Below are 113,517 nucleotides of genomic sequence, written 5' to 3' on the forward strand. Positions count from 1 at the left end.
CCAGGTTGGCCAGGGCCACCGCGCAGGAGACCGGGTGACCGCCGAAGGTCACGCCGTGGGCGAACATGCCGGTCTCGGTCAGGAACGGCTCCATCAACCGGTCGCTGGCGATCATCGCGCCGAGCGGGGCATAGCCCGAGGTGATGCCCTTGGCGGTGGTGATGATGTCGGGCTGGTAGCCGTAGCGCCGGGCGCCGAAGTACTCGCCGAGCCGGCCCCACGAGCAGATCACCTCGTCGCTGACCAGCAGCACGTCGTACGCGTCGCAGATCTCCCGTACCCGCTCGAAGTAGCCGGGCGGCGGCGGGAAGCAGCCTCCCGAGTTCTGTACCGGCTCCAGGAAGACTGCCGCCACGGTGTCCGGCCCCTCCCGCTCGATGGCGCGACCGATCTCCTCGGCGGCCCAACGGCCGAACGCCACCGGATCGTCGCCGTGCTCCGGTGCCCGGTAGAAGTTCGTGTTCGGCACCTTGATGCCACCTGGCACCAGCGGCTCGAAGTCGGTCTTGATGCCGGGCAACCCGGTGATCGACAGGGCGCCCATCGAGGTGCCGTGGTACGCGATGTACCGACTGACCACCTTGTGCTTGGTCGGCTTGCCGACCCGCTTGAAGTACGCGCGGGCCAGCTTCCAGGCCGCTTCGACCGCCTCGGAACCACCGGTGGTGAAGAAGACCCGGTTCAGGTCGCCGGGGGTGAGTGCGGCGATCTTCTCGGCCAGCTCCACTGCCTTCGGGTGGGCGTACGACCAGAGCGGGAAGTAGGCCAGCTCGCCGGCCTGCTTCGCGGCGGCCTCGGCCAGCTCGGTGCGCCCGTGTCCGGCATTGACCACGAACAGCCCGGCCAGCCCGTCCAGGTAGCGGCGGCCCTGCGCATCCCAGACGTACGCGCCTTCGCCGCGCACGATCGTCGGCACCTCCGCGGCAGAGTAGCTCGCCATCCGGGTGAAGTGCATCCAGAGGTGGTCGGTGGCGTTGGCCATGTCAGCCCCATCGGGTCTCGGGCCGGTCGGGGGTCACCGGCCGCTCGTGCCACGGTTATCCCACAGTCTCACACCTCAAAGCAAGTGCTATCGGTTGGGGAACGGCGCTTACGCAACGGATTTGATGTTCCTGGACGGCTTTAGGCAACGGAATTCGCACTACGCCCGGCCGGTCCTCTGCGCCCCGACCGAACCCCGGCGGCCGTCGCTGGCCCAGCCGAGACGTTGCCGGCGTGCTCGGGTGGGGCGCTCGGGTCTGGTAGCTCCTGCGCGCCCTTTGCTCTGCTTCACCGGACGCACAGGAAGCCGGCGGGAATCGTTGCGTGGGTTGAAGCAGAGCAAAGGGCGCGAGGTGAAGTGGGGTGGGGCGGGGTGGGGTTTCGGGGGAGAGGCGGACCAGCGCCAGTGGGATGGGCGCGGTGGCCTCGACGAAGGTGTAGGTGGACCGGCGCCGGCTGGATGCTTGCGGCGGCGTCGACGGAGGCTTGGGTCGGTGGTTCGGTCACCGGCCGCCGCCATCCGGGTCGACCGTGATCGGTGCCGTTTCCAGGGCGTCTCCGGGGCATCTGGAGCGCATCTCGGATGCGCGAAACAGTCCTGACCGCAACACGCCGGTAGTGGGCGGACACGGCCACCCCTGGTGACTAGCGTGCGCCGGAGTGTGACGTGAGTCGGGAGGGTGCGATGGGCAACGGGACGGCGGTCAACGAGGCGCTGCGGGTGGCGATGGCGGACAAGGGTGAGACGGTCGAATCCCTGGCCGGGAAGGTGGGCGTCGACCCGAAGACGACCGCGCGCTGGCTGGCGGACGGGCGGATACCGCATCCGAGGACCAGGATCGCGGTGGCCAACCTGCTCGGCCGGCCGGCCAGGGAACTCTGGCCGGAGCCGTTCCGCCGCCGGGATCTGCCCTGGTTCCGGGAGTGGGCGGAACTGGAGCAGGACGCCCGGTCCATCCGGTCGTACGAGCCGTTGCTGGTGCCGGGCCTGCTCCAGACCGAGGCGTACGCCCGGGCGGTGCTGGCCACCGGCGGCCTGCTGTCGCCGACGGAGGTCGACGAGATCGTGGCGGCGCGACTGGCCCGGCAGCGGGTGCTGGAGCGGGATGTTCCGCTCCAGTTCATCGCGGTGCTCGACGAGGTGGTGCTGCGCCGGCCGGTCGGTCACGATCGGGGTGTGATGGCGGGGCAACTGACCCACCTGGCCGCCCTGGGCGCGCGGGAGTGCGTGCAGGTCCGGGTGATCCCGGCGGAGAACCCGTGGCACACCGGCCTGGCCGGGCCGTTCGTGCTGGCCCGGATGCCGGACGGCGCGGAGGTGGCCTATCTGGACAATCAACTGCGCGGTCAGGTGGTGACCGACAGTGCTGATCTTGCTAGCCTGGGCGCGAGGTGGGAGAGCGTCACAGGTGAGGCGCTGCCCCGTCGACAGTCCATCGACCTGATCAGGGAAGTGGCGACGACATGGAGTTGACTGACGCCCGCTGGCGCACCGCCACCCGCAGCAGCAACAACGGCGGCAACTGTGTCGAGGTGGCCGACAATCTGCCCGGCCGGGTGCTGGTGCGCGACAGCAAGGATCGAGCCGGCGGCACCCTGGCCTTCACCCCGACCGCTTGGCGTGCCTTTGTCGCCACCACCGCCCGCAGTACGGTCTGAGTCGCCGCTCCGCTCGGCCTACCCGCTCCGGGTCGCCGCATCTGGTGCCTCCGCCCAACCCCGTCGTCCCCAAATGCGGCATGTGGTGGTCTCAGGCGACCCGGATGGCGCGAGATGCGGCATGTCGCGGTCTCAGGCGACTCGGATGGCGCGGGATGCGGCATGTGGCGGTCTCGGGCGACCCGCATGGCGCGAGATGCGGCATGTCGAGTGGATCAAGCGGGCGGGTCAGGCGGTGCCCCAGCTGTAGGTCTGCTTGCGCAGTTTGAGGTAGACGAACGCCTCGGTCGACAGCACCCCGTCCACGGCGCGCAGTCGTTGCAGGATCTCCAGCAGGTGCTCGTCGTTGCGGCACACCACCTCGGCCAGCAGGTCGAACGAGCCGGCGGTGATTACCACGTAGTCGACCTCGTCCAACTCGGCGAGGCGGTCGGCGACGCTCTCCAGGTCGCCGTCGGTGCGCAGCCCGATCATGGCCTGCCGGGGGAAGCCCAGTTGAAGTGGGTCGGTCACCGCGACGATCTGCATCACGCCGGCGTCGAGCAGGCGCTGTACGCGTTGGCGTACCGCCGCTTCGGAGAGCCCCACCGCCTTGCCGATGGTGGCGTACGGGCGGCGACCGTCCTCCTGCAACTGCTCGATGATCTGCTTCGCCACATCGTCGAGCAGGGCGTGGCTGGCGCCCTCCCGCACGCTGACCCGGCGTCCGCCGCTGCCGTTGTCCTGCTGCCGGTTCGTCATCGACCGCTCCCCATGTCCGTCACCGGGGTGAGCCTAGCGTCATCGGCAACTCTGGCGTAATTCGTCGTGAGGAGCTATCTCGGCAACGGAATCCCTTGTGAGTGAGGTTCTCTCATGTCAGGATCAGTCGTCTATCGCCACTGACCCTCCAGCCCCAGCCGGCGCGCCCACCCCCGTCCCGCCGCCGACGATCACCGATAGGAGTCGTCACATGCGTAGTGTCCACCGGGCCCTCACCCGGCGTGGTCTGCTCACCGGCACCCTCGGCTCGGCCGCGTTGCTCGCGGCCGGCGGCACCCTGGTCGGCTGCGGCACCCCCGCCGCGCAGCAGACCGAGGAGGGATGCGTCAGCGAGGATCTGTCCGGCTCGGAGAAGACGCTGGCCTTCTCCAACTGGCCGCAGTACATGGACGTCGACGAGGACGACGAGTCGAAGCGTCCCAGCCTGGACGGGTTCGTCAGCAGGACCGGCATTCAGGTGACCTACACCGAGGACGTCAACGACAACAACGAGTTCTTCGGCAAGGTGCAGAACCAGCTCGCCGCCTGCCAGGGCACCGGGCGGGACATCATGGTGCTCACCGACTGGATGGCCGCCAGGATGATCCGGCTCGGCTGGATCCAGAAGCTCGACACGGCGAAGCTGCCTAACGTCGAGGCCAACCTCCTGCCGTCGCTGCGGAACCGCCCCTTCGACGTCGAGAACCAGTTCGCCGTCCCGTGGCAGTCCGGCCTCGCCGGACTGGCCTACAACGGCCGGGTCACCGGCGAGATCCGTACCGTCGACGAACTGCTCACCCGCCCCGACCTCAAGGGCAAGGTGACCGCGCTCAGCGAGATGCGTGACACCATGGGTCTGCTGTTGATGTCCAACGGCCACGACCCGGCAGACTTCACCGCCAGCCAGTTCGACGACGCGCTCAACAAGCTCAAGCGGGCCGTGGACTCCGGGCAGATCCGCCGGTTCACCGGCAACGACTACGCCCCCGACCTGGCCAAGGGCGACATCGCCGCGTGCGTCGGCTGGTCCGGGGACATCATCCAGCTCGGCTTCGAAGACGAACGGATCAAGTTTGTGGTGCCCGACTCCGGCGTGATGCTCTGGTCGGACAACATGCTGGTGCCGAACCGGGCCAGCCACAAGGCCAACGCCGAAGAGCTGATCAACCACTACTACGATCCGGCGGTCGCCGCCCAGCTCGCCGCGTACGTCAACTACATCTGCCCGGTGCAGGGGGCGCAGGCGGAGATGGAAAAGCTCGACCCGGAGCTGGCCGCGAACCCGCTGATCTTCCCGGACGAGGCAATGCTCGCCAAGTCCCGGGTCTTCATGGCGCTGGACGAGCAGCAGGAACGCGAGTACGAGACCAAGTTCCAGCAGGTTATCGGGGCGTGAGATGGCGCGGGAGACTCCGGCCGGCGACCTGAGCCTGGCCAACCTCACCAAGACCTTCGGCACCTTCACCGCGGTCGACGACCTGAGCCTGACCGTTCCGCAGGGTTCGTTCTTCGCCCTGCTCGGCGCCTCGGGCTGCGGCAAGACCACCACCCTGCGGATGATCGCCGGCCTGGAGGAGCCGACAAGCGGGCAGGTACTGCTCGGTGACCGGGACATCTCCCGACTGCGGCCGTACAAGCGACCGGTCAACACGGTGTTCCAGAGCTACGCGCTCTTCCCGCACCTGGACATCTTCGAGAACGTCGCCTTCGGGCTGCGGCGGCGCGGCATCCGCTCGGTCGACGGCCAGGTGCGGCAGATGCTGTCCCTGGTGCAGCTCGACGGGTACGAGCGGCGCCGCCCCGCCCAGCTCTCCGGCGGCCAGCAGCAGCGCGTCGCGTTGGCCCGGGCCCTGATCAACCACCCGCAGGTGCTGCTGCTCGACGAGCCGCTCGGTGCGCTCGACCTGAAGCTGCGCCGCCAGATGCAGATCGAACTCAAACGGATCCAGACCGAGGTCGGCATCACCTTCGTGCACGTCACCCACGACCAGGAGGAAGCCATGACCATGGCGGACACGGTCGCGGTGATGAACGCCGGCCGGATCGAGCAACTCGGCGCACCGGCCGAGATCTATGAGTTCCCGGCGACCGCCTTCGTGGCCAACTTCCTCGGCCAGTCGAACCTGATCGCCGGTGACGTCTCCGGCGGCAGCGGGGACGACCTGCTGGTCACCGCACACGGCGCGCGGTTCTCCGTGCCGTCGGCGCGGTCCCGCACCGACCGGGGTCCGGTCTTTCTGGGCGTACGTCCCGAGAAGCTGCACCTGGCCACGGCGGCCGTGCAGGTGCCCGCCGGCAACCAGCACCTCGAAGGCACCATCACCGATGCCTCCTACGTCGGGGTGAGCACGCAGTACCTGCTGCGTACCGGCTGGGGCACCGAGCTGAGCGTCTTCGTCGCCAACAGCGGGGCGCAGCAGCGCTTCGCCGTCGGCGAGCGGGCCGTGGCGTACTGGGATCCGCAGCACGCCTTCCTGCTCGGCCGGGGTGCCGATGAGCCGGACCGGACCACCCCGGTCCTGGAGGAGCCGGTCGGTGCGTCCTCATGAGCCGGCGAAGCGAGGTGATCCGGTGAGCGCGCTGGCCCACGTGCCCACCGGCTCCGGGCAGCCGACGTCGCCGGCTGCCCGATCGGGCCGTCACCGGTTCCTGCCGTACCTGCTGTTGCTGCCGGGCGCGGCCTGGCTGGTCCTGTTCTTCGCCGTGCCGTTGGTGCAGCTCGCCGCGGCCAGCCTCTACGACCCCACCGGCTCGCTCTCCACCGGGTACGCGCTGACCTGGGCCTTCGGGAACTATCCGGCGGCGGTGCAGGCGTACTGGCCGCAGTTCGGGCGGTCCTTCCTGTACGCCGGCATCGCGCTGGTGCTGGCGCTGCTGATGGGCTACCCGCTGGCGTACGCGATCGCCCAGAAGGCCGGCCGGTGGAAGAACCTGCTGCTGGTCTGCGTGATCGCGCCGATGTTCACCAGCTTCCTGGTTCGTACGTTGGCCTGGAAGACGATCCTGTCGGACAACGGCTGGCTGGTCGGTCTGCTGCGCGACGTGCACCTGCTCGGCCCGGACGGTCGACTGTTGGCCACCCCGGTCGCGGTGGTGCTCGGCCTGACGTACAACTTCCTGCCGTTCTTGGTGCTGCCGCTGTACGCGAGCCTGGAGCGGCTGGACCACCGGCTGCTGGAAGCGTCGAGCGACCTGTACGCGAGCCCGCTGAAGACGTTCCGCCGGGTCACCCTGCCCCTGTCGATGCCGGGGCTGATCGCCGGCACCCTGCTCTTCTTCATTCCGGCGACCGGCGACTACATAAACGCGGAACTGCTCGGCACCCCGAACGAGTACATGATCGGCAACGTCATCGACTCGGCGTTCCTGGTCCGCCTCGATTACCCGCAGGGTGCGGCGCTGTCCTTCCTGCTGATGTCGGCGATCCTCGCGGTGGTCTTCGGCTACCTGCGCCGCGCCGGCACGGAGGAAGTCCTGTGACGCGCGCTTCCCGTTGGTTCGCCGAACACTGGGTGACGGGCGTGGCGCTGCTGGTGCTCGGTTACCTGTTCCTGCCGATCGCCGTGGTCGCCGCGTTGTCGTTCAACCGCCCCTCCAGCCGGCTGTCGTACGACTTCAACGAGTTCACCCTCGACAACTGGCGCAACCCGTGTGCCACCTCCGACATGTGCGACGCGGTGCTGCGCAGCGTGCAGATCGGGTTCCTGGCCACCGTGGCGGCCACCGCGCTCGGCACGCTGATGGCGTTCGCCCTGGCCCGGCACCGGTTCCGGGGCCGGTCCGGGCTCAACGTGCTGATCTTCCTGCCGATGGCGACGCCGGAACTGGTGATGGGCACCTCGCTGCTCGCCCTCTTCGTCTCCGGCGGCGTGCCGCTCGGCTTCTGGACGATCGTCATCGCCCACGTGATGTTCTGCGTGTCGTTCGTGGTGGTGACCGTCAAGGCGCGGCTGACCGGGATGGACGGGCGGCTGGAGGAGGCCGCGATGGACCTGTACGCCAATGAGTGGCAGACGTTCCGGCGGATCACCCTGCCGCTGGTGCTGCCCGGCATCGTGGCCGCCGCCCTGCTGGCGTTTTCGCTCAGCTTCGACGACTTCATCGTCACGAACTTCAACTCGGGCACCACCGTCACGTTCCCGATGTACGTCTGGGGTGCCGCCCAGCGGGGCATTCCACCGCAGGTAAACGTCATCGGCACGGCCATGTTCGGAATCGCGCTGCTGCTGGTGCTGGCCACCTCGCTGCACGGCCGGCGAGCCCGCCGGGCGGCGATCGTTCCCGTGCCCGTGAAGGGAAACGGCCGGCCATGACCCGGGCACCTGCCGGCCGGGCGGCGCGACACGGGCCAGTGTCCCCGGTCGGCCTGGCCGACGTGCCCGGACGGTCCGCGCCGGGACCGTCGGGTCCGCTCAGGGCGACGACATGAACCGCGCCGGGGATCCGACCCGGGCCCTGGCCGAGGCGGCGCGGGTGCCGTACTGGTTGGACCGCCCGGTTCGGCCCGCGCCGCTGCCGCCGCTGACCGGCGCGACAAGCGCCGACCTGTTGGTGATCGGCGGCGGCTACAGCGGACTGTGGACGGCGCTGCTGGCCCGGCGGGCCGACCCCGGACGGGACGTGCTGCTGGTCGAGGCGGGCACCTGCGGCTGGGCCGCCTCCGGCCGCAACGGCGGATTCTGTGCGGCCTCGCTGACGCATGGGCTGGCCAACGGGGCACGACGGTTCCCCGATGAGATCGGCGAGCTGGAACGACTCGGTCGGGAGAACCTCGACGCGATCGAGGCGACCGTGGCCGAGTACGGCATCGACTGCGACTTCGAGCGAACCGGCGAGCTGGCCGTCGCCGTCGAGCCGTACCAGCTCGCCGGGCTGGCCGAGGAGGCCGAACTGGCCCGTCGGTACGGCCACCGGGTGACCCTGCTCGACGCCGACGAGGTACGCGCCGAAGTGGACTCGCCGACGTACCTCGGTGGTCTGTGGGACCGGGACCGGGTGGCGATGCTTGACCCCGCCCGGCTGGCCTGGGGGCTGCGCCGGGCCTGCCTGGCGGCGGGCGTCCGGATTCACGAGCACACCCGGGTCGCCGGGCTGCGCCGCGACGGCGGGGCGCTGTTGGCGCGTACCGTCGGGGCCGACGGCGTGCCCGGGGCGGTGCGTGCCGGGCGGGTGGTGCTGGCCACCAACGCCTTTCCGCCGCTGCTGCGCCGGCTGCGGGCCTGGGTGGTGCCGGTGTACGACTACGCGCTGATGACCGAGCCGTTGAGCGCCGAGCAGCGCAACGCCGTCGGCTGGCGCAACCGGCAGGGGCTGGCGGACGGCGGCAACCAGTTCCACTACTACCGGATCACCGGCGAGGGGCGGATCCTGTTCGGCGGCTACGACGCCGTCTACCACTACGGCAATCGGGTGGCACCGGCGTTGGACCAGCGGGACGCCACCTTCACCGCCCTGGCCAACCATTTCTTCACCACCTTCCCGCAGCTCGACGGCGTGCGGTTCAGTCACCGCTGGGGCGGAGTGATCGACACCTGCACCCGGTTCTGCGCGTTCTTCGGCACCGCGTACGACGGTCGGCTCGCCTACGCGGCCGGCTACACCGGGCTCGGTGTCGGCGCGACCCGGTTCGGTGCCCGGGTGCTGCTCGACCTGCTCGACGGCGCGGACACCCCGCTGACCCGGCTCAACCTGGTCCGCGACCGGCCGCTGCCGTTCCCGCCCGAACCGGCCCGCGCGGTCGGTATCGGGCTCACCCGTTGGTCCCTGGCCCGTGCCGATGCGCGGCAGGGGCGGCGCAACCTGTGGCTCCGTACGCTCGATCGGTTTGGTCTGGGGTTCGACTCGTGATGCGCATCCTGCTCGTCGGTGCTGGTGGCGTCGGCTCCGCGGTGGTCGCCATCGCGGCCCGGCGCGCGTTCTTCGAGACCATGGTGGTCGCCGACCATGACCCCGGTCGCGCCGCGCGGGCGGTCGCCGGCCGCGACCCCCGATTCGTCGCCGCGTCCGTCGACGCCGCCGCTGCGGACGCGGTCGCCGCGCTGTGCCGGGAGCACCGGATCACCCACGTGCTCAACGCGGTCGACCCGCGCTTCGTCATGCCGATCTTCGACGGGGCGTACGCGGCCGGTGCCGACTATCTCGACATGGCGATGTCGCTGTCGAGGCCACACCCGGCCCGGCCCTATCAGGAAACCGGCGTCAAGCTCGGCGACGAGCAGTTCGCGGTGGCCGACAGGTGGGCGGCGGCCGGTCGGCTGGCGCTGTGCGGCATCGGCGTCGAACCGGGCCTGTCCGACGTCTTCGCCCGCTACGCGGCCGACGAGCTGTTCGCCGAGATCGACGAGATCGGCGTACGCGACGGGGCCAACCTGACCGTGGACGGGTACGACTTCGCACCGTCGTTCTCCATCTGGACCACAATCGAGGAGTGCCTCAACCCGCCGGTGATCTGGGAGGCCGGGCGCGGCTGGTTCACCACCGAGCCGTTCAGCGAGCCGGAGGTGTTCCACTTCCCGGCCGGCATCGGGCCGGTGGAGTGCGTCAACGTCGAGCACGAGGAGGTGCTGCTTATCCCGCGCTGGGTGCCGGCTCGACGGGTCACCTTCAAGTACGGGCTCGGCGACGAGTTCATCCAGGTGCTGAAGACGCTGCACAAGCTCGGCCTGGCCGCGACGTCGCCGGTGCGGGCGGGCGGCGTGTCGGTCTCACCCCGGGACGTGGTGGCCGCCTGCCTGCCCGACCCGGCCACCCTCGGCGAGCGGATGCGCGGCAGCACCTGCGCCGGCACCTGGGTACGGGGTACCGGGGTCGACGGCCGGCCGCGCGAGGTCTACCTCTACCACGTGGTCGACAACGAATGGTCGATGCAGGAGTACGGCCACCAGGCGGTGGTCTGGCAGACCGCCGTGAACCCGGTCGTGGCGCTGGAACTACTGGCCGGCGGCACATGGTCGGGCACCGGAGTCCTCGGCCCGGAGGCGCTACCCCCGAAACCCTTCCTCAACCTGCTCACCGCCTACGGCTCCCCCTGGGCCCTGGAAGAACGCTGAGCTGTCCCACCCCCCTTCTCCGCGATCTTGCAGTTCTGGTCGCCGATACGGGGGTTTTGTTACTGAATGCGGCGACGGAAAGTGCAAGATCGCGGAGAAGGGTGGGAGGGGTGGTGGGGTGCCTAGCACGGGATTGGGGGTGGGGGAGGTTTTCCACAGGAGGGCGGGCTGTCCACAGGGGAGTGCGCGGGGGTGGAACGTCTGGTGATGGGCGGGAGAGGGTGCCCGCATGGCTGCTCAACTGTGGCGGGTGGAAACTCTGCTGCGGACGCTCACCGCCCGACGGCTGCGTACCCGTCTGGGCCGGGACGAGTTGCGCCGCGTGCGGAGGGGCGTCTACGCCGATCAACTCCTCGACGACGAGGACGAGCTACGAGCACTACTGCTGTGTCTGCCGGAGGGTGCCATGTTCACCCGGCAGACGGCGGCCCGACGCTATGGCTTCGGCGTGCTGCGCGACGACCTCGTGCACGTTCACCTGCCGGCCACCGTGCCGAAACCCCGGCTACCCGGGCTGGCCGTGCATCGGTCTGTGCTTCCGGTGCAGCCGGTCCTCGTTAATGGGCTGCCCTGTGTGCCGGCGGCGCGCTGCGCGGTCGACCTGGCGCGTACGGTTCGGCGGCTCGACGCGCTTCCCGTGCTGGACTGCGCACTCAGGTCCGCTCTCGTGACTCCCGATGATCTGATGGCTGAGGTGTGCAAGCATCGGGCGCTAAGCGGGGTGCGGCAGGCGCGCGAGTTGGTGCCGCTTGCCGACGGCCGGTCGGAATGTCGCCAGGAGAGTCAGTTGCGGTTGGTGCTGCTCGACGGGCGGCTACCTCCTCCTGAGCCGCAACTCTGGGTCCACGACGCTGAGGGCTTCCAGCGCTATCGCCTCGACCTCGGCTACCGCGAGCGCAGGGTCGGCATCGAGTACGACGGTGTCTCCCACCTCGATCGCGAGAGCCTCAGGTACGACCGGGAACGGGTCAACTGGCTCGACGCGCAGGGTTGGCGGATGAGGTACTTCACCGACCGCGACCTCTACCGCCGCCCCAACTACATCGTCGCCACCATCCGAACCGCCCTCTCCTGACCGCGACGCTGCCTCGCCCGCCGCCGCCCACCCCACCCCACCCCTCCCCACCCCACCCCTCCCCACCCCTCCCCACCCCTCCCCACCCCACCCTCCCCGCCCTCCCCGCCGCCCCGCGATCTTGCGCTTCCTGTCGGTACGAATGACCTGTAAAGGGCAATTCGGCGACCGAAAGTGCAAGATCGACGCGGGTGGGGTCTGCGCCTAGGGTGATGCAGGTCACCGTCGGGTGTCGAGGGGGTGGGGCGGTTACGTGGAGTATTGCTTCGGCGGGCACTTACGGAACCCTTAACTCCTGCCTGAGAACGTATGCGCGACAGCGAGGACCACGGGGAGCGGAAGCGTGCGGGTGCTGGTGGCGGACGACGAGCGGTTGTTGGCGGACACCGTCGCGGAGGGGCTGCGTCGCCTCTCCATGGCGGTGGACGTCTGCTACGACGGTGACGGAGCGTTGGAGCGGGTCGGGGTGAACCGGTACGACGTCGCGGTGCTGGACCGGGACATGCCGGGACATACCGGCGACGAGGTGTGTCGCAGCCTGGCGACGTCCGGCTCCGGTACGCGGGTGCTGCTGCTCACCGCTGCCGCCGGCATCCGGGATCGGGTGGAGGGCCTGGGGCTGGGCGCCGACGACTACCTGACCAAACCGTTCGCCTTCGCCGAACTGGTTGCCCGGGTGCAGGCGTTGGGTCGGCGCTCCGCCCCGGCCGTCCCGCCGGTGCTGGAGGCCCATGGCGTCGTCCTGGACGTGGCCCGGCACACGGTCATTCGGGAGGGTCGGCCGGTCAGCCTGAGCCCGAAGGAGTTCGCGGTGCTGCACGTGCTGCTCCGCGCCGAAGGCCGGGTGGTCAGTGCTGAAGAACTGCTGGAACAGGCATGGGACGAGTTTGCCGACCCGTTCACCAACGTCGTCCGGGTCACCGTGATGACGCTGCGGAAGAAGCTCGGTGAGCCCCAGGTCATCCACACCGTGCCCCGGGCCGGGTACCGCATCGGTGGTGCCGAGTGACCCCGCGCTGGCGCGTCGTGCTGGTCGGCGTGCTCGCCCTGCTCGTCGGGTACGTGCTGCCCGGCCTGACGAAGTCGGTGCTCGGCGAGTTGTGGGTGAGCGCCAGCAGGCTCTGTCACACCGGGCTGCCCGGCGTGGGTCTGGTGTGCCAGCCGGCGCGGGACCTCGCCGGTCTGGCCGTCCCGCTCACCGGGCTGGGGCTCCTCGTGCTCTCGGTGGCCGGAATCTGGGCCGCCGCGCTGTGGTGCCTGCGTCCGGTGCGGGATCTCGCCGGGCCGATCGCGCAGGTCGGGCCGCAGAATCTCGGTCATCGGCTCCGGCCGCGCGGTAACGACGAACTGGCCCGGTTGGCCCGGTCCATCGACGAGATGATGGAGCGCATCGCCGCCGGCTACGAGGGACAGCGACGGTTCGCCGCGAACGCCTCCCACGAACTGCGTACGCCGTTGGCGGTGCAGCGGACGCTTATCGAGGTCGGCATGGCCCGGTCGCTCACCGGTGAACAACTCGAACTGCTGACCGGGCAGCTGCTGGAGACCAACGAACGCAACGAGCGGCTCATCGAGGGGTTGCTCGCGCTCAGTGAGAGCGACCAGGGGCTGCGTTCCCGTACGCCGCAGCGCCTCGACGAGATCGTGACCGGGGTGCTGGCCGCGTACCAGGACCGGCTCACCGAGACCGGGTTGACGGTGCACAGCCATCTGGAACCCCGGTTGGTGATGGGCGAGCGGGTACTGCTGGAACGCCTGGTGACGAACCTCGTGGAGAACGCGATCAAGTACAACCGGCCGGGCGGCACCCTCACCGTCGCGGTCGGTCGCAGCCCGGCCCTGACCGTGGTCAACACGGGCCAGGTGGTGCCGGCCGAGGCGGTCGCCGGGCTCTTCGAACCGTTCCGTCGGCTGGCCCGGGACCGGACGAACCACAGCGGTGGTGCCGGCCTCGGCCTGGCCATCGCCCGCTCGATCACCCAGGCCCACGACGGCCTGATCGCCGCCCGCCCGGCCGAGTACGGCGGGCTGCGGGTGGACGTCCAACTACCCACCGCACCCTGACCCGGCCGCCCAGCCGGCGGCCGAACCACCACCCACGAACGGGGCCGAACAGCTCGGCAGCCCGACCTTCGGCGTGCCCGTGAAACGGCACCGGCGGGCCTGGGAACGAGCGTCCGCCATGCCTGGGAAGCGCCTGGCCGGCGGGCCAGTGACCTGCCCGGCGTGCGACCTGTGCGGGCGGGCGCGCGACCTGCCCGGCGCGCCCACGATCTGCCCGGCGCGCCAGCCATCTGGCTGGTGTGCCGGCGACGGAAAGGAGAGACCATGACCACCCGTGAAGCCGTCGCGGTAGGGGCGACCGCCGGGCCGCCCGTCCCCAAGGACGCCGGTGCCGGGCCGGCGTCGGGCGGTATCGGACCAGCCTCTGGCGGTGCTGGGCCGGCGTCGGGCGGTATCGGACCAGCCTCGGGTGGTGCTGGGCCGCCGTCGGGTGGTGCTGGGCCGGCCTCGGGTGGGACCAGGTTGGCCTGGGCGGATGTCGCCAAGGGCGGCTGCATCCTGCTGGTCCTGCTCTGGCACGTGATCGTCAAGGACTACCTCCAGATCGACTGGCGGCTCGACGTACCGGTGCCGGGTGCCTGGGGGACTCTCGGCGAACTGCTGCTCCCGATGCGGATGCCGCTGTTCTTCACCATCTCCGGCATGTTCGCGGCGACCGCCGTGCAGCGGCCGTGGCGGTCGGTCGCCCGACCCCGGGCCGCCCGCTTCCTCTACCTGTACGGCGTCTGGCTGATGATCCACACTGCCGTACTGGCCCTCGCCCCGGACTTCCCGACCGACCGGGCGAGCGACCTCGGTGGCCTGTTGGCACAGTTGACGGTCACCCCGTCCAACCTCTGGTACTTGTACGCACTGGCGTTGTACTTCGTACTGGCGAAGGCGCTGCGACGGGTCCATCCGGCGGTGCTGTTGGTCGCCGCCGGCACGCTGAGCACCGTCGCCGCCGCGGGACTGGTCGACACGCCCGGTAACCGGGGCGGTCTCTACCAGAACCTGGTGTTCTTCCTGGCCGGCCTGTACCTGCGCGGGTACGTCCTTCGGTGGGCCGACGCCGTCACCGGCCGACGGTTGCTGCTGGCCGCAGCGGCGTACGCGGTCGCGCTGGCTGCCGTGGCGGCGACCGGCACTGCCCGGTTGCCCGGGGTGGCGCCGCTGGTCTCCGTCCTCGCGGTGCTGTTCGGCATCGCCGTGGCGGTCCGGCTGGCCCGGTGGTCGGCGGTGGGCCAACCACTCGCTGCCCTCGGTCGCCAGACGCTGCCGATCTATGTGATCCACATGCCGGTGCTGGCGCTGCTGCATCGACTGATCGCCGAGCCGATCGCGGGTCTGGACGAACCGGCCCGGTTCGCGTTGGCCCTCGGCTTCCCGTTCTCGCTCACCGTCGCCGTGCTGGCGATCAGCCTCGGCCTGCACCGGCTGCTGCTGGCGACCCGGGCGACGTGGCTGTTCGACCTGCCCGGCCGGGCCGACACCACCCAGCGGCCGACCCCCCGACCGTCCACACCGACGGCGGCGGAACCGCCCGCGCCGGCGGCCGTCATGAGCCCGGCAGAGCCGTCCGCGCCGGAGCCGTCCGCGCCGGAGCCGTCCGCGCCGGCGGCGGCCGAGCCGCTCAGGCCGACGGCGTCTCGCTGATCTACTGCGAAGGAGAAGACATGTCCCACACCGATCCGTCCGGAGCCGGCCCGGCTCCGATCGACGTGCCGGAGGCCGCCAGGTGGCTGGCCGGCCGGGTGTTGCGTACCCCGGTGCTGCGCGCACCGACCATCGACCGGCTGGCCGGTGCCCGGGTGCTGTTGAAGGCGGAGAACCTTCAGGCCGGGGGCTCGTACAAGATGCGCGGCGGGCTTTACGCGGTGGGCCGGCTGGCAGCGGCCGGCCACGGCGGGGTGGTCGCCCAGAGCACCGGTAACCACGCGGTGGCGGTGGCGCTGGCGGCTCGGCGGTTCGAACTGGCAGCCACGGTGGTCCTGCCGGTCGACGCGGCAGCGACGAAGGTGGCTCGGGCCCGCGCGGCAGGTGCACGGGTGGTGCTCGCCGGTACGACGGTCGAGGAGCGGCTGGCCGTGGCCCGCCGGGTGAGCGACGAGACCGGCCACCCGATCGTCGACGCGTACGACCATCCGGACGTCATCGCCGGGCAGGGCAGCGCCAGCCTCGAACTGATCGAGGAGGCCGAACGGGCCGGCACTCCGCTGGACGCCCTCGTGGTGCCGGTCGGCGGCGGTGGCGGTGCTGCCGGTGCCTGCCTGGCCGCGACCGGTCGGCCGATCGAGGTGTACGGGGTGGAGCCGCATGGCTGCGACTCGCTGGCCCGCAGCCTGGTGGCCGGTCGACCCGTTCCGGTGACGCCGGCACCGACGATCGCCGACGGCCTGCGCCCGTCGTGCGTGGGTGAGCTGCCCTTCGCCATCCTGCGCACCCGTCTGTGCGGTGTGGTGCGGGTGGACGACGACGAGATCGCCGAGGCGTTCCGGCTGCTCCTGCTGGACCTGAAGGTGTTGGCCGAACCGTCGGGGGCAGCCGGCCTGGCCGGCGCGCTACGACTCGCCGCCGACGGAACGCTGCGGTCGCTCGGCACTGACGGAACGCTGCGGTCGCTCGGCTCCGACGGGAGCCTGCGGTCGCTCGCCGCCGGCGGAACGCTGCGGTCGCTCGCCGCCGACGGGGGGCGGCGGTCGCCTGTCGCCGAGCGGTTGCCGGTGGTGGCTGCCGGTGGGCGGCGGCGCACGGTCGGCGTGGTGCTGACCGGCGGAAACGTGGAGGCGGAACTGGTCGCCCGACTGGCGGCAACCGCCCGACTTGAGGAAGAGGTGGCAGTGGCATGAGCGAGCTGATCATCGGCGGGGTGTGCCTGGGCCCGAGGCCCGGCGACGAGCGAAGCGAGGTACCGGCATGAGCGCGCCCGTACGCATTGGAATCCTGTTCGGCGGCCCGTCGGCGGAGCACGACGTTTCCTGCGCCTCCGCGCTCGGCGTGGCCCGGGCGCTGGCCGGCGGCGGCTACCGCATCGTCGCCATCGGGGTCACCCGCGCTGGTGGGCTGCGGCTCGTCCCGGACGCGGCACTGTCCGGGTTCCTCGCCGGCACGGCATCCGAGCGGGCCATCGACGACCGGCTGACGGTGATCGGGCCGGCGGTGGAACTGCGGGCCGGGCCACGTTCCGGTACGGCGGTGGTGACCGGGATGGACGCGCCCGGCGCGGTGCACGCCGAGTTGGACGTGGTCTTCCCGGTGCTGCACGGCCCGTTCGGTGAGGACGGGGTGGTGCAGGGGGTGCTCGAATCCCTGGGCGTGCCGTACGTCGGGTGCGGCATCCTCGCCTCCGCCGTCGGGATGGACAAGGTGGCGATGAAGCGGGCGCTGCGGGCCGAGGGGGTGCCGATCACCCCGCACGTCTCCTTCGACGCGACCACGTACCGGACGACGGAGGATCCGGAGAAGCTGGTGCTCGGGCTGCGCCGCCCGCTGTTCGTCAAGCCGGCCCGGATGGGTTCCTCGATCGGCATCTCCCGGGTGGCCGAGGGTGATGATCTGGGAGCGGCGATCGAGGAGGCGCTGCGACACGACACGGTGGTCGTGGTGGAGCAGGGGGTCAGTGGCCGGGAACTGGAGTGTGGGGTGCTCGGCGGGACCCGTCCGGACGCGTCCGCGGTCGGCGAGGTACGGGTCAGCGGTGGCTGGTTCGACTACCGCCAGAAGTACTTCGGCGACACCGATCCGATGGTCGTCCCGGCTCCGCTGCCGCGGGAGGTGACCGAGCGGATCAGGGAGCTGTCGGTGCGGGCGTTCGCCGCGATCGGTGGCTGGGGCCTGGCCCGGGTCGACTTCCTCTACGACGAGGTCGCCGGCGAGTTGTACGTCAACGAGTTGAACACGATGCCCGGCTTCACCGCCCACTCGATGTACCCGAAGGTGTGGGCGGCGGCCGGCGTCGACTACCGGGAGATCCTGGACCGTCTCGTCGCGCTGGCCTTCGCCCGGCACGCGGAGCGGCCCGGCGGGGGAGGCGAGCGATGATCCTCCTCTGCGATCCGCGGGTCGCGGCGGTACGCGGCGTCGACGACGGTGAGCCGCTGGTCGACCTGCGCGAGGTCCCCGAGTTGCGGTTGGACGCGCGGGCGGCCGATCCGGCCGGCACGTACGCCCGAGTGCGCCGCCCGGTGGTGGACCGGTTGCTGGCGGCGCAACGCGCGCTGCCCGACGGGTTGCGCCTGCTGCTCGTCGAGGGGTACCGGCCCTATCAGGCGCAGCTGGACATCTTCACCGGCTACCAGGAGGAGTTGCGGCGGGCCCACCCGGACTGGTCGCCGGAGCGGTTGTACCGGGAGACCACCAAGTTCGTCTCGCCGGTGGAGGTGGCGCCGCACAGCACCGGTGGTGCGGTGGACCTGACGTTGTGCACAGTGGACGGCGTCGAACTGGACATGGGCACGGCGGTGGACGCCACCCCGGAGGCGAGTGACAACGCCTGCTTCACCGCCGCGTCGTCGATCGGCGCCGAGGCCCGCCGGCACCGGCAGATCATGGCTGCCGCCCTGCGCGGGGCCGGCCTGGTGAACTACCCCACCGAGTGGTGGCACTGGTCGTACGGGGATCGCTACTGGGCGTTGCTGACCGGTGCGCCGCACACCCGTTACGGACCGGTATGACCGGCGTTGCCGTTGATCAACTCGAAGTTTTGTTTTCGATAAGCGTCACCACGATGAACTGGAAAGCGCTCCCAGGCCGTACCAGCCCCCGAACAAGGTTGTGAGGACGGGAGGAACAGGTGAAGCTGCAGCGGAAGCACATGCTGGCGGCGGGGGTGGCGGTGGTCGCCGCGGCGACGGTGTCGGTGGGCACCGGACTCGGATTCGCTGACAGCGCACCGACCCGGCAGAGCGTCTGCGCGGGATCGATCACGTTCTCGGCCGAGACGGGCGCACCGGCCGCCACCAGCAACCAGTTCCCGGTCGGTACCCGGCTGCGGGTGACGAACCTCGACAACGACAAATCGGCCGAGGTGACCGTGGTCGGCCCGTCGGGCAGTTGCGTGCTGCTCAACGCCGCCGCGATGGAACTCGTCCGTGAGCCCGGCAAGAACGTGATCCGACGCAACGTGGTCGAGCGGATCGGCGATGCCGCCACGCAGCCGGGCGCGGGACAGCCGGGCGTGATCGGCGACCGCCCGGGCTCGGCCTCACCGCCGGCGGCCCGTCCGGTCGCCGGGTCGGCCTGCCAGGGCGCGATCACCTTCTTCGAGGAAGCCGCCGGACCGGCCGCGACGAGCGACCGCTTCCCGGTCGGTACCCGGTTGCGGGTGACCAACCTGGACAACAACAAGGCGACCACGGTCACCATCACCGGCCCCTCCGGCAGCTGTGTGCTGCTGAACTCCGCCGCGATGGAGCAGATCCGGGAGCCGGGCAAGAACCTGGTGCGCAACAACAACGTCGAGGTGCTGCGCTGAGCCTGCCGCCTCAGGGGAGGGCGCCCTGTCGGCCGGGGGCCCCTTCTGTCGGGGTCAGCCGAAGGCGGTGTCGAGGATGTCCAGGCCGCGGGTCAGTTCGTCGTCGGAGATGACAAGCGGCGGCAGGAAGCGCAGCACATTGCCGTACGTGCCACAGGTGAGAGTGAGCAGACCACCGGCGTGGCAGGCCGCCGAGACCGCCGCCGTGGCGGTCGGGTCGGGAGTCAGGGTGCCCGGCGTGACGATCTCCACGGCGAGCATCGCGCCGCGCCCGCGTACCTCGGCGATCCGCGGGTCGCGGGCGGCGACGGCCCGTAGCCGGTCGCCCAGCACCGCCCCGATCCGCCGGGCCGCCCCGGCCAGGTCCAGTTCCCGCATGGTCTCGATGGCGGCCAGCGCGGCGGCGCAGGCGATCGGATTGCCTCCGTAGGTGCCGCTGAGCCCGCCGACGTGCACCGCGTCCATCAGTTCCGCCCGGCCGGTGACCGCGGCCAGGGGCAGCCCACCGGCGATGCCCTTGGCCAGGGTCACCAGGTCCGGCTCGACGTCCTCGTGCTGGCAGGCGAACCAGTCGCCGGTGCGGCAGAACCCGGTCTGGATCTCGTCGGCGACGAAGACCGCCCCGGCCGCCGTCGCCCACGTGCGCAGCGCCGGCAGGAAACCCGCCGCCGGTACGACGAAACCGCCCTCGCCCTGGATCGGCTCGATCAGCAGCGCGGCGACGTTCTCCGCACCGACCTGCTTCTCGATGGTCTCGATGGCGCGGGCCGCCGCCGTGGCGCCGTCGAGACCACCATCGCGCAACGGGTAAGACATCGGCACCCGGTAGATCTCCCCGGCGAACGGCCCGAACCGGTGCTTGTACGGCATGTTCTTCGCGGCCAACGCCATCGTCAGGTTGGTCCGCCCGTGGTACGCGTGGTCGAAGACCACCACCGCCGGTCGTCCGGTGGCGTGCCGGGCGATCTTCACCGCGTTCTCCACCGCCTCGGCACCCGAGTTGAACAGCGCCGAACGCTTCTCGAACCCGCCCGGGGTCAGCGTGTTGAGCTGCTCGCAGACCGCCACGTACGACTCGTACGGTGCGACCATGAAGCAGGTGTGGGTCAACCGTTCGACCTGTGCCCGGACGGCCTCGACCACCCTCGGCGCGGAGTTGCCCACGGTGGTGACCGCGATGCCGGCGGCGAAGTCGATCCACTGGCGGCCGTCGACGTCGGTGAGGGTACCGCCGGCGGCGGAGTCCACGTAGGACGTGATGACGCTGCCGACACCCCGGGCCACGGCGGAACCGCGCCGCTTGTGCAGCTCCGCTGAAGAGGTCATAGGGCTGTGCCTTCTTTCGTTCGCGACTGCGGGGCTCGCAACCCCGGCTCACTCCTCGCGCTCACGGAGTCGTCTTTCGTTCGCGACTGCGGGGCTCGCAACCCCGGCTCACTCCTCGCGCTCACTAGCCCTCGATGTTGTGCATGACGTGCTTGATCCGGGTGTAGTCCTCCAGGCTGTAGACGGAGAGGTCCTTGCCGTGCCCGGAGTGCTTGAAGCCGCCGTGCGGCATCTCGGAGATGAACGGGATGTGGGTGTTCACCCAGACGCAGCCGAAGTCGAGCCGCCGGGTCATCCGCATCGCCCGCCCGTGGTCCCGGGTCCAGACCGAGGCGGACAGGCCGTAGTCGACGCCGTTGGCCCAGCGGACGGCCTCGTCCTCGTCGGAGAAGCGCTGCACGGTGATGACCGGCCCGAAAACCTCGTCCTGGACGATCTCGTCGTCCTGCCGTACGCCGGAGACCACGGTCGGGGCGTGGAAGTACCCGCGCTCGCCGACCTGGGTCCCCCCGGTCTGCACCGTGGCGTGGTCTGGCAGCCGGTCCAGGAAGCCGCGTACCCGGGCCAACTGGTTGGCGTTGTTGAGCGGGCCGTAGAGGATGTCGGTGTCGTCCGGTGCGCCGGTCCTCGTGTTGCGGGCCTGCTCGGTGAGGGCGGCCACGAAGTCTTCGTGGACGCCGGGTCCGGTGAGCACCCGGGTGGCCGCGGTGCAGTCCTGGCCGGCGTTGAAGTAGCCGCCGACGGCGATCGCCTCGGCCGCCGCGGCGATGTCCGCATCGTCGAAGATCACCACTGGGGCCTTGCCGCCCAGTTCCAGGTGGGTCCGCTTGAGGTCGGGCGCGGCGGCTGCGGCGACCTCCATGCCGGCCCGGGTCGAACCGGTGATGGAGACCAGTTGCGGGGTGGGGTGCGCGACCAGGGCGCGGCCGGTGTCCCGGTCGCCGCAGACCACGTTGAACACGCCGGGTGGGAGGTGCTCGGCGGCGATCTCGGCGAGCAGCAGCGTCGACACCGGGGTGGTGTCCGAGGGCTTGAGGACCACGGTGTTGCCGGCCGCCAGCGCGGGAGCGATCTTCCAGACCGCCATCATCAGCGGGTAGTTCCAGGGAGTGACCTGCGCGCACACCCCGATCGGCTCGCGCCGGACGTACGAGGTGTGCCCGGCCAGGTACTCGCCGGCCGAACGACCTTCCAGCAGGCGGGCGGCGCCCGCGAAGAAGCGAAACTCGTCAACGGCCGGCGGCAGTTCCTCGTCGGCGGTGAGCTGCCGGGGCTTGCCGGTGTTGCGTACCTCCGCGTCGACCAGGTCGGCGGCCCGGGCCTCGACCGCGTCGGCGAGCTTGAGCAGCGCCTTCTGCCGCTCGGCCGGGGTGCTGTCCCGCCAGCCGGCGAAGGCGGTGGCGGCGGCCCGCATCGCGGCGTCCACGTCGGCGGTGCCGGAGACCGGTGTCTGGGCGAAGACCTCACCGGTGCACGGGTCGATCAGGTCGGCGTAGCCGCCGTCGACCGGCTCGACGTACTCGCCGTTGACGAAGTTGCGCAGCCTCTGCTTGTCACTCATGACTGGATCACTCCGAGGGGTCCGGGGTCTCGCTGCGGCGGTTATCGCAACCTTGCTGCCATCTTCGCTACTGAATTCGCGGCAGAAAAGGTTTGAGGCGACTGTTTTCGTCGGCTGGGCTGGTCGTCTAGGCTGCGCACGTGGAGCCCACAGCGTTCTTCGTCGCCGGCCGGCCCGCACACGGTGTCGACGAGGTGACCGTCCACCATCCCTACGACGGTCGCCCGGTCGGGCGTACCACAGTCGCCACCGCCGACCAGGTCGAGGCGGCCGTGGCGGCGGCGGCCGAGGTGGCCGCGAACGCCGCCGCGCTGCCCGCGTACGCCCGCGCGGCGGCCCTGGACCACGTCTCACGCCGCCTCGCCGAGCGGGCCGAGGAGGTGGCTCAGCTGATCACCGCCGAGAACGGCAAGCCGGTCAAGTGGTCGCGGGCCGAGGTGAGCCGGGCCAGCTCGACCTTTCGGTGGGCTGCCGAGGAGGCGCGTCGGTTCTCCGGTGAGCTGCAACGCCTCGACACCGACCCGGCCGCCACCGGGCGCATCGCCCTGGTCCGACGGGTGCCGAAGGGGCCGGTGCTGGGCATCACGCCGTTCAACTTCCCGCTGAACCTGGTGGCGCACAAGGTCGCCCCGGCCATCGCGGTCGGTGCGCCCATCGTCGTCAAACCGGCGCCGGCCACCCCGTTGTCCGCGCTGCTGCTGGGTGAGATCCTGGCCGAGACCGAGCTGCCAGAGGGTATGTTCTCGGTACTGCCGCTGCCCAACGAACGCGCCGCCGAGCTGGTCACCGATCCCCGGCTGCCCGTCGTCTCGTTCACCGGCTCCGGACCGGTCGGCACCGCGATCCGTCGCTCCGTACCCGACAAACACGTGACCCTTGAGCTGGGTGGGAACGCGGCGGTACTGATCTGTCAGGACTGGGCTGGTGACGAGGAGCTGACCTTCGCGGCGCACCGGGTCGCCACCTTCTCCAACTACCAGGCCGGCCAGTCGTGCATCGCCGTGCAGCGGGTCTACGTGCACGAGTGGCTCTACGACGGCTTTCTGCCCCGGCTGGTCGCGGCGGTCCGGGAGCTGCGTACCGGCGATCCGGCCGACCCGCTGACCGACGTCGGGCCACTGGTGTCCGAGGCCGCCGCCCGCCGGGTGGAGGCGTGGGTGGACGAGGCGGTGACGGCCGGCGCCACCATCGAGACCGGTGGCCGGCGCGACGGCGCGACCTACCCGCCCACCATCCTCAGTGGAGTTCCCCGGGACGCGAAGGTCCACGCCGAGGAGGTCTTCGGACCGGTGCTCGTCGTGGACCGGGTGGTCGACGACGTCGCCGGCTTCGCGGCGGTCAACGACTCGGCGTACGGGTTGCAGGCCGGTGTCTTCACCCACCGCCTCGACGTCGCCTTCGCCGCGGCGCGGACCCTCGAAGTGGGCGGAGTGATCGTCGGCGACGTGCCGTCCTACCGCGCCGACCAGATGCCGTACGGCGGCATCAAGGGCAGCGGCGTGGGTCGGGAGGGACTACGCAGCGCCATGGACGACTACACCGAGCCGCGCGTCGCCGTCCTGACCGGCCTGCGGCTCTGAGTGACCGGAGGCGCCTCGCGGCGGTCGCGGGGCTCCGACGACCGGCGGCCTCACCAACCGCCGTCGTCGCGTACCCGGGCCGGGGCGCGGCCGAGCAGCAGGGTGGTGAGCGCGGCGTCGAAGTCGACCCCGAGGAACCATTCACCGGCCTGGTCCAGCGCGAAGACCCGGCCCAGTTCGTCGGCGGCGATGATGCTGTGTCGGCTCTCGGTGCCGATCGGGAACAGCCGGGTGCCGAGCACCGCCGCGAAGTCGTGCAGCGACGCTGCGCTCGGGGCGAGCTGACGGGGGTGAATGCTGAAGCGTGAGATCCACACCTGCTCACCGGGGCCGCGCCGCCGGCTGAGCAGTCGCGGAAGGGCGTTGCGGGCGGCGGGCCCGTGCGTGCCGCCGCCGACCGCTCCGACCTGGTGATCGGCTGACCTCGCCTCGGCCTCATCGGCGAAGTGGGGCGGCCAACCGGCGGCGACCAGCGCCCGCGCCACCTCCGGAGGAAACCGGCCAGGCGTCGGGTCGGGAACCGGTTCCGGAAACCAGGGCTCGGTGCGGGCCCGTTCGGCGTGGGCCAGGACGTTGAACTCCACAAGCATGTTCAGGCAGGAGTCGCAGGGCCACTCGGCCGGCCCACCCTGCGGATCGCCCGGCTCCCGGACCTGGAACACTTCGACGCGGGCGGACGTCAGCAACTCCCTCGCGTCGCCCATAATCATGGCGGTGATGCCTTCGGCGGTGCGGCGATGGTCGTACTCGTGCAGGACGTCGGAGACCACGACGAACTCCGCGTGCCGAGCTCCGCCACGCACCAGGTGGCCGGCGGGCTGCTGGTCGAGGTACGCACGGACCAGCGGGTGATGGTTGAGTTCCACATCCCCCTTGACACCCTGAGCACTGAAAATCCGTCCTTCGACGGTGAGACGCGCGGTCGTGGTCGGCGCGGGCAACCGACGGATCTCGCGTAGCAGCTGCCCGGCCGGGTCCACGGTGCGCGGGGCCGGTGGGCCGGTGACCCGACTGCGGCGGTAGAGCCGCGCCACCACGTCGGGCGAGACCTGCGGCCAGGTGCTCACCTCGCCGGTCCGCTTGTCGACCACGGTCGTGGGCAGATCCCCGGGGTGCGACCTGACCTGCGTGGACACGGTGGAGGCGATGACGTAGCCGAGGTCGAACTCGGTGACCGTGGGTCGGCACTCGTGCCCCAGGCGCAGCGAGTCGCGGCGGGCCCATACCGCGGCGAGCTGCTCGGCCTGTTCGCGGTCGATCACACCCGAAACCTATCGGACTACGTCGTTGCGTGGCGCTGTGTGCGGTGGAGCCTACCGAGCGTGAGGCGAGCGGTCGTTCTGCCGCGCCGAACGGCGCGAGCGGTGCCGCCTGCGGGACTCGACAGGGGGCAATACGCTCGCGGAATGGCAACTCCGGAAGAGAAGGACGGTGACCGACGGCTCTGGGCCTGGCCGGTGGGGATGCTACTGGGCGTGGTGATCGGTGTGGCGGCCCTGGACGGTGCCGCCGGCATCGGCGTCGGGGTGGCCCTCGGCGTGGCTCTCGCCGTGGCTCTTGGCGCGACGGGAGGCGACGACGACGCGGACGGCGCCGACGACGCGGACGGCGCCGACGAGCCCGACCCCGGGAAGGGTCCGGACCGCGCGGCATGACCGCCGAGCGGGGCGCCCGACGTGGTGCGGCGCACATGCGGGGTGCTCGATGGCCAGCCGAGGACAGGCCCCGGTAGTAGCCTGACCGGCGTTCCCCCGTCGGGGGAGGAACGGTGGTTGATCATGTCGGTACGTCGGCACACGGCGCGGTTCGCGACGGTCTGCGTGTTCCTGGGCGCCCTGGTGGCGCTCGGAGGCGCACCCGCGCACGCCGACGAGGACCGGGTGCGGGTGCGTTCGGCGAGCAGCTTCACGGCGGGCCGTTCCGCCGAAAGCGTGACCGTCGAGGTGCGCAAGCGCACCGACGGGTGCGTGCGGGTGCGCGTCGCGCTGGGTCTCAGCCTGCCCGACGTACGGGCCGACCAGGTGGCGGTGCAGGCCAACGTGGGGGGTCGCTGGGTGCCGGTGGGGATCTCCGGGGCGGCGGGGCTGGTCACCACCGCACCGGTCGCCCCGGCCCGGGACGAGATCTGCAAGGGCAAGGGCGTGGCGATGCGGTACCGCGTCGCCTTCGCCGCGGATGCCCCCGGTGGTCGACTGGTGGTGACCGGTGAGGCGACCACGGCGCGGGGTGCCGTGCTGGGCCGGGCCGCCGCGTCGTCGCGGGTGGTCGGCGGGCGGGTTTCGGCGTCGCCCTCCCCGTCGCCCACGCCGTCGCCGTCGCCCAGCGAGGAGGTGGCCGAGGAACCGGCCGTCGAGGCCACACCCACCGTGGCGCTGGCCGCCGAGACGACGGACGATCTCGCCCAGACGGCCGATGAATCCTCCGGCGGGTCGCCGGTGATGTACTTCGGTATCGCCATGGTCGCCGCTGGCGCACTGCTCATCGGGCTGTTGATCCACCGCTCCCGCAAGGACCGCAAGGACCGTGGACGACCGGCCGACGGGTTCGAGATCCCGCCGTCGCGCAACCCGGGTGGCACCACCTACCGGTCCGGCGGTGGTCAAGGTGCCGCGCCGGTCGCACCCGTCCCGGGTGGCGTTCCGGTCCAACCGGGCCCGGGTGCCGTGCCGGCACCGCCGTCCGGCCTGGGGAGCGTGCCACCGGCAACCCCCGGTCAGCCGTACGGGACGGCTCGGCCCGGCACGCCACGGGTCTACGGCGGCACCGCGGCACCCCGCGCGACCGGCGGTGTGTACGGTGCCCGGCCGGCCGACCCGATCGAGGCGACCGGGCCGGGTGAACCGGTTGGGCCGACCCGCGCGGTCCCACCCGGCACGTCCGCCCGTGCGGCAGTGCCACCGGCGCGGATCGTCCCGCCCACCTCCGCCCCGCCGGCACCGTCGACGCCCGGCCTGGCCGTACCGCCCCCGGGCCTGTCGTCCGCGCCGCACCCGGGTCCGGCCGGGCCGACCTCGGGCCCACCGGCCGCGTCGCCCTCCGTGCCGCCGGCGGAGCCAGGTCAGGGCGAGGTGTCGGGGCACCCGGAACGGTCACCGGGCGCCGGGAAGGGTGACGAGCCGGAGTACGGGCGCGGGCTCGGCGGCTGAGCCGGGGCGGGTGCCGCCGCTCCGATACGCTCAGGTTCGTTGGCGACCCGCAGGCGAGGAGTGGAACCGGTGTCTGATCTGTCCCGGATCGTGAAGGCGTACGACGTCCGTGGAACGGTGCCGGACCAGTGGGACGAGCGTGTCGCCGGTGCCCTCGGAGTCGCCTTCGCCCAGATGCTCGACGCCGCCGGTGAGCCGGGGCAGGCGGTGCTGATCGGGCACGACATGCGGGCCTCCGGGCCCGGGCTGGCCGCCGCCTTCGCCACCGGGGTACGCGCCGAGGGCCGCCCGGTCATCGAGATCGGGCTCGCCTCGACCGACATGGTCTACTACGCCTCCGGTGCGCTCGGGCTGCCCGGCGCGATGTTCACCGCCAGCCACAACCCGGCCCAGTACAACGGCATCAAGCTCTGTCACGCCGGTGCGCGCCCGGTCGGGCAGGACAGCGGGCTGGCCGAGGTCCGCGACCGGGCTCAGGCCCTGCTCGACAAGGACGAGCCGATCGGCGAGCCGACCGCACCGACGCAGCGGCGCGACCTGCTGCCCGACTACGCGGCGCACCTGCGCACGCTTGTGGACCTCGCCGGCATCCGGCCGCTGACCGTGGTGGTCGACGCCGGCAACGGGATGGGCGGACACACCGTGCCGAGTGTGCTCGGCGACGCCGCCCTGGCGGCCCTGCCGCTGCGGATCGTGCCGCTGTACTTCGAACTCGACGGGACGTTCCCCAACCATGAGGCCAATCCGCTGGATCCGGCCAACCTGGTCGACCTGCAACGCGCGGTGGTGGCGCACGGCGCGGACATCGGCCTGGCGTTCGACGGAGACGCCGACCGCTGCTTCGTGGTGGACGAGCGCGGCGAGCCGGTCTCCCCGTCGGCGATCACCGCGTTGGTGGCGGCGCGGGAGTTGGCCAAACACCCCGGCTCCACGGTGATCCACAACCTGATCACCTCCAGCGCGGTGCCCGAGATCATTCGGGAGCACGGTGGTGAGCCGGTGGTGGCCCGGGTGGGTCACTCCTTCATCAAGGCCGAGATGGCGCGCACCAACGCGGTCTTCGGCGGAGAACACTCGGCGCACTACTACTTCCGGGACTTCTGGTTCGCCGACACCGGGATGCTGGCGGCGATGCACACCTTGGCGGCGCTCGGCGAGCAGCCGTTGCCGCTGTCCACGCTGGCCGCCGAGTACGAGCGGTACGTCGCCTCGGGCGAAATCAACTCGACGGTGGCCGACCAGACGGCCAAGGTGGCCGAGGTGCGTGCCGCGTACCCGGACGCCGAGGCGGACGAGATGGACGGTCTCACCCTGCGCTTCTCCGACGGGGCGTGGTTCAACCTGCGCGCCTCGAACACCGAGCCGTTGCTGCGGCTCAACGTCGAGGCACCGACCGCCGAGCGGATGACCGCGCTGCGCGACGAGGTGCTCGACCTAGTTCGCCGATAAGATCGCTCGCGCCGGTCGGCACCCCCGATCGGTGAAGCCGCACACGTGGAAGGAGCCGCGCAGTGGCCCTCGACCCGCAGTTGCTGGAAATCCTCGCCTGCCCGGACACACACCATGCCCCGCTGACCTACGACGCGCAGGCGCAGACGCTGACGTGCACCGAGTGCGGCCGGATCTTCGAGGTCCGCGATGACGTGCCGGTGCTGCTGCTGGACGAGGCGCGCGGCCCCGCGGAGGGATCGTGATCGACGGAACGGCCGGCGTCAGCGGCCACCGCAACGCCGACGAACGACTGCTCGACGACCCGCAGGCGCTCGCCGAGCGCGACCCGGGGGGCATGCTGCGGCACACCGCCTCGGCGGGTGCCCAGGTACGCGAGTCGGCCGCCCTGGCCGCCGAGGCGAACCTCTCCGTACTCGCCGACGACGGCCGGCCCCGGGCGGTCGTGATCGCCGGCATCGGCACCGCCGGACGGACCGGTGACGTGCTGGCCACGGTCGCCGGGCCGCGCTGCCCGGTGCCGGTCATCGCGCACCGCCTTGCCGGAGTGCCAGGCTGGGTCGGCGCGGCGGACGTGGTGATCGCGGTCAGCGCCTCCGGCCGCAGCCCGGAGGCGTTGGGTGCCGCCGAGGCGGCCCACCGCCGGGGCGCCCGGCTGGTCGCGGTGGGTCCGGCGGATTCGCAACTGCACTCGGTCGCCGAGCGGGCCCGCGCCCCCTTCATCCCGGTGCCCCGGCGGGCACCCGCCCGGGCCAGCCTCTGGGGGCTGACCGTGCCGGTCCTGCTCGCTGCCCGGGCGCTCGGCCTGGTCAAGGTCAACGAGGCGGATCTGGCGGAGACGGCGGCCCGGCTGGACGCCGACGCGGATCGCAGCCGCCCGACCGCGGAGTCCTTCGTCAATCCGGCGAAGTCCCTGGCCCTCGGGCTGGCCGGGTCGATCCCGATCGTGTGGGGCTCGTCGCCGCTGGCGGCGGTCGCCGCGCGTCGCTTCGGCGACACCCTGTCGGCCAACGCCCGGTACCCGGTGGTCACCGGAGCGCTGGGCGAGGCGGGTCGGGGCCGGGTCGGGCTGCTCGACGGCGTTTTCGGTGGCCTGGCCGAGGGGGAGCGGGACATCTTCGCCGATCCCGACGAGTCGGACGGTGAGGGCACCCGACTGCGGTTGGTGCTGCTGCGCGACGGTGGCCTGAACGCCGAGGACGACGCCGACGAGCCACTGGCCGTGGAGGAGCGGCGCGCGGACGCCGTGCAGACCCTCGCCGAGCGGCGGGGCGTACGGTGCGACGTGGTCACCGCCGAGGGCGGTTCGGCGCTGGAGCGGCTCGCCTCGCTGGTGGCGGTGCCGGACTTCGCGTCGATCTACCTGGCCCTGGCGCACGGCCTGGATCCGATGGCGGTGCCGGCGATCACCGAGATGAAGGAACTGGCCAACCAGTGAGCACGCAGGGTGGCATCAAGGCGATCATCGCCGCGCTGCTCGCCAACATCGGCATCGCCGTGACGAAGTTCGTGGCCTTCCTGTTGACGGGTTCGTCGTCGATGCTCGCCGAGTCCATCCACTCGGTCGCCGACTCGGGCAACCAGGCTCTGCTGCTGCTCGGTGGCAAGCGGGCCCGGCGGGCCGCCACCCCGCAACACCCGTTCGGCTACGGGCGGGAGCGCTACGTCTACGCGTTCATCGTCTCGATCGTGCTGTTCAGCCTGGGCGGTCTGTTCGCGCTCTACGAGGCGTGGCACAAGTGGTCCGACCCGCACGGCATCACCAGTTGGCAATGGGTGCCGGTGACCGTGCTGCTCGCGGCCATCGTGATGGAGTCGTTCTCCTTCCGTACCGCCATCAGGGAGTCGAACCTGGTCCGGGGCCGCGAGTCCTGGACCAGGTTCATCCGCCGGTCGAAGGCACCGGAGCTGCCGGTGGTGCTGCTGGAGGATCTCGGCGCGCTGGTCGGCCTGGTCTTCGCCCTGTTCGGGGTGGGCATGACCCTGGCCACCGGCAACGGCCGGTGGGACGCGGCCGGCACCGCGATGATCGGCCTGCTGCTGGTGACCATCGCGATCGTGCTCGCCGTGGAGACCAAGAGCCTGCTGCTGGGGGAGGGGGCCGAGCCGGCGGACGTCTCGGCCATCGAGCAGGCGGTCACCGCCGGCCCCGAGGTGGAGCGGATCATCCACATGAAGACGCTGTACCTCGGTCCGGAGGAGCTGATGGTGGCCGCGAAGATCGCGGTGTCGCGGTGCGAGAGCGCCGAGGAGGTGGCCCAGGGCATCGACGCGGTGGAGGAGCGGATCCGGGCTGCCGTGCCGGTCGCCCGGGTCATCTACCTCGAACCGGACATCTACCAGGCCCCGGCCGGGGCTTCCACCACGTTCGGGCCCGCTGGGAGCTGACCGGTGGAACCGCTGCACGGGCCGATCAAGGACTACGCCTGGGGCTCCCGCTCGGCGATCGCCGAACTTCAAGGGCGGCCGGCGCCGAGCGCGGTGCCCGAGGCGGAGCTGTGGCTCGGCGCGCATCCGTGCGCGCCGGCCGCCGTCGAGCGCGACGGTGGGCGGATCGCGCTCACCGAGGTGCTCGCCGCCGAGCCCGTCCGGTGGCTCGGCGGCCCGGTGCTCGACCGGTTCGGGCCCCGGCTGCCGTTCCTGCTCAAGGTGCTGGCTGCGGCGGCTCCGCTGAGCCTGCAGGCTCATCCGGACGCCGAACAGGCGCGGGCCGGTCACGCCGCCGAGCAGGCCCGCTCCGGTGGGCACCGCAACTACGTCGACCCGTTCCACAAGCCAGAGCTGCTGGTGGCGCTGGGGCCGATGGAGGCGCTGTGCGGGTTCCGGGACCCGGCTGCCTCGGCGCGGGCGCTCGCCGCGCTGGGCGTACCGCAGCTGCGGCCGGTGCTCGACGCGTTGGCCGCTGGGCCGGCGGGGCTGGCCGAGGCCGTACGCCTGCTGCTGGAGTGGCCGACGGCGGAGCGTGCCGGCCTGGTGGCGGCGGCCCGGGCGGCGGACGGCCCGGACGCTGACCTGGTGGCTCTGTTGGCCGAGGCGTATCCGGCCGACCCTGGGGTGCTGGTGGCGTTGCTGCTCAACCGGGTGCGGCTGGCTGCCGGTGAGGCGATCTGGATGCCGGCCGGGAACCTGCACGCCTACCTGCGTGGTACCGGCGTGGAGGTGATGGCCGCCAGCGACAACGTGCTGCGGGGCGGGCTGACCCCGAAGCACGTGGACGTGGCCGAACTGCTGCGGGTGCTCCGCTTCGAGGTGCTCGACCGGCCGGTGGTCGCGCCCCGGGAGGTCGCCGACGGGGTGGTGACCTGGCCGGTGCCGGTGGACGACTTCGCGCTGCACCGGGTGACCGTCGGCGACGGGCGGCGCGAGGTGACGCTGGCGGTGCCGGGTCCCCGGGTGGTGCTCTGCACCGCCGGCCGGATCACCGTGACCGACGGGGTGGCGCCAGTGACCCTCGGCCCCGGTCGGGCTGCGGTCGGACCGGCCGCTGGCGGTTCACTCACGGTCACCGGTGAGGGTGAGACGTACATCGCCTCGACCGGCCAGCTCTGATCTTCCACGACGTTGCTCGTTGACCGACAAGTCCGACTTTCCCGGAATAGCTTGACTCGACTCTTGCTCGGTGTGACTCTATGGGTGCGCAGCGTTATCGCGACGATGGTCCGAGAACGCGCGGGGGAACCAAACCGGGGGGATGCACGGGGCGGACGGAGATGGACGGCACACGTCCACACCGGCCGCCCCGTGCGCTGTCCGTAACCACCCCAACCGCGCGTCGTCAACGCGCGTAAGGTGGGAGGTTGCGCAGCACCATCGTCCGACAGGAGCTTTCATGACCAGCACCCTCCCGGCGTCCGCCAGCGGCACGTCGTCCGAGGTCCGGCCGCGTACTGTCGCCGAGGGCGACTACAAGGTGGCGGATCTGTCGCTCGCCGAGTTCGGGCGCAAGGAGATCCGCCTCGCCGAGCACGAGATGCCCGGCCTGATGGCGATCCGGCGTGAGTTCGCCGCCGCGCAGCCGCTCGCGGGAGCGCGGGTCACCGGGTCGCTGCACATGACGATCCAGACCGCCGTCCTGATCGAGACCCTGGTGGCGCTCGGCGCGCAGGTCCGCTGGGCGTCCTGCAACATCTTCTCCACCCAGGACCACGCCGCCGCCGCGATCGTCGTCGGCCCCGAGGGCACCGTCGACGCCCCGTCCGGTGTCCCGGTGTACGCCTGGAAGGGCGAGACCCTGGAGGAGTACTGGTGGTGCACCGAGCAGGTGCTCGACTGGCCCGACGGGGACGGCCCGAACATGATCCTGGACGACGGTGGCGACGCCACGCTGCTCGTCCACAAGGGCGCCGAGTTCGAGAAGGCCGGAGCCGTGCCGCCGGTCGAGTCCGCCGACTCCGAGGAGTACGCGGTCATCCTGGGTCTGCTGCACCGTTCGCTGGCCGCGAGCGGCCAGCGGTGGACGCGGATCGCCGCCGGCATCAAGGGCGTCACCGAGGAGACCACCACCGGCGTGCACCGGCTCTACGAGATGCACCGCGCCGGCACGCTGCTCTTCCCGGCGATCAACGTCAACGACTCGGTGACCAAGAGCAAGTTCGACAACAAGTACGGCTGCCGCCACTCGCTGATCGACGGCATCAACCGCGCCACCGACACGCTCATCGGCGGCAAGATGGCCGTCGTGTTCGGCTACGGCGACGTGGGCAAGGGCTGTGCCGAGTCGCTGCGCGGCCAGGGTGCCCGGGTCGTGGTGACCGAGGTCGACCCGATCTGCGCGCTCCAGGCGGCGATGGACGGCTACCAGGTCGCCACCATGGACGACGTGGTCGAGCAGGCCGACATCTTCATCACCGCCACCGGCTGCTACGACGTCATCACCAACGAGCACATGGCCCGGATGAAGCACCAGGCCATCGTCGGCAACATCGGCCACTTCGACAACGAGATCGACATGGCCGGTCTGGCGAAGCGCTCCGACGTCACCCGGGAGAACATCAAGCCGCAGGTCGACCTCTGGAAGTTCGACGACGGTCACGCGATCATCGTGCTCTCCGAGGGCCGCCTGCTGAACCTGGGCAATGCCACCGGCCACCCCAGCTTCGTCATGTCGAACTCGTTCGCCAACCAGACGATCGCCCAGATCGAGCTGTACACCAAGACCGACGAGTACCCGATCGGCGTGTACGTGCTGCCCAAGCACCTCGACGAGAAGGTCGCCCGGCTGCACCTGGACGCGCTCGGCGCCAAGCTGACCACGCTCTCCAAGGAGCAGGCCGCCTACCTCGGCGTCGCCGTGGAGGGCCCGTTCAAGCCGGACCACTACCGCTACTGAGCATCGACGTCACCTCCGGGGCCGACCGCAGCGGCCGACCCCGGAGGTGGCCGTCCGGGGTCGCCCTGGGGGGCGACCCCGGAGGTGGCTTTCCGGTGCGCTGTGGCGTCGGCGGTGGCTCTCCGGGGCGCGGGCGCGGCGCCGGCTGGCGCCGTGGTCCGGCTGGTCAGCGGGGACGGCGGTGGCGGGTGGGGCGGACCCAGGTCCAGACACACCAGAGCAGCCAGGCCACGGAGACCAGCGCCGCCAGCGCACGCAGCCGTAGCGCGCTGAGCAGCAGCACGACCGCGAGCACCGCCAGCCACGGCCCGAAAGCCCTCATCCCGACCTCCCAGGTTCATCGACGGACGCGGTGACCCGGAACTGCGGCCACAGCGCCTCGGTGAGCGCGCGTTCACCGGCGAGGAGGCGGCGGGCCCGACGGTGCCGCTCGGCGATGACGGCGGCCAGCCAGGCCACCTCCGACCGCCCGGCCGGTGGTGGCGGACTGGTCACCGCTGCCACCTGCTGCCACAGCAGCCGGGCCAACTCGCCGCGGGCCGGTTCGCTGAACCCGTTCGCCCGCGCCAGGTACTGCCGGACGGCGAGCGCCAGGCCCGCGTCCAACCGGCTCAGGTCCAGGGAGTACGCCCAACCGGCCAGCTCCGGCACCGTCGCCGGAACCGGCCGCCACCTCGTCGCGGATCGGGTGTGCACCACCAGGGTGCCCGCCGCCAGGTCGCCAAGACGCCGGCCACGGGCGTCGCTGAGCATCACGGTCAGCCCGACCGCCCAGGACAGCAGCGGCAGCACCAGACCCGGCCACTCCACGGCGACCCCGACCAGCGCCCGGGTCAGCGACTGCCGGAACCCGACGGGGGCGCCGTCGAGGCTGACCACCCGCAACCCGACCGCCGCCTTGCCCGGTGTCCGGCCGTCGTTGAACCGTTCGCAGAGCACCGGATAGCCGACCAGCAGCAGGACGAGCCCGACGGTGAGCAGGGCGCGTTCCATCGCCACGTCCAGCACCCCGTACGGCAGAGCGGCCAGGACCAGCCCGGTCAGCGCGGCGAGCAGCAGCCCGGCCACCAGCTGCACCAGCACGTCGAGCAGGAGGGCGAGCGCCCGGGAGCCGATCCGTGCGGCCCGCACGTCCAGCTCGACCGCCTCGCCGGTGACCAGCCCGGCGTCGCCCCAACCCGAGGCGGTCCACGCTCGCGCCGCTGTGCTCACCCCGACAGTGAACACTATGATCGCGCGGTCGGAGGTGGCCGGTGGATGTCGACGCGTACGTCGCGGAGCACGGCGGGCAGTGGCGTCGGCTGAATCAGCTCTGTGGTCAGCGACGGCTCGAACCGGCCGAGGTCGACGAGCTGGTCGCGCTCTACCAGCGGGCCACCACTCAACTGTCGGTGCTGCGTAGCCGCTCGCCGGACCCGGCGCTGGTCGGCGAGCTGTCCCAGGTGGTGCTTCGGGCGCGGGCGCGGCTCACCGACCGGCCCCGACCCTCCTGGGCGGCCGTACGGCAATTCCTGCTGGCCGGCCTGCCCGGTGCGATCTGGCGGGCGGCGCCGTGGTGGTGTGCGGTGGCGACCGCCTTCACCCTGCTCACCTTCACCCTGATGTGGTTCGTGGCGGACAACCCGGAGACGGCGGCGGCATTCATCGGCGACGAGGAGGCCGCCAACCTGGTCGAGTCCGGCTTCGCCGGCTACTACACGGAGTTCTCCGCGCCGACGTTCGCCTTCCACCTGTGGACGCACAACGCCTGGTTGGCGGCGAAGTGCCTGGCGGCGGGGGTGCTGATCGTGCCCGTCGGCTACCTGCTCTGGCAGAACGCGATCAACATCGGCGTGGTCGGCGGGGTGATGGTCTCCTACGGCCGGGCGGACGTCTTCTTCGGCCTGATCACCCCGCACGGCCTGCTGGAGCTGACCGGCGTGTTCGTCGCCGCCGGGGTGGGACTGCGCATCGGGTGGGCGTGGATCGCACCGCCGGTGCAGTTGACCCGGGGGCAGGCGGTGGCTCGGGCGGGACGCGACGGCGTGCTGGTCGCCGTCGGCCTGGTCGCCCTCTTCGCCGTCGCAGCGTTGATCGAGGCCTTCATCACCCCCGCCCCCCTGCCGACCCCCCTGCGCATCGCCGTGGGCGCCACCACCTGGCTCGCCTTCCTCGCCTACGTCCTCCTCCTCGGCCCCCACACCCCCACCGACACTCCTGTCGATCATGAAGTTGTTACCCGCGACACGCCGCCCGAGTGGCAATAACTTCATGATCAATCGGGTGGGTGGGCGGGGTCAGAGTTGGGCTTTGGATTTCAGGGTCAGGTAGGCGTCGGCCAGGGCGGGGGCCAGGTGGGGGGCGGGGGCGTCGACCACGGTGACGTTGTGGCGGGTCAGGGCCTGGGTCAGGCGGTCGCGTTCGGCGAACGTGCGCCAGGCGGCGGCTGCGGCGTACGCGTCCGCCGGACGTCGCGGGGGTGCGGCGGTGAGCTGGGCCAGCACCGGATCCTGTGCCGCGGCCACCAACACCCGGTGCCGGGCGGCCAGCCGGGGCAGCACCGGCAGCAGGCCCTCGCCGAGCGCGCCCGGTTCCAGGGCGGTGAGCAGCACCACCAGGCTGCGCGGGCGGTGCCGCCGGAGCAACTCGCCCGCGATCAGCCGGAAGTCGGTCTCGACCAGCGCGGGTTGCAGCGGGGCCAACGCGTGCGCCAGCCGGTTCCACTGCCCCGGCCGCTCGGCACCACCCACCGAGGCCCGGGGCACGGCGTCCGCCGCGAGCACGTCCACCCGGTCACCGGCCCGCGCCGCCAACGCGCTGAGCAGCAGCGCCGCCTCGATCGAGGCGTCCAACCGCGGCTCGTCGCCCACCCGCACCGCCGAGGTACGCCCGGTGTCCAGCACACAGACCAGCCGCCGGTCCCGCTCCGGACGCCAGGTGCGGACCAGCACCTCGGCCTGCCGGGCGCTGGCTCGCCAGTCGATGGAACGCACGTCGTCGCCGGACACGTACTCCCGCAACGCGTCGAACTCGGTGCCCGGTCCGCGTCCCCGACCGACCTGTGTGCCGTCGATGACGCGCAGCCGCGACAGCCGCTCCGGCAGGTGCCGGCGCGAGTCGAAGCGGGGCAGCACCCGTAGGGTCCACGGCGGCGTGCCCGGCCGGCCACCCCACTGTCGGTACGCCAGCCCGAGCGGCCCGAACGAGCGGACGGTCAGGGCCACGGCGGGCCGGTCGCCCCGGCGGGTGGGGGTGAGGTGGCTGGGCAGCGCGAGTACCTCACCGGGTGCGGCCCGCACCACCCGGGTCGGCGGCACCTCCGGCCGGGCACCGGCCGAGGGCACCCAGGCGTCACGGACCCGGGCGCGCAGCGGCCGGCCGGAGGTGTTGTGCAGGTACAGGGTGACCGTGGCGGTACCGCCGAGCCGTACGGCCCGGTCACCGGCCCGTTCGGCGGTCAGCGCCCGCAGCGGCACGGCGAGCGTCAGGTCGAGTCCGACCAGCAGCAGCACCACGCCGACCATCACCGCCACCCCGACGAAGGGTGCCGGCCATGCCGGCAGGGTCAGCGCCCCTGCCGCCAGCAGCGCCGCCACCCGCCAGGTCATCGCGGCGTCGGCACGGTGGCCAGCACCGTGTCCAGGACGGGGTCCACCCCGACGCCCTCAAGTTCGGCCTCCGGTCGCAGGCGCAGCCGGTGCCGCAGGGTCGGTCGCGCCATCGCCTTGACGTCGTCGGGCACCACATGATCGCGTCCGTTCAGCCACGCCCACGCCTTCGCGGTGCCGAGCAGGGCCGTCGCACCGCGCGGCGAGGCGCCCAGTTCCAGCGCCGGGGTGGCGCGGGTGGCCCGGCACAGGTCGACGACGTAGCCGAGCAGCGGGTCGGCGACGTGCACGCGGCCCACCGCCGCTCGTGCGGCGGCGAGGTCGGCCGCGTCCGCCACCGGGCGTACGCCGGCTGCGGTCAGATCCCGGGGATCGAAACCGGCGTGGTGGGCCCGGATCACACCCAGTTCCTCGTCCCGGCTGGGCAGCGGCACGGTGAGTTTGAGCAGGAACCGGTCGAGCTGAGCCTCCGGCAGCGGATAGGTGCCCTCGTACTCCACCGGGTTCTGGGTGGCGGCGACGATGAACGGATCGGGCAGCACGCGTTGCTCGCCCTCGACGGTGACCTGCCGTTCCTCCATCACCTCCAGCAGCGCGGACTGGGTCTTCGGTGGCGTGCGGTTGATCTCGTCGGCGAGCAGCAGGTTGGTGAAGACCGGCCCCTCCCGGAAGGTGAACGCCGCGGTTCGCGCGTCGAAGACCATCGAGCCGGTGACGTCGCCGGGCATCAGGTCGGGAGTGAACTGCACCCGCCGCGAGGTCAGGTCCAGCGCGGCGGCCACGGTACGCACCAGCAGCGTCTTCGCGACCCCCGGCACGCCTTCGAGCAGCACGTGACCACGGCAGAGCAGGGCGACGATCAGCCCGGTGACCACGCCCTCCTGACCCACGACCGCCTTGGCCACCTCGGCGCGTAGCCGGTGCAGCGCGGCCCGGGTGGGGTCGGCGGCGAGCTGGTCCACGGTCATCGCGGGTCGGGTCACCGGGGGTCTCCTTCGGATCGGGGCTTCGGCAGCCGGGGCGGGGCCGGCGGGTCGGCGACGGGCTGCGCGGGCCTCGACCCGCCGGCGCGCGTCACGCGGTCCAGATCACCGGCCAGCTCCAGCAGGTCCCGGTCGGTTCGCGGCGCGTCGCCGTAGAGCAACTCGTGGATGGCGTCGGGCCGGTCGCCGGTGCCGGCGGCCACGGTCGCCGCCACCGTGGCGGGCGGCGCCGCGGCGGGCAGGTGCACCCGTCGTGCCAGCCGGGCGAGCGTCGCGGTCCGGAGCACCCGGGCGGTACTCTCCCGGGCCCCCGCCCGCTGGTAGAGCCGGCCCCGGCCGAGGACCGTCTCGGCGGCGGGCACGGACACCGGCAGGGGTTCCGGCGTGGGCGGGCCGAGACGGCGGGCCCGGCCGATGGCGATCAGCAGCGCCGCCAGGCCGAGTTGCAGCAGCAGCGCCCAGAACCACGGCGGGAAGGCCGACCAGAGCGGGTTGGGCTCCCCGGAGGAGCCTCGTGAGCCGGGGCCGGACGCCTCACCACCCGGACGGCCACCCGGTGCGGTCTCGCCGCTCTCGTCGCTGTCCAGGTCCTCCGGTCCGCCGGGTTCGTCGCCGTCGTCGTCGCGCTCCGGCAGCGGCCGGGTGGGTGCAGGGCTGGGTTCGGGTGGCGGCGGCGCCGGGCCGTCCAGGTCGAGCCAGACCACCCGGCCGGAGGTGGCGAGCAGGCCGGTGGCGAAGGCGAGGTTTTCCCATTCGTCGATCCGGCCGTTGCGGAACGGGTCGCTGGCACCCACCACCACGCTCTCCGCGGCTCCGGGCAGGCGGGCCAGCCCGCCGGCGTAGCAGAGATCGACGCTGCCGGGAGCGCCGGTCGATGCGTACCGCTGGCGGGCGACGGCGGCCGTGGCGGCGGGCGCGACCTCGGCCAGTGGGCAGGACCGGTCGACGTCGTGCGGTGACACGGCCCGGGTCGCCCACCGCCGGCCCGTCGGGCGCAGCGGCAGCCCGGCGGCGGCCAGCACCCGCCGGGGCGGGTCGACCAGCACCAGCCGGGTGCCTCCGGGCAGCAGACCCAGGTAGCCGACGGTGCGCGGGTGCAGCAACTCGGGCGCCGGAACGAACAGGGTGGCCGGGCCGGGCCGGGTGGCCAGCAACGCCCGGAGCGTGTCGGTCTCCCGCTGCACCGCCACCCCGCGCTCGCCCAGGCTGGCGGCGAGCCGGCTGCCACCGTGGTCACCGGTCACCACCGGGGAGAGGAAGCCCCGGTCGGTCTGGTCCGGCTGGTCGATCTCACGGGTGACCAGCGTGACGGCCATCAGCAGCACCCCCACCAGCACCGGAACGATGATCCGGTGGCGACGCCCGCGTACGCTCACCGGTCGGTGTCCGTTGCGAGCGGGGCCGCGGCGAGCAGGTCTCCCAGCTGGCCGGCGTGGTCGCGCATCCGGTGATCGTGCTCGGCGGTGGCCGGGCGCTGGGCGTACCACACCTCCGAGAAGATGCCGGCGGCGGCGGTCAGTGGCGGTCCGGCCGGTGGGTGGTTGGCGGCGGCCTCGGTGACCACCTCGGCGACGGTCATGCCGGGCCGGACCTGCACCACGTGCCGGTCGGTGAGCTGGTGGAGCATGACGCGCAACCGCTCACGGACCGCCTCGTCGTAGCGGCCCTCGGCGGCCAGCCGGTCGGCCACCACGACGGTGCCGACCGGACCCGCGGACGGCGGTGGGGCGACGGTCACCGGCGGCGCGGTCGCCGGCTTCCGTTTCTCGCCCCCGGTGCGGCGGCGTCGGCGAGGCCGGGGAAGTCGGCGGGGCAGCCAGGCGGGGAAGGTGTACCAGGCCGTCGCGGTCAGCGCCGTGGCCAGCACCAGCAGCAGCGCGACCAGCGGCAGTGGCAGGTGGTCGCCGAGGGCGGCGGTGGTCTCGGTCCACCACCGGCTGACGCTCATCCGCCGACCGCCAGCAGGTCCGTGGCGCGCGGTGCGGCGGGCGCGCGGGCGAGCCGGATGTCCAGGCCCTCGCTGCGGATCCGGGTCTCCAGGTGTACGACCGCGTCCAGGCAGGCCAGCGCGGCGTAGGCGACCGCGTTCACGGCCGCCCAGACCAGCATCGCCACGGCATTGGCCCAGCTCTCGGCGACCAGGTCGAGCTCGGTCAGCCCGGTGAACAACCCCCAGCCGAGCCCGACCCGGATGATCCACCAGACGAGGTATCCGAGTAGCCGCAGCGCGGCGGCCCGCCCGGTCAGGCGCAGCGCCAGCGCGACGGAGCGGTTGATCGCGCGTACCGGTGCGACCCGGTCGACCACCAGCGCCGGTGCCACCGCGCCCAGCAGGGCGAATCCGACGAACCAGGCGGGGCCGAGCAGGGACGCGAGCAGCATGACCGCGCCGACCGCGGGGCAGAGCAGGACGGTGGCGCCCCACCGGCCGCCGGGCCGCCAGGCGTCCGTGGCGGTGGCGCGGCGGCCGACCAGCGCGCCGGCGGCGGCGTGGGCGGCCGGGTTGCCGAGCAACAGAATGATCATTGCCTCGGTCGCCGCGCCGAGAGCGAGCAGGAACCAGAAGATGCCGAACTCGCTCAGGCCGGACGCCCACCACAGCGGCCCGGTGGCACCCACGACGGTCCGCAGGGGCAGCAGCAGGAGTTGTTCGCCGGCGGCCAGCACGGCGGCGAGGGGAAGCAGGACCGACGCCTGACCGCGCAACAGCAGCACCGCGGAGTCGAGCAGTTCCCCGCTGGTGAGCGGGCGGCCGGGGAGTACGACGGTCGGGCCTGTTTCGGGCACGCGTACTCCTGGAAGGCGGTGATGGTGGCGCGCTGCGGCGCACCCGGGGATCATGTTGACACGCGCGGTCGCCCGGGGTGCAGACCCGCCCCCCGGGGTGGCACGTGCGGGCGGTACAACCGAGCGGTGCTGGGCACGGCCCACCTGACGGCAGTAGCGTGCGGGTGACGCCGAGCCCACCGAACTGACGGGATGGAACCATTAACCCCATGAGAGCCCGGGTACTGGTGGTCGACGACGACCCCGCGCTCGCCGAGATGCTCGGCATCGTGCTGCGCAGCGAAGGCTTCATGCCCTCGTTCGTGGCGGACGGGGAACGGGCATTGGCCGCGTTCCGCGACAATCGGCCCGACATCGTCCTGCTTGACCTGATGCTGCCCGGAATGAGTGGTATCGACGTGGCGCGGGCGATCCGGGGCGAGTCGGGGGTGCCGATCGTGATGCTGACCGCGAAGAGCGACACGGTCGACGTCGTGCTCGGTCTGGAGTCGGGTGCCGACGACTACGTGGTCAAGCCGTTCAAGCCGAAGGAACTGGTGGCCCGGATGCGGGCGCGGCTGCGCCGCGGCGAGGACGTCGCGCCGGAGCTGCTCACCATCGGCCCGCCGGGCAACCAGATCGCCATAGACGTGCCGGCGCACACCGTCAGCCGCAACGGCGAGGAGGTGAAGCTGACGCCGCTGGAGTTCGACCTGCTGGTCGCGCTCGCCCGCAAACCGCGTCAGGTCTTCACCCGCGAGGTGCTGCTTGAGCAGGTGTGGGGATACCGGCACGCGGCGGACACCCGGCTGGTCAACGTGCACGTGCAGCGGCTGCGCGCCAAGATCGAGCCGGATCCGGAGCGACCCGAAATCATCCTCACCGTTCGCGGCGTGGGCTACAAGGCGGGTACCGGATAGCCTGGTCGCACTGTGACCACCTCCCCGATCCCCGATCTCGACCCGACCGCCCGCCGGCACGGCGCCGGGTGGGAGTTGTGGCGTGGGGTGAGTGGCCGACTGGCCCGTTCGCTGGCGAGGCTGCACCAGACCTGGCGCCGGTCGTTGCAGGTGCGGGTGGTGACCATCACGCTGGTGACGTCCAGCCTGCTGGTCGGCGGGTTCGCCTACCTGATCGCAGACAAGATCACGAGCATCCTGCTGGACAATGCGAAGACCGACGTCCAGTTGCGGCTGCTCAACGGCGCGGAGTACGCAGCCAAGCAGTTCAGCCTCTACAGCCAGCCCCAGGAGGCCCAGCTCCAGGAGACGATCGACGGCACGGTCAACTACCTCGCCGGTGGCGACCCCCAGCAGAACAGCGGCGTCGTGGTGGCCCTCACCGCGGACAACTGGCCCGGGGTGATCGAGGCGCGCACCTCACCGTCGGCGAACGTCCGGCCCCTGATCAGCCCCGAGCTGCGCGCCGCGGTGGCCGACGGGAACGTGGCCAACCAGATCCGTACCGGCCGGCTCACCGGAGACGCCGAGACGAAGTACCTCGTCTACGGTTCTCCGGTGCCGACCCGGTTCGGTCAGGTGGAGCTCTACTACTTCGTGCCGCTGACCTTGCAGGACACCACGGCGGCGCAGGCACGGGCCACCGTGGTGGCCACCGGAGTCGCCCTGGTGCTGCTGCTCGGCCTGCTCGCCGCGCTGGTGACCCGGCTGGTGGTGATCCCGGTACGGGTCGCCGCCCGGACCGCCCAGCGACTCTCGGCCGGCCTGCTCGACCAGCGGATGGCCGTCAACGGCGAGGACGACCTGGCGCTGCTCGCGGCCTCGTTCAACCAGATGGCCACCAACCTGCAACGGCAGATCCTGCGCCTGGAGGAGATGTCCCGGCTGCAACGCCGGTTCACCTCCGACGTGTCGCACGAACTGCGGACCCCGCTGACCACGGTCCGGATGGCCGCCGACCTGATCTTCGCCGAACGCGACGAGTTCGATCCGGCGGTGGCGCGCAGCGCCGAGTTGCTCCAGGCCGAGCTGGACCGCTTCGAGGAACTGCTTACCGACCTGCTGGAGATCAGCCGGTTCGACGCGGGCTTCGCGGTGCTCGACGCCGAGCCGACCGATCTGGTGCCGGTGGTCCACCGGGTGGCCGACCGGCTGACCGGGTTGGCCGAGCGGGTCGGGGTGGCCATCGAACTGGACGTCCCGGCCGCCCCGGTGATCGCCGAGATCGACCCACGACGGGTCGAACGGGTGCTGCGCAACCTGGTCGGCAACGCTGTCGAGCACGGCGAGGGCCGGCCGGTGCGGATCACGCTGGGAATGGACGAGACCGCCGTCGCGCTTACCGTCCGCGACCACGGTGTCGGGCTCAAGCCGGGCGAGGAGAAACTGGTCTTCAACCGGTTCTGGCGGGCTGATCCGTCGCGGGCGCGACAGACCGGCGGGACCGGACTGGGGCTGTCGATCAGCCTGGAGGACGCCCGACTGCACGGCGGCTGGCTGGAGGCGTGGGGTGCGCCGGGGCAGGGCGCACAGTTCCGGCTCACCCTGCCGGCGCGCGCCGGTGACCGGCTCACCACCTCGCCGCTGCGGCTGGTGCCGGCCGACGCCACGCTGCCGTTCGGCGGCGCGCCCGCCGGTGGACTGCTGGCCATCGGGCCCGGCCCGGCCGGCGCGCTCGCCGTCGGCCCGGCGCCGTCGGCCGAACAGCCGCGCGCGGAGGTGGGCTCGTGAGGCGACGGTTGCTGACCGGGGCCCTCGGCGGCGTGCTGGTGCTGGGCGTTGCCGCTGGCTGCGGGATCCCCGACCGCAGCGAGGTGCAGATCGAGCAGCGTGGGCCGGCCGCGGAGACGAACTGGTCGCTGGGACGCGGTACCGAGCCGCCGACGCGGGAGGCCAGCGGCAGCGACGCCGAGGCGTTCGTGCGCAACTTCCTGGCCGCGGCGGCCGGTGAGCCCGACCGGGCGTACGAGCGGGTGAAGCGGTTCATCGCGACCGCGGACCGCACCTCGCTGCCGGACAAGCAGGGCAGCGAGGTGGCGCTGTCGGTGGTGCGGTTGACCGACGATCCGGTGATCGAACCGGACGTGGACAGCATGAAGGTCACCATCAGCGTGCAGCAGGTCGGGCTGCTGCGGGCCAACGGGATGCTGGTGCCGCCGGTGGCCACCGAGTCGACGTACGAGTTCCGGCTGATCAGTGCCGGCCCGGTGGGTGAGGACGACGCCGGCTACTACGTCAGCGACCCGCCGAACGTGCTGCTGCTCAGCGACGACGCGCTGCGCCGGTTCTACCAGGCGGAGGCGATCTACTTCTGGAACTCCGACCGTACCCAGCTCGTGCCCGACCAGCGGTACCTCTCCTCGGCCGTACCGCCGGAGCGGCGGGTGAGCGAGGTCGTCCGGTGGTTGACCGCCGGCCCGTCGGACTGGCTGCGGATCGGTGTCTCCGGTCTGCCCGACCGTACCGAAATGATCAACAATGCCACCGGCTCGGACGGCCGGTGGGAGGTCAACCTCGACATGCCGGGCGCTGACGAGCGGCGGCTGGAGCAGCTCGGTACCCAGTTGGCATGGTCCCTGCGGGAGCTGCACGGCACCGTCGAGGTGAAGATCCTCAACCAGTCCCGCAAGGTGATCGACCTCGCGGAGCAGCGCAGGCTGAATCCGCTGGACCTGATCGAGGTCAACGCGCGGCGATACTGCGTCTACGAAGGGGCCATCCACTCGCTGACGGTGGCCGGCGAGGCCGCCGGCTCGGTGCCGGTGGCGCCCGAGGTGAACCACGACATCGTCGCCGCCGGGCTGCGTCGCGTCGACGCGGACGTCGTGGTCGCCGTCGTGGTGGCCGGCGAGGACGGGCGGCAGCGGCTGGCCGTCGGCCGGGGTGGCGGCGTGGTGGAGACCCTCACCACCGGCCCCAGCAGGTACGCCGAGATGAGCCGCCCGGTCTGGATCCGCAGCGACGCAGCCCGCCCGGCCGGCCTGGTGGTCGCCGACGGCCGGCTCTACCGCTTCGACGGCCAGGCGGCGACGCGGCAGGTCCAGCTCGGCCTGCCGGGCCGGGTGACCGCGGTGGCGGCCGCCCTGGACGGGCACCGGCTGGCACTGATCGTCGACGGCATGCTGCACGTCGCCGCGATCAACTGGGAGGGTGGGGTGCCCACCGTGGGCCCGGCCCGACGGTTGGTCAGCTCGTTGACCGACGCCACCGCGGTGGACTGGTCGGCGGCGAACCGCCTGCTGGTGGCCGGCTCGGCCGGCCGTCCCGCGATCTACGACGTGACCGTCGACGGTGCCCTGGAGACCCCGCTGCGGGAGGACACCGGCAGCCAGGTCGACCACCTCGCCGCGTACCCCGCCACCGCCGAGCGGTCCCCGCTGGCCGGCTCGTTCATGTACGAGGCGAACGGGGTGGCGTACCGCAGCAACCCGTTCGACCGGATCAACCGCGACCAGGTCCAGGACGTCACACCGCCGCCTGCGGGGGTACGTCCGGGCAACCCCACCGCACCCGTCTTCCTCTACTGAGCAGGCCGTGACGGGCGGGCTCTGGGCGGACCTGGCCGACCTGGTGCTGCCCACCGAGTGCGCCGGTTGCCGGGAAAGCCGCCCGGGGTTGCGCCACGGCGTCTGCCCGGACTGCGTCACCGCGCTGCGGGCGCTGCGCCCGGGTCCGGTGCGACCTGTCCCGGCCCCGCCTGGTCTGCCGCCCTGTCACGCCCTGGGCGCGTACGGCGGGCCGCTGCGGGAGACGCTGCTGGCGTACAAGGACCACGGCCGGCACGGTCTGGCCAGGCCACTCGGTGCCCTGCTCGCCGAGGTCGTCGCGGCGGCGGTCGGTCCGGTGGGACCGGTGCTGCTGGTGCCGGTGCCGGACACCCCGGCGGCGGCCCGGGCCCGCTACGGCGACCACCTGCGCCGGTTGACCCGGCACTGCGCCCGTCGGCTGCGGGCTGCGGGCTGGCCGGTGCGGGTGCACAACGTGGTGCGTGCCGCACCCCGACCGGACTCGGTGACGCTGGACAGCGCGGGTCGGGCGGCGGCGGCCACGGCCGCCTTCCGGGCCCGGTCTGGCCGCAATCCGACCGCCGCGGGGGCGAGGGTGGTCCTGCTGGACGACATCGTCACCACCGGAGCCACCCTCGCGGCGGTCAGCCGGGTGCTGACCGTGCGCGGGCTGTCGCCGTACGGGGCGGCGGTGCTGGCCGCAACACGGAAAAGGCACCAACAGTGACCGATCGTGTTTCCGTTTCACCCCTTCGTGTATGAGGTGTGGAAATTCTCCGGGCGGTCTTGGCGACCGGGGGTGACTGTCGGGCTAACAGGAGTTAGCGTTTGGCTGTCGGGGGTAGGAAGGCCATTCCACCCACCCCTGGCGGTGAGAGGAGGCGTAGCCGTATTGACCGGTCGACGCCGAATGGGGCCGTCCCCCGGGCGCGACCGGAGTTCCGGATCGAAGACCGTCCGAATGAGGGAGGTCACGTGGACATCGTGGTCAAGGGCCGTAACGTCGAAGTGCCGGACCATTACCGGGTGCACGTAGCAGACAAGCTCGCGAAGATCGAACGCTACGACCACAAGATCATTCGTGTGGATGTCGAACTGTTCCACGAGCGCAATCCGCGCCAGGCCGATCATTGCCAGCGGGTGGAGATCACCTGCTATTCCCGTGGCCCGGTGATCCGGGCCGAGGCCTGCACCAGCGACTTCTACAGCGCTCTGGACTCGGCGATCGCCAAGCTCGACTCCCGGCTGCGTCGCGCGGCCGACCGGCGTCGGGTACACCGAGGTCGGCACGCGCCGCTGTCGGTCGCCGCCGCGACCGCCGGCCTGCCGGTGACCGACCTCCCCGCGCTGTCCGCCCCCGCGGAGATCGGCAGCGTCGCCGCGGAGACCAGCACCGCCACCGCACTGGCCGAGCGGCCCGAGGAGGAGCACGCCGACGACCAGCCGTGGCACATCGCCCGGGAGAAGGTGCACCCCGCCGAGCCGATGACCGTCGACGACGCCCTGTTCCAGATGGAACTGGTGGGCCACGACTTCTATCTGTTCCAGGACAAGGAATCCGGCCGTCCGAGCGTGGTCTACCGGCGGCACGCCTACGACTACGGCATCATCTCGCTGGACATCTGACCGTGACGGCGGCCCGGGTCGTATACACCGGCCCGGGCGCCGTCGCGGACCTGGGCCGCCGGGCCCCGGTCAGCCCAACGGATCCGTCGCTAGCAGGCCGTAGACCGTCGAGTCGGCCCGGCTGCCCGCCGCGCTGGGTAGCCGGCCGCGCAACAGCCCCTCTCGCCGGAATCCGGCCTTCTCCAGCACCCGCTGGGAGGCGGCGTTCTCCGGCAGGGTGCCGGCCCACAACCGGGACAGGCCGACGTGGTCGAATCCCCACCGGGCGAGTAGCCGTACCGTCCGGGTGGCGTAGCCGCGTCCGCGCCACTGCGGCAGCAGGCTGTAGCCGATCATCGCCTGCCCGCTGGCGGGCTGGTCGTAGTTGAGCGTGCAGTTGCCGACGAAGTCACCGGACGCGCCGTCGAGGACGGTCATCGCGGCGGCGGTCCCGACCAGCCACTGACTCTCCGCACCGCGGCAGCGTCGCTCGATCTCGTCCCGGGCCGGTGCCCCCGGGGGCACCCGGCTGGCCACCACCTCCGGGTCGCTGTGCAGGCGGTACGTCTGATCGGTGTCGTCCGGCCCGAGCCGGCGCAGCACGACCACCCCGTCGGTGAGCCGGCCGTCGGGCAGGTCCGGCAGCGGACGCGGCGACGGGCCGGGCGGGTCGTCGGCGAGCCGTACCCACACCGTCAGGTCCCACCGGCCGCCGGCCCGAATCGGCGTCGCGGAGCGGCGTACCCCCTCGGGCCGGTAACCGGCGGCCAGCGCGACCCGCTGGCTGGCCGTGTTCTCGACGCGGGTGAGCAGTTCCAACCGGGCGGTGCCGCTGGCGAAGACGTGCTCGGAGAGGGCGCGGGTGGCGGCGGTGGCCACCCCTCGGCCGCGCGCCCACGGTGCCACCCAGTAGCCGATCTCCGCCTGGCCCCGCTGCGGCACCGGATGGCTCAGGCCCACGGTGCCGAGCAGTCGGTCGGTCGCCGGGTCGGTCACGGCGTACGCGGCGCCACCGCTGGCGAAGGCGGCCGGCGCACCCTGTGTGATCCACCACCGTGCGTCGGCCTCGGTGTACGGGTCCGGTAGCCCGTCGAGGAAGCGCTGGGTGAGCGGATCGGCGCAACCGGCCGCGACGTCCTCGACGTCGTCGAGGCGGAACGGCCGTAGCCGCACCCCGTACGCCTCGATCCGCTGCTCGCTGCGCTGCGGGCCGTCATGAGCGTTCATGGCGCTGCTTTGATGATTCGCTCGCGGACGCTCGCTCATGTCGACCCTTCGCTGCGCTGCGGGCCGTCATGAGCGTTCATGGCGCTGCTTTGATGATTCGCTCGCGGACGCTCGCTCATGACAGGTCCTCCGCGAGCAGTGCGCCGACCCAGGCGTCGACCCGGGTGCCGCGGTGGTTGAGGGCCCCGCGGGCGGTGCCCTCCATCGCGAAACCGGCCTTCTCGGCCGCTCGCCGGGAGGCGGCGTTACCGACGTTGGCCCGCCATTCGATCCGGGCCAGCCCGAGGGTGGTGAAGCCCCAGGCGCAGAGCGCCGCTAACGCCGCCGGCTGGTAGCCCCGCCCTCGGGCGTGCGGCGCGGTCATGAAGCCGACGTCGGCCAACAGCGGATCGGTGGCCGACAGTCGCAGATCGATCGAACCGGCGTACCGGTCCGCGGCGTCGGTGAAGACGAAGTTGGCGCTGCTGCCGGCGGCCCAGGTGGCCCGCACGAACCGCAGGAAGTCCTCGGCGTCCGCCCGCGTGTAGCCCTCCGGCACGGTCGTCCAGCGCAGCGTCTCCGGATCCCGGCAGGTGGTGACGATTGCGTCGAGGTCGCGCTCATCCATCGGGCGCAGGCTCAGCTCGTGCGGGCCGGTGGTGGCGAACAGGGTCGGTTGCGGCCGGCCGAAGACGACCGCGCGCCGGGCGTCCAGGGTGCCCGGACCAGCCGGGCCGACCTCACCGGGCGCCGGTACGTCGCCGGGCAGCAGCGAGCCGAACCACTCGTGGGCGCCGCCGGTTGGGTCGGCGGCCCGTAGTCGCCCCTCGATCCGGACACCGGACCGCAGAGCGACCAGCCGGGAGGCGTGGTTGCCCACCTGGGCGCCCCAGAGCAGCCGGCGCAGCTTCAGCTCGTCGAAGGACCACCGGGCGACGGCCCGGAGGGCCCGGACGGCGACCCGCTGGCCCCGCGCCCACGGCGCGGTCCAGTACCCGATCTCGCTGAGTTCGTGGTTGCGGTCGATGGTGTTCAACCCGCAGGCGCCGAGCACCTCGCCGCGTGCGGCGTCGCAGACCGCGAAGGATGCGCCGGTGCCGAGTTCCCATTGGCGGGCCCGGTCCGCGACGAAGCTCTGCGCGTGTTCGTGCCGGTACGGGCGAGGTACGGTGGTCCAGCGCTGGATGTCCGGATCCTGGCACGCGCGGTGCACGGCGTCGGCGTCGGTCGCTCGCCACGGCCGCAGCAGCAGACCGTCTTCGGTGATCTCCACGGGCTCCACCGAGCCATCGTGCCGGATCGTTCGCGCACGGCGTAACCGGATAACCGGGACGCGGACGGGAGCGGGGAGTGTTATGTCGGTTTCGCGGCGGCCGACCACCGCCACCAGTGACCATCGGCCCGATGGAACGCCTACGATGGTTCGAGACTGTCTAGGGGAGCGTTGATCCGTGTCGATTCTGGAAAAGGTCCTCCGTGCGGGCGAGGGGCGCATGGTGCGCCGCCTCAAGGCGATCGCCGCCGCCGTCAACTCGATCGAGGACGACTACGTCAACCTCACCGACGACGAGCTGCGCGACATGACCGAGCAGTTCAGGGAACGCCTCGCCGACGGCGAGACCCTGGACGACCTGCTGCCTGAGGCGTTCGCGGTCTGCCGGGAGGCGGCGGCCCGGGTGCTCGGCCAGCGGCCGTACGACGTGCAGGTGATGGGTGGCGCGGCGTTGCACTTCGGCAACATCGCCGAGATGAAGACCGGTGAGGGCAAGACCCTGACCTCGGTGATGCCGGTCTATCTCAACGCATTGTCCGGCAAGGGCGTGCACGTGGTCACGGTGAACGACTACCTGGCCCAGCGGGACGCCGCCTGGATGGGGCGGGTGCACGAGTTCCTCGGGCTGACCGTTGGTGTGGTGCTGCCCAACCGGCCGGCGGTCGAGCACCGCGCGGCGTACGAGTGCGACATCACCTACGGCACGAACAACGAGTTCGGTTTCGACTACCTGCGCGACAACATGGCCTGGTCGAAGGACGAACTGGTCCAGCGCGGCCACAACTTCGCCGTGGTCGACGAGGTCGACTCCATCCTGATCGACGAGGCCCGTACCCCGCTGATCATCTCCGGCCCGGCCGAACACTCCGCCCGCTGGTACGGCGAGTTCGCCGCCGTGGTGGCCCGTCTCCAGTCGGGCAAGGACGGCGAGGGTGACTACGAGGTCGACTACGCCAAGCGCACCATCGCGGTCACCGAGCGGGGCGTGGCGAAGGTGGAGGACCGGCTCGGCATCGACAACCTCTACGAGTCGGTGAACACTCCGCTGGTCGGCTACCTGAACAACGCGATCAAGGCCAAGGAGCTGTACAAGCGCGACAAGGACTACATCGTCAGCGACGGCGAGGTCCTGATCGTCGACGAGTTCACCGGCCGCATCCTGCACGGTCGCCGCTACAACGAGGGCATGCACCAGGCGATCGAGGCCAAGGAGGGGGTGGAGATCAAGCAGGAGAACCAGACCCTGGCCACCATCACCCTGCAGAACTACTTCCGCCTCTACGACAAGCTCGCCGGCATGACCGGTACGGCGCAGACCGAGGCGGGCGAGTTCAACAAGGTCTACAAGGTCGGCGTGGTGACCATCCCGACCCACCGGCCGATGATCCGCGAGGACCGGGCCGACGTCATCTACAAGACCGAGCAGGCCAAGTTCAACGCGGTGATCGAGGACATCGCCGAGCGGCACCACGCAGGTCAGCCGGTGCTGGTCGGCACGGTCTCCGTGGAGAATTCCGAGATCCTCTCCCAGCTGCTGCGCCGCCGGGGCATCCCGCACTCGGTGCTGAACGCGAAGTTCCACGCCCGCGAGGCGGAGATCGTCGCCCAGGCCGGTCGCAAGGGCGCGGTCACGGTGGCCACCAACATGGCCGGCCGGGGCACCGACATCCTGCTCGGCGGCAACCCCGAGTTCCTCGCGGCCAACGAGCTACGCCAACGCGGGCTGGACCCGCTGGAGAACGCCGAGGAGTACGACAAGGCCCTCGAAGAGGTCATGCCGCAGTGGAAGCAGGCCTGCGACGCGGAGGCCGAGGAGGTCGCCGCCGCCGGTGGGCTCTACGTGCTGGGCACGGAGCGGCACGAGTCCCGACGGATCGACAACCAGCTTCGTGGCCGGTCCGGCCGGCAGGGCGACCCGGGCGAGTCCCGGTTCTACCTCTCGCTGCAGGACGAGCTGATGAAGCGGTTCCGCTCCGGTGCGGTGGAGGCGGTCATGGACCGCTTCAACATCCCGGAGGACGTGCCCATCGAGTCGAAGATGGTCACCCGCCAGATCAAGAGCGCCCAGGCTCAGATCGAGGGGCAGAACGCCGAGATCCGCAAGAACGTCCTCAAGTACGACGAGGTCATGAACAAGCAGCGCCAGGTGATCTACGCCGAGCGGCTGCGCGTACTCAACGGCGAGGATCTCTCCGACCAGGTACGCAACATGATCAACGACACCATCGAGGCGTACGTGCGGGGGGCCACCTCGGACGGCTACGCCGAGGACTGGGATTTCGAGCAGTTGTGGTCCAGCCTCAAGCAGCTCTACCCGGTGGGCATCACCATCGAGGAGCTGGAGGAGGAGGCCGGCGGGTCCCGGGCCAGTATCGACGCCGACTTCCTGCTCGCCCGGCTCAAGGAGGACGCGAACGCCGCGTACGACCGGCGTGAGGAGCAACTCGGCGCCGAGGGCACCCGGCAACTGGAACGGATGGTGCTGCTCCAGGTCATCGACCGCAAGTGGCGTGAGCACCTCTACGAGATGGACTACCTCCAGGAGGGCATCTCGCTGCGCGCGTACGCCCAGCGTGACCCGGTGGTGGAGTACCAGCGCGAGGGCTTCGACATGTTCGCCACCATGATGGACGGCATCAAGGAGGAGACTGTCGGCTTCCTCTACAACCTCGAGGTGCAGGTCAACGAGCCGGAGCCGGAGGCCGAGGAGGTCCAGCTGCTGGAGAAGCCGGTGGAGATCCGGGCCAAGGGCCTGGGTCGTGCGCCGCAGCAGCAGGGGCTTCAGTACTCCGCGCCGACCATCGACGGCGAGGCCGGTGCCGGTGGCGTCGCCGTGCAGCGGGAGGAGCAGCGGGCTCCCGCGCTCGGCATCGGCCGTCCGGACCAGGCCGCCCCGGCGGCGCCGGGGCGCACGGCACCGACCGCGCCGCAGCGCCCGGCCGGCGGCCTGCGCGGTCCGGGGGTCCCGGTCGGCAACGCCCGCCAGCCCGCACCGGGGCAGGCGACCGCCAGCAACGGACCGTCCCGTAACGCGCCGTGCCCCTGTGGCTCGGGTCGCAAGTACAAGCGCTGCCACGGTGCTCCCGGCGGCACCTCGGCCGGCTAGGAATCGCCCGGCTCCGGAAGATCGCGCCCGATCCTGGATCGAGTGGCCTCGCTCAGCGAACACGGCCACCAACTCAGGATTCGGGCGCGATCTCGTCCGGGCTCCCGTGGCGGTGGGGCCGGTCGGGGGAGCGGTGTTCCGGTCGGAGCGGCGAGGTCAGAGGACCCGCAGGTCGGTGCAGAGCCAGTTGCCGCGCCGCTGCTCCAGGCGCAGCGCCATCGCCCAGCTACGACCACCGGCGCCGGTGAGCACGGCGGCGGCCTCGATGGCGGTGGGGCGAGGCTCGCAGACGCGCAGTCGTCGCAGCCGCACCCCGGGGCGCGCCGAGCGCCGTCGAGCCGGTGCCGCGTGTGCGGTGGCGCGGGCGAGCTCGGGCAGCAGCGCGGCGGCCCGCGCCGGGTCGAGTTGACGCCGTAGCTGCACCGGTGGCCGGAAGCCGTTGAACACCTCCAGGCAGGTGGCGACGAAGCGGTGGGCGACCCGGGTGGCCGCCGGGGTGGCTGTGGTCAGGGCCCCGGCCGGCAGGTGCCGGGCCGGAGCGTGGCGGGGCCCCGCCGGGCCGGATCCGGTGGGCCGGCCGGACTCACCCGACCACGGCACGCCGGGCGTGACCGGTCGGCTGCCGGAGCGCGAGGCCGCCCACGGCAGCGGCGACCGGTCCGGGCCACGGCCGTCGGGCCACTGCCCGCCGGTGGCGAAGAGGTCGAGGGCGAGCTGGCCGTCGGCCGGTCGTGGCCAACCGGTGGTGTCCTCGTCGACGGAGGGCGGCTCGAAGGCGGGCGCCGGCCGCAGCCGCACGGGTGGGCGCGCCGGCCCGGGCCGCCGGAGGTCGGTCATCGCGCTGCCCCCTGCCATCAAAGCTTGCGTTTGCCTTCGTTTGCTTTCGATAGCTTTGATTGTCGGGCATGGCAGAGCCAGCGGTCAATGCCGTGGTGGTGGTCCTACCGTTCGTCGGGGTCGCGTTCCGCCAGCGGGTTATCGCGTACCCAATCGGCGGTTTCGGCGTACTTGCGCTGGATGTACTCCTCCAGGCGGGCCCGCTCCACCCGCCACTGCCCCCGGCCGCCGATCTTGATCGCGGGCAGCTCGCCACTGCGTACCATGTGGTAGACCTGCGAATCCGACACGTTCAGCTCGGTGGCCACGTCGGACAGGAGCAGGAACCTCGGTTCCACCGGAACTCCCCGGGTTGACGTCGTTCGCCTCAGTTTGCCACCGGCCGCCGCCTCCCGACCAATCCGGTTTCGTCGGCCGGCGGGACACACCGGCCCATCGCCGGAACTTCCACGAAGGCGATACGGGGTGTATGACGGTCAGGGCGGACGGGCAGGGCCGTACGCCGGGGCCCGGCGTGTCGTCGCCGGCCGGAGCAGAGCGGGGGAAACCACGGTGACCGACGAGCTTGTCCGGGTCTACGTGCCGGCGACCGTGCCGATGCTGGCCAGGCTGCCGGAGCACGGGCTCGCCGCGGCGCAGGCGCACGCGGTGACCCCGACGCTACGCGAGTGGTACGCGGAAGGCGACGAGGAGGAGTTGGAGTACGTCGCCTTCACCCGCGCCGCCCAGGACGCCCTGCAACTGATCCGTCACGACCCGGCCGCGCCGCGTCGACGGGTGGTCGTGTCGGCGGACCTGCCCGCGACGGCGATCGGTCGGGGCGACGGGGAACTGGGCTCCAGCGTGGTGGAGTTGCAGGCCCCGGTGCCGGTCGCGGCCGTCGCGGCCGTGCACGTGGACGGGATGGACGCCGCCGCCGACGTCGCCGCCGCCGTCCAGGTGGTACTGGAGGCGTTGGCCGGCGACCCCGACGCCCAGTTCACCGTCGACGGTGCCGAGGACCATGAACTGGAGTGGTACGACCCCAGCGAACTGGAGTCGCTGCTGCGCGCCACCGCCACGGAAGGCTGACCGCCGTCCGGGTCACCGGCGGCCGACTACGCCTCGTCGTCGGCCGGTGAACTGAGCGTACGGCCGAAACTGACCACGGCGGTCAGCGCGCCGACGAACAGCACCCAGATGGCGTTGTCCACCCGTGAGGTACCGAGTGAGGTCTGCGCGACCGCGTCCGCCTCGCTGAGTGCGGCGGCCAGGTCGATCAGCGAACGCCCACCGATCCGGATGATCACCTCGGTGAGCAGGAGGAGGAGTCCCGGTCCCGCGCCCGCCACCAGGTACGCCGGCCAGCGCGGTCCAGCCTCGCCGCCGTCGCGTACGACTCGCCGCCGTGCCCAGGTGAGGTAGCCGAAGGCCAGCCCACCGGCGATGAGCCCGGCCAGCAGGGACTCGGTCCGGGAGACCCAACTGGCCGCGTTGACAAGCGACTGCTGGCTGTCACCGGCACCGAAGAGATTGAACAGCGGATCCCGGGCCACGCTGAAGGCCACCACGAAGACCAGGGTGCCCAGCGCGGCGGCGGCCACGGCACCCACCACCGCACCGTTACGGGCCCCGGCGAGCGCGCCGCCGATGACGGCCGCGGCGGCCGTGGTGCCGGCGATCGTGCGGGTGGTGACGTCACCCGCGTAGGTGAGGTCGATCGCGAGCGCGGCGAGCAGCCCGACGAGCAGGCCGGCGCCGATCGCCACCGCGAAGCGCAGGGTCACCCGTTCGGTCCGGCGGGCAACCGGCTCGCCGGCCGCCAGCCCGACGGCGGCACCGGCCACCAGCGCGGCCGAGATCACGCCGGGCAGCGCGAAGGCGGAGAGACTGACCGCGGTGACACCGGCCGTCGCCGAACTGATCGCCTCCCGGGTCGACCAGAGCATCGCGGCCAGCCAGCCGGCGGCCAGCAACGCCAGCACCGTCGCTCCCGGCGCGGGTGCGGGACGGCCGGCCCCGGAGTGGTCGCCGGCAGCCTCGGACTGGTCGTCCGCGTCGGGGCCGGTGGCCGCGGACCGGTCGTCCGCGCGCGGGTCGACGGTGTCGGACTGGTCGGGCCGCGCGGCGGTCGGCCCACCGGGCTCGTTGCTCATGGTCTCCCTCTCACCGCCGGGCCCGACCGGGCCGGACCGTCACGGCAACCCAGCGTACGCGTCCGGAACAGGCGTGCGCCCGAAGCCTGCACGGCCTGCATTTCTTCGGTCAGGTATCTCGTTCGGGTACGAATCGGTTCCGGTGGACGTGAAATGCCTCCTGATCGTTGGCCTACCGGCGGCCGGGGTGTGCTCGACCGACGCCGGCCGTGGGAGGATTGGCGCAGGTCCCGCCACCGCGGGGCCGGTTTCGCCACCGCCGTCGAGATCGCCAGGAGCCCTGATGGACGCCGTGTTCTCCGTACCCGAGCCGCGTAACGAGCCGGTGCGCAGCTATGAGCCGGGCAGCACCGACCGCGAACGTCTCCAGCGCAGGCTCACCGAGCTGGCCGCTGAGCGCATCGACCTGCCGATGACCATCGCGGGCGAACAGCGGATGGCCGGCGGCGAGCCGATCCAGGTGGTGCAGCCGCACCGGCACGCGCACGTGCTCGGGGTCACCGGGCACGCCACCCACGACGACGCGCGGGCGGCGGTCAAGGCCGCCAAGGACGCCGCGCCGGACTGGCGCGCGCTGCCCTTCGAGGAGCGCGCCGCGATCTTCCTGCGCGCCGCCGAGCTGCTCTCCGGCCCCTGGCGGGACACCCTGAACGCGGCCACCATGCTGGGCCAGTCGAAGACGGCCGTGCAGGCCGAGATCGACGCGGCCTGCGAGTTCATCGACTTCCTGCGATTCAACGTGCACTTCGCCCGCAAACTGCTGGCCGAGCAGCCGATGTCGTCGCCCGGCGTGTGGAACCGCTTCGACCACCGGCCGCTGGAGGGCTTCGTCTACGCGGTCACCCCGTTCAACTTCACCGCCATCGCCGGCAACCTGCCGTCGGCGCCGGCCCTGCTCGGCAACACGGTGGTGTGGAAGCCGGGCCCGACCCAGCAGTTCGCCGCACACTTCACCATGCGCCTGTTCGAAGCGGCCGGCCTGCCGCCCGGTGTGCTCAACATGGTGACCGGGCGGGGCGAAGAGGTCTCCGACGTGGTGCTGGCCGACCCCGACCTGGCCGGCATCCACTTCACCGGGTCCACCAAGGTCTTCCAGCACCTCTGGCGCACGGTCGGGGAGAACATCGCCGGCTACCGGGGCTACCCCAGGCTGGTCGGCGAGACCGGGGGCAAGGACTTCGTGGTCGCGCACTCCAGCGCCGACGTCGACGCGCTGCACACGGCGCTGATCCGGGGCGCCTTCGAGTACCAGGGACAGAAGTGCTCGGCGGCCTCCCGCGCGTACGTCCCGCGCTCCCTCTGGGAGGGTGGCCTGCGTGACCGGCTGGCCGCGACCGCCGACGGGCTGGCCTACGGCGACGTCACCGATTTCCGCAACTTCGGCGGCGCGGTCATCGACGACAAGGCGTACTCCCGGCACACCGCCGCACTGGAGCTGATCACCACCGACGACAGCTGCCGGATCATCGCCGGTGGCACCGCCGACGACTCGGTCGGCTGGTTCGTCCGCCCGACGATCTTCGAGTGCGGCGACCCGGCACACGAGACGTTCACCACCGAGTACTTCGGCCCCATCCTCGGCGTGCACGTGTTCGACGACGCCCGCTTCGACGAGGTGGTCACGCAGGCCGAGGCCATCGCCCCGTACGCACTCACCGGGTCGATCTTCGCCACCGACCGGCGGGTGGTCGACGCGGTGGCCGAGAAGATGCGGTACGCGGCCGGCAACTTCTACATCAACGACAAGCCGACCGGCGCCGTCGTCGGTCAGCAGCCGTTCGGCGGTGCCCGGGCCAGCGGCACCAACGACAAGGCGGGATCCTGGCACAACCTGGTCCGCTGGATGTCCCCCCGGACGATCAAGGAAACCTTCGTCCCCCCGACCGACCACACCTACCCCCACATGGGCTGAAGATGTAACGACCAGCCCTGGACCGACGCCGAGCAAGGTGTGACAGGAGGGGCCCTTGTCGACCCCGCGCCCGCTGAGCCGGGCCGGGGGCGGCCGGGGGTGACGCCGGCCGGCCCGGCGTGGGTGGACGGTCGCGCGCCGACAGTGCACATAGGAAGCCCCAATCGGTGGCGAAAAGGGGAAATCCTGGACGCCGGCCCGGCAAAGTGGCAGCGTAAGGGGCATGGCGGAATCCGGAGTGAACCCCACGGCGGCGGCCCTGCTCGGGCTGCTCCACGAGGGTCCCATGACAGGTGGCCAGTTGATGGCCGCCGCCGAGCGCCGACTGGCGCCGTACTGGTCGATGACCCGAAGCCAGGTCTACCGGGAGTTGCCGGTGCTGGCCGAGCGAGGTTTCGTCCGGTTGGGTAAGCCCGGGCCGCGGATGAGTCAGCCGTACGCGATCACGGCAGCCGGAAAACGGACATTTTCCCGCTGGCTGGCCGAGGATCCCGGGCGGGACACCATCCGCAACCCGATCGCCCTGCGCATCGCCTTCGGGAACCTGCACTCCCCGAACCAGCTGAAGAACCTCCAGGCCGCAGCCAACGAGTACCACACCGACGCGCTGGCCCGGGTCCGCGAGCAGGTCAAGAACGCCAAGAAGGAAGGCGACACGTACGACGCGAGCGCGCTGGAGTTCGCCGTGGCGTACCACCGTGCCGCCCTGTCCTGGCTCAAGAGCGCCGCCGCCAGCTGACCGCACGCCGGCCCGAGCTGGGCTCGTCTGGGCTCAATCTGCGGGGCTCGCAAGCTCACTCCTCGTCCGAGCTGGGTTTGTTTTGGCTCGGTCTGCGGGGCTCGCAAGCTCACTCCTCGTCCGAGCTGGGTTTGTTTTGGCTCGGTCTGCGGGGCTCGCAAGCTCACTCCTCGTCCGAGCAGTACCCTTGTCTGTCGTGACCGCTGCCGACTTCTCCGAACAGCTCAAGGAACTCGACGCCACCCTGCGCAACATCGAGGCGGTGCTCGACCTCGACCGTCTCCGCGCGGACAAGGCCCGCCTGGAGCAGGAGGCGTCCGCCCCGGACCTCTGGGACGACCAGGCCCGCGCCCAGCAGGTGACCTCGCAGCTGTCGTACGTCAACGGCGAGATCGACAAGCTCGGCAGCCTGCGTTCTCGGCTGGACGACGCGCACGTGCTGTTGGAACTGGCCGAGGCGGAGTCCGACTCGGGGGTACTCACCGAGGTCGAGACCGAGATCGCCGGGCTGACCAAGGCCATCCAGGAGATGGAGGTCCGCACGCTCCTGTCCGGTGAGTACGACTCCCGGGAGGCGCTGGTGGCCATCCGGGCGGGTGCCGGCGGTGTGGACGCGGCCGACTTCGCCGAGATGCTGCTGCGGATGTACCTTCGCTGGGCCGAGCGGCACGGCTACCCGACCGAGGTCTACGAGACCTCGTACGCCGAGGAGGCCGGCCTGAAGTCGGCCACCTTCACGGTCAAGGTCCCGTACGCGTACGGCACGCTCAGCGTGGAGTCCGGCACCCACCGGCTGGTGCGGATCAGCCCGTTCGACAACCAGGGGCGGCGGCAGACAAGCTTCGCCGGGGTCGAGGTGCTGCCGGTGGTGGAGCAGACCGACCACATCGACATCCCCGAGAACGAGATGCGGATCGACGTCTACCGCTCCTCGGGCCCGGGCGGGCAGAGCGTCAACACCACCGACTCGGCGGTACGGATCACCCACGTCCCGACCGGCATCGTGGTGACCTGTCAGAACGAGAAGTCGCAGTTGCAGAACAAGGCCTCCGCGCTGCGTGTGCTCCAGGCCCGGCTGCTGGAGCGCAAGCGCCAGGAGGAGCAGGCCAAGCTCCAGGGGCTCAAGACCGACGCCGCCGGCTCCTGGGGCGACCAGATGCGTTCGTACGTGCTGCACCCCTATCAGATGGTGAAGGATCTGCGGACCGAGCAGGAGACCGGCAACCCGAGTTCCGTCTTCGACGGTGACCTGGACTCCTTCATCGAGGCGGGCATCCGGTGGCGCAAGCAGCAGCAACTGGCCGGCGACCGTGCGTGACCGATCGTGGGCGGAGCGCGCCGTGGATCTCTACTTGACGTGCTGATTTGATGACTTGCTCCGCAACGGCGGGGCGTGGGACTTGGCACGACAGTTACACGGCGTAGACTCACCACCCGTGATTCAGCTTGAGCAAGTGACGAAGACGTACCCGAAGGCGTCGCGGCCTTCGCTCGACAACGTGTCCGTGTCGATCGACAAGGGCGAGTTCGTCTTCTTCATCGGCCCATCCGGCTCCGGCAAGTCGACCATCGTCAAGATGCTGCTGCACGAGGTGGTCCCCAACAAGGGACGCGTCGTCGTCAACGGCAAGGACGTCACGTCGATGCGGTCCTGGAAGCGCCCGCACTTCCGCCGCTCGATCGGCTGCGTCTTCCAGGACTTCCGGCTGCTGCCCAACCGCACCGCGTACGAGAACGTGGCCTTCGCGCTGGAGGTGATCGGCAAGACCAAGGCGGTGGCCCGCCGGGTCGTGCCGGAGGTGCTGGAACTGGTCGGCCTCGGCGGCAAGGAGCACCGCTACCCGCACGAGCTCTCCGGTGGTGAGCAGCAGCGCGTGGCGGTCGCCCGGGCGTTCGTGAACCGTCCGCTGATCCTGCTGGCGGACGAGCCGACCGGAAACCTGGACCCGGACACCTCGATCGAGATCATGCGCCTGCTGGACCGGATCAACCGCACCGGCACCACCGTCGTGATGGTCACGCACGACTCCAACATCGTGAACCAGATGCGCCGCCGCGTCATCGAGATCGAGAGCGGCCGCATCGTTCGCGACCAGGCCCGCGGCGTCTACGGGTGACGGCCCTACCCACCGCACCCCGATCTGACGACGAACACCTCACGCCGGAGAGCCGGAGGAAATCCCGATGCGGATGAAATACGTCATGTCCGAGGTACTGGTCGGACTGTGGCGCAACGTGACCATGACCGTCGCGATGATCATCACGATGGCGGTCTCGCTGACCATGCTCGGTGCCAGCGGCCTGATCTACACCAAGGTCGCCGACATGAAGCAGCTGTACTTCGAGAACATCGAGGTCTCGATCTTCCTGAACGCCGAGGTGACGGACGAGCAGCGCAGCGCGCTCGCCACGCAGTTGGAGTCCGACCCGCTGGTCTCACAGGTCACGTACGTCAACAAGGACGAGGCCTTCCAGCGCTTCCAGGAGATGTTCCGGGACTCGCCGGACCTGCTCAGCGCGGTCAAGGCGGACCAACTTCCGGAGTCGTACCGGCTCAAGCTGGTGAACCCGGAGGAGTACAAGACCATCTCCGACCAGTACACCTCGGTCGAGGGGGTCGACCAGGTCGTCGACCAGAGTCAGGTGCTCGACAAGATCTTCAACCTCTTCACCGCCGGCCAGAACATCGCGCTGGTCGCCGCGGTCGCGATGGCGATCGCCGCACTGCTGCTGGTCGCCAACACCATCCAGGTCGCCGCGTACAGCAAGCGGCGTGAGGTCGCGGTCATGAAGCTGGTCGGCGCGTCGAACTGGTTCATCCAGGCGCCGTTCGTCCTGGAGGCGGTGGTCGCCGGCCTGATCGGCTCGATCCTGGGCCTCGGCGCCCTGATCGCGCTCAAGGTGTTCCTCTTCGACGGTGCGCTAAGCGCCCTACAGGGGCTCTTCGCGCCGGTCAGTTGGGGCGAGGTGTTCCTCACCTTCCCGGTGATGGCCGGCGTCGGCGGCCTGATCAGTGCGGTCACCGCCTGGGTCACGCTCCGCTTCTACCTGCGGGTCTAGTTCGTCGACCAAGGGCCCTTCCACGCCGGAATAAACGGCGCGGGAGGGCCCTTGTCGTTCGGGTAGCATGATCTCCGCTCTGCGGCCGGCCAGGCCGGCCACGGGCGGCAACGAAAGGGAGGTGGCGCGGCGATGCCACGGGAGAAGGGGCGCAAGGTCGTCGCCTCCAACAAGAAGGCGCGTCACGACTACGCCATCCTCGACACGTACGAGGCGGGCATGGCGCTGACCGGCACCGAAGTGAAGTCGCTGCGGGCCGGGCGGGCCTCGCTTGTCGACGCGTTCGCGCAGGAGCGGGACGGCGAGCTCTACCTGCACAGCATGCACATCCCCGAGTACGTGCAGGGCACCTGGACCAACCACGAACCCCGGCGTACCCGGAAACTGCTGCTCAAGCGACTGGAGATCGACCGGCTGATCGGCAAGCTCCGGGAGAGCGGGCTGACCCTGGTGCCGCTCCAGGTCTACTTCTCCGACGGCTGGGCCAAGGTGGAGATCGGCCTCGCCAAGGGTAAGAAGGCGTACGACAAGCGCCAGGACCTCGCCAAGCGGGACGCCGACCGGGAGATTCAACGGGCGGTGGGTCGACGAGGTAAAGGAATGAACGACTGATTTGTCTGGATTGTCCCGTATCGGAGCGTCGCTCCGGGCTCGGGATGAATCCGGTTGCGGCAGGCGTTACGCTTGTCGAAGCCGCCGGAGATCGGCGGCCTGTCGAGGGGGTGACTGGTTTCGACTTCGTACGTTGCGGCAGGGGAAGCGAGCCGAGGAAGCCGACGTCGTCTCGAGAATCGTTCGTCGGAAACCAATAAGCGCCAAGAACAATCGCGCTGACTTCGCTCTCGCCGCCTGAGGCGAGTAGCAAGTCTGTCGGCCTGGGAGCGCCTTCGACCCAGTTAGCCGGCATCAGCTAGAAGGCTGGCCAACCGGACCCGGTCGCGGGGTCCGTGCGGCGAGATCAATCAGCGACTGGGCCCGTCACACCGACTCGCTCGCGTGATCGGAGGGGCCGAGTAGAGGCACAGCGAGCTGCGCTCGGAGAAGCCCTGACAAGGCGGCGAAGGACCCGGGTTCGATTCCCGGCACCTCCACCACCTGACTGCGCGCCCCGGTCACCCGACCGGGGCGCGCAGTCGTCTACCCGCCCTGGGAACCAGCCGGGGAGCCCTGTCGTCAGATCGGTATGCGCCGCATCCTCGCCCTGTTGGGCCTGCCACTGCTGATGACGGCTGCCGGTTGCGCCCCGGTCGGCAGCGAACCGACCGGACCGGGCATCCCGACCGACCGGCACGAGGCGTTCGGGCAGCGGGCGACCGAGGTCGCGCAGGCGTGGCGCCCAGGTGCGGCGTGGACCACCGGCTACGTGCCGCTCCAGGAGCCCACGGTGCTCGTCGGCGACCCCGAGTTCACCGACGAGACCAAGCTCGCCTTCCAGGCCGGCTGGTACCGGGAGCAGGTGCCGTTGCCGCCCGGGCGGCCGGACGACGGCACCATCCGCTTCTCCGACGCCGAACTGCGGGTGCCACTGATCACCGCGACTGAGGCGTACCGGCAGCTCGACCAGGGCGATCCGCCGCCCTGTGCCGGGCGACCGAAGGACCCGGGTACGCCACCACCGGCCAATCCGCCGGACGGGCCGGACGCCCCGGTGAGTAGCGAGCCGCAGGCCGCCTGCATCCCGCTCACCGTCACAAACGTCGAACTGGGTTCCGCGCCAGTGCGCACCAGCCGGGGCGAGGCGCAGGTGCCGGCGTGGCTGTTCACCGTCGAGGAGATCGGCGCCGTGGTGGCCCGGGTCGCGGTCGCACCCGACGCCGTCGGTGCCCTGCCCGAGCCGGTCGCGCCGTCCGCGCCCGCCCCGCAGGACCTGGTCAGCGCGCAGGACATCGGATCGGTCGACGGTACGACGCTGAACTTCCGGCTCGGTGTCGGTAGCTGCGACACCGCGATCACTCCGCTGGTGCAGGAACACGACCACGTGGTCGTGGTCGGCGGCACGGTGGTGCGGAGCACCGGCGTCTGCGACGACATGCTCAGGCTGGAACCGGTCGCGGTGACGCTGCGGGCACCGCTGGGAGCCCGTCCGGTCCTCGACGTGGTCAGCGCGACGCCGCTGCGCTTCGCTGCGGGCTGACCGCGCCGTCCGGTCCCGGGCCGGCGTCGGCCGGCGCCGGCGCGTCTCGTCTGCCGACGGGTTCAGAGGATCGGCGGCACATCGGTGCGGATCGGCACCGGCAGCACCGTCGGCCCATCGGCCCGCAGGGCCGTGGCCAGCGCCTCGCCGAGTTGATCGGGATTGTCGACGACTCTGGTGGCACACCCGTAGCCGCGGGCTATCGCCGTGACGTCGATGCCGGGCAGGTCCAGCCCGGGTACCCCCGGCGTCTGCTTGAGTTCGGCGAACGCCTTGAGGATCGCGTACTGCTGGTTGACCGGCACGACGACCACCAGCGGCAACCGCAACCGGCTGGCGGTCCAGAGCGCCTGGACCGAGTAGTGGAACGAGCCGTCGCCGATCACCGCGACCACCGGCCGGTGGCGGCCGGTGTCGCGCTGCGCCAGCGCGATGCCGACGGCCGCCGGCAGGCCGTAGCCGAGACCACCGCTGGCCATCGTGAAGTACGACCCGGGAGTGTCGAACCGCAGCCGGCGACGCAGTGCCGACAGGTTGGACGGAGACTCCTGCACCAGCACCCCGTCTGCGGGCCAGTGCCGGGCCAGTGCGGCGAAGAGCGCGTCGGCGCTGAGCGGAACCGAATCCTCCACCGCCGACGGTACGGGCCGGGCGGGTGGTGGCGACCGGTCCGTCGGTGGCATCAGGTCGGTCAGCGCGGCGAGGGTGAGGCCGGCGTCGCCGAGGAGGCTGTCGCCGATCGGTGCCCGGGCCGCCTCCTCGGGGTCGTCGGTGACGTGCAGCAGTCGGGCACCGTCCAGCAGCGTCTCACCGGGCACGTGCGGGTAGTACCGGAACACCGGGGCGCCGACCACCAGCACGGTGTCGTGTCCCCGGAGCTGGTCGGCCAACGGGCCGATCGCGAAGGGCAGCACTCCCTGGAAATGCGGGTGATTCTCGGGGAAGGCGGTCCGCTCGGGTGCGGGCGCCGACCAGACCGGGGCCACCAGCCGCTCCGCGAGAGCGACCCCGGCCTCCCAGGCACCCGCCCGGTCCACGGCGGCCCCGAACACCAGGGCCGGCGACCGGCTCGTCGCCAATGCCGCGGCGAACTGACGCAGCCGCTCCGGGTCGGGAGCGAACCGGGTGGCCACCGTGCGGGCCTGCGGAGGTGGATCGGCGGGCTGCGCCCAGTCGTCAAGCGGAAGCGAGAGGAAGACGGGCCCGGTCGGCGGCTGGACCGCGGTCGCGTACGCCCGCATGAGCGCCGCAGGGACGTCCTGGGCCCGGACCGGCTCGTGGGCCCACTTGACGTAGGGCTGGGGAAGTTCGGTGGGATGGCGGGCCGTGAGTCGGGGTTCGAGCAGCAACATCTCCCGGGTCTGCTGGCCGGCGGTGACGATCAGTGGGGTCCGGTTGTGCCAGGCGGTGACGATGTTGCCCATGGCGTTTCCGGTGCCCGGTGCCGTGTGCAGGTTGACGTGCGCCGGTGCCCCGGTGACCTGCGCGTAGCCATCGGCCATGCCCACCGCCGACGCCTCGTGCAGTGCGAGCACATAGTGGAAATCGTCGGGGAAGGCGTGTAGGAACGGCTCCTCGGTGGAGCCGGGGTTGCCGAAGACGGTGGTCATGCCCAGAGCCCGGAGCAGGTCGTAGGTGGTGTCGCGGACCGTTGCCATCGCTTCTGAATGTATCGGGGCGACTCGGGAGTAAAGAGCATTTCGCCGCTGCTCCGGCGTCGGCTTCCTGCCGGCACCCGGCCGCCGTCACGCCGGTGGTGACGCGTTGCCCGGCCCGTCCGACCGTCTGTCGATCACCCGACTGTCAGACCTTCGCCTGGATCGGGGGCGCAAGCTATGGTGCCAGGCATGGCGATGACAGCGCGGATGTCACCGGTTGGGCCCACCGTCGATGAGTGTCACCGGTTCCGCCTTTCCGTGCACGACTGACGGGTGCGCGTGATGCAGGGAGAGGGGCAGGCGATCGGCGGGCGGGCGACGGAGTCGATGACCGGAAAGCTGCTGGTGGCGACACCGGCGCTGAAGGACCCGAACTTCGACCGTACGGTCGTGCTGCTGGTCGCGCACGAGCCCGGTGGCGCGCTCGGTGTGGTGCTCAACCGGGCCACCGAGGTGCCGGTGGCGGACGTGCTGCGCGACTGGGGAGACCTGGCCCGCCACCCGGCGGTCCTGTTCGAGGGCGGCCCCGTGCAGCCCGACTCCGCGATCTGCCTGGCCCGGATGCGGCCACCGGTGCGCCGCCTCAAAGGCTTCCATCAGGTCTCCGGCGCGGTGGGCACGCTCGACCTGTCGGTCGACCCGCAGCGGCTCCGGGAGAACGTGCAGAGCATCCGGGTCTTCGCCGGGTACGCGGGCTGGGGCACCGGCCAACTGGAGCAGGAGATCGAGGACGGTTCCTGGTTTCTGCTCGACGCACTGCCCGGTGACGCGTTCGTCGACCGGCCCGACGACCTGTGGCCGATGGTGCTGCGCCGACAGGGCGGCATGATGGCCGCGGTCGCGCACTTCCCGCCGGACGTGGCACTGAACTGACCGGTCGCCGCGGGCACCCCCGCGAGATGACCATGCCGGCGGGCGTGTGTATAGTTCTTCCAGTGCCCGGGCGACCGGGTGCGACAGCAAGGGGCCGTGGCGCAGCTGGTAGCGCACCACACTGGCAGTGTGGGGGTCAGGGGTTCGAGTCCCCTCGGCTCCACCTCGCGTTTATGCAGGTCAATCGGCGTCAGTCATCGACTGGCGTCGATTGTTTGTGATCTCGTGGTCACAGCAATGGTCACGCAGCGCCCCACACTGCACTTCGACGACGGGTGTTGAGACTTCGTCAGAAACGGTCTCTGGCCAGGGATCTTTCTACTGCTTTGGCTGTCGGGGCGTTGTCGGGGCGGAATGTGGGGCGCAAAACCGTGTGGTACTCGAGTGCCGGCACGTACCGTCAGATGCGGCACGATCGATGTGCTGGCGTGCCCGCATGGTGCCCGGCGGGTAACAGGCCGGGGTGCGAGTCGCGCGGATTGAGGACCCGAGGCTCAGCGATCGTCGGCGCGATTGAGGCACAGTGCGGGGCGTCGGAAACGGTTTGGACGGACCGTGCCGCCCTGCGAATCCATCCGTAACGCCGGGTCGATCCCTGTCGGTCTTGATCGCTCGAAGGGGCTCAAACCCCTAGCCAATCACCTGTTGATTGACCGACACGCGCGGCCTGTTCGACTTCCTCGACAGCCGTCAGGACCTGCGCCACGCGAAGCGCCGTCAACGCCGGGTGAGTGTCGGCCGCCGGCGCGTGTGGTTTCCGGTCCGGCGGCGGGGCCGGTCCCGACGAGTCGGGTGTTGTCGCTGGCCGTGGCTGGGCCGGGGGGACGACGTGCGTCGGGGGTTGGCCTGTGGGTACCGGACCGGCCCAGAGGGCGTGGTGCCAGGGGCGGTTGGCGGGCGGCCCCCAAAGTGCTGGTGCCACCGGTCCGAAGAGCAGTACTGATGGGGTGGCGTAGGCGGTGGCGAGGTGACCGATGCCGGTATCGCCGGCGACCACCAGCCGGGCGTGGGCGACCAGGGCAGCAAGCTCCTCCAGCCCCGTGCGGCCGGCGAGCACGGCCGAACCGGGCAGCTCGGCCCGGGCTGCGACCTTGGCGGCGAGGTCACGTTCGCCGGTCGACCCGGTGACGATGACGCGGTGCCCTCGACGGGTCAGTTCCCGGGCTACTGCGGCGAACCGTTCCACCGGCCATCGTCGCTGCGGAGCCTTCGCACCGGGGTGCACGATTGTCACACCGACCGGCAGGTCCTGCGGTGGTGGTCGGCGCAGCGCCAGATTGTTGGGGTCTGCGGGGATGCCGTACCAGGCCAGCAGGCGGCACCAGCGGTGAACCTCATGTTCGTCGGGCCGCCACACCGGTCCGGTGTGGTGTTCCGCCTCGGCGCACGCGAACGCCATCAGCCGCCGGGGCCGGGCGGTGCGCAACAGCCGGTGCGACTGCGGCCCCCGCCCGTGCAGATTCACCGCCCAGTCCGGCGACAGCGGCGGCCACCGACATGGTCCCAGCCCGTCGACCTCGATCAGCTGGTCGATCCCGCCGATCAGGTCGAGCATCGGGGCGAGCCAGCGCGGTGCGGCCAGTGCCAACCGGCGGTCCGTGGCGGCCGCCCGCAGCGCACGCAGGGCTGGCACGGCGGTGGCGAGATCGCCGATACCGAGAGCCCGCAGCACCAGGATCACGGGTAGGAGCTTTCCCTGTCGGCGCAGACGACCAGCTCCCGTACCGCACAACCGGCTGGTTGGGACAACGCGAAGAGCACCGCCTCGGCGACGTGGGTGGGATCGTTGAGTGCCGCCTCCGCCCCGGGCCGGTACTGCTCGTCACGGCCGTCGAAGAACGCGGTTCGCATGCCTCCCGGGATGAGCAGGGTGACGCCGACCGAGCCGGCCAGTTCGGCGGCGAGAGCCCGGGTGAAACCGACCACGCCGAACTTGGCGGCGCAGTAGGCGGTGGCGTCGCTGACCGCTTTGATGCCCAGCGTGGAGGCGACGGTGACCACCGTGCCCTGGGCGCGCTCCAGCGCGGGCAGGGCAGCGCGGATGACTGCGGCGGTGGCGAGCAGGTCGACGGTTACGACGCGCTCCCAAGTCTCGGCGGGGACGTCGGCGAGGCGGCCCGGAGTGTCGGTGCCGGCGGCGGTGACAACGCCGTCCAGTCCGCCGGCCTGCTCGATGAGCTGGCGGGTGGCGTGTTCGGCGGCCCGGGTGTCGGCCAGGTCGCACTCGATCCAGGGCACACCGTCGGCGGGTGACTGCCGGTCCAGCACATACGGCCGTGCGTCAGCCTTGTGCAGTGCGGTCACGACGGCGCCGCCGAGTCCGCTGGCGCCGCCGGTGACCAGAATCGCCTTGCCGTTCATCGGGTTGTTCATCGTCGTCCTTCCGTGAGGTGTCCGCCGTCGGCGCGGAGTGCGGCGATGGTGCTGGAGGTGGAGTGTCCGTGGAGGTAGGGCACGAGCACGGTCTGTCCGCCCCAACCACGTATCTGTGCGGCTTCGGGTAGGTCGGGGTGGTCCGGGTCGGCGCCTCGGGCGTAGTCGCCGCCCTTGACCCAGATGTCGGGGCGGAGCCAGGACAGCACCGCCTGCGGGGTTGGCTCGTCGAAGATGACGACCGCGTCGACGCAGTCCAGCGCGGCGAGTAGCCGGGCCCGGTCGGCCTGTGGGGTGATCGGGCGGTCGGGCCCTTTCAGGTCGGCAACGCTGCGGTCGGAGTTGAGGCAGACGATGAGGCAGTCGCCGAGCCGACGGGCGGCCTGCAGCGTCGCCAGGTGTCCGGTGTGCAGGAGGTCGAAGCAGCCGCCGGTGGCGACGAGCGTGCCCTGGTTGGCGCGTACCCGGGCTAGCATGGCGGACGCCGCTGCCCGACCACCGTCGCCGGCCGCACCGGTGATGGCCACGCCCGGGGTGGCGCGGTCGTCCGCGACGGGGGTCGGGGCCGTCAGCGCGGCCGGGCCGTCGGCGGCGACGTACGCCGAGGCGACCCGGACCGCTTCCTCGACCGCCTCCGACACCAGCGCCCCCTGCGCCAGGGCGCGAGCGGCGGCGGAGGCGAACCGGTCACCGGCGCCGCAGGTGTCACCCACGGTCGCTGTGGGTGCCGGTACGACCAGTGGTGCGCCACCGTTGTGGCACAGCAGGCTGCCGTCGCCGCCGAGCGTCACCGCGACCGCGGCGGCACGCCAACGGTCCCGCAGTGTGCGCGCCGAGCGGGCCACCCCGGACAGCCGGGGTCCGGTCGCGGCGTCTGCGGTGAGCTGGAACAGTTCCCTTTCGTTGGGGGTCAGCAGCCGGCAGCCCGGTACGGCCGCCGGCCCGCGCGGGTGTGGGTCCCAGACCACGGGCGCCGACGTTGCGGCGAGCGCCTGGCGCAACGCCGGTTGCCGGGCTACACCGCGTCCGTAGTCGCTGACCAGGATGGCTTCCGCCGCGGCCAGTACCTCCAGCGTCGCGGCCGATGGTTCGCCGCAGGGTTGGATGTGGCCGCCGCGATCCAGCCGGAGCAGGGTTTGTCCCTGGGCCCGCAGCCGGATCTTCTCGGGGGTGGCGCCGGGCAGCGGTATCGGGTGGAGGCGTACCCCGGCGGAGGTGAGCAGCGCGGTGAGTCGGGCTGCGGCCGGGTCGTCGGCCAGCGCGGTGACCAGGACGACGTCGTGCCCGTCGGCGGCGGCGAGCAGGGCGGCCAGGCCGGCCCCGCCCGGCCGGTCGGTCGCCGACCTCTCGTCCAGGACCGGTGCCGGGGCGTCCGGGCAGAGCCGGTCGACGGTGCCGTCGATGTCCCGGTCCAGCAGGGTGTCCCCGAGTACGACCAGTGGACCGCTCATGAGGGTGCCTCCTCACCGGGCGCCAGGGTCAGCAGCGGCCGCGCCTCGGCCGGTGCCCGCCCGTTTCGCCACGGGGGCGGTGCCGGGCCGTCGTGGCTGGCGAGTCGTGGGCCCGGTCCGGTGGGCCGCAGCCGTGGCAGGGCTTGGTCGACGTAGGAGCAGAGCAGGTGGGTGGAGACCAGGTGCAGTTCCTGGACCACCTGCGGCTCGCTCGACGGCACGGCCAGGACCTCGGCGCAGACGTCGGCGAGCGGATTGGGTGCCGGTCCGGTGAACGCCCAGCAGGTCATCCCCGTGTGCCGTCCGGCTTCCGCTGCCGTCAGTAGGTTCTCGCTACGGCCGCTGGTCGACATCAGCAGCAGGATGTCGCCGGGCCGGCCGTGGGCGCGTACCTGCCGGGCGAACATCTCGTCGAAGCCGTAGTCGTTGCCGATCGCGGTCAACGAGGATGTCTCGGCCGTCAGTGCGATCGCCGACAGCGGGGTGCGGTCGTCGCGGAGCTTGCCGACCAGTTCGGCGGTGAGATGCTGGGCTTCGGCGGCACTGCCGCCGTTGCCGGCGGCCAGCAGCCGGCCGCCGCCGGCCAGGGTCCGGGCGAGTTGGGTGCCCCAGCGGCTCAGTCGCCGGGCGGCGTCACGATAGCCGGGCAGCGCCCGGGACAGCTGGGTCAGGTGCGCGTCGAGAAGCAACTGTTCGGTCATCAGGCCACCGCTGCGCTGGTCTGGGGCGCGCCACACACGGCGGTGTAGACGGCGCCGAGTCGGGCCGCGGTCCGGCTCCACGAGTAGCCGGTACGGATCCGGTCGACGGCGGCGACGCCGTAGCGACGACGCCGGTCCGGGTCGTCGAGGAGGCGGCGCAGCGCGGCGCCCAACGCCTCCGGGTCCCGGGGCGGTACGAGGTCGCCGGTGACCCCCGGCACGACGGTGTCGGTCAGGCCGCCGACGGCCGTGCCGACCACCGGAGTCCCGCAGGCCATGGCCTCCAGTGGAGTCAGCCCGAATGGTTCGTACCAGGGGGTGGCCACGAGCAGGTCGGCCGACCGGTACCAGCGGGCCATGTCCACGCGGGGCACGGCGCCGACGAGGTGTACCCGGTCCGCGACGTCGTGGGACGCGGCCAGGGCACGAAGCCGCTGGGCGAACCCGTCGTCGGCCAGTCGTGCCGCCGGGGGGCCGCCGATCAGGACGTACTCGGCGCCGGGCACGGCCCGCAACGCGCGGACGGCATCCTGGAAGCCCTTGCGTTCGACCAGTCGACCCACGCTCAGTAGGCGGGGCCGGCCCGGGTCGCGACGGGCGGCGGGCCCGTCCGGGGTGAAGATTGCCTGGTTGACTCCGGACGGTACGACGGTGATGGCGGAGCGGGGGACGCCCATCCGGGTCAGCTCCTGCACCTCATCGGCGCACTGCGCGATGACGCGGTCGACGCCGGTGCCGAGCATCCGCTCGTACCTGATCCGGCGCGGCGGGCTGGTGTCGGCCGAGCCCTGGTGGCGACGCTTCACGGTGCCGAGCGCATGATAGGTCTGGACCACCGGTACGCCGGTCTGCCGGCCGGCGGCGAGGGCGGCGAGTCCGCTCATCCAGAAGTGCGCGTGGGCCACGTCCGGTCGCCACACATCGTCCTGCCAGTGCCGGGCGAGCCACCGGCCGAACTCCGGCATGTATGGCAGCAGTTCGTCCTTCGGTACCGGCTCGGCCGGTCCGGCCGGCACATGGACCACACTCACCCCGTCGCCCAGCGGAAGGACGGTGTCCTGGTGCGGCTGGTCGCGTCGGGTGTAGACGCGGACGTCGTGTCCCTGTGCGGCCAACGCAGCGGCGAGTTCAGCCACGTGGGTGTTCTGCCCGCCGGCGTCCCGGCCGCCGAGGGTGGCGAGCGGGCTCGCGTGTTCGGAGATTATCGCGATGCGCACTGTTCCTCCTGAAGTAGTCGATCCCAGTCGGCGAGGAACCGGTCCAGGCCGTACCGGCCGACAGCGGCGCGGTGGGCCTGCTCACCCAGCGTTCGTGCGGCGACCGGGTCGTCGATCAGCCACGCGGCGGCCTCCCGCAGCGTGTTGAGGTTTGTCGACAGCACGCCCGCCTCGGGGGGTACGGCCGCGACCGCCTCCGTGGTGGCCAGCGCGACGACGGGCATGCCGATGGTCATCGCCTCCAGCAGGCTGAGCCCGAGCGAGGTCCAGCGGCACAGGTGCAGATAGGCGCGGCGTCGGGCGAGCTGCTCGTGCAGCCGTGCCTGGGGCAGGTCATAGGTGCCGAGGCGATCGGCGGGCAGGCCGACCGCCTGGGGAAGGGCGTCGACGCCCATGCCGAAGACGTCCAGCGGGGCGACCGCGGCGAAGTGCGGCATCAGATCGGTGCCGGTCACCCGCCAGCGGCGGACCGGATCGTTGGTCACCACCGCCAGCCGCTCCATGCTGCCGTCGTATCTGGCCCGGGGTGGGACGATGCCGTGTTCGACGACGGCGGTGCGGGTGGCGCCGGTGTCCCAGAACAGGTCGTTGAAGTGGGTCACGTGGGCGACGAGCAGGTCGTCGCGGTCGGCCATCGGGTGACGGGTGTTCGGTACGTCGCCCTTCGGCGTGTTGTGCTCGACGTAGATCGCCGGCAGGTCCCGCCCGGGACGCCGGCCCAGCCATGTCTCGGCCAGGCCCAGTTCCTCGGGCCGTTGCAGGATCACCAGGTCGACCGGTTCGGTGGCGAGCCGGGCCGGCGGGATCTCCTCGACCGCCGCCGGCCAGTCGTAGGTCCGCGCGCGACCGAGGCCGTACGGTCCGCGGTCGGCGGTGACCGGGACCAGGTACCGGTGCTTGCCGTGCACGAAGGCGGTGGTCCAGGCGCCATGGACGTGCCACACCAGGATGTTCATCGCTGTCCTTCCGCTGGCCGGGCGGCCCGGGCGGCGAGCAGCCGGACGGCGGCCACCACCTCGGCCGGGTCGACATCGGCGAGGCAGGGATGGCCGGCTACCGGACAGACACTGGCCCGGGTGTCCCGGCAGGCAGCCCCGGCGTCACCGGCCCGAACCAGCGGCACCCGGTACGGCGCCCACCGCCCGAACGGCACCGTAGGGGCGAACAGGCTGACCACCGGCGTGCCGACCGCGGCGGCCAGGTGCGCCGGCCCGGTGTTACCGACCACCACACAGTCGGCCCGCGCCAGCACCGAGGCCAGGTCGGCAAGGGAGGTACGACCGCCGACGTCGACACCGCCGGCCGCCGCCACCTCAGCGGTCAGTTCCCGCTCGTCCGGTCCGCCGGTGACCACGACCCGGTGACCGGCGCGGACGAGAGCGGAGACGATGTCGGCGCAGCGCTGCGGCGGACAGGCCCGAGCCGGCACCGACGCCCCGGGGTGGACGACCACGTAGCCGGCCGGCAGCGCGACCGGCGGGTGTGCCGGCAGCGCGTCGGCATTCAGTCGCAGCGTCGGCTGGTCGCCGACGGACAGCCCGAACCCGGCCGCGGCGGCCAGCGACAACGCCCGCTCCACCTCCGGTATCCCCGCCGGCACACGGTGGCGCAGGTCGAGCAGACTGCCCGGATAGTCGTCGCTGATCGCAGCGACCTGCGGCACGCCGGCCATCCGCAGCAGCAGCGCCAGCGGCAGCGGGGACTGGTGGAACGACGTGAAGATCAGCGCCTGGTCAGCACCGACGGTGGCGAGCCGGGCGATCAGCTCCCGCATCGGTTCCGCCGCCACCGGCGCCGGTGACGGGTCGATCCACGGCAGCGGCCACTCGATCAGCTCGTCCACACCCGGCAGCAGCCCGGCGGCCGCCCGGCCGCGCGGGCCGCACAACAACACGACCCGGTCAGCCCCGGCCGCCACCGCCCGGATCGCCGGCCCGGTGACCAGCACATCGCCGGCCGAGTCGCTGCGCGCCACCAGCACCGTGCGCGGGCGTCCGTGGACCTCATGCCCCGGCTGAGGCGTCAGCTCGGCGCGTACCAGTGCCTGACGGCGGAGCACCTGGTCGACGGCGTCCGCCAGGTCGACGGCGACCGCAGGCGCGGCGTCGATCTCCTCCGGGCGGGTGACCGCTGTCGGTACCAGAATGCCGGCGGCTCCGGCCGCCGCGGCGGCGACCACGTCCCGACCGATGTCGCCGATCACCGCACACCGGCTCGGGTCGGTGCCGAGCGCCCGGGCGGCAGCCTCGACCAGCCCGGGCGCCGGCTTGCGGCACCGGCAGTCCGCCTCCTCCCCATGCGGGCAGACCTGCCAGGTGTCGAAGGGGCCGAGCAGCGCGTCGACGCGAGCGTGCACCGCGTTCATGTCGGCGGCGGTGAACAGGCCGCGGGCCAGCCCGGACTGGTTGGTCACTACGCCCAGCCGCAGGCCGGCGGCGCGGAGCCGGTCAAGCGCCGCCCGGGCGCCGGGCATCGGGCGAACCTTGTCCGGGTCACCGTTGTAGGGCACGTCCTCGATCAGGGTGCCGTCCCGGTCGAGAAGCACGGCGTCGAACAGGCGGGCGGAAGCGGCGTCGCACCCCGTCATCGCACACCATCGCGACACCGCACGGCGCGGCACGGCGCCTCATGACGACCGCCCCACCAGCCACGCACCCAGTGCGTCACGGCGAGCGGCGGAATCACCGCACTGGTCATCAGCATCGCGGTAACCTCCGCGCGGGTACGCGGTCCCGGCGCGATCCGCTCGTAGGCGAACCGGGTCGTACCGGCCAACCAGACCGCACCGGCCAGCGCCGCCGTGCCGGCGAACGGCCGACCGGCACGGGACCCCCGGGCGGCCAGGCCACCGGCCAGCGCGACGGCTGCCAGGACGCCGGCCGTAGTGATCACGGCATGGCGGTGGCGACGCCCCGCCGGCACGCCCAGTTCCTCGCGCCAGCCCGCGCCGTAGAGCCGGCGTAGCAGGGCGTCGTCGGCGTTGCCCCGCTGCGTGCGCAGGCTGATCCAGCGGCTCTCGGCACGCACCGGATGCGTCACCGTCCGGGTGCCCCGGGTCAACCGCCAGCCGGCGCACCGGACCCGGTGGGCCAGTTCCGCGTCCTCGCGGTAGGCCCGGGGGAATCGCTCGTCGAAGCCGCCCACGGCGGTGAGAGCGGTGCGCCGGTAGGCCATGTCGGCGGTGATCCACTCACCGTCGGCCAGGCCGGCGGTGGTCCGTTCCCAGTCGGTCGGCCGTCGATCGGCCGGCAGCGGCACCCGCACGACGCCCTGCACACCGCCGACCCGCTCGGGGACCGCGAGATCAGCGACGAGCCGGTCGAGCCAGTCCGACGCCGGGAGCACGTCATCGTCCAGGAACGCCACCCAGGGAAACCGGGCGGCCCGCCAGCCCAGGTTGCGCGCCGCCGCCGGCCCGGCGCCGTGGCCGCGCAGCACCTTCGTGTACGCGGTCAACGCTCCGGGCACGGGCAACTCGCCGCCGCCGGTGGACCGGTCGTCGACCAGAAGGATCTCCAGAGCCGGCCGGTCACCGACCTGCCCGGCGAGTGTGGCCAGCAGGTCGCCGAGACTGTCCCGACCCAGTGTCGGCACGACGATGCTGATCATCGCGCTGTTCCCAGATCGGTCCGGTGCACCGCGTACGGACCGATCGCGAGCAGGTCAACCGGCGCGGAGCCGAACAGCTCCATCGCCTCCCGTGGCGTGTCGACCATCGGCCGGCCCGCGGTGTTGAGCGAGGTGTTGACCACGACCGGCAAGCCGGTGAGCCGGTCGAACTCGGCCAGCATCTCGGCCACCAGCGGTTCGGTGGTCGGGTCGACGGTCTGGACCCGCGCCGTGCCGTCAACGTGCACCACCGCCGGGATCCGCTCCCGCCAGGCAGGCGCGACCCGATGCACGAAGAGCATGTACGGGCTGGGCAACTCGCCATCGAAGATCTCGGCGGCGCGTTCGACACGTACCATCGGGGCGATCGGCCGGAACTGTTCACGGCCCTTGATGTCGTTCATCCGGCGCGTGGTGTCGGCGTCTCCGGGGTGCGCGAGCAACGACCGGTGGCCCAGTGCCCGGGGCCCGTACTCGCTGCGGCCCTGGAACCAGGCGACCACACCGTTGCCGGCCAGTACCCGGGCCGCTTCGGCGGCGATCGAGTCCGGTCGCCGGTACGGCAGCGCCGCTCGACGCAGCTCCGCCTCCAGTTCGTCGTCGGTCCACCCTCGACCCAGGTCGACTCCGGGCATCGGGGCGGTGGTGTCGCCGAGCACACTGGCCAGGTGCAGGGCCGCGCCGAGCGCCGTGCCCGCGTCACCCGCCGCCGGTTGCACCCACACCCGCCGGTAGGGGCCCTCCGCAGCGATCCGGGCGTTGGCGACGCAGTTCAAGGCGACCCCGCCGGCCATGGTCAGGGTGGCCGGTCCATCGGCTGCCTCATACAGCCATCGGGCCAGCTCGAGGATCGTCTCCTCCACCCGCGCCTGCACGCTGGCGGCGAGGTCCGCGTGCTCGGCGGTCATCTCCCCGTCCGCGGCGCGCGGCTTGGCCAATGTGGACCAGTCGATCTGGTCCACGGTGAACCCGCCGTCGTCGGTGGGGCGGACAAGGTCGCGCAACAGCCCCAGGTGGCGTGGTTGGCCGTACGAGGCGAGTGCCATCACCTTGTACTCGTCGCTGGAGTGCAGGAAGCCCAGGTGCCGGGTGAGGTCCTCGTAGAGCAGACCCAACGAATGCGGCAACTGCTGCGCGGCCAGTTGCCGCAGCCGTCCCTCGACGTAGACGCCACCCAGGTGGCTGGCCGTCTCACCCCGCCCATCCAGCACCAACACGGCGGAGGCCGTCGTACCGCTTGCCTCCGGTGGCGCGGCGAGCCCGGCGGAGGCGGCGTGCGCGACGTGATGCGGCACGAACCGCACGATGTCCGGGTCGAGACCCGGCAACGCCTCGGCGAGGAACTGCGGCGCCCGCGTCGCGTACTCGACCCGCAGCCAGTCCCACGGGTCCGCCAGGCCCAACTCGGCGGCGTCTCGGCAGAAGCCAGGGTCGAAGGAGTAGGCGACCGCGTCGAGGCTGCCGGCATCGATGCCGGCGTGCCGCAGACACCAGGCGGCGGAAAGCTCGGGGAGCTCCCACGCCGAGAAGGGCACCGGACGCTTACCGTGCTTACGCCGGCTGAACCGCTCCTCCTCCGCGGCGGCCACCACCCGGCCATCGATGACCAGGGCAGCAGCCGGGTCATGAAAGATCGCATTGATCCCGAGAACACGCATAGAACGCCTTCTACCCTGTGCCTGGGCGACCACACCGAAGATCGGCAACTTCCCAAAAATGCGAAATGTCCATATGGTGCCGACGGTCGACACATCCGCACCGCGGCATCCTGGGCAGCCGAACTGTTAGGGACTTTCCGCGCGAGCCGCTCGATCAGGTCCCATGGGGATCACCGAGTCGTGGCGGCTATCGGAGCGTCCACATTCAATCGGGTGTCGGTTGCCGCCAACAGATAGGTGACGCACGGGGCGGGATCGTGCAGGATCAGCGTGACTTTGGCGCGGGTGGCGGCGTGCTCTGCTCGCAGCAGGGCGCTGATGCCGTGGGCGCTGAAGAAGGTCACCTGGGATAGGTCGAGTATCACCCGTACGGGACGCCGGGTGATCACGTGTTCGGCCAGCTCGCTGATGAGGTGTGCGGTGCTCATGTCGACCTCGCCACGGACGGTGATCGACGGCACCGGTCCCTCACTGTCCAGGGACAGGGTCATGATGGGTTCGGCGGGTTGAGCACGCTGTCGAGCGGGCCTGGTGAGGATGGGCATGTCGCCTCCCGATCTGGTGCATCGGTGAGTCGGATCCTCCCGCGGCAGCAAGGCGCGGGAGGCGGACCTGGGCGCACGTCTTGACCCGCAGCCGACCTTACCCATGACGTGCGCCGCTGACACCAAGCGAGTGTGAAGGAGCCTGATGCTGGCGGTGACCTTCGATTCGGCGGTCCCGCTGCTGCCACCGCAGCCGGACGAGCAGGTCCTCACCCGGTGTCAGGCGTTGAGCCAGGAGGAGTCCAACCTGAGCCAGCGGACGCTGGCGCACCTGCGCCGGGAGTGGCCACCGAGAGCTTCGACGACTTTCGGTGACGCTAGCGTCGCCGTGAATGGTCGACCGGTCGGGGATGGCGCCGGCTCAGCGCAGCAGGACCGGGCCCGTGTCGATCCGGGTCCGGAACAGGAGGTACGGCTTGCGCCGCAGGTCCTGTCCCCGCTGGTAGGCGGCTTGGCGGTGCAGCTGGTTGGCAGTGACGTACAGGTACCCGTCAACGGCCACCGACATCGTGTCTGGCCAGAGCAGTCGCGAGTCGTGGACCACGGTCTCGTACTCGCCGTCGGTGCGGCGGCGCAGCACCGCGTTGTGTTCGTAGGAGGTGAGGTAGAGCCGTCCGGTGTCGTCGGTCTCCAGGCCGTCGGAGCCGCCGCCCTTGTCGCCCTCGTCGCGGACCGTCGCGGCGACCTCGTCGTCGCCGAGCCTCTGGTCGGCCAGTGCGTCGGTGGCGACGCTGTACCAGCGGCGCGACGCCAGCGGACAGTAGTAGAGGCGGGAGCCGTCGGCGGCGATGGCGATGCCGTCACAGCCCATCGACACCGGTTTCGGGTCGCCGTCGGCGGGGCGTTCCAGGAACGGCCGACCCTCCACCACGGGTCGGAACGTCTCCAGCGGCTCCGCCTTGGTGGACGGGTGCTCGTGCAGCCGGCGCCAGGTCTCGCCGGTGGCCAGGTCGACCACGATGATCCCGTTCGGGCCGGAGTCGGAGGAGTCGGTGATGTAGGCGATGCCGGCCTCGCCGCGGCGCAGGTCGAAGCGCACGTCGTTGAGGTAGGTGGTGGGCAGCGCCACGTCGGCCGGAAAGGTGATCACCTGGGCGACCGTGTCGGTGTCCAGGTCGACCCGGACCAGTTTCGGCCCACCCGTCCGGGTCGGCTGGAACATGGGGCTGCCGGTGTCGAGGACCCATAGCCGGTCGGCCGGGTCGACCACGATGCTCTGCACCGAGACGAACGCCTGCGCGTCGTCGTCGGCCGACGGGCTGTTCCACTCCTGGTCGGGAAACGGCACCTCGGTCCCGTCGCGCAGTTCGACCACCGTGGCAGGCACCTCGTCACCCCACTTCGGGAAATTGACGAAGATCCGCCCGTTGTGCGACACGCTCACCCCGGTCGGCATCGGTCCGGTGAAGGTGTGCACCACCTCCAGTTCACCCACCGGTTCATTGGCTGCCGGGCCGGTCACCGTAGCGCCTTGAGAGCGAACGCGGTGACCGTCCCGTAGGCCAGGTGTGGGACGAGGTCAGTGATCCAGTCGGCGGCCGACCACGAGCGGGGGTCGGTGATCTTCAGCGCGGTCATGGGGGCGTTGGAGGCGACCATTGCTAGCCCGGTCAGGGCCAGCGCCGAGACGGCGGTGGGCAGTCGGCGGCCTCCTGCTGCGGCGTATATCCCGGCGGCGGCCACGGAGGTGACGTAGCCGAGCAACGGGCCGAGCCCGGACTTCCGGTTCTCACCGGCCTGCTGGTCGCCGAGGTCGACGTGGGCCAGGTCGGCCAGGCGGGCGGCGCTGTCCTCCCCGGCGCTGCTGGCCGGCCGGGCCCGCACCGCCATGTCCAGGTAGGTGACGGCGTTCAACGCGGACGCGCCGGCGGCGCCGGCGATCAGAACTCTGCTGGTCGGCGTCATTCTCACCTGCTACCCGCCTGCCCGCCGATCACACCCGACGGGCCGGGCGCGTGCGAGCCGGCATCACCGGGACGACAGACCATCCGCTTACGCTCCCCGGGACGCTCGCGTAAGTAGGAGGGTATCGTTGCGGCCCTGTAGTCCACTTCCGCCGTGATACGGATGTGGCGAATCGGCGTCGAGCACCCGGCGCTGGTCCCGGCTCCGCGTCCGGTGGGTCCGTGCAGCGGCCCGCGACGTGTGGGCTGCCATCCGCGCGCCCCACCCTTTTCGCCCCTGATGATGGTGTTCCGGCGTGTTGACCGTGAGGACTGCCGCCATGAGTCACCAGCCGACGGACCCTGGCGACGCCTTCGCCGAACTCGGCCGGATCAAGCTCGGCGAGACTGGCCTCGACGACGTTCTGCAACGCGTCGCCGAACTGGCCAAACGCACCCTGGACGCACCGGTGGAGGTGTCCGTCACCCTGGTCCGTAACGGCACTGGGCACACCGCGGCGTTCACTGACGACCTGGCCCGGGACATGGACGAGCGGCAGTACGCGCAAGGTCGCGGACCCTGCCTGGACGCCGCCGCCAGCGGCGACATTCTGCCCGTACCCGACCTCTCCACCGAAGACAGGTGGCCGGACTGGGCTGAACGTGGCGTGAAGGCAGGGGTGGGCAGCTCGGTGTCGATCGGTCTGCCGGTTCAGGACGCGGTCGTCGGGGCGCTCAACGTCTACGCCCGTGCCCCGCACGCGTTCGACGACGACACGATCACCGTGCTGGAGACCTTCGCCGCGTACGCCGCCGTCGCCTTGGCCAATGCGCAGCTCTACGACAGCACCGCCACCCTCGCCCGGCAGATGCAGGAGGCGATGGCCAACCGCGCCGTCATCGAGCAGGCCAAGGGCATCATCATGGCCGAACGCCGCTGCACCCCCGGCGAGGCGTTCACCATCCTGGCGAAAGTGTCGCAGGACTCCAACCGCAAGGTCCGCGACGTGGCCCAGGCCCTCGTCGACCGGGCAGCCGGAGAACGCTGACCCTCGTCTACTTTTCGCGGGCCTTGCGGGTGCTGCCGTTGTTGGCTTTGCGGATGGCCTTGACGAGGTCCGCCTTGTTCATCCGTGACCGGCCACGGATGTCGAGCTTCTTGGCCAGGTCCATCAGGTGTTCCTTGCTGGCGTTGGCGTCGACCCCACCGGCTGTCCGGCCCGACGAGCCGCGGCCGCCGGCGGCCTTCTTGTCACTCGGCCCCCTCTTGGCCTTCGGCTCCCAGTGGTCGCCCACCTTCTCGAAGGAGTGCTTGACGGCCGCGAACGCCGTCCGGTGGGCGCGCTCGCCCTCACCGTACGAGTCGACTGCGGAGTCGTGCGCCTCCGCGTAGGTGTCCTGTGCCTTCTTCGGCGACCGCTTCAGGGTGCTGGGCATGTCCTTCCGCGCCGGCATCGTCGCTCCTCTCGTAGCTTCTCGTCGTTGACCGTGCCCCCGTGGTCGCCGCGCCAAACACCGCCGTTCGCCAGCGCGCGGCTGCCGTTCCCCATTCGAGGGTTTGGGGCGCGAGCGTGGAAAGGTGACGATCTAGACACTTCCTCGAGAATCGGGACAGTTGATGCGGGTCGGCTACAAGCTGGCCAGTGAGGATGCGTGCCGAGGGATCCGGCAGGCGGTCCGGGTCGAGGAGGTCGGCTTCGACTCTGGTCGAGATGGGCGACCACTTCACCCGGCGATCATCGCGCAGGCCGCGGTCACCCTCGCGAAGCGATTGCGGGAGGCACTGGAAAAGTGACGAGCGAACTGCCCAATCCGGTCGACTTCGACGCCGCCTCCCACACGGTCACCGAGGATGACATCCGGCAACAGTTCGTCGTCGGCCCCGACCCCGACGGCTTCCTCGACTTCTACCGACACCCTCGCCGACCGCCTCCGCGCCGCATCGGCCGGGACCGCCGTGTGTACTCCCCGGCAGACCGGGCAGAAGGTCGACGGTAGGTAGAGCGAACTCAGTGAGAGAGGAACTTCCCGATGCCGAGCACCACGCTGCCCATGCTGGAGACGTACCCGAAGTCGATCAACCTGGACCGGGCGAAGCTTGCGGCGGCGATCGACGCCCTCAATGACTGTGCGCAGGCTTGCACTGCGTGCGCCGATGCCTGCCTCAGCGAGGACATGGTCGCCGAACTGACCAAGTGCGTCCGGACGAATCTGGACTGCGCCGACATCTGCGCCTCCACCGCCCGGGTCCTGTCCCGACACACCGGCTACGACGCCAACATCAGCCGCACACTGCTGCAGGCGTGCGCCACCGCCTGCAAGTCCTGCGGCGATGAGTGCGCGAGCCACGCCGACAAGCACGAACACTGCCGGATCTGCGCCGAGGCGTGCCGCGCCTGCGAGCAGGCGTGCCGGGACCTGCTCGCCACGATCAGCTAGCGAATGCGGGCGGTGCCGGCACCCTCTCGTGCCGGCACCGCGCATTCACCGCTTGGCCTCGTGCTTGGCCATCTGGGGCTGCTCCCCCTTGCCGACCTTGCGCAGGGCGTCGCGGAGTTGCTCCTCGGTCATCTTGGAGTTGCCCTCGATACCCGCGTCGTGGGCCTGCTGACGCAAATCGTGCAGCCTCTCCCGGTCACCCATGTCGACCTCCCCGTGGGTCCGATGGCGCCGCTAATCCGTGCGCCACTGTCGCCTGCGGCGTTCCCGTGCGGAGGCGGAGGCAAACGGGGTCAGCGGGCACCCGGTCCCGGGTTCTTGTCGGCGTTGCGGGTGATGACGCTGAAGTGGCCCTCGGACTCCATCCGGACCTCCTTGACATCGTCCAGACGCTCGACGCCCTGCTGGCGGAGCTGGCTGTACAACTCATCCTCGGTGATCAACTCGCGGCGCATGTTACGGCGCAGGATACGGCCGTCCCTGACCAGTACCAGGGACCCCGGGTGAATGATCCGGGCGGCGGCAGGCCAGCGGTAGGCCAGCACGTCGAGCACGTACGCCCAGCCGATGATCACCGCGACCAGCAGCACCCCGTCGGCGATCGAGGTATAGTCGTCGGCCATCGCGTTCTGGGCGGCGTCGGCGATCAGCACGATGACCAGCAAATCTGTGACACCGGTGCTACCGCTCTCCCGTTTGAGCAGCACCCGCAGCAGGAAGAAGATCGTCAGGTAGATCACGCTGCCGCGCAGCGCGATCTCCCACAGCGGCGTGTCGGGAACGAACAGCTTCCACCAGTCCCTCACCCGCCGCGCCTACCCGAGCCAACCACCTGGCACACCAGCGACACCCGCTTCCGATGAGTGGACCGGAGTTGGTTCGCCCACGATCTGCCGCCCTCTACTCGGCCGGATGCCTACCGTCGGAGGAATGAAGTGCTGCTGCGCGGCGGGCCCCGGCGACGGGCAGTCGTCACCGGTGGCGGGGAGACCGTCGTCTGGCGGGCCTGCCTGTACGAGATCACCACCGACAGGGAAACGACCTACGGGTGGGTTCCGCGGATCCTGCCGGTGACCGGTGACACCATCGCCGCGCCACTGACCATCGGCGCGATGCTCGCCATTTTCGGCACCATCCTCGTGCTATCGACCCGCCGCCGGCGGCACGCCGGCCGAAACGACTGACCGGATTGTCCCGGCCAGGGCCGAGACCGGACCCTGGCCGGGACGCACGCGGACGGCCCTTCTTCGGCTGGGCGTCGCCTCGCCAACCGAAGACCTCACATCGGCTACGACCAGGCGATCGACCCGCTCCGGCATCTATGACGCAACCTGCTGCCCGGGTCACGGCGGATGTTCGCTGCTGGGCTCTCGCTCTGAAGTGGATGAGGTGGCCCAAGCGCCGGGCGGGTGCCGGGGCGCCGCCAGCTCGGCCACCACCCCGAAATGATCACTTGCCCATACTCCGTTCACCGGCTCGTCGAAGGCCAACTGGCAGTTGACGACCTCAAGAGTCGGGCCATGGACTCCACAGCGAATCATGACGTAGTCGATCCGACGTCCCAGCTCCAACGACATCTCGCCGGCTCGTTCGAGTGGGTTCGTTGGCGTGAAGGTATGCCCGGGGTCCTCCGGATGCATCGCCGCCCAGGTGTCTCGGTAGGCGACGCTGGTGCCGTGCAGCGACTGCTTGCCGGTCCAGAATCGGATGCTGGCAGAGTCGGGGGTGTCGTCGAAATCCCCAGCCAGCACCACATGCACGTGGCGGCCGGCGACCTTGTTCTCGACGAACCGGGCGCAGGCGACTGCTTGCAGCTCACGTTCGTGGGCATAGCCTATCTGCCAGGTGGGCTTGTGGTGGACGAACAGCAGTGGCCCGATCGGTGGTGGTGCCTCGATCTCACCGACGACGGCTGCGCTCCACGGCAGGTCGACCCGATCGGTGACACGCAGATCAACCTCATGCACGGTATCGATGGGCCATCGACTGGCGAAGGTGGCTCCCACACCGTCTCTGGAGCGGCGCGAGTGATGAACGACGTGGTAGGCCGGGCCGAGCACATCCGGAACCTGGTCGTAACCAGCGTCCTTCACCGTCTCCTGCAGCGCGACCAGGTCTGGGCGCCACCTTGCGATCCCTGCTCGTATCACCAAGCGCCGTCGGTTCCAGTCGCCGTGATCCGGCGAGAGCAGGTTGAGGGTCATGACCCTCAGATGCGTCTGCGCCGCGCTCTTCGGTGTCCCGGCTCTTCCGTCCCGCATACGGGTGTTTTACCTGCGTGCCGGATCGCCGAAACGCATCCGCTCAGCCGGTCCGCGTTTTGGCTCCAAGCAGACTGGTCGGGGCTCGCTCGGGATGGTTGCGCGGATTCGGCTGCGCATTCTGGTTGCCTAAGTCAATCGCCTGGATCAGACGTGCGCTCAATTCGTTGGGGCCACGCCGTCTCTGATCCGGGCTTGCAACATCTCGTCGGTCAGCGCGGGTCGGCCGCCGGGATGCCTAACGGTCGCGCCGGCAGCGGCCACTGCGTACGAGGCGGCGGACGCCGGTGTGTCACCGCGTAGCAGCGCTACTGTCAGCGCGGCGGTGAGGGCGTCGCCGGCACCCGTGGTGTCGACCGCCTTGTCGCTGCTCAGCGGGGTCAGGAGGCTTCCCGAACCCCAGTGCTGGTGCCGCCAGACGAAAAGGTTTCCGATCGGTCCCAGCCCGAGCACGATCAGTGCCGGACCTGTGTCGAGCACATCCTCGGCCGCCTTTCGGACCTTGTCCGGATTGTCGCTGCGGATTCCGGTCAGCAGCTCTGCCTCCCGGTCGTCGGCCCGTACCACGTCGGCTGCCGCGAGTAGGGATCGCCGGTGTTCGTCGTCGGCGGGAGCACCGTCGAGCACCACCAAAGAGCCTGCTGTCTGTCCCTGGCGTGCGGCGGCCAGCGCCGCCGCAGGTCGCTGCTGTAACTGCACCAGCACCGCGTCCATCCGCTGGAAGGCATTGGCTGCGGCTGTGATGTCGGCCTCGGTGAGCAGCGTCGGCTCTGGCAGATGCTGGAGATAACGCCATCGTCCCTGCGGCTCCAGCACTTCGATGATCAGCCCGGTCGGTATCCCGCTGCGCCGGACGACATAGGTGACGTCGATACCGTCCCGGCGTGCCTGAGCCAGCAGATCATCGCCGACATCGTCGTCGCCTGCCACCGCCAGTAGCGTTGCCGTGGCTCCCAGTTGGCTCAGCGCGACCGCCTGGTTGGCGCCCTTGCCGCCGAGTACTTCACGGCGCCGCCCCACGTCAGTCGCCTGATGCGGTCCGGGAAGCCGGTTCACGGTCAGTACCACGTCCCGGGCCAGTTGACCCATCACCAGTACACGCGGCGGCGACACGTTGACTCCCGTACCCAGGATGGGCGCTGGTTATCCTCAGGAGGCGGGCCGCCTCGGTGGCGGGCGGCGCGTCCCTGTTGGCTGTCGGAACGTAGTCGTCACCGTCGGGGGCCTGGGACGGAGCGGGTCTGGGATACATTGGCGATCACCGTCACGGCGCCGCACGACACGACACCGCCGACCCCGGCGTTCCGTCAGCCCTCTCACGGCGACTGTTGGTCGCCGCGCCGGTGTTCCACCTCGACATTCCAGGCGGCGAGTTCATCGACGCGAACCCGGGTGAGTAGCGCGTCGACCGCAGCTCGGTTGCTCGCGCCGGGATGTCGCACGACCGCGGCCAGTGCGGTGGCGGCCACACCGTTGCGCAGCGCCTCGGTCAGGTCCTTCCCCGCGGCCAACGCCGCGGCGATACCCGCCGTCATGGCGTCACCGGCCCCATGCAGGCTCGCCGGGCGCAGCGACGGCAGGACAGCCTGCACCACCTTGCTGGCCAGCAGGCCCAACGCAGGCTGGTCGCCGTGGCCGACCACCACGTGATCGGCACCCTCACGTCGAAGCTGATGCATCGCCCGGATAAGGTCGTCCCGGTCGTCGGTGCTGGCGTACCCGTTGTCGAGCTCCTCGTGCGTCATGCGCAGGACCGTCACACCCGCAGCCAGCACCGGACCGAGCAGCACCTGGGACAGGTCGGCCACCACCGTGCCGCCCCGCCGCCGGAGGTCCGCGGCGAGAAGCCGATAGCTGGCCGGATCGACCACCGACTGATCCACCGGACCGGCCAGGACAGTCACTGTCGCCTCGTCGGCCTCGCGCAGCACCGACCGGTGCAGATCGTCGGCCTGCTGCGGGGAAAGCGGAAGCCCGGACGATTCGGCGAGCGGTTGGGCACCGCGCCGTTCGTCCTCGACGTACCAGCCGGTCGGGGCGTCGCGCCGGACAGCGCGCACAGTGATGCCCTCCACCCTCGAGCACGTGCTGCAGAACGTCACCGGTACGGCCACCCACCATCGTGCACTTCTCGGGGTCAGGTTGGCCAAGCCCCGCTTTGCGGCGAAGTCCTCGAGGGTGAGTCGTCTGCTGCGCTACAGCATCGAGAACACCACGCTGCACCACCGCCGGGTCCTGCACCAGCTAGCAGCGGCGACGGCCGGACCTACCGCACGGTGGCGGCGCGCGCGACGAGGTCGGCGAAGACCGCCGGGTCATCGGCGTCGACGACCGGGAAGCCAGCGCCGGGCTCCCCGACCCAGTGCATGGTGATGCCCGGGTTGTGGATTTGGTGTCCGTCGGCAAAGAACAAATGCGGGCTGCCCTGTACGTCGTCGCGGTGCCGCTGATAGTCGCGCATCATCGCGCTTCGGGCACGGCCGGTGTCGAGGGCGTCGGCGAGCCGGGAGGTATCGACGCTGGGGCACGTGTCGGCGATGTCGAGGATCTCGTGGCGTAGGGAGATGCAGCGGCTGTCGCGGAAGAACGCCATCCGCAGTGCGAGATCGAGGTCTTCGGCGGCGGCCGGGGACTGTTCCTTGGCCGCGTGCACGGCCTCGTTGGGCAGCAGGGTGGTGACCGGCCAGGTCGCGGGATCGGCCTGCCAGGGTTTGAATTCCAGGCCGGGTTCGAGCGCGCCGAGCACCGGCACCTCGGCCTCCAGGTACCGCTTGGGAATCGGGAACTGGTTGAGATCCTCCAGCAGGAACAATCGGTGATCGAGGTGCACGCGACCATCGAGACCGGCCTCGGCGCGGGCGCGTAGCAGCCGCATGATCGCAATCGTGGACCAGCCACACGCCACGTCGGTGTAGATCACGATGGTCCCGGGGGCGACATCAGGTCGCGCCACTGGTCTCCTCCTTCGGTCGGTGGGCGCGACGCCGACCGGGGCCGGCGTCACGCGAGGTGGTCGGTGGTTCAGGTGGTCACGGCGACCTTCAGCCAGCCGGGGTCACGGTCCTGGAACTCGCGGTACGCCTCCAGTACGTCGGTCATCGGTTCGTGCTCGGTGAGCAGATGGGCCGGGTCGACGGTGCCGTTGGTGACCATTCGCAGCAGCTCCGGAATGTAGCGGCGGTGATGGCAGTTGCCGCTGCGGACGGTCAGGTTCTTCATCATCGCCTCGCCGAACGGCCAGGTCGTGACGGTCTGCGGGTAGACGCCGATGACGCCGACGGTGCCCGCCTTCACCACCGCCTGCACGGCCCACTGCGCGGCGAGGCTCGGCGCGTCCCCGGGCGCCCACGCCGAGTCGGTCTCCGGAGCGACCTGCCGGACTTCCTTGTCGAACTGCTGCGCCTGCTGATCGACCTGCTCGGCCGCAGGGCCTCCGGCGGGCCGTTCGGCGTCCACGCCGACGGCGTCGATGACCTTGTCGACGCCGATGCCGCCGGTCATCTCGACGATCGTCTGCATCGGGTCCTCGGCGTTGAAGTTGACCACCTCGGCGTGCTGCGCCCGGGCCATGGCGAGCCGATCCTCCAGCCCGTCGACGGCGATGACCCGCCCCGCGCCCTGCAGGTACGCCGACAGCACGGCGAGCTGACCCACCGGCCCCGCCCCGAACACGGCCACAGTCTCACCGGGCTGGACGTCGGCCAGACGGGCCCCGAACCAGGCGGTGGGCCAGATGTCCGACAGCGTGATCGCCTGCTCGTCGCCGACCTCGGCAGGGATCGGCACCAGGCCGACGTTCGCGAACGGCACCCGGGCATACTCGGCCTGCAGGCCGTCGAAGCCACCGGCGGCCTCCGGCCCGCCGAAGAACGCGGTGCCGGCACGCCGGCCACCGGGGTTGGCGTTGTCGCGCTGCGCGAAGTACCCGGCCCGACAGTACGAGCAGTATCCGCACGCGATGGTCGATGGCCCGATCACCCGATCACCGGGCGCGAGATTGCGGACCCCCGATCCGACCTCGACGATCTCGCCCACGGCCTCGTGACCGAGGACGATTCCCGGACGCATGCCCGGCATGGTGCCCCGGATCATGTGCAGGTCGGTGCCGCAGATCGCGCTGGTGGTGATCTTCACGATCGCGTCGGTCGAGTCCTGGATCCTGGGTCAGGTACGTGGGAGAACCGGATGTCCCCGACGCCGTGCCATGTGACGGCCTTCATCGAATCTCCCTTCGTCGGCTTCACCGATCACCTACCCGGCCTCGCACGACCAAACCGTCCGGGCGTTTCCTCGGACCCCACGGGGTTACCGGGACGAGGAACGACAGGCGACCGTTGGGGGAACCGACCGGTACTGAACCGGCACTTTCTCCCGACTCCGCGACTCGGCGAACCCGCCCGCAGACCGCTCCGGCGGAGCCAGCCGCACCCGATCAACAGGGCCATCCCCGGGCAGTGGGGCAGGCCGACGAACCGAGCCGCACCTGCACCCAGACGGGCAGGGCATACGGCAGACACCAAGATCGCCGCTCTCGAAACGCCGCCCCTGCCGTTGGGGTGTGGACGCGTTGGCGGCGACCTGCCGAGCGCAGGCGGTGGCGAGGCTTGTGGACAGGGCGAGTGTTCCCGGGCGGCCGGAACGGCCGATCGCTCCTGACGGACGGTGAACAGGCGCCACGGTCACCCTCGTTCGCCCGGGCAGCCGGCCGATTGCCCGCTGTCATCGCCCAGAAATCGGCCAACCGGCGACCGATGCGTATCGGCAAGCGACTGCCGGGGTAGGAGGTGTGCAAACCGCAGGAGGTCCAGATGCGCCGAATGATGGTCTTGGTTGTGGTGCTGATGCTGGCGACCGGTTGCGGGTGGCCGCGGGATGTCGGCACGACCAGAGACGATGTTCGTGGCGGCGTGTTGCGGGTGGGGGTGAGTGAGGCGCCGCCGTGGACGCGGGTCACCGACGAGGGGGCGGTGACCGGGGCCGAGGCGGAGCTGGTGCGGCGCCTGGCGCGGCGGCTCGACGCTCGGGTGGAGTGGTTTCCGGGCTCGGAGTCGGAGCTGATGGCGGCGTTGCACGGCCGGGTTCTTGATCTGGTTGTCGGTGGGCTCGACGCGAAGGCGCCGTGGACGACGCAGGCCGCATTGACCCGCTCGTACGTCACCATGCGGACGGTCGTGGCGGTGCCCACCGGCGTTTCCGCCCCAGGTGAGTTGTCCGGGGTACGGGTGGCGGTACGGGGCGGTACCGCCGAGGTGGCGGCGCTGCGCGGCGAGGACGCGCTGCCGGTGCCGGTGACGGAGGTGAGCGGTCGGGAAGGGCTGCCGGTGGTGGTGGGCCAGTGGCGACTTGCGGAACTGGGGCTGCGGGAGACCGGGCACGAACTCGCCGTCCACGACCACGTGTGGGCGGTGCCGCCGGGTGAGAACGGGTGGCAGGTCGAGGTGGAACGGTTCCTGCTGGCCCTGTCACACCCCGAGGTCGAGCAGCTGTTGGCCGACGCCGAGCGGGCGGAGGCTACCGCATGAGGGTGTACGACCGGTTCGAGCTGCCTGCGGAGAAGGCCGCGCTGCACCGGCAGGCGATCCGGCTGGAGTGGTGGACGATCGCGTTCTTCGTCGCGGCGGTCGCCCTGCTCGCGCTTACTCTCGGACAGTCGCAGGCGATGAAGGCCGCCTGGATCGAGGACATGCTCGGCCTGGTGCCGCCGGCGGCGTTCCTGATCGCCGCCCGGTACCGTAACCGCCGGCCGAACGACCGGTTCCCGTACGGCTATCACCGTTCGGTCAGCGTCGCGTTCCTGGCCGGCGCGGTCGCGCTGCTCGGCCTCGGCGGCTACGTCGTCTACGACTCCCTCGTCCGGTTGCTCACCCGGGAACGCCCACCGATCGGGTTGATCGAGGTCCTCGGTCACCAGGTGTGGTTGGGCTGGGTGATGATCGCCGCGCTGTCCGTCACGATGGTGCCGGCGATCCTGCTCGGCCGGGCCAAGCAGCGCCTCGCCCAGCAGCTGCACGACAAGGTGCTCTACGCGGACGCGGAGATGAATCGTGCCGACTGGTTGACCGCCGGCGCGGCGATCCTCGGCATTCTCGGCATCGGCGCCGGGCTGTGGTGGGCCGACGCCGTCGCTGCGCTGGTCATCGGCGCGGACATCGTCCGCGACGGTCTCCGCACCTCCCGCAGCGCGGTGGCCAACCTGATGGACAACCGTCCCCGCGTCGTCGACGGCAGCCGCCCCCACCCGCTGCGGGACGACCTGCTGGCCGCCGTACTCGACCACGACTGGGTCGCCGACGCGTGGCTACGCCTCCGAGAGGAGGGCCACGTATTCGTCGGTGAACTGCTCGTCGTCCCAGTGCCCGGCACCGACCGCCTGGTCCAACGAATTGAGGACCTGGGGACTTTCGCCCGGACCTTCGACTGGCGGATGCACGACCTCATCGTCGCCCCGGCCAGTCGCATCGACGGGGTCACCGAGGGCTTGGACCCGTCCGCGACAATCGGGCCACCGCGCCCACGGGTACGCGATGAGACCTGTCAGCCGACCGAGTCTGTCTCCGCACAACCACAGTGACCGGCTGCGCCTTCAGGCCGACTACCAGCAGGAGCAGGACCAGCTTCCGAGCAAGCCGACCTGGCCGGTGTGGGCAACTGACCCGCACTCCCTGGAGGCCCAGCAACTCGGCCCAGCGGGCGGACGGAGCGTCTGGCAACCGACGAGTCCGCCAGACTGATCCAGCCCACCCAACTCGCATAGGCAAGGCTGTCGGGACGGGGCGGCAGGAAGCCTCCCACACTGATTGTGGTCACATTGGCGGTCACACGACAAGATCAAAGAGGCGTCACCAGGTGGCATTTCGTGGAATCGGGCGTCATCCCCTTCGAAGCGTTCTGCCTGTTCGGCGTACGTGCCAGTATTGGCCGGTACGTCGTGACAGAATCGTTACGATACTGGCAGTGTGGGGGTCAGGGGTTCGAGTCCCCTCGGCTCCACCATCCGCACCATTGTGCGAACCGGTGGTTGTTCATCGTGAATGCCCCCGCCCGGGTTGGGCGGGGGCATTGTCGTGTCAGCGGGAGCCTGGACACTCGTACGTCGCCTTGTGGAAAGACGGTGTCCGATCAGACTTTGAGGACGTCTACGTCGTACAGCGCTATCGACGCGTCGCGGGAGGCCAGCGTGAGATTCTCGGTGACCGCCTGCGCCACCAGCATGCGGTCGAAGGGATCGCGGTGATGCGGTGGTAGGCGTCCGGCGGTGATGGCGTGGGCGTGTGTCACCGGAAGTTCTCGAAAGCCCATGTCCCGTACCCGCTCGGTGAGGTCAGCGGGGCCTGCGAGTTTTCCTGCCTGCTGTTTGATGGTGATCTCCCAGAGGCTGACCGGGGAGAGGAAAATGTCCGGGTCGTGGCGTAGCCGGTCGAGGAGTTCGATGCCGAGGGTGGCGTCGCCGGTGATAGCCCACAGCGCGACGTGCGTGTCCAGCAGCAGGGTCATGTGCCGATGCCGAAGTCGGCGGCGATCTCAGCGTTGGTTTGGGGTGAGTCCCAGTCCCCGGAGAGGTCCAGTTGCCCGGCGAGGGAGCCGATAGCAGTGCGATTTGCCCGCCGCACCAGCGGCACGACCTTTGCCACCGGGGTGCCGGCCCGGTCGATGATGATCTCCTCGCCGCGCTCTACGCGTTCGATGATGCGCGACAGGTGGGTCTTGGCGTCATGCATGTTGTAGTGCACGGCTTCAGCCGACATGACTCACCCCCCTGGTTAGCTAGGGACTTAGTCTACATGGCTGGAGTCGTCACGAGCGGCACCGCGTCAACCTTGGCGAGGTCGCCGGCGCCGGGTGGCGGGAAGGCCAGCGGGCCGTTCTCCATGCCCGGATCGCGAAGGCGTCCGCGACGAGTACGGCCTGCCTGCCATGGACAAGGACCAGCCTCGCGTGTCCGGGTCAGGCAGGACGTTCGTTCAGGGGAGGGTGAAGTCCAGTCGGGTGACCTGGTCGGTGATCACGGTCGCGGTCCGCGGTGCGCTGTTCCGCTCGCCGGTGCTTACCGTGATTTCGTAGCGGCCGGGTGGAAGTCGCCACTCGTACCGGCCGGTGTTCCCGGTCAGGACACCGATCTCGGGGATCGCCGGCGCCGGCTCGTCGAGGGCGGTGACCTGCACGGACGCCTGACGTACCGGTTCACCCGCCGGGGTGGTGACGGTGCCGGTAACGGTTCCGGCCGGGCTGGTGCGACCCGGTGGGGGCGGCGGCCCGTCGTCGGAGACCGGGTCGTCTCCGCCGAACACCAGCAGGCTCGCCCCGATCAGCAACGGCGTGGCGATCAGGAGGGCGAGCACCCCGAGGCGCGTCCTGCTCATGACTGCTTCCTCACGTGCGATGACGGACAGTAGCTGGGACGTGCTCAGGGTGACACCGGTTCCCGTGCGGGTGGGCGGCATGTCGCACGCCCACCCGCACGCAGCCAGGGTCAGCTGTTGCGCCAGGTGATGAGGTTGTTGAAGACGCTCTCGGTGATGCGGGTGCCGTGGTTGTTTGTGGAGTGTGGCGAGGAGCCGTGCAGGCCGTACGCGTGAATCGCCATCACGCACTGCCCGACACAGTACGAACTGCCGGCGGCCCGGGTCTGGTAGACCGGGCTGCCGCTCTGGCAGCCGAACGTGTCGTTCTGGTAGAACACCTGCCGGGCGTGGGTGACCGTGACGGTTTGCCCGGCGTGTCGCCACTGCTGGCCGAAGGTCTTGTCGCACGGGTAGCCGCTGACGGTGGTCGCGGTGCCGGTGAGCGTGGCGCTCTGCCACCACATGCCGAACCAGCCGGTGCTGTTGCCGGCGGCGCAGCTCAGCCGGATGGCGCCGTAGTCGTACGTCTCGTCGCCGCTCTGGGTCCAGCCGGTGACCGACAGGAGTTGGGTGGCGGTGCAGGTGCCGTACGGCGTCGACGTCCCGTTGCGGCCCGGGATGATCTGGAAGTCTGCGCGCGGGTAGAAGTTGTTGCCGCCGCCGCCGTTCTGGCCGCCGCCCGGGTGCACGCAGTGCCCGGCGGTGGCGATGATGCTCGGGCCGTAGAGCCAGCCGGTGCAGCCCCAGGTGCTGCCGTTGGTGGTGCGGACGATCTGCACGATGGCGCTGGACGGGAAGACCGTGGTCGGGTCGACCCGCACCCGGTTGTCGGTGCCGATGACGCTCTGGATGCCGATCGAGTCGCCGTCGGAGGCGGCGGGACGAGTGCCGGCATCGAACCGGCTGCCGCCCGGTCCGGCCTTGCCGGTGCCGACCGATCCGGAGGTGCCGGAACCCCGTACGCCGTCCAGACCGCGCTGCACGGTGGGCAGCGCGACGGCGGCGGGTACGGCGCCCGAGTCGGCGACCGCGCCGTGCACGTCGGCGCGGGCGGCGGTGGTCGGGGCTTGGGCGGTCGACGCGGCGGTCGCCGGTGCGGCGGCGAGCGCCGACGCCAGGACGGCGGTGATCCCGATCGCGAGGATGCTCCTCGGTCGGGTTCTGCTGGGCGGTGTGGACGTCACGGGAGCCCTCCTCATCGAAGCTGGACGCTTCCGATGGGCAAGCTATATCGACCAGGTTGATCCACACTCGTGTGTGTCTGTCCATCGACACCGCTACGTTCAGTTTCGGACAGACCGCTGAACGTGATCACGCAACTGCGGTTCAGGCGGCGACTGCCTGCTCCGAGTACGCCCACAGGCGCTCCGCCGCCGCCGGAACGACCACCGGCTGGCTGGCCGGCCTCGGTGACCCGGTGGTGGCCGTGGCGCTGCGGGAGATGCACCAGCGGCCGGCCTACCAGTGGACGGTGGCGGAACTGGCCCGGGCCGCTCCGGTCTCCCGCTCGACCCTGGCCGCACGGTTCAGGGCGGTCGTGGGCCGGGCCCCGCTGGAGTATCTCACCGACTGGCGGGTGGAACTCGCCGCCAACCGCCTCCGCCGGACCCCCACTACCCCCGCGATCTTGCGCTTTCTGTCGGGGCAGATCCGCTCTTGTCCGGCATTTCGGCGACCAAAAGTGCAAGATCGGCGCGACGGGGGGGGGGTGGGGTCAGCAGACGCGGGCGGAGGTGGGGACGGCGTCGGGGCCGTCGTGTTGCACGGTGGTGAGGTTGGTGAGGGTGGTTTCGGCGATGTTGTGCAGGCCGTCCTCGGTGAAGAACGCCTGGTGCCCGGTGATCAGCACGTTGGGGAAGGTGGTGAGCCGGGCGAAGTCGTCGTCACCGAGCACCCGTTCGGAGCGGTCCTCGAAGAACAGGTCACTCTCCTCCTCGTACACATCGAGACCGAGGTAGCCGATCCGGCCGCTCTTGAGGCCATCGATCACGGCCCGGGTGTCCACCAGCGCGCCCCGGCCCGTGTTGATCAGCATGACGCCGTCGCGGAGCAGGGCGATGCGTTCGGCGTCGATCAGGTGCCGGGTGTCCGGAGTGAGCGGGCAGTGCAGGGTGACGATGTGCGACTCGGCGAGCAACTGCTCCAGCGGGACGTACTCCACCCCGGCGGCGCGGGCCGCGTCGTTCGGGTACGGGTCGCTGGCCAGCACCCGGCAACCGAAACCCGCCATGATCTGGGCGACGCAGACACCGATCCGCCCGGTGCCGACAATGCCGACCGTACGGCCGTGCAGGTCGAAGCCGAGCAGGCCGGCGAGGGCGAAGTTGTGTTCGCGTACCCGGTTGTAGGCCCGGTGGATCTTACGATTGAGGGCGAGGATCAGGCCGACGGTGTGCTCGGCCACCGCGTGTGGTGAGTACTCCGGCACCCGCACCACGGTCAGGCCCAGTTTGCGGGCGGCGACCACGTCGACATTGTTGAAACCGGCCGAGCGCAGCGCCACCACCCGGACGCCGACCTCGGCGAGCTGGTCTAGCACCTCGGCGCAGAGGTCGTCGTTGACGAAGGCGCAGACCGCGTCCGACCCCTCGGCGAGCCGGGCGGTCTGCGCGGTGAGCCTCGGCTCCAGGAAGGTCAGCTCGTGACCGGCTGCGGCGTTCGCCTCGGTGAGGAACGTCCGGTCGTACGGCTTGGTGCTGAACACTGCCACTCGCATGGGCCACCTCCACCCCCCACGCTAAGGCGGGAACACCGGTTCGGGAACAGAGCCCTGCGACCCGTCAGGTCAGCTGGGCGTCGATCTCGGCCAGTTCCTCGGCGGCCAGGTCGAGGTTGTCCACCGCGGCGATGTTCGCCTCCAACTGCGGCACGCTGCTGGCGCCGATGATGAGGCTTGTCATCCGGGGGTCGCGCAGCGCCCAGGCGAGCGCGAGCTGCGCGAGGGACTGGCCCCGACGCTGGGCGAGGGCGGCCAGCCCACGGATGGTGGCCAGCCGCTGCTCGTTCACGTCGCTCTCGTTGAGGAAGACGCTGGTGCGGACCCGGGAGTCGGCCGGGATGCCGTCGAGGTAGCGGTCGGTGAGCAGACCCTGGGCCAGCGGGCTGTAGGCGATGCAGCCGGCACCGACCCGCTCCAGCGTGTCGAGCAGCCCGTCCTGTTCGGTCCACCGGTTGAACATCGAGTACGCGGGCTGATTGATCAGCAACGGGGTGCCCAGGTCGCGCAGGATCGCCGCGGCGCGCTCGGTCTGCTCGGAGGTGTAGTTGGAGATGCCGACGTAGAGGGCCTTGCCGGAGCGGACGGCGGCGTCGAGAGCGCCCATCGTCTCCTCCAGCGGGGTGTCCGGGTCGTACCGGTGGCTGTAGAAGATGTCGACGTAGTCCTGGCCGAGGCGGCGCAGCGACTGGTCGAGCGAGGCGATCAGGTTCTTGCGGGAACCCCACTCGCCGTACGGGCCGGGCCACATCAGGTAGCCGGCCTTGCTGGAGATGATCAGCTCGTCGCGGTACGCCTTGAGGTCTGTGGCGAGCATCCGGCCGAAGTTCTCCTCGGCGGAACCGGGCGGCGGCCCGTAGTTGTTGGCCAGGTCGAAATGGGTGACGCCGAGGTCGAAGGCGCGCCGGACGATGTCCCGCTGCCGCTCGAAGGGGCGGTCCGGCCCGAAGTTGTGCCACAGACCGAGCGAGATCGCGGGCAGCCGAAGCCCGCTGGCTCCGCTGCGCCGGTAGGTCATCTGGTCATAGCGCGCGTCGGCGGCGAGGTAGGTCACGATCATGACCATAGCCCGAGGCCCGGTCGTTGGGTCGAGCTGCGGCCGTGGTGCGCCGCGACGGGTAGCGTCGACCCATGCGTTACGTGCGGCTCGACACTCCGAAGCCACTGTCCAGGATCGGCCTCGGTACGTGGCAGTTCGGTTCGCGGGAGTGGGGGTACGGCCCCGACTACGAACGGCTGGCGGCGAACATCGTCCGGCGCGCCGTCGAGCTGGGCGTGACCCTCTTCGACACCGCCGAGATCTACGGCTTCGGTCGCAGCGAACGGCTCCTCGGCGCGGCGCTGGCCGCCGACCGGGACAAGGTGGCCGTCGCCACGAAGATCCTGCCGGTGCTGCCGGTCGCGTCGGTGGTGCAGCAGCGGGCGGTGGCCTCGGCGGCTCGGCTCGGCGTCACCAGCATCGACCTCTACCAGGTGCACCAACCCAACCCGGTGGTCAGCGACCACCGGACCATGCGCGGGATGCGCGCGTTGCAGGACGTCGGCCTGGTCGCCGAGGTCGGGGTCAGCAACTACAGTCTGCGCCGCTGGCAGGTGGCGGAGACGGCGCTGGGCCGGCGGGTGCTCAGCAACCAGGTCCGCTACAGCATGCTGGACCGCAAGCCGGAGGAGGACCTTCTCCGGTACGCCGAACAGGCCGGCCGGTTGGTCATCGCGTACAGCCCGCTGGCACAGGGATTTCTCTCCGGGCGGTACGACGCCAACCATCCGCCGGTCGGCGCGATCCGCCGGGCCAACCCGTACTTCCTGCCGGAGAACCTGGAACGCGGCAGCGCCCTGATCGAGACGCTGCGCCAGGTGGCCGCCGCGCACGACGCGACGCCCAGCCAGATCGCCCTGGCGTACGTGCTGCGTCACCCGAACGTGGTGGCCATTCCCGGTGCGTCAAGCGTGGAGCAGATGGAGCGCAACGCCGCCGCCGCGGAGATCGATCTGACCGAGGACGAGTACGCCGCACTTGTCAACGCGGCCCGTGCGTTCCGACCGGTCACCGGGCTGGCCGCGATACCGAAGTTCGTCAGATCCCGGGTACGCGGCTGACCGTGCGGCCGATGTCCGCCGTACCGTCGGAGGCGTTGAACGAGATGACCCACCCGAGTCGCCGCGTTGCGCGATGCCGCTACGATGGCCCGGTTCGTTGGCGGGTTCGGCGGTAGGGACGGGCTCTGGTCCGGCGGCTCCCGCACAAGTCATCGCTCAATCGGGCGCGAGTTTCCTTCGCGGGTGGACGGATCACTATGGATACGACCGAAGACGGCTCCCTGGGAGTCCTGGTGGACCTCAGCGACGTGAGCCTCGCCGATCTGCCGGAGCTGGACGGATCGCCGTTCGCCTGCTCACTACGCCGGATCCTGGATGAGATCGACCGCCCCCAGGACGCGGTCGCCGGGTGGAATTCGGCGATGTGACCGTGCCGGCCGAGGGGCGTGGTCAGGCGGTGGTGGACCCGCCGGCAGTGGTGCGGCCGGTGCCCTTCTCCGAGTTCATCCTCAAGGTCCACAGCAGATGCAACCTGGCCTGCGACTACTGCTACATGTACGAGTTGGCGGATCGCCGCGCCCGCACCGATCCGCCGCTGATGTCCGCCGACATCTTCGACCTCACCTGCCGGCGGTTGGCCGAGCACGTCCGCGCGCACGAGCTGAGCACGGCCCGCATCGTGCTGCACGGTGGTGAGCCGTTGCTGGCCGGTGCCGCGACGCTGGCGCGGATGGCCGAGCGGCTGCGGGCGGCCGTCCACCCCACCTCCGCCCGGGTCAGTGTGCAGACCAACGGCACCCTGCTCGACGAACGGGCGCTGTCCGTGCTGGCCGACGCGGGCGTGCTGATCGGGGTCAGCCTGGATGGTGACCGGGCCGCCAACGACCGGCGTCGACGGTACGCGTCGGGACGCGGCAGCTTCGACGAGGTGGACCGGGCGTTGCGGCTGCTGGCCGAGCACCCCGGGGCGTACGCCGGCATTCTCTGCGTGGTCGACCTCGACGCCGACCCCCGGCGGACCTACGAAGCCCTGCTGGCGTACCGGCCGCCGATGGTGGATTTCCTGCTGCCGCACGCCAACTGGGAGACTCCGCCACCCGGGCCGGGGCGGGCCGCGCCAGCGGACCCGTACGGCAGGTGGCTCTGCGACGCCTTCGACGCGTGGTACGACGTGCCGGTGCGACTCACCCGGGTCCGGCTCTTCGAAGAGCTGATCAACTTGTTGCTCGGCGGGAGCAGCCGGACCGAGTCGGTGGGGTTGAGCCCGGTCGCCGCCGTCGTGGTCAACACCGACGGCGGGTACGAACAGGTCGACACGTTACGGTCCACCTATCCCGGCGCGGTCGACACCGATCTGACGGTCTTCGACCACTCCTTCGACGACGTGCTGCGTCACCCCGCCGTGGCCGTACGCCAGGCGGGCCTGTCGGCGCTTGCCGCCGACTGCCGGGCCTGTCCCGTCCACCTGGTCTGCGGCGGCGGCAACTACCCGCACCGGTACCGGGCCGGCAGTTTCCGCAATCCCTCCGTCTACTGCCGGGATCTGCGGCTGCTCATCGAGCACGTCTCGGGTCGACTGCGGGCCGACCTGACCGGCCTGCGGAGCCGGGGCCGGTGAGCGGCTACCACCGGCTGCGGCCGGCCGATCTGGAGGCGCTCGCCGCCGGCCCGGGCAGCGCCCACCTGGTGCGTACGCTGCGGGCCGGGCAGGTCAGCAAGCGGATGCTGCACCTACGCGCGGTGCTCGACCTGGCCGACCCCGAACCGACCTCGGCGTATTTCGCGCTGCTCACCGCCGCGGTACGGCGCGATCCGGCGGTGGGTCCGGAACTGCTCGCCCTGCCGCACACCGGCGCGTGGCTGGCGGTCACCCTGCGCCGGCTGCGTCAGCGGCCGGACCGCCCCACGGCGCCGGCCGCGTCCGGCCGCACCACCGCCGGTCTGGAACCGCCGTCCGGGGCGGATCACCCGGCCGAGGTCGACCTGGGCTATCTCGGCGCGCTTGCCGCGTCGGCGGCGATCCGGGCCGGCCTGGACTTCGAACTGACCCTCCCGGCACCGGAAGGCGAGGTGTTCCTGCCGTCGCTGGGCCGGGCCCGCTGCGGCGGCATCGGCCCGGTGACCGTTTCCCGGTCGGGAGACCGGGTGTGGGTGGGGTCGGTGGAGATTCCCGCGCCCGACGAGGACCTGCCGGCGGGCGCCGGCGTCGACCGCGACGGGTGGTCCGGCCTGCACCGGCTGACCAGCAGCGCCGACGGTCTCGGCGTCGAACTCTGGCTCGACGACCTCGACCCGTACCGCGACTGCCACCGCCTCTGCGCGACCGGACGGCTGGACGCGGCCGTGGTCGGGCGGTGGCAGCGGATGCTCGACGACGCCTGGCCGATCCTGGTCCGGCACCATCGTGGGCATGCGGAGGCGATCTCAGAGGGGTTGCGGACCGTGGTGCCGTTGCAGGCGGACTCGGCCAGCGCCGGGGTGAACGTCACAAGCATGGACGCGTTCGGTGCCGTCTCGATGACCCCGCCCACCGACGGTACGGCGCTGGCCCTCGGCCTGCTGCACGAGTTCCAGCACGCGAAGCTCGGTGCCACCATCGACATCGAGCCGCTGTACCACGCCGAGGACCGGCGGTACTACTACGCGCCCTGGCGGGACGATCCCCGTCCGCTCGGTGCCGCGCTGCACGGGGTCTACGCCTTCGTCGCGGTGACCGAGTTCTGGCGTACCCAACGGGCGGTGCTCCCGCCCGGCCGGAGCCGACTGGCCGAGGTGGAGTTCGCCCGTTGGCGGGACCGGGTCGCCCGGACCTGCGCCGACATTCGGGCGTACGGGCCGCTGACGGCGGCCGGTCGCCGGTTCGTGGCCGGGCTGGGTGAGGTGATCGACGGCTGGCGGGACGAGGTGGTGCCGGCCGAGGCCGCCGCGCTGGCCCGGGAGGCGGCCGACGATCACTGGACGGTGTGGCGGCTGCGTAACCGGCGGCCGGAGGCACGGCTGGTGCGGCGGCTCGCCGAGGCGTGGCGGACGGGCGCGGTCTGCCCCGCGATCACCGTTCCGGTCGCGGTGCGCCCGGCCGACGGCAGGTGGCTGAGCCGCAGCCCGCGACTGGATCTGGTCCGGCTGCGGTTGGCCGATCCGGCGCGCTTCGAGCGGCTGCGCAGCGGTGCCGAACGCCTCGCCGACGCGCTACCGGAAGCCTCGGACGGCGACCTGGCGTTGGCCGCCGGTGACCACCTCACCGCACGCGACTGGTACCGGCGGCAACTGCGGCAGCAGCCGGACCAGGTGGCGGCCTGGGGCGGCCTGACGCTCGCCGACGCTCGGCTGCCCGACGCGGACGCGGAGATGCGCGCCGACCCGGAGCTGTGCCGGGCGGTGCTGTGCGCGGTCGCGGAGTCCGGGGCGGTACCGGACCCGCTTGAGCTGTCCCGCTGGCTGGCCCCGGTGACGTGTGTGCCCGCTGCGGACGGCCCGTCACCAGATGAGTCAGCACCGGGCGACCCGCCGCTGGGCGAAGGGTTCCCGGGCGTGGCGTCGGGGACGGCTCGGCAGGGCGGGCCGCACCCGGCTGGACCGGCGCCGGTCAGGTCGGTGGCGGCTCAAGGTCGCAGTTGAGCCGGTTCGCCTCGACGAGGGCGATGGTGTTCGGGTGCTCCTCGCCGAGCACCCGACGGAACAGCGGCATGACCTGCTCCCGTAGCGACCGGGCAGCGCCGTGGTCCCCGGTGACGCTCAGGCTGGTGGCGAGATTGTTCGCCACCGCCAGCGTGTCCGGGTGCCCGGGCCCGAGAATCCGCCGGCTGCGTTCGTACGCCTCCCGGTCGCTGGTGAGGGCCTCGGCGAACTGCCGGCGACCGAACCGGCAGTTCGCCAGATTGATGTTGGCCGCCAGGGTGTATGGATGATCCGCCCCGATCCGCTCGCTGAACCGGGCGACCACCTCCTCCGAGACGTCGAAGGCGGCCTCCGCGTCGCCCGCCTTGCGCAGGAAGATCGCCAGATTGTTGGCGTACGCGAGGGTGAACAGGTGGTCCTCACCCATGTTGTCGCGGTACCAGCGGTGCACCGGCCGGGCCCGGCGCAGCGCACCCACGTCGTCGCCGATCGCCGACTCGTCGCAGGCCAGGTTCATCGCGCTGGCCTGCACGTCCGGATGGTCCGGGCCGTGCCGTCGGCGGGAACGCACCAGCACGTCCGCGCTCAGCGTGTGTGCCCGCTCCAACTCGCCGAGCTTGCGCAGGGTCACCGCGTAGTTCTTCAACGCCCGCAGCGTCTCCGGGTCCTCCTCGCCGAGTACCAGCCGGTTCGCCTCGACCGCCGCCTCCAGCACCCGACGGGACTCGACCAGGTCGCCGGTGTCGCGCAGGTCGCGGCCGTACTGGCCGGCGGAGAAGAGAGTGAACGGGTGCATCGGGCCGAGCGTCTCCCGACGCCGGGCCAGGGTGCGCTCGTTGCGGCTCAGCGCGCCGCGCAGGTCACCGACCAGGCGTAGCGAGATGGCCAGGTTGTGCGCCGCGATCAGCGCGCGGGGATGGTCCTCACCGAACACCTCCCGGGCCAGTTCCTCGGTACGGGTGTCCAACTCGCGGGCCCGTTCGAAGAAACCGAGCGCGCGCAGGTCGGCGGCGAGACTGCCGGCCGCGATCACGGTGTACTCGTGGTCCTCGCCGAGGCTGCGGCGGAGCCGGTCGTAGACGTCGCGGTCGATGTCGTAGGCGTCCTGGTAACGGGCCTCCAGGCGCAGGGCGTTGGCCAGTTGGAACCGCATCATCAGCGTCTGCGGATCATCCGGGCCGTACCGCCGGTGCCACAGCGTGATCGCCTGTTCGGCGAGCTCGGCGCAGGTGGCGAAGCCCACCCGGATCCACATGTAGCGGGCCACGTCGAGTAGCAGCTGCCGGACCTCCGGCTGGTCCGAGGTGAGGGTTCGCGACGGCAGCAGGTGCGGCCACAGCTCCGCGTAGATCGGCCAGTTCTCGGGCTTGTCGGGGTCCTTGGGGTTGGCGGCGGCCAGAATGGCGTGCACGTGCTGGCGGTTCTCGTCCTTCTCCTGCTCGGAGAGGGACTCCCGAATCAGCTCCTGCACCAGCGGGTGCATGCGCAGGCTGGTCTGGCCGGCCTCGTCGGCGCGCCCTCGGCCGCCGCCACGCACGGTGTCGATGCGGGCCAGCGCGTACCGGCCGATGTCGCGCAGCGTCCGCCCCATCAGCAGCGGATCGCGCAACGACCCGTCGTAGGAGAGCAGCACGTTGATGAACCGCTCTCCGTTGATCAGCGACATCGGGATCGGTTCGCTGGCGAAGAAGGCGCAGACCTCCAGCAGCTTCGCCGCCGCCGGATTGCGCTCCCGCAGGCTGTCCAGCGAGACCAGCCACGGCTGGGCGCCGGTCTGCTGGTAGTCGGCCGGCAGCTCGTCGGCGAGCATGTCCGGCAGGTAGCGCCGGACCCGGGTGAGGTACTGCGCGGGTGTCTCGCCGGTGGTGGCCAGCCACGCGCCGGCCTGTTCGATGGCCAGCGGCAGGTCACCGAGCCGGTCGGCGATCAGGTCGGCGTCGCCGTCCGGCAGATGCCGGGCCCGCCGCCGCAGCAGGGCGAGGCTCTCCTCCCGGTCGAAGGCACCCACCTCCAGCATCCGGGCCGACCGGGCCCAGGCGTGGTTGCGGGTGGTGACCAGGATGTGCCCGGGCCCCTGCGGGATCAGGTCGAGCAGTTCCGAGGGCTCGTCGGCGTTGTCGAGGACGAGCAGCCAACGCCGGAACGGCACGCCACGGCGCAGCACGTCGAGGACCCAGCTGACCCGCTCGCTGACGCTGCCGCTGAGCGGGGCGTCGAGTTCGGCGGCGAGCCGGTCGGCGAGCGCGCCCAGGGCGAGCCGCAGGACGCTCGGTTGCTGCGCCGAGATCCACCAGACGATGTCGTACTCGGCGCGGAACCGGTAGGCGTACTCCAGTGCGATCTGGCTCTTGCCGACGCCGCCGAGACCGTGCAGCGCCAACGGCACATGCCCGGCCTCCGAACCGGACAGCCAGTCGCGCATCTCCTCCAGCAACGGACCCCGACCGACGAACTGGACGTTGCGGGGTAGCGGCACCCGCCAGACCGGCGGCTCGTTGCCCGGGAAGCGGCGGCGTCGCTGGGCGTCCTCCGGATCGGGGGCGGGGCGGGCGGGATGGCCCAGCGCCTCCAGCAACCGGGCCGTCGCCTCCTGCTCGTTGATGCCCACCAGATCGACCGGTATGCGTTCCAGGAACAGCCCGGGAGCGCGGGAATTGTCCAGCCGCACCGGCACCAGGTAGCTGGTGCCGGTGGTGGGATCGTGGGCGGTGGCCTGGTTCCACAACTCGGCCGCGTTCGGCGACTGCATGTACTCCTGGGACAGCAGCACGACCAGCCGGGCGGCGTCGTTCAGACCGACGGTGGCCCGGTCACCGCCGGACGGGTTGGCGGGGAAGTCGACCTCCCGCATGACCGCCCGCAGGCCGGCGGCGCGAAGCTCGTCGCAGATCCACTCCGCCCAGGCCCGGTCCAGCGCCGCGTAGCTGACGAAGACGTCGGGGGCGGCACCGACGAGCCGCTGCCGCTCGAACTTGGCCAGCCAGGTCCGGCGGAGCCGGTCGTCCAACGGGGGCAGGTCCTCGACCTCGCCGTCGGTGATCGCGCGGGTCAACCGCTCGTACGCGGCGAGCAGGGTCGCCTCGTGGTGGGCCCGGTCCCCGAACGTGGCCAGGATCTCCTCGTAGGCGTAGTAGGGCTGGTAGGGGATCTCGATCTCACCCCAGTACCGGTCAGTCTCCTCGGGCGAGAGCCGGGGCAGCAGCGGGGTGAACCGCCGACGTGCCTGGTCCCGGCCGGCCTCCAGCTTGAGCTGCTCGGCGTTGTCGACGCGCATCGGCACCGGCAGGATCCGCACCGGCCGGTCGCCGCGTTGCCGGACGATCGACCGGGCCACCGCGGCGGCGCCGTCGATGCTCTGTTCGTTGAGGGTGAACGAGGTGACGACCGCGTCGGGCAGCCGCACCGTGCAGATGCCGGCGCCGTCGCTGACCCCGGTACGGCTGTCGATCAGCACGTAGTCGTAGTTCGCCCGCATGCTGGCCGCCAGCGCGTCCAGGAAGCTGTTGCCGCCGAGCTTCTCGAAGAACGCCTGCCAGTCGAAGGTGCTGACCGCCTTCGTGTACGACGGGTCCTGCCGCCCGGCGGGGAGCAGGTCCAGGAATCCGGGCCGGACGGGGCGGGCACCGCCGGTGACGTCGCGGTGCGGTGTCGGGAAGCGCCACTCCAGCGACACCGCGTGCCGCAGCACGTCGGCCGCCGTGCCGATCCAGTCCGGGTCCTCCGTCTCGTCAATCGGGCGTACGGCGGCGTCGGCGTAGTCCCGGGCCATGTCGATCACCCCGCGCGAGGTGCGCAGGTCCTTGTCGAGCAGGAACGGGTGGAAGTAGCGGTGCAGGCCGGGGGATTCCAGGTCCCAGTCCACGGCGAGCACCCGGTGACCGTTCGCGGCGAGGATCCAGGCCACGTTCGCCAGCGCCATGGTGCGTCCGGTGCCGCCCTTGTACGAGTAGAACGTGATGATCCGGCCTTCCCTGTCGGCGGCCGCCGTGACCGGGTCGCTGCTCGTCACGCTGCTCCTCCCGTTCCACGCTGGTCGTCGTCGCGCGCCCACGGGCCGTCCAGCCGTGGTGGCGAGGTGTCCGTCGACGGGGCCGGTGGCCGGTGCACCGAACCTCGGCTGAAGACCCGGTTCCGGGCGACCTCCAGCACTTCCGGAAGCTCGTCCTCGAAGGCCCGGTGGGTGATGATGTTCGACCGGTAGAGTTCGTCGTCCGAGGTGAACTCGTTGAAGATCTCCCGGCAGGCCCGGGAGAGGGTCTGCCAGTGTTCGCGGGTCTCCGGGTCGTCGCGACTGCTGGGGATGAGGACCGCGGTGGCGGCACGGTGGTCGCCCAGCGCCGCCGAGGCGTGCTCGACCAGGGCCTGCCGCCGTTGCGGCAGGCGGGTCATCCAGGCGTCGACGATCAGCACCAGGATCTGGTTGTAGCGGGCGGCCACCTCGGCACTGTGCGGCAGCCGGTCGATTTCCACCACTGTGGACTGGTAGCTGTGGTCGGCCGCGATCTCCCGGGCGTAGTCGACGAGCGGCTCCGGCATCGGCGGCCGGTACGGCGCCCACTGCAACGGGTCGTCGCCGTACACCGTGACGTGCTGGCGTATCCCGCGCATCTCGTCGCGGTTGGAGGCGGCCACCACGAAATGCACAAGCATCGGGTTGGTGGCGTCCCCGCCGGTGCCGGTGACCCGGTCGGTCCCGTTCGTGGTCTCCTCCGGGTGGAAGGCGCTGTCCACGGCCTGAAGGTCGACCGGGCGGTGCTGTTCCGGCAGGGGATTGGCCTCCACACTGGCCACGATCTGGCTGGCGAGCTCGAACAGGAAGGTGCGGTAGTCGTCGCTGTGCCGCTGTAGCCGCATCAGCTGCCGCACGCCGAGGCGCTGGTAGAGGTCACCGAGACTGTCGGAGGTGTACTGCAACGGATGGGCCACCGGGTGGATCCGCCCCGGCTGCGCGGGAATCCACATCAGCGGTTTGAGCAGCGAGGTGTCCACCCGCCGCTGGCTCTCGAACCGGGCGGTGCGCTCGGCGAAGAGCTGCCACTCCTGCCCGCACACCCGGCTCTGGAAATACCGTGGTGTCATCAGCGCGAGAAAGGACCGGCAGCTGCCGAGCGCCTCGACCAGCCGCTGCGGCCACCGTTCGCCGAGCAGGATGGTCCGGTCGACGAACCCGACCCGTTCGTCCCGGGACAGACCGGCGATCAGCCGCACCTCTGCACTGAGATCCTCGTAGAACTTCTGGACGAGTGCGTCCTCGTCGCCTCTGGCGTAGCTGAGGAAGAAGTACAGCACCGCACCTCCGCGCCTGGGACTCTGGCCATGGGGTGGCTGGGTCGTGGCTGTCGCCGGTGGGCCAGGTGCCAGCGGCCGTGGCGGCGGGAGCTTCACCGCGAGTATAGGTGTGGAAGCGGGGCGTGGCAGCCCGCTGAACTGTCGTATCCCAGGTGGCGGTGACCGGCCGACGGGGCACCGGCATCATGGGGCGATGGATTTCCCCGCGCCGCTGCGTCCGTTGGTCGCCGGCTCCACCTGGCGGCGCGGCGTGTTCCTGTTGCTCGGTGGAGTGCTCGCGCTGCCGTACGTGTTGCTCCTGGTGGCTTTCGGGCAGATGTTCGCCACGTCCGGGGTGCCCCGGCCGCTGGTCCTGGTGCTGCTGGTGCCGGCGGCCACCATCGCCGTCGTACCGGTCTTCCTCGGCGGTAGCCGCGCGCTGGAGATAGCCGCGGTCCGTGGGCTGCTCGGGGTCGACCTGCCCGAGCCGCTGCCCGGTCACCGGCTCGACCGGGAGACCCGGCTGCGCGCCGCGCTCTGGATCGGACTGCACCTGACCAGCGGCGCGCTGGTGGTGACCGCGCTGTTCAGTGCGGTGCCGATGGCGCTGGCGTTCATCGCCGCCCAGGCCGGTGTGGACGTCGGGATCACCGGTGCCGAGCGGTTCGGGCCGTTCGACGGCCGGGACAGCGGCTGGTTGACGCTCCTCGGGGTGCTCGTGCTGGTCGCGCTCGGCTACGTCGTGGCCGGGCTCGGTGCGCTTGCCGCGTCGATGGCACCGGCGCTGCTGGGACCGGCGTCGGCCGAGCGGATCGCGGCGCTGGAGGCCCGGGCCGCCCGGCTGGCCGAACGCAACCGGCTGGCCCGGGAACTGCACGACTCGGTCGGCCACGCGCTGACCGTCGCCACCCTCCAGGCCGGCGCCGCCCGCGAGGTGCTCGACGGCGACCCGGAGTTCGTCCGCCGGGCGCTGGCCGCCATCGAGGAGACCGGTCGGCGGGCGATGGACGATCTCGACCACGTGCTCGGGCTGCTCCGGGAGACCGGGGAACCACCAGTCGTCGCGCCCCAGCGGACCCTGTCCGACCTGGACGAACTGATCGCCGACACCCGGGCGGCCGGCACGTCGGTACGCAGCCGCAGCCGCGGGTCGCTGGAAGCCCTGCCGGCGGCGGTGTCCCGGGAGGGCTATCGGATCGTGCAGGAGGGGTTGACAAACGCCGCCCGGCACGGCCACGGGCCGGTGACCTTGCGGGTGGACGTGTCGCCGGACGGTCTGGAGATCGAGTTGGTAAACGCGGTGGCTCGGCCGACCTCGGATGGTGCGGCGGTGCCGGGTGGTGGGCGGGGGCTGATCGGCATGCGGGAACGGGTGCTGCTGCTCGGCGGTCGGATCACCACCGGAGTGGACGGAGGACGATGGCGGGTACGGGTGCGGCTGCCGATCGGGGCGGACGGATGAGCGTGGACGTGCTGCTCGTCGACGACGACGAACTGGTCCGGATCGGACTGCGGACCATCCTCGACGCCCAGCCGGACCTGCGGGTCGTCGCCGAGGCCGCGGACGGGGCGGAGGTGCCGCCGCTGGTCGCCCGGCACCGCCCGCAGGTGGTGCTGATGGACGTGCGGATGCCCGGGATCGACGGCATCCAGGCCACCCGACGCCTGCTGGCCACCTCCGCGGAGCCGCCCCGGGTGCTGGTCATCACCACCTTCGCCAACGACGAGTACGTCTACGACGCGCTGCGCGCCGGAGCCAGCGGTTTCCTGCTCAAGCGGGCCCGGCCGGCCGAAGTGGTGGAGGCGGTACGGGTGGTGGCGCGCGGCGAGTCGCTGCTCTTCCCGGCCGCGATCCGCCGGCTGGTCGGGGCGTACGGGCGGCGGACCGCCGACGGACTGCGGGCGGCCCGGCTCACCGAACGGGAGGCGGAGGTGCTGCGGCTGATGGCCGCCGGACTGTCCAACCCGGAGATCGCCGCCCGACTCGTGGTGGGTGTCGAGACGGTGAAGACGCACGTTGGCAACGTGCTGACGAAGCTCGGGGTGCGTGACCGCACCCAGGCGGTGATCGCCGCGTACGAGTCGGGGTTCGTCACGCCCGCCGCTTGACGTGTCCCCCACGAGGGGGAGACGGTTCACCGCCGTACGGGAGGGCAGGGCGGGCGCCCCGGCCGAGGCTGGGGTCATGACCAACGTAGCCCTACCCGAACACCGCGAGACGACCCGTCGTCCCGGCCTGCTCGCCCCACTCGCCGCCGGTTGGCTCGGGCTGTGGGGCCTGCTCGCCCTGGTGGCGGCCGGCACCGGCACCGGCTATCCGTTCGGCGTCGACGACCCGCACCGGGACTCGACCCTGCTCCGGCTGCTCCCCTCGGAGGCCGGGCCACCGTTCTTCGCCGGGATGCTGCTCACCGCCGCCGCACTGGTCCTGGTCAGTCGCAGGAGCACGCCGACCGGCCCGCTGCGGGTGCTGTTGCTCGGCTACGGCTGGGCCGTCGCGTTCGTGCTGGCCGTGGTGGTGCCCGGCGTGCAGGTGCTGGCCCTGCTCGGGTACGCACCGATGCTGCTGATCGGTGCGCCCTTCGGCTGGCCGCCTGTCGACTACGCCGACGTGTTCACCTGGGCGCTGACCGCCCGCGTCGCCGCACTGGTCGGCGGTGTGCTGTTGAGCGGGGTGCTGCTGGGGTGGCAGCGGCGTACGGCCGGTTGCTGCGTGGGGTGTGGCCGCGACGGCACCGACCGGGGTTGGACCACCCCGGCGGCCGCCGCCCGCTGGGGCCGGTGGGCCGTCTGGATCGCGGCGGTGATCCCCGTCGGGTACGCGCTGACCCGGTTCGCCTGGCTGGCCGGCATCCCGCTCGGCCTCTCCGGGGAGGAACTCGCCGAGTTGCGGGAGAGCGGCGGCGTCTGGGCGGGGTTCGGGCTGGGTGCCTTCGCCACCGTCGGCTCGGTGCTCACCCTGGGGCTGGTGCAGCGGTGGGGTGAGCGGTTCCCGCGCTGGATGGTGGGGCTGGCCGGTCGGCGGGTGCCGGTGCGGCTGGCCGTGATCCCCGCGACAGCGGTGGCGGTCCTGGCCACCGCGGCCGGCCTGAACGCGCTGAGCGTCCCCGAGTTCTGGGAGTCGGGCCGAGGGCTCAGTGCGGCCGGCGCCCCGCTGATGTTCTTCCCGCTGTGGGGGCTCGCGCTCGGCGCCGCGACGTACGCGTACCACCTGCGTCGTCGGCGTGTCTGCGGTCGCTGCCACCTGGGGTGACCGCGGGGTCCGGTCCGTCGTCCGGCACGGGGGCGGGCGGCGGACCGGGCTGTCACGGCAGGTCGCGGGCGTAGCAGACGGAGAGCGGCTCGCCCCGGTACGGCCCGAAGTTGTCGATGCGCCGGTAGCCCTCCCGTTCGTAGAAGCGCATCGCGTCGGGCTGGGCGGTGCCGGTCTCCAGCAGCAGGGTGCGTACCCCGGCGTCGCGGGCGGCCTGTTCCAGGGCGCGCAGGATGGCCGTCGCGACGCCGGTGCCCCGGGCCGGCGGGCTGACGTACATCCGTTTGATCTCGGCGGAACCGGCGACGAGGAAGCGCAAGCCGCCGCAGCCGACGGCGGTGCCGTCGGGGTCTCGGGCGATCAGGAAGACGCTCACCGTCTCGGCCGTGGGTTCCGCGCCCGGCTCGTGGTCGTCGCAGCCGTAGCGGGCGTCGAGTTCGGCCCGCTGAGCGGCGCGCAGCCGGGTGGCGTCGGTCGACTCCCAGGGTTCGCGATCGATGGAGAGCACCACGGCCCCTCCTCCTCACAGGCAGAGTTCATGATCATGCCAGGTTGGTGGGGGTCGACGCAGGCGGGTGCGCGCTAGCGTGGGCGGGGTGAGTGAGTCTTCGTCTGTTTCGCCGCTCCCACCGGCCGACCTGCCCGCCACGCTCGGCGCGCTGCGCGCCGCCGGGTACCGGTACCGCACCGTCAAGCAGGAGCTACGCGACAACCTGCGGGCCCGGATGCGCGACGGCGCTGCGCGGTTCGCCGGCATCGTCGGGTACGACGACACCGTGCTACCGGAGGTGGAGCGGGCGCTGCTCGCCGGGCACGACATGGTGCTGCTCGGTGAGCGGGGCCAGGGCAAGACCAGGCTGATCCGGTCGCTTGTGACGCTGCTGGACGAGTGGACGCCGGTGATCGTCGGCTCGGTGCTCAACGAGCACCCGCTGCACCCGGTCACCCCGGCCTCGCGGGCGCTGCTCGCCGAGGCCGGCGACGACCTGCCGGTGGGCTGGCTGCACCGCTCGATGCGCTACGGGGAGAAGCTGGCCACCCCGGACACCAGCGTCGGTGACCTGATCGGCGACGTCGACCCGGTCCGGCTGGCTCAGGGGCGTACGCTCGGCGACCCCGAGACGATCCACTTCGGCCTGGTGCCGCGTACCAACCGGGGCATCTTCGCGGTCAACGAACTGCCCGACCTGGCCGAGCGGATCCAGGTGGCGCTGCTCAACGTGCTGGAGGAGCGGGACATCCAGGTACGCGGCTACCAGCTGCGGCTGCCGCTGGACCTGCTGCTGGTGGCCAGTGCCAACCCGGAGGACTACACCAACCGGGGTCGGATCATCACCCCGCTCAAGGACCGCTTCGGCGCGGAGATCCGCACCCACTACCCGACCGACCTGGAGTTGGAGCTGGCCCTGATCCGGCAGGAGGCCGACCTGGTCGCCGAGGTGCCGGAACACGTGCTGGAGGTGCTGGCCCGGTTCGCCCGGGCGGTACGCGAGTCACCGTCGGTGGACCCACGTTCCGGTGTCTCCGCCCGGTTCGCCATCGCCGCCGCGGAGACCGTCGCCGCCGCGGCCCTGCGCCGGGCGTGCCTGCTGGGCACCGACTCGGAGCTGCCGTCGTCCGAGGCGGTGGCGCGGGTGGGTGACGCGGTGTCGGTGACGTCGACGCTGCGCGGCAAGGTGGAGTTCGAGAGCGGCGAGGAGGGCCGGGAGATCGAGCTTCTCGGCCACCTGCTGCGTACCGCCACCGCCGAGACGTTCCGGGCCCGGCTGGCCGGGCTGGACCTGTCCGGCTTCACCGCGCTTGTCGAGGAAGGGCAGGCGGTCGAGACCGGCGAGCTGGTGTCGGCGGCTGACCTGCTGCGTCAGGTGGGCACGGTGCCGGGGTTGGCGAAGGTGCTCGACCGGCTCGGTATCGGCGACGCGCCGAGCACCGGGCAGGCCGCGGCGGCCGTCGAGTTCGTGCTCGAAGGGCTGCACCTGAGCCGCCGGCTGGGCAAGGACGTCACCGACACCGGGCGGACCCGCTACGGCGGCCGGGACTGAGATGGCCGGCAACCGGTTCCGGTACGGGCAGTGGCGCGGCGGCCCCGATCCGCTCGCGCCCCCGTACGACGTGCAGGCCGCGGTGGACCAGGTCGGTGCGGAGGTGCTGGCCGGCGGCAGTCTCCGGGACGCGTTGCGGGATCTGCTGCGGCGGGGCCCGCAGGGCCGTGGTGGACTGGACGGGCTGACCGCCCGCGCCCGTCGGCTGCGGCGCGAGGCGCTGCGCCGGGGTGAGCTCGACGGGGCGGTGACCCGGGCGCGGGCGCTGCTCGATCAGGCGCTGGCCGCCGAGCGGGACGAGTTGGCCCGCCGCGACGACGAGGCGGCCCGGTTCGCCGAGACGATGCTTGACGACCTGCCCCGCTCGACCGCGCAGGCGGTGCGGGACCTGTCCGACTACCGGTGGGCCAGCGACGAGGCCCGGCAGACCTACCAGCGGATCCTCGACGGGCTGCGCGACGACGTGCTCGGCCAGCGCTTCGCCGGCCTGCGCGACTCGGCCCGGCTGGCCGGTGACCCGGCGGTGCAGGAGCGGGTCGCCGAGATGATGCGGGACCTCAACGCCCTGCTGGCCCGGCACGCCCGCGCCGAGGACACCACCGACGCGTTCGCCGAGTTCATCCGCCGGCACGGCGAGTTCTTCCCGGAACGCCCGCGCGACGTGGACGAACTGATCGACCTGCTGGCCCGACGCGCGGCGGCCGGGCAGCGGCTGATGAACTCGCTGTCGGAGCGGCAGCGGGAGGAACTGGCCGGGCTGATGCGCGAGTCCCTCGGTGACCGGCTCGCCGGCGAACTGGCCGCGCTGGAGGGGAACCTGCGGGCGCTGCGGCCCGACCTGCGCTGGGGGCGGGGCGAGCGGACGCAGGGCGGCCAGCCGTTGGGCTACGGCGAGGCGACCGGGGCACTCGACGAGATCGCCGAACTGGACGACCTGCTCGACCAACTGGGCCAGGCGCACCCCGGGGCGACCCTGGACGACATCGACGTCGACGCGGTGGCCCGCACGCTGGGCCGCGACGCGGCCGACGACGTACGGCGGCTGCGGGAACTGGAGCGGGAACTGCGCCGCCAGGGCTGGGTGACCCGCGACGCCGACGGTCTGACGCTGAGTCCGAAGGCACTGCGCCGCCTCGGCGGCACCGCGCTGCGCCAGGTCTTCGCCGAGCTGACCGCCGGCCCGCGAGGCCAGCACGACCTGCGCTCGGCCGGGGCGGCCGGCGAGGTGACCGGGGCGTCGCGGCCCTGGGAGTACGGCGACGAGCAGCCGCTTGACGTGGTGCGGACGCTGACCCGGGCGGTCCGCCGAGCCGGCCCCGGAGTGCCGGTGCAACTGGCCGTCGAGGACTTCGAGGTCGTCGAGACCGAACGGCGAGCGTCGGCGGCGGTGGCGCTCTGCGTCGACTTGTCGTACTCGATGATCTCGCAGGGGCGGTGGGGGCCGATGAAGCAGACCGGGTTGGCCCTGGCCCATCTGATGGCGACCCGGTTTCCGCAGGACGCGTTGCAGATCATCGGGTTCGGCCGGCGGGCGGAGACGCTTACCCAGCAGGAACTGGCCGCCGTCGAGCCGGACATGATGCAGGGGACCAACCTGCAACACGCGTTGCGGCTGGCCGGCCGGCACCTGCGGCGCCATCCGGACGCGGAGCCGGTGGTGCTCGTGGTCACCGACGGTGAACCGACCGCCCACCTCGACCCGGACGACGGTGAGGCGCTGTTCGCGTGGCCGTCCTCACCGGAGACGATCGAGGCGACGGTCCGGGAGGTGGACCGGCTCGGCCGCTTCGGGGCCACCCTGAACCTCTTCATGCTGGGCGACGATCCCGGGCTGCGCCGCTTCGTCGACGCAGTGGCCCGGCGCAGCGGCGGCCGGGTGTTCACCCCGGACGCCGACGACCTCGGCGAGTACGTGGTCAGCGACTACCTGCGGGCCCGCCGCGGCCGCCGCTAGGCTCGGCGGGTGGAGGTCGACGGGCTGCGACGGGCGTACGACGCGGTGCTGGCCGAGGTCGACGCGGGCGGGTTCGGGCCGCCGCCGCCCGACCGGTACAGCGCCGAGCAGATCGTGGCGCACCTGATCGCCAGCGACGAGCTGATGCGCGAGGCCACCGAGGCGGTGCTGGCCGGCTCGCCGTACGCCTTCTACGACCTGGACGAGGTCCACCGGCCGGAACTGGACGAACTGGCCGCCGAGTGCGGCGGCCTCGACGGCCTCGCCACCCGGCTGCGGGCCACCAGTGACCGGCTGGTCGCGTTGGTGGCCAAGCTCGGTGCGGCGGCGGACACCCCGGTGGAGACACACCTCCGCGAGGGGTTCGAGCTCGTCATCGACGAGCCGCTGCCGTGG

Annotated in this window: 105 protein-coding genes, 1 tRNA gene and 1 other RNA gene (2 of these 107 running past the window's edge); 60 read left to right on the top strand and 47 right to left on the bottom strand. The window is 71.4% G+C overall.

Features of this window, described 5'->3' with window-relative positions:
* A protein-coding gene (locus AB0J93_RS14250) for an aspartate aminotransferase family protein (RefSeq protein WP_363921742.1) crosses the window boundary here: on the bottom strand, positions 1–982 show its 5' portion. It extends 365 nt beyond the left edge of the window; 982 of the gene's 1,347 nt are visible here — the first part of the coding sequence; the start codon lies at positions 980–982; its stop codon lies off the left edge, out of view.
* A 684-nt stretch (positions 983–1,666) separates the two neighbouring features.
* Between AB0J93_RS14250 and AB0J93_RS14255 the strand changes: the two genes are divergently transcribed.
* Both AB0J93_RS14255 and AB0J93_RS14260 read left to right on the top strand, forming a co-directional pair.
* On the top strand, positions 1,667–2,455 hold the full coding sequence (locus AB0J93_RS14255) for a helix-turn-helix transcriptional regulator (protein ID WP_363922051.1): 789 nt from the start codon (positions 1,667–1,669) through the stop codon (positions 2,453–2,455).
* A complete protein-coding gene (locus AB0J93_RS14260) occupies positions 2,446–2,640 on the top strand; it encodes a DUF397 domain-containing protein (protein ID WP_363921744.1) in 195 nt (64 codons plus the stop codon). Before AB0J93_RS14255 ends, AB0J93_RS14260 begins: the two co-directional genes overlap by 10 nt.
* Before the next feature lie 228 nt (positions 2,641–2,868).
* Here AB0J93_RS14260 and AB0J93_RS14265 read toward each other — a convergent pair whose 3' ends face one another.
* Entirely contained in the window at positions 2,869–3,381 is a 513-nt protein-coding gene (locus AB0J93_RS14265; protein ID WP_363921746.1) for an Lrp/AsnC family transcriptional regulator, read from the bottom strand.
* Positions 3,382–3,592: 211 nt separating this feature from the next.
* Between AB0J93_RS14265 and AB0J93_RS14270 the strand changes: the two genes are divergently transcribed.
* The 14 genes from AB0J93_RS14270 (at position 3,593) to AB0J93_RS14335 (ending at position 19,021) form a co-directional block, all read left to right on the top strand.
* Positions 3,593–4,777 carry a spermidine/putrescine ABC transporter substrate-binding protein gene (locus AB0J93_RS14270; RefSeq protein WP_363921748.1) on the top strand — a complete coding sequence of 395 codons (1,185 nt, stop codon included), beginning with the start codon at positions 3,593–3,595 and terminating at the stop codon, positions 4,775–4,777.
* Between the two features lies 1 nt (position 4,778).
* Positions 4,779–5,930 carry an ABC transporter ATP-binding protein gene (locus tag AB0J93_RS14275; protein ID WP_363921751.1) on the top strand — a complete coding sequence of 384 codons (1,152 nt, stop codon included), beginning with the start codon at positions 4,779–4,781 and terminating at the stop codon, positions 5,928–5,930.
* Between the two features lie 22 nt (positions 5,931–5,952).
* Positions 5,953–6,861 (top strand): ABC transporter permease, encoded by a 909-nt coding sequence (locus AB0J93_RS14280; protein WP_363921753.1) that lies wholly within the window; start codon positions 5,953–5,955, stop codon positions 6,859–6,861.
* Positions 6,858–7,694 (top strand): ABC transporter permease, encoded by an 837-nt coding sequence (locus tag AB0J93_RS14285; RefSeq protein WP_363921755.1) that lies wholly within the window; start codon positions 6,858–6,860, stop codon positions 7,692–7,694. Before AB0J93_RS14280 ends, AB0J93_RS14285 begins: the two co-directional genes overlap by 4 nt.
* A 112-nt stretch (positions 7,695–7,806) precedes the next feature.
* A complete protein-coding gene (locus AB0J93_RS14290) occupies positions 7,807–9,228 on the top strand; it encodes an FAD-dependent oxidoreductase (protein ID WP_363921757.1) in 1,422 nt (473 codons plus the stop codon).
* Positions 9,228–10,430 carry a saccharopine dehydrogenase C-terminal domain-containing protein gene (locus AB0J93_RS14295; protein WP_363922053.1) on the top strand — a complete coding sequence of 401 codons (1,203 nt, stop codon included), beginning with the start codon at positions 9,228–9,230 and terminating at the stop codon, positions 10,428–10,430. Before AB0J93_RS14290 ends, AB0J93_RS14295 begins: the two co-directional genes overlap by 1 nt.
* 229 nt (positions 10,431–10,659) lie before the next feature.
* Complete coding sequence (locus AB0J93_RS14300) at positions 10,660–11,505, top strand: DUF559 domain-containing protein (protein ID WP_363921759.1); 846 nt, start codon at positions 10,660–10,662, stop codon at positions 11,503–11,505.
* A gap of 343 nt (positions 11,506–11,848) precedes the next feature.
* Positions 11,849–12,514: a response regulator transcription factor gene (locus tag AB0J93_RS14305; protein WP_363921761.1), complete on the top strand. Its 666-nt coding sequence runs from the start codon at positions 11,849–11,851 to the stop codon at positions 12,512–12,514.
* On the top strand, positions 12,511–13,569 hold the full coding sequence (locus AB0J93_RS14310; protein WP_363921763.1) for an ATP-binding protein: 1,059 nt from the start codon (positions 12,511–12,513) through the stop codon (positions 13,567–13,569). The genes AB0J93_RS14305 and AB0J93_RS14310 overlap by 4 nt, the downstream gene beginning before the upstream one ends.
* 462 nt (positions 13,570–14,031) lie before the next feature.
* A complete protein-coding gene (locus AB0J93_RS14315) occupies positions 14,032–15,204 on the top strand; it encodes an acyltransferase (protein WP_363921765.1) in 1,173 nt (390 codons plus the stop codon).
* Positions 15,205–15,224: 20 nt separating this feature from the next.
* Positions 15,225–16,397, top strand: coding sequence for a pyridoxal-phosphate dependent enzyme (locus AB0J93_RS14320; RefSeq protein WP_363921767.1), 1,173 nt, complete (start codon positions 15,225–15,227; stop codon positions 16,395–16,397).
* Between the two features lie 67 nt (positions 16,398–16,464).
* The gene (locus AB0J93_RS14325; protein WP_363921769.1) at positions 16,465–17,589 is read left to right on the top strand and encodes a D-alanine--D-alanine ligase family protein; all 1,125 of its coding nucleotides are present in this window, start codon (positions 16,465–16,467) and stop codon (positions 17,587–17,589) included.
* Complete coding sequence (locus AB0J93_RS14330; RefSeq protein WP_363921771.1) at positions 17,586–18,221, top strand: M15 family metallopeptidase; 636 nt, start codon at positions 17,586–17,588, stop codon at positions 18,219–18,221. Before AB0J93_RS14325 ends, AB0J93_RS14330 begins: the two co-directional genes overlap by 4 nt.
* Positions 18,222–18,340: 119 nt before the next feature.
* A complete protein-coding gene (locus AB0J93_RS14335) occupies positions 18,341–19,021 on the top strand; it encodes a hypothetical protein (protein ID WP_363921773.1) in 681 nt (226 codons plus the stop codon).
* Between the two features lie 54 nt (positions 19,022–19,075).
* Here AB0J93_RS14335 and gabT read toward each other — a convergent pair whose 3' ends face one another.
* Both gabT and AB0J93_RS14345 read right to left on the bottom strand, forming a co-directional pair.
* On the bottom strand, positions 19,076–20,347 hold the full coding sequence (gene gabT, locus AB0J93_RS14340) for a 4-aminobutyrate--2-oxoglutarate transaminase (protein ID WP_363921775.1): 1,272 nt from the start codon (positions 20,345–20,347) through the stop codon (positions 19,076–19,078).
* Positions 20,348–20,471: 124 nt separating this feature from the next.
* Positions 20,472–21,908 (bottom strand): gamma-aminobutyraldehyde dehydrogenase, encoded by a 1,437-nt coding sequence (locus AB0J93_RS14345; RefSeq protein WP_363921777.1) that lies wholly within the window; start codon positions 21,906–21,908, stop codon positions 20,472–20,474.
* Positions 21,909–22,048: 140 nt separating this feature from the next.
* Between AB0J93_RS14345 and AB0J93_RS14350 the strand changes: the two genes are divergently transcribed.
* A complete protein-coding gene (locus tag AB0J93_RS14350; protein ID WP_363921779.1) occupies positions 22,049–23,488 on the top strand; it encodes an aldehyde dehydrogenase family protein in 1,440 nt (479 codons plus the stop codon).
* 50 nt (positions 23,489–23,538) lie between these two features.
* Here the strand turns inward: AB0J93_RS14350 and AB0J93_RS14355 are convergent, their stop codons facing one another.
* A complete protein-coding gene (locus AB0J93_RS14355; RefSeq protein ID WP_363921781.1) occupies positions 23,539–24,750 on the bottom strand; it encodes a YwqJ-related putative deaminase in 1,212 nt (403 codons plus the stop codon).
* Positions 24,751–24,894: 144 nt separating this feature from the next.
* Here AB0J93_RS14355 and AB0J93_RS14360 point away from each other — a divergent pair, with 144 nt between their 5' ends.
* The 8 genes from AB0J93_RS14360 to ahcY all read left to right on the top strand — a co-directional run bounded on the left by AB0J93_RS14360 (position 24,895) and on the right by ahcY (position 33,412).
* The gene (locus AB0J93_RS14360; protein WP_363921783.1) at positions 24,895–25,143 is read left to right on the top strand and encodes a hypothetical protein; all 249 of its coding nucleotides are present in this window, start codon (positions 24,895–24,897) and stop codon (positions 25,141–25,143) included.
* Positions 25,144–25,266: 123 nt separating this feature from the next.
* Positions 25,267–26,634, top strand: coding sequence for a hypothetical protein (locus AB0J93_RS14365; RefSeq protein ID WP_363921785.1), 1,368 nt, complete (start codon positions 25,267–25,269; stop codon positions 26,632–26,634).
* Between the two features lie 69 nt (positions 26,635–26,703).
* Positions 26,704–28,083: a phosphomannomutase/phosphoglucomutase gene (locus AB0J93_RS14370; RefSeq protein ID WP_363921787.1), complete on the top strand. Its 1,380-nt coding sequence runs from the start codon at positions 26,704–26,706 to the stop codon at positions 28,081–28,083.
* A 62-nt stretch (positions 28,084–28,145) separates the two neighbouring features.
* Positions 28,146–28,328, top strand: a complete 183-nt coding sequence (locus tag AB0J93_RS14375) for a Trm112 family protein (protein ID WP_203991675.1) — start codon at positions 28,146–28,148, stop codon at positions 28,326–28,328.
* On the top strand, positions 28,325–29,521 hold the full coding sequence (locus AB0J93_RS14380; RefSeq protein ID WP_099847458.1) for an SIS domain-containing protein: 1,197 nt from the start codon (positions 28,325–28,327) through the stop codon (positions 29,519–29,521). The genes AB0J93_RS14375 and AB0J93_RS14380 overlap by 4 nt, the downstream gene beginning before the upstream one ends.
* A complete protein-coding gene (locus AB0J93_RS14385) occupies positions 29,518–30,471 on the top strand; it encodes a cation diffusion facilitator family transporter (RefSeq protein WP_363921790.1) in 954 nt (317 codons plus the stop codon). Before AB0J93_RS14380 ends, AB0J93_RS14385 begins: the two co-directional genes overlap by 4 nt.
* A gap of 3 nt (positions 30,472–30,474) precedes the next feature.
* Positions 30,475–31,632, top strand: a complete 1,158-nt coding sequence (gene manA, locus AB0J93_RS14390) for a mannose-6-phosphate isomerase, class I (protein WP_363921792.1) — start codon at positions 30,475–30,477, stop codon at positions 31,630–31,632.
* Positions 31,633–31,912: 280 nt separating this feature from the next.
* Positions 31,913–33,412 (top strand): adenosylhomocysteinase, encoded by a 1,500-nt coding sequence (ahcY, locus tag AB0J93_RS14395; protein WP_363921794.1) that lies wholly within the window; start codon positions 31,913–31,915, stop codon positions 33,410–33,412.
* Between the two features lie 166 nt (positions 33,413–33,578).
* Here ahcY and AB0J93_RS14400 read toward each other — a convergent pair whose 3' ends face one another.
* Both AB0J93_RS14400 and AB0J93_RS14405 read right to left on the bottom strand, forming a co-directional pair.
* Entirely contained in the window at positions 33,579–33,734 is a 156-nt protein-coding gene (locus AB0J93_RS14400; RefSeq protein WP_363921796.1) for a hypothetical protein, read from the bottom strand.
* Positions 33,731–34,624 carry an RDD family protein gene (locus AB0J93_RS14405; RefSeq protein ID WP_363921798.1) on the bottom strand — a complete coding sequence of 298 codons (894 nt, stop codon included), beginning with the start codon at positions 34,622–34,624 and terminating at the stop codon, positions 33,731–33,733. Before AB0J93_RS14405 ends, AB0J93_RS14400 begins: the two co-directional genes overlap by 4 nt.
* A gap of 41 nt (positions 34,625–34,665) precedes the next feature.
* Between AB0J93_RS14405 and AB0J93_RS14410 the strand changes: the two genes are divergently transcribed.
* A complete protein-coding gene (locus AB0J93_RS14410) occupies positions 34,666–35,658 on the top strand; it encodes a stage II sporulation protein M (protein ID WP_363921800.1) in 993 nt (330 codons plus the stop codon).
* Between the two features lie 30 nt (positions 35,659–35,688).
* Here AB0J93_RS14410 and AB0J93_RS14415 read toward each other — a convergent pair whose 3' ends face one another.
* The 5 genes from AB0J93_RS14415 to AB0J93_RS14435 are packed head-to-tail and all read right to left on the bottom strand — an operon-like array spanning position 35,689 to position 40,769.
* Entirely contained in the window at positions 35,689–36,999 is a 1,311-nt protein-coding gene (locus AB0J93_RS14415; RefSeq protein WP_363921802.1) for a DUF58 domain-containing protein, read from the bottom strand.
* Positions 36,996–37,967: a MoxR family ATPase gene (locus AB0J93_RS14420; protein WP_363922055.1), complete on the bottom strand. Its 972-nt coding sequence runs from the start codon at positions 37,965–37,967 to the stop codon at positions 36,996–36,998. Before AB0J93_RS14420 ends, AB0J93_RS14415 begins: the two co-directional genes overlap by 4 nt.
* Positions 37,968–37,978: 11 nt before the next feature.
* The gene (locus tag AB0J93_RS14425) at positions 37,979–39,358 is read right to left on the bottom strand and encodes a DUF4350 domain-containing protein (RefSeq protein ID WP_363921804.1); all 1,380 of its coding nucleotides are present in this window, start codon (positions 39,356–39,358) and stop codon (positions 37,979–37,981) included.
* Positions 39,355–39,930 carry a DUF4129 domain-containing protein gene (locus tag AB0J93_RS14430; protein ID WP_363921806.1) on the bottom strand — a complete coding sequence of 192 codons (576 nt, stop codon included), beginning with the start codon at positions 39,928–39,930 and terminating at the stop codon, positions 39,355–39,357. Before AB0J93_RS14430 ends, AB0J93_RS14425 begins: the two co-directional genes overlap by 4 nt.
* Entirely contained in the window at positions 39,927–40,769 is an 843-nt protein-coding gene (locus tag AB0J93_RS14435; protein ID WP_363921808.1) for a hypothetical protein, read from the bottom strand. Before AB0J93_RS14435 ends, AB0J93_RS14430 begins: the two co-directional genes overlap by 4 nt.
* A 209-nt stretch (positions 40,770–40,978) precedes the next feature.
* Between AB0J93_RS14435 and mtrA the strand changes: the two genes are divergently transcribed.
* The 5 genes from mtrA to raiA all read left to right on the top strand — a co-directional run bounded on the left by mtrA (position 40,979) and on the right by raiA (position 46,839).
* Entirely contained in the window at positions 40,979–41,668 is a 690-nt protein-coding gene (gene mtrA, locus AB0J93_RS14440; RefSeq protein WP_363921810.1) for an MtrAB system response regulator MtrA, read from the top strand.
* 12 nt (positions 41,669–41,680) lie between these two features.
* Complete coding sequence (gene mtrB, locus AB0J93_RS14445; protein ID WP_363921812.1) at positions 41,681–43,438, top strand: MtrAB system histidine kinase MtrB; 1,758 nt, start codon at positions 41,681–41,683, stop codon at positions 43,436–43,438.
* Positions 43,435–45,234 (top strand): LpqB family beta-propeller domain-containing protein, encoded by a 1,800-nt coding sequence (locus AB0J93_RS14450; RefSeq protein ID WP_363921814.1) that lies wholly within the window; start codon positions 43,435–43,437, stop codon positions 45,232–45,234. Before mtrB ends, AB0J93_RS14450 begins: the two co-directional genes overlap by 4 nt.
* 43 nt (positions 45,235–45,277) lie before the next feature.
* Positions 45,278–45,940, top strand: a complete 663-nt coding sequence (locus tag AB0J93_RS14455) for a ComF family protein (RefSeq protein WP_363922057.1) — start codon at positions 45,278–45,280, stop codon at positions 45,938–45,940.
* A 248-nt stretch (positions 45,941–46,188) separates the two neighbouring features.
* Complete coding sequence (gene raiA / locus AB0J93_RS14460; protein WP_363921816.1) at positions 46,189–46,839, top strand: ribosome-associated translation inhibitor RaiA; 651 nt, start codon at positions 46,189–46,191, stop codon at positions 46,837–46,839.
* Positions 46,840–46,908: 69 nt separating this feature from the next.
* On the opposite strand, the gene AB0J93_RS14465 is transcribed toward raiA, so the two are convergent.
* Together AB0J93_RS14465 and AB0J93_RS14470 are read right to left on the bottom strand one after the other, a co-directional pair.
* Entirely contained in the window at positions 46,909–48,045 is a 1,137-nt protein-coding gene (locus AB0J93_RS14465) for a GNAT family N-acetyltransferase (protein WP_363921818.1), read from the bottom strand.
* A 115-nt stretch (positions 48,046–48,160) separates the two neighbouring features.
* Complete coding sequence (locus AB0J93_RS14470) at positions 48,161–49,306, bottom strand: GNAT family N-acetyltransferase (RefSeq protein WP_363921820.1); 1,146 nt, start codon at positions 49,304–49,306, stop codon at positions 48,161–48,163.
* A gap of 169 nt (positions 49,307–49,475) precedes the next feature.
* Between AB0J93_RS14470 and secA the strand changes: the two genes are divergently transcribed.
* Entirely contained in the window at positions 49,476–52,403 is a 2,928-nt protein-coding gene (secA, locus tag AB0J93_RS14475) for a preprotein translocase subunit SecA (protein ID WP_363921822.1), read from the top strand.
* Between the two features lie 156 nt (positions 52,404–52,559).
* On the opposite strand, the gene AB0J93_RS14480 is transcribed toward secA, so the two are convergent.
* Complete coding sequence (locus tag AB0J93_RS14480) at positions 52,560–53,240, bottom strand: Rv3235 family protein (RefSeq protein ID WP_363921824.1); 681 nt, start codon at positions 53,238–53,240, stop codon at positions 52,560–52,562.
* A gap of 104 nt (positions 53,241–53,344) precedes the next feature.
* On the bottom strand, positions 53,345–53,578 hold the full coding sequence (locus tag AB0J93_RS14485) for a helix-turn-helix domain-containing protein (RefSeq protein WP_363921826.1): 234 nt from the start codon (positions 53,576–53,578) through the stop codon (positions 53,345–53,347).
* 214 nt (positions 53,579–53,792) lie between these two features.
* Between AB0J93_RS14485 and AB0J93_RS14490 the strand changes: the two genes are divergently transcribed.
* Positions 53,793–54,311: a hypothetical protein gene (locus tag AB0J93_RS14490; protein ID WP_363921828.1), complete on the top strand. Its 519-nt coding sequence runs from the start codon at positions 53,793–53,795 to the stop codon at positions 54,309–54,311.
* A 26-nt stretch (positions 54,312–54,337) separates the two neighbouring features.
* Here AB0J93_RS14490 and AB0J93_RS14495 read toward each other — a convergent pair whose 3' ends face one another.
* Positions 54,338–55,375, bottom strand: a complete 1,038-nt coding sequence (locus tag AB0J93_RS14495) for a hypothetical protein (protein WP_363921831.1) — start codon at positions 55,373–55,375, stop codon at positions 54,338–54,340.
* Between the two features lie 283 nt (positions 55,376–55,658).
* Here AB0J93_RS14495 and pruA point away from each other — a divergent pair, with 283 nt between their 5' ends.
* The 8 genes from pruA (at position 55,659) to AB0J93_RS14535 (ending at position 63,220) form a co-directional block, all read left to right on the top strand.
* A complete protein-coding gene (pruA, locus tag AB0J93_RS14500; protein WP_363921833.1) occupies positions 55,659–57,287 on the top strand; it encodes an L-glutamate gamma-semialdehyde dehydrogenase in 1,629 nt (542 codons plus the stop codon).
* 223 nt (positions 57,288–57,510) lie between these two features.
* Entirely contained in the window at positions 57,511–58,026 is a 516-nt protein-coding gene (locus AB0J93_RS14505) for a PadR family transcriptional regulator (protein ID WP_363921835.1), read from the top strand.
* Positions 58,027–58,222: 196 nt separating this feature from the next.
* Positions 58,223–59,344, top strand: a complete 1,122-nt coding sequence (prfB, locus tag AB0J93_RS14510; RefSeq protein ID WP_363921837.1) for a peptide chain release factor 2 — start codon at positions 58,223–58,225, stop codon at positions 59,342–59,344.
* A 118-nt stretch (positions 59,345–59,462) separates the two neighbouring features.
* Positions 59,463–60,143, top strand: coding sequence for a cell division ATP-binding protein FtsE (gene ftsE / locus AB0J93_RS14515; protein WP_093406596.1), 681 nt, complete (start codon positions 59,463–59,465; stop codon positions 60,141–60,143).
* Positions 60,144–60,210: 67 nt separating this feature from the next.
* Positions 60,211–61,086, top strand: a complete 876-nt coding sequence (gene ftsX, locus AB0J93_RS14520; protein ID WP_363921840.1) for a permease-like cell division protein FtsX — start codon at positions 60,211–60,213, stop codon at positions 61,084–61,086.
* A gap of 132 nt (positions 61,087–61,218) precedes the next feature.
* Positions 61,219–61,698 (top strand): SsrA-binding protein SmpB, encoded by a 480-nt coding sequence (gene smpB, locus AB0J93_RS14525; protein ID WP_093406601.1) that lies wholly within the window; start codon positions 61,219–61,221, stop codon positions 61,696–61,698.
* A 106-nt stretch (positions 61,699–61,804) separates the two neighbouring features.
* Positions 61,805–62,180: a transfer-messenger RNA gene (gene ssrA, locus AB0J93_RS14530) on the top strand.
* A gap of 89 nt (positions 62,181–62,269) precedes the next feature.
* Complete coding sequence (locus tag AB0J93_RS14535; RefSeq protein WP_363921843.1) at positions 62,270–63,220, top strand: hypothetical protein; 951 nt, start codon at positions 62,270–62,272, stop codon at positions 63,218–63,220.
* Between the two features lie 62 nt (positions 63,221–63,282).
* On the opposite strand, the gene mdlC is transcribed toward AB0J93_RS14535, so the two are convergent.
* Positions 63,283–64,878, bottom strand: a complete 1,596-nt coding sequence (mdlC, locus tag AB0J93_RS14540) for a benzoylformate decarboxylase (RefSeq protein ID WP_363921845.1) — start codon at positions 64,876–64,878, stop codon at positions 63,283–63,285.
* 282 nt (positions 64,879–65,160) lie between these two features.
* Between mdlC and AB0J93_RS14545 the strand changes: the two genes are divergently transcribed.
* Positions 65,161–65,751, top strand: coding sequence for a YqgE/AlgH family protein (locus AB0J93_RS14545; RefSeq protein WP_363921847.1), 591 nt, complete (start codon positions 65,161–65,163; stop codon positions 65,749–65,751).
* 90 nt (positions 65,752–65,841) lie between these two features.
* Positions 65,842–65,914, top strand: a tRNA-Ala gene (locus AB0J93_RS14550).
* A gap of 459 nt (positions 65,915–66,373) precedes the next feature.
* Here the strand turns inward: AB0J93_RS14550 and AB0J93_RS14555 are convergent.
* The 12 genes from AB0J93_RS14555 to AB0J93_RS14610 all read right to left on the bottom strand — a co-directional run bounded on the left by AB0J93_RS14555 (position 66,374) and on the right by AB0J93_RS14610 (position 79,210).
* A complete protein-coding gene (locus tag AB0J93_RS14555) occupies positions 66,374–67,432 on the bottom strand; it encodes a glycosyltransferase family 9 protein (RefSeq protein WP_363921849.1) in 1,059 nt (352 codons plus the stop codon).
* A complete protein-coding gene (locus AB0J93_RS14560; RefSeq protein WP_363922059.1) occupies positions 67,429–68,112 on the bottom strand; it encodes an SDR family oxidoreductase in 684 nt (227 codons plus the stop codon). Before AB0J93_RS14560 ends, AB0J93_RS14555 begins: the two co-directional genes overlap by 4 nt.
* An 8-nt stretch (positions 68,113–68,120) precedes the next feature.
* Positions 68,121–69,575 carry a PfkB family carbohydrate kinase gene (locus AB0J93_RS14565; RefSeq protein WP_363921851.1) on the bottom strand — a complete coding sequence of 485 codons (1,455 nt, stop codon included), beginning with the start codon at positions 69,573–69,575 and terminating at the stop codon, positions 68,121–68,123.
* Positions 69,572–70,279, bottom strand: coding sequence for an SIS domain-containing protein (locus AB0J93_RS14570; protein ID WP_363922061.1), 708 nt, complete (start codon positions 70,277–70,279; stop codon positions 69,572–69,574). The genes AB0J93_RS14565 and AB0J93_RS14570 overlap by 4 nt, the downstream gene beginning before the upstream one ends.
* Positions 70,276–71,493 (bottom strand): glycosyltransferase, encoded by a 1,218-nt coding sequence (locus AB0J93_RS14575; protein WP_363921853.1) that lies wholly within the window; start codon positions 71,491–71,493, stop codon positions 70,276–70,278. The genes AB0J93_RS14570 and AB0J93_RS14575 overlap by 4 nt, the downstream gene beginning before the upstream one ends.
* Positions 71,478–72,449 carry a glycosyltransferase gene (locus tag AB0J93_RS14580; RefSeq protein ID WP_363921855.1) on the bottom strand — a complete coding sequence of 324 codons (972 nt, stop codon included), beginning with the start codon at positions 72,447–72,449 and terminating at the stop codon, positions 71,478–71,480. Before AB0J93_RS14580 ends, AB0J93_RS14575 begins: the two co-directional genes overlap by 16 nt.
* Positions 72,446–74,080 carry an HAD-IIIA family hydrolase gene (locus AB0J93_RS14585; RefSeq protein WP_363921857.1) on the bottom strand — a complete coding sequence of 545 codons (1,635 nt, stop codon included), beginning with the start codon at positions 74,078–74,080 and terminating at the stop codon, positions 72,446–72,448. The genes AB0J93_RS14580 and AB0J93_RS14585 overlap by 4 nt, the downstream gene beginning before the upstream one ends.
* On the bottom strand, positions 74,077–75,102 hold the full coding sequence (locus AB0J93_RS14590) for a glycosyltransferase (RefSeq protein WP_363921859.1): 1,026 nt from the start codon (positions 75,100–75,102) through the stop codon (positions 74,077–74,079). The genes AB0J93_RS14585 and AB0J93_RS14590 overlap by 4 nt, the downstream gene beginning before the upstream one ends.
* The gene (locus tag AB0J93_RS14595) at positions 75,099–76,760 is read right to left on the bottom strand and encodes a carbamoyltransferase C-terminal domain-containing protein (RefSeq protein WP_363921861.1); all 1,662 of its coding nucleotides are present in this window, start codon (positions 76,758–76,760) and stop codon (positions 75,099–75,101) included. Before AB0J93_RS14595 ends, AB0J93_RS14590 begins: the two co-directional genes overlap by 4 nt.
* A gap of 170 nt (positions 76,761–76,930) precedes the next feature.
* Complete coding sequence (locus AB0J93_RS14600) at positions 76,931–77,251, bottom strand: STAS domain-containing protein (RefSeq protein WP_363921863.1); 321 nt, start codon at positions 77,249–77,251, stop codon at positions 76,931–76,933.
* A gap of 415 nt (positions 77,252–77,666) precedes the next feature.
* The gene (locus tag AB0J93_RS14605) at positions 77,667–78,740 is read right to left on the bottom strand and encodes an L-dopachrome tautomerase-related protein (protein WP_363921865.1); all 1,074 of its coding nucleotides are present in this window, start codon (positions 78,738–78,740) and stop codon (positions 77,667–77,669) included.
* A 23-nt stretch (positions 78,741–78,763) separates the two neighbouring features.
* Positions 78,764–79,210, bottom strand: a complete 447-nt coding sequence (locus tag AB0J93_RS14610; protein ID WP_363921867.1) for a hypothetical protein — start codon at positions 79,208–79,210, stop codon at positions 78,764–78,766.
* A gap of 319 nt (positions 79,211–79,529) precedes the next feature.
* Between AB0J93_RS14610 and AB0J93_RS14615 the strand changes: the two genes are divergently transcribed.
* Complete coding sequence (locus AB0J93_RS14615) at positions 79,530–80,237, top strand: GAF and ANTAR domain-containing protein (RefSeq protein WP_363921869.1); 708 nt, start codon at positions 79,530–79,532, stop codon at positions 80,235–80,237.
* A gap of 7 nt (positions 80,238–80,244) precedes the next feature.
* Here AB0J93_RS14615 and AB0J93_RS14620 read toward each other — a convergent pair whose 3' ends face one another.
* Positions 80,245–80,643 carry a ChaB family protein gene (locus AB0J93_RS14620; protein WP_363921871.1) on the bottom strand — a complete coding sequence of 133 codons (399 nt, stop codon included), beginning with the start codon at positions 80,641–80,643 and terminating at the stop codon, positions 80,245–80,247.
* A gap of 163 nt (positions 80,644–80,806) precedes the next feature.
* Here AB0J93_RS14620 and AB0J93_RS14625 point away from each other — a divergent pair, with 163 nt between their 5' ends.
* The 3 genes from AB0J93_RS14625 to AB0J93_RS14635 are packed head-to-tail and all read left to right on the top strand — an operon-like array spanning position 80,807 to position 81,627.
* Positions 80,807–80,983, top strand: coding sequence for a hypothetical protein (locus AB0J93_RS14625; protein ID WP_363921873.1), 177 nt, complete (start codon positions 80,807–80,809; stop codon positions 80,981–80,983).
* Entirely contained in the window at positions 80,980–81,186 is a 207-nt protein-coding gene (locus tag AB0J93_RS14630; RefSeq protein ID WP_363921875.1) for a hypothetical protein, read from the top strand. The genes AB0J93_RS14625 and AB0J93_RS14630 overlap by 4 nt, the downstream gene beginning before the upstream one ends.
* A 33-nt stretch (positions 81,187–81,219) precedes the next feature.
* A complete protein-coding gene (locus tag AB0J93_RS14635; protein WP_363921877.1) occupies positions 81,220–81,627 on the top strand; it encodes a four-helix bundle copper-binding protein in 408 nt (135 codons plus the stop codon).
* 45 nt (positions 81,628–81,672) lie between these two features.
* Here the strand turns inward: AB0J93_RS14635 and AB0J93_RS14640 are convergent, their stop codons facing one another.
* Positions 81,673–81,831 (bottom strand): hypothetical protein, encoded by a 159-nt coding sequence (locus AB0J93_RS14640; RefSeq protein WP_363921879.1) that lies wholly within the window; start codon positions 81,829–81,831, stop codon positions 81,673–81,675.
* Between the two features lie 89 nt (positions 81,832–81,920).
* Complete coding sequence (locus AB0J93_RS14645; RefSeq protein WP_363921881.1) at positions 81,921–82,433, bottom strand: YetF domain-containing protein; 513 nt, start codon at positions 82,431–82,433, stop codon at positions 81,921–81,923.
* A 264-nt stretch (positions 82,434–82,697) separates the two neighbouring features.
* Between AB0J93_RS14645 and AB0J93_RS14650 the strand changes: the two genes are divergently transcribed.
* Positions 82,698–82,811, top strand: coding sequence for an LPXTG cell wall anchor domain-containing protein (locus AB0J93_RS14650; RefSeq protein WP_363922063.1), 114 nt, complete (start codon positions 82,698–82,700; stop codon positions 82,809–82,811).
* A 159-nt stretch (positions 82,812–82,970) separates the two neighbouring features.
* On the opposite strand, the gene AB0J93_RS14655 is transcribed toward AB0J93_RS14650, so the two are convergent.
* From AB0J93_RS14655 to AB0J93_RS14675, 5 genes are all read right to left on the bottom strand, one after another.
* Positions 82,971–83,831: an endonuclease/exonuclease/phosphatase family protein gene (locus AB0J93_RS14655; RefSeq protein ID WP_363921883.1), complete on the bottom strand. Its 861-nt coding sequence runs from the start codon at positions 83,829–83,831 to the stop codon at positions 82,971–82,973.
* Positions 83,832–84,047: 216 nt separating this feature from the next.
* Positions 84,048–84,977: a PfkB family carbohydrate kinase gene (locus AB0J93_RS14660; protein ID WP_363922065.1), complete on the bottom strand. Its 930-nt coding sequence runs from the start codon at positions 84,975–84,977 to the stop codon at positions 84,048–84,050.
* A gap of 227 nt (positions 84,978–85,204) precedes the next feature.
* On the bottom strand, positions 85,205–85,963 hold the full coding sequence (locus AB0J93_RS14665) for a PfkB family carbohydrate kinase (RefSeq protein ID WP_363921885.1): 759 nt from the start codon (positions 85,961–85,963) through the stop codon (positions 85,205–85,207).
* Positions 85,964–86,154: 191 nt separating this feature from the next.
* Positions 86,155–86,841: a DsbA family protein gene (locus AB0J93_RS14670; protein ID WP_363921887.1), complete on the bottom strand. Its 687-nt coding sequence runs from the start codon at positions 86,839–86,841 to the stop codon at positions 86,155–86,157.
* 68 nt (positions 86,842–86,909) lie between these two features.
* Positions 86,910–88,022 carry an alcohol dehydrogenase catalytic domain-containing protein gene (locus AB0J93_RS14675; RefSeq protein ID WP_363921889.1) on the bottom strand — a complete coding sequence of 371 codons (1,113 nt, stop codon included), beginning with the start codon at positions 88,020–88,022 and terminating at the stop codon, positions 86,910–86,912.
* A 683-nt stretch (positions 88,023–88,705) separates the two neighbouring features.
* Here AB0J93_RS14675 and AB0J93_RS14680 point away from each other — a divergent pair.
* The gene (locus AB0J93_RS14680) at positions 88,706–89,410 is read left to right on the top strand and encodes a transporter substrate-binding domain-containing protein (RefSeq protein ID WP_363921891.1); all 705 of its coding nucleotides are present in this window, start codon (positions 88,706–88,708) and stop codon (positions 89,408–89,410) included.
* Positions 89,407–90,459 (top strand): cation diffusion facilitator family transporter, encoded by a 1,053-nt coding sequence (locus AB0J93_RS14685; RefSeq protein WP_363921893.1) that lies wholly within the window; start codon positions 89,407–89,409, stop codon positions 90,457–90,459. The genes AB0J93_RS14680 and AB0J93_RS14685 overlap by 4 nt, the downstream gene beginning before the upstream one ends.
* 548 nt (positions 90,460–91,007) lie before the next feature.
* On the opposite strand, the gene AB0J93_RS14690 is transcribed toward AB0J93_RS14685, so the two are convergent.
* The 6 genes from AB0J93_RS14690 to mgrA all read right to left on the bottom strand — a co-directional run bounded on the left by AB0J93_RS14690 (position 91,008) and on the right by mgrA (position 96,006).
* A complete protein-coding gene (locus AB0J93_RS14690; protein ID WP_363921895.1) occupies positions 91,008–91,382 on the bottom strand; it encodes a type II toxin-antitoxin system VapC family toxin in 375 nt (124 codons plus the stop codon).
* Positions 91,379–91,633, bottom strand: a complete 255-nt coding sequence (locus AB0J93_RS14695; protein WP_363921897.1) for a type II toxin-antitoxin system prevent-host-death family antitoxin — start codon at positions 91,631–91,633, stop codon at positions 91,379–91,381. The genes AB0J93_RS14690 and AB0J93_RS14695 overlap by 4 nt, the downstream gene beginning before the upstream one ends.
* Positions 91,634–91,849: 216 nt before the next feature.
* Entirely contained in the window at positions 91,850–92,248 is a 399-nt protein-coding gene (locus tag AB0J93_RS14700) for a carboxypeptidase-like regulatory domain-containing protein (protein ID WP_363921899.1), read from the bottom strand.
* 110 nt (positions 92,249–92,358) lie between these two features.
* Positions 92,359–93,414 carry a trypsin-like serine protease gene (locus AB0J93_RS14705; RefSeq protein WP_363921901.1) on the bottom strand — a complete coding sequence of 352 codons (1,056 nt, stop codon included), beginning with the start codon at positions 93,412–93,414 and terminating at the stop codon, positions 92,359–92,361.
* 530 nt (positions 93,415–93,944) lie between these two features.
* Positions 93,945–94,946, bottom strand: a complete 1,002-nt coding sequence (locus AB0J93_RS14710) for a 2-hydroxyacid dehydrogenase (RefSeq protein ID WP_363921903.1) — start codon at positions 94,944–94,946, stop codon at positions 93,945–93,947.
* Positions 94,947–95,010: 64 nt separating this feature from the next.
* A complete protein-coding gene (gene mgrA / locus AB0J93_RS14715) occupies positions 95,011–96,006 on the bottom strand; it encodes an L-glyceraldehyde 3-phosphate reductase (RefSeq protein ID WP_363921905.1) in 996 nt (331 codons plus the stop codon).
* Between the two features lie 71 nt (positions 96,007–96,077).
* Here mgrA and AB0J93_RS14720 point away from each other — a divergent pair, with 71 nt between their 5' ends.
* The 4 genes from AB0J93_RS14720 (at position 96,078) to AB0J93_RS14735 (ending at position 100,604) form a co-directional block, all read left to right on the top strand.
* On the top strand, positions 96,078–97,046 hold the full coding sequence (locus AB0J93_RS14720; protein ID WP_363921907.1) for an aldo/keto reductase: 969 nt from the start codon (positions 96,078–96,080) through the stop codon (positions 97,044–97,046).
* 197 nt (positions 97,047–97,243) lie between these two features.
* Positions 97,244–97,414 carry an FxSxx-COOH cyclophane-containing RiPP peptide gene (gene fxsA, locus AB0J93_RS14725; protein WP_099847423.1) on the top strand — a complete coding sequence of 57 codons (171 nt, stop codon included), beginning with the start codon at positions 97,244–97,246 and terminating at the stop codon, positions 97,412–97,414.
* On the top strand, positions 97,396–98,604 hold the full coding sequence (locus AB0J93_RS14730; protein WP_363921910.1) for an FxsB family cyclophane-forming radical SAM/SPASM peptide maturase: 1,209 nt from the start codon (positions 97,396–97,398) through the stop codon (positions 98,602–98,604). The genes fxsA and AB0J93_RS14730 overlap by 19 nt, the downstream gene beginning before the upstream one ends.
* Positions 98,601–100,604 carry an HEXXH motif-containing putative peptide modification protein gene (locus AB0J93_RS14735; RefSeq protein WP_363921912.1) on the top strand — a complete coding sequence of 668 codons (2,004 nt, stop codon included), beginning with the start codon at positions 98,601–98,603 and terminating at the stop codon, positions 100,602–100,604. Before AB0J93_RS14730 ends, AB0J93_RS14735 begins: the two co-directional genes overlap by 4 nt.
* Here the strand turns inward: AB0J93_RS14735 and fxsT are convergent.
* Both fxsT and AB0J93_RS14745 read right to left on the bottom strand, forming a co-directional pair.
* A complete protein-coding gene (gene fxsT / locus AB0J93_RS14740) occupies positions 100,573–104,613 on the bottom strand; it encodes an FxSxx-COOH system tetratricopeptide repeat protein (protein ID WP_363921914.1) in 4,041 nt (1,346 codons plus the stop codon). The genes AB0J93_RS14735 and fxsT overlap by 32 nt on opposite strands.
* On the bottom strand, positions 104,610–105,893 hold the full coding sequence (locus AB0J93_RS14745) for a TIR-like protein FxsC (RefSeq protein ID WP_363921916.1): 1,284 nt from the start codon (positions 105,891–105,893) through the stop codon (positions 104,610–104,612). Before AB0J93_RS14745 ends, fxsT begins: the two co-directional genes overlap by 4 nt.
* A gap of 193 nt (positions 105,894–106,086) precedes the next feature.
* Between AB0J93_RS14745 and AB0J93_RS14750 the strand changes: the two genes are divergently transcribed.
* The 3 genes from AB0J93_RS14750 (at position 106,087) to AB0J93_RS14760 (ending at position 109,125) form a co-directional block, all read left to right on the top strand.
* Positions 106,087–107,334 carry a histidine kinase gene (locus tag AB0J93_RS14750; protein WP_363921918.1) on the top strand — a complete coding sequence of 416 codons (1,248 nt, stop codon included), beginning with the start codon at positions 106,087–106,089 and terminating at the stop codon, positions 107,332–107,334.
* A complete protein-coding gene (locus AB0J93_RS14755; protein WP_363921920.1) occupies positions 107,331–107,981 on the top strand; it encodes a response regulator transcription factor in 651 nt (216 codons plus the stop codon). The genes AB0J93_RS14750 and AB0J93_RS14755 overlap by 4 nt, the downstream gene beginning before the upstream one ends.
* A gap of 76 nt (positions 107,982–108,057) precedes the next feature.
* Complete coding sequence (locus tag AB0J93_RS14760) at positions 108,058–109,125, top strand: hypothetical protein (RefSeq protein WP_363921922.1); 1,068 nt, start codon at positions 108,058–108,060, stop codon at positions 109,123–109,125.
* Between the two features lie 52 nt (positions 109,126–109,177).
* On the opposite strand, the gene AB0J93_RS14765 is transcribed toward AB0J93_RS14760, so the two are convergent.
* Positions 109,178–109,633, bottom strand: coding sequence for a GNAT family N-acetyltransferase (locus tag AB0J93_RS14765; protein ID WP_363922067.1), 456 nt, complete (start codon positions 109,631–109,633; stop codon positions 109,178–109,180).
* 79 nt (positions 109,634–109,712) lie between these two features.
* Between AB0J93_RS14765 and AB0J93_RS14770 the strand changes: the two genes are divergently transcribed.
* The 3 genes in view from AB0J93_RS14770 to AB0J93_RS14780 are tightly spaced (at most 9 nt apart) and all read left to right on the top strand, a layout consistent with a single transcriptional unit that may run on beyond the window.
* The gene (locus AB0J93_RS14770) at positions 109,713–111,167 is read left to right on the top strand and encodes a sigma 54-interacting transcriptional regulator (RefSeq protein ID WP_363922069.1); all 1,455 of its coding nucleotides are present in this window, start codon (positions 109,713–109,715) and stop codon (positions 111,165–111,167) included.
* Position 111,168: 1 nt separating this feature from the next.
* Positions 111,169–113,121 carry a VWA domain-containing protein gene (locus AB0J93_RS14775; protein WP_363921924.1) on the top strand — a complete coding sequence of 651 codons (1,953 nt, stop codon included), beginning with the start codon at positions 111,169–111,171 and terminating at the stop codon, positions 113,119–113,121.
* 9 nt (positions 113,122–113,130) lie between these two features.
* Positions 113,131–113,517, top strand: the 5' portion of a protein-coding gene (locus tag AB0J93_RS14780) for a hypothetical protein (RefSeq protein ID WP_363921926.1). It continues 81 nt past the right edge of the window; only the first 387 of its 468 coding nucleotides appear in the window; the start codon lies at positions 113,131–113,133; its stop codon lies beyond the right edge, outside the window.

This window comes from Micromonospora sp. NPDC049374 (genome assembly GCF_040677165.1).
GTDB lineage: Bacteria > Actinomycetota > Actinomycetes > Mycobacteriales > Micromonosporaceae > Micromonospora.

What these genes read in the sequence shown, in the direction of transcription:
- AB0J93_RS14760 (WP_363921922.1), top strand. Translation starts at nt 108,058, where the DNA reads ATGACCAACGTAGCCCTACCCGAACACCGCGAGACGACCCGTCGTCCC.
- AB0J93_RS14545 (WP_363921847.1), top strand. Translation starts at nt 65,161, where the DNA reads ATGCAGGGAGAGGGGCAGGCGATCGGCGGGCGGGCGACGGAGTCGATG.
- mdlC (WP_363921845.1), bottom strand. Translation starts at nt 64,878, where the DNA reads ATGGCAACGGTCCGCGACACCACCTACGACCTGCTCCGGGCTCTGGGC.
- AB0J93_RS14270 (WP_363921748.1), top strand. Translation starts at nt 3,593, where the DNA reads ATGCGTAGTGTCCACCGGGCCCTCACCCGGCGTGGTCTGCTCACCGGC.
- ftsX (WP_363921840.1), top strand. Translation starts at nt 60,211, where the DNA reads ATGCGGATGAAATACGTCATGTCCGAGGTACTGGTCGGACTGTGGCGC.
- AB0J93_RS14685 (WP_363921893.1), top strand. Translation starts at nt 89,407, where the DNA reads ATGAGGGTGTACGACCGGTTCGAGCTGCCTGCGGAGAAGGCCGCGCTG.
- AB0J93_RS14700 (WP_363921899.1), bottom strand. Translation starts at nt 92,248, where the DNA reads ATGAGCAGGACGCGCCTCGGGGTGCTCGCCCTCCTGATCGCCACGCCG.
- AB0J93_RS14535 (WP_363921843.1), top strand. Translation starts at nt 62,270, where the DNA reads ATGCGCCGCATCCTCGCCCTGTTGGGCCTGCCACTGCTGATGACGGCT.
- AB0J93_RS14610 (WP_363921867.1), bottom strand. Translation starts at nt 79,210, where the DNA reads ATGACGCCGACCAGCAGAGTTCTGATCGCCGGCGCCGCCGGCGCGTCC.
- AB0J93_RS14360 (WP_363921783.1), top strand. Translation starts at nt 24,895, where the DNA reads ATGGCAACTCCGGAAGAGAAGGACGGTGACCGACGGCTCTGGGCCTGG.
- AB0J93_RS14635 (WP_363921877.1), top strand. Translation starts at nt 81,220, where the DNA reads ATGCCGAGCACCACGCTGCCCATGCTGGAGACGTACCCGAAGTCGATC.
- AB0J93_RS14655 (WP_363921883.1), bottom strand. Translation starts at nt 83,831, where the DNA reads ATGACCCTCAACCTGCTCTCGCCGGATCACGGCGACTGGAACCGACGG.
- AB0J93_RS14660 (WP_363922065.1), bottom strand. Translation starts at nt 84,977, where the DNA reads ATGGGTCAACTGGCCCGGGACGTGGTACTGACCGTGAACCGGCTTCCC.
- gabT (WP_363921775.1), bottom strand. Translation starts at nt 20,347, where the DNA reads ATGACCTCTTCAGCGGAGCTGCACAAGCGGCGCGGTTCCGCCGTGGCC.
- AB0J93_RS14580 (WP_363921855.1), bottom strand. Translation starts at nt 72,449, where the DNA reads ATGAACATCCTGGTGTGGCACGTCCATGGCGCCTGGACCACCGCCTTC.
- AB0J93_RS14465 (WP_363921818.1), bottom strand. Translation starts at nt 48,045, where the DNA reads ATGAACGCTCATGACGGCCCGCAGCGCAGCGAGCAGCGGATCGAGGCG.
- AB0J93_RS14585 (WP_363921857.1), bottom strand. Translation starts at nt 74,080, where the DNA reads ATGACGGGGTGCGACGCCGCTTCCGCCCGCCTGTTCGACGCCGTGCTT.
- AB0J93_RS14430 (WP_363921806.1), bottom strand. Translation starts at nt 39,930, where the DNA reads ATGAGCGTCAGCCGGTGGTGGACCGAGACCACCGCCGCCCTCGGCGAC.
- smpB (WP_093406601.1), top strand. Translation starts at nt 61,219, where the DNA reads ATGCCACGGGAGAAGGGGCGCAAGGTCGTCGCCTCCAACAAGAAGGCG.
- AB0J93_RS14320 (WP_363921767.1), top strand. Translation starts at nt 15,225, where the DNA reads ATGTCCCACACCGATCCGTCCGGAGCCGGCCCGGCTCCGATCGACGTG.
- AB0J93_RS14600 (WP_363921863.1), bottom strand. Translation starts at nt 77,251, where the DNA reads ATGACCCTGTCCCTGGACAGTGAGGGACCGGTGCCGTCGATCACCGTC.
- AB0J93_RS14755 (WP_363921920.1), top strand. Translation starts at nt 107,331, where the DNA reads ATGAGCGTGGACGTGCTGCTCGTCGACGACGACGAACTGGTCCGGATC.
- pruA (WP_363921833.1), top strand. Translation starts at nt 55,659, where the DNA reads ATGGACGCCGTGTTCTCCGTACCCGAGCCGCGTAACGAGCCGGTGCGC.
- AB0J93_RS14720 (WP_363921907.1), top strand. Translation starts at nt 96,078, where the DNA reads ATGCGTTACGTGCGGCTCGACACTCCGAAGCCACTGTCCAGGATCGGC.
- mtrA (WP_363921810.1), top strand. Translation starts at nt 40,979, where the DNA reads ATGAGAGCCCGGGTACTGGTGGTCGACGACGACCCCGCGCTCGCCGAG.
- AB0J93_RS14345 (WP_363921777.1), bottom strand. Translation starts at nt 21,908, where the DNA reads ATGAGTGACAAGCAGAGGCTGCGCAACTTCGTCAACGGCGAGTACGTC.
- AB0J93_RS14565 (WP_363921851.1), bottom strand. Translation starts at nt 69,575, where the DNA reads ATGAGCGGTCCACTGGTCGTACTCGGGGACACCCTGCTGGACCGGGAC.
- AB0J93_RS14640 (WP_363921879.1), bottom strand. Translation starts at nt 81,831, where the DNA reads ATGGGTGACCGGGAGAGGCTGCACGATTTGCGTCAGCAGGCCCACGAC.
- AB0J93_RS14260 (WP_363921744.1), top strand. Translation starts at nt 2,446, where the DNA reads ATGGAGTTGACTGACGCCCGCTGGCGCACCGCCACCCGCAGCAGCAAC.
- AB0J93_RS14695 (WP_363921897.1), bottom strand. Translation starts at nt 91,633, where the DNA reads ATGTCGGCTGAAGCCGTGCACTACAACATGCATGACGCCAAGACCCAC.
- AB0J93_RS14560 (WP_363922059.1), bottom strand. Translation starts at nt 68,112, where the DNA reads ATGAACGGCAAGGCGATTCTGGTCACCGGCGGCGCCAGCGGACTCGGC.
- AB0J93_RS14750 (WP_363921918.1), top strand. Translation starts at nt 106,087, where the DNA reads ATGGATTTCCCCGCGCCGCTGCGTCCGTTGGTCGCCGGCTCCACCTGG.
- AB0J93_RS14420 (WP_363922055.1), bottom strand. Translation starts at nt 37,967, where the DNA reads ATGACCGTGGACCAGCTCGCCGCCGACCCCACCCGGGCCGCGCTGCAC.
- ahcY (WP_363921794.1), top strand. Translation starts at nt 31,913, where the DNA reads ATGACCAGCACCCTCCCGGCGTCCGCCAGCGGCACGTCGTCCGAGGTC.
- AB0J93_RS14505 (WP_363921835.1), top strand. Translation starts at nt 57,511, where the DNA reads ATGGCGGAATCCGGAGTGAACCCCACGGCGGCGGCCCTGCTCGGGCTG.
- fxsA (WP_099847423.1), top strand. Translation starts at nt 97,244, where the DNA reads ATGGATACGACCGAAGACGGCTCCCTGGGAGTCCTGGTGGACCTCAGC.
- AB0J93_RS14275 (WP_363921751.1), top strand. Translation starts at nt 4,779, where the DNA reads ATGGCGCGGGAGACTCCGGCCGGCGACCTGAGCCTGGCCAACCTCACC.
- AB0J93_RS14615 (WP_363921869.1), top strand. Translation starts at nt 79,530, where the DNA reads ATGAGTCACCAGCCGACGGACCCTGGCGACGCCTTCGCCGAACTCGGC.
- AB0J93_RS14255 (WP_363922051.1), top strand. Translation starts at nt 1,667, where the DNA reads ATGGGCAACGGGACGGCGGTCAACGAGGCGCTGCGGGTGGCGATGGCG.
- AB0J93_RS14710 (WP_363921903.1), bottom strand. Translation starts at nt 94,946, where the DNA reads ATGCGAGTGGCAGTGTTCAGCACCAAGCCGTACGACCGGACGTTCCTC.
- AB0J93_RS14290 (WP_363921757.1), top strand. Translation starts at nt 7,807, where the DNA reads ATGAACCGCGCCGGGGATCCGACCCGGGCCCTGGCCGAGGCGGCGCGG.
- mgrA (WP_363921905.1), bottom strand. Translation starts at nt 96,006, where the DNA reads ATGATCGTGACCTACCTCGCCGCCGACGCGCGCTATGACCAGATGACC.
- AB0J93_RS14595 (WP_363921861.1), bottom strand. Translation starts at nt 76,760, where the DNA reads ATGCGTGTTCTCGGGATCAATGCGATCTTTCATGACCCGGCTGCTGCC.
- AB0J93_RS14365 (WP_363921785.1), top strand. Translation starts at nt 25,267, where the DNA reads ATGTCGGTACGTCGGCACACGGCGCGGTTCGCGACGGTCTGCGTGTTC.
- AB0J93_RS14295 (WP_363922053.1), top strand. Translation starts at nt 9,228, where the DNA reads ATGCGCATCCTGCTCGTCGGTGCTGGTGGCGTCGGCTCCGCGGTGGTC.
- AB0J93_RS14480 (WP_363921824.1), bottom strand. Translation starts at nt 53,240, where the DNA reads ATGACCGACCTCCGGCGGCCCGGGCCGGCGCGCCCACCCGTGCGGCTG.
- AB0J93_RS14775 (WP_363921924.1), top strand. Translation starts at nt 111,169, where the DNA reads ATGGCCGGCAACCGGTTCCGGTACGGGCAGTGGCGCGGCGGCCCCGAT.
- AB0J93_RS14495 (WP_363921831.1), bottom strand. Translation starts at nt 55,375, where the DNA reads ATGAGCAACGAGCCCGGTGGGCCGACCGCCGCGCGGCCCGACCAGTCC.
- AB0J93_RS14620 (WP_363921871.1), bottom strand. Translation starts at nt 80,643, where the DNA reads ATGCCGGCGCGGAAGGACATGCCCAGCACCCTGAAGCGGTCGCCGAAG.
- AB0J93_RS14690 (WP_363921895.1), bottom strand. Translation starts at nt 91,382, where the DNA reads ATGACCCTGCTGCTGGACACGCACGTCGCGCTGTGGGCTATCACCGGC.
- AB0J93_RS14330 (WP_363921771.1), top strand. Translation starts at nt 17,586, where the DNA reads ATGATCCTCCTCTGCGATCCGCGGGTCGCGGCGGTACGCGGCGTCGAC.
- AB0J93_RS14625 (WP_363921873.1), top strand. Translation starts at nt 80,807, where the DNA reads ATGCGGGTCGGCTACAAGCTGGCCAGTGAGGATGCGTGCCGAGGGATC.
- AB0J93_RS14680 (WP_363921891.1), top strand. Translation starts at nt 88,706, where the DNA reads ATGATGGTCTTGGTTGTGGTGCTGATGCTGGCGACCGGTTGCGGGTGG.
- AB0J93_RS14300 (WP_363921759.1), top strand. Translation starts at nt 10,660, where the DNA reads ATGGCTGCTCAACTGTGGCGGGTGGAAACTCTGCTGCGGACGCTCACC.
- AB0J93_RS14415 (WP_363921802.1), bottom strand. Translation starts at nt 36,999, where the DNA reads ATGACCTGGCGGGTGGCGGCGCTGCTGGCGGCAGGGGCGCTGACCCTG.
- AB0J93_RS14265 (WP_363921746.1), bottom strand. Translation starts at nt 3,381, where the DNA reads ATGACGAACCGGCAGCAGGACAACGGCAGCGGCGGACGCCGGGTCAGC.
- AB0J93_RS14590 (WP_363921859.1), bottom strand. Translation starts at nt 75,102, where the DNA reads ATGATCAGCATCGTCGTGCCGACACTGGGTCGGGACAGTCTCGGCGAC.
- AB0J93_RS14400 (WP_363921796.1), bottom strand. Translation starts at nt 33,734, where the DNA reads ATGAGGGCTTTCGGGCCGTGGCTGGCGGTGCTCGCGGTCGTGCTGCTG.
- AB0J93_RS14325 (WP_363921769.1), top strand. Translation starts at nt 16,465, where the DNA reads ATGAGCGCGCCCGTACGCATTGGAATCCTGTTCGGCGGCCCGTCGGCG.